General features: G+C 36.1%; 109 protein-coding genes, 3 tRNA genes and 3 pseudogenes (2 of these 115 running past the window's edge). 48 read left to right on the forward strand and 67 right to left on the reverse strand.

All coding sequences use genetic code 11. The annotated features are described in order from the left end of the window. The 22 genes and pseudogenes from OLM61_RS07935 to OLM61_RS08040 all read left to right on the forward strand — a co-directional run. On the forward strand, positions 1–777 hold the final stretch of the coding sequence (locus tag OLM61_RS07935; protein WP_264525844.1) for a tetratricopeptide repeat protein. Its footprint begins 1836 nt before the window's first position; only the last 777 of its 2613 coding nucleotides appear in the window; its start codon lies beyond the left edge, outside the window; its stop codon occupies positions 775–777. Positions 778–779: 2 nt separating this feature from the next. Next, the gene (locus tag OLM61_RS07940) at positions 780–1208 is read left to right on the forward strand and encodes a bactofilin family protein (protein ID WP_173968127.1); all 429 of its coding nucleotides are present in this window, start codon (positions 780–782) and stop codon (positions 1206–1208) included. After that, a complete protein-coding gene (locus tag OLM61_RS07945; protein WP_264525845.1) occupies positions 1156–1383 on the forward strand; it encodes an AtpZ/AtpI family protein in 228 nt (75 codons plus the stop codon). Before OLM61_RS07940 ends, OLM61_RS07945 begins: the two co-directional genes overlap by 53 nt. Before the next feature lie 56 nt (positions 1384–1439). Then, positions 1440–1832: a hypothetical protein gene (locus OLM61_RS07950; protein WP_264525846.1), complete on the forward strand. Its 393-nt coding sequence runs from the start codon at positions 1440–1442 to the stop codon at positions 1830–1832. A gap of 118 nt (positions 1833–1950) precedes the next feature. Next, positions 1951–3129 carry a F0F1 ATP synthase subunit A gene (gene atpB / locus OLM61_RS07955; protein ID WP_264525847.1) on the forward strand — a complete coding sequence of 393 codons (1179 nt, stop codon included), beginning with the start codon at positions 1951–1953 and terminating at the stop codon, positions 3127–3129. Between the two features lie 33 nt (positions 3130–3162). Then, positions 3163–3363: an ATP synthase F0 subunit C gene (atpE, locus tag OLM61_RS07960; RefSeq protein ID WP_026727281.1), complete on the forward strand. Its 201-nt coding sequence runs from the start codon at positions 3163–3165 to the stop codon at positions 3361–3363. Between the two features lie 89 nt (positions 3364–3452). Beyond that, on the forward strand, positions 3453–3953 hold the full coding sequence (locus tag OLM61_RS07965; protein ID WP_264525848.1) for a F0F1 ATP synthase subunit B: 501 nt from the start codon (positions 3453–3455) through the stop codon (positions 3951–3953). A 4-nt stretch (positions 3954–3957) separates the two neighbouring features. Beyond that, on the forward strand, positions 3958–4491 hold the full coding sequence (gene atpH, locus OLM61_RS07970) for an ATP synthase F1 subunit delta (protein WP_173968124.1): 534 nt from the start codon (positions 3958–3960) through the stop codon (positions 4489–4491). 38 nt (positions 4492–4529) lie between these two features. Continuing rightward, positions 4530–6107, forward strand: coding sequence for a F0F1 ATP synthase subunit alpha (gene atpA / locus OLM61_RS07975; protein WP_213296122.1), 1578 nt, complete (start codon positions 4530–4532; stop codon positions 6105–6107). Between the two features lie 89 nt (positions 6108–6196). Next, complete coding sequence (atpG, locus tag OLM61_RS07980) at positions 6197–7057, forward strand: ATP synthase F1 subunit gamma (RefSeq protein WP_264525849.1); 861 nt, start codon at positions 6197–6199, stop codon at positions 7055–7057. A gap of 479 nt (positions 7058–7536) precedes the next feature. Beyond that, on the forward strand, positions 7537–7983 hold the full coding sequence (locus OLM61_RS07985; protein ID WP_264525850.1) for a GNAT family N-acetyltransferase: 447 nt from the start codon (positions 7537–7539) through the stop codon (positions 7981–7983). Positions 7984–8077: 94 nt separating this feature from the next. After that, positions 8078–9538, forward strand: coding sequence for a lipopolysaccharide biosynthesis protein (locus tag OLM61_RS07990; RefSeq protein WP_264525851.1), 1461 nt, complete (start codon positions 8078–8080; stop codon positions 9536–9538). A 28-nt stretch (positions 9539–9566) separates the two neighbouring features. Continuing rightward, positions 9567–10001, forward strand: a complete 435-nt coding sequence (gene dut / locus OLM61_RS07995) for a dUTP diphosphatase (RefSeq protein ID WP_264525852.1) — start codon at positions 9567–9569, stop codon at positions 9999–10001. 121 nt (positions 10002–10122) lie between these two features. Further along, on the forward strand, positions 10123–11139 hold the full coding sequence (locus tag OLM61_RS08000; RefSeq protein ID WP_264525853.1) for a sugar phosphate nucleotidyltransferase: 1017 nt from the start codon (positions 10123–10125) through the stop codon (positions 11137–11139). A gap of 49 nt (positions 11140–11188) precedes the next feature. Then, a complete protein-coding gene (locus OLM61_RS08005; RefSeq protein ID WP_264525854.1) occupies positions 11189–12541 on the forward strand; it encodes a tetratricopeptide repeat protein in 1353 nt (450 codons plus the stop codon). 13 nt (positions 12542–12554) lie between these two features. Next, complete coding sequence (locus OLM61_RS08010) at positions 12555–13340, forward strand: DUF4292 domain-containing protein (RefSeq protein ID WP_264525855.1); 786 nt, start codon at positions 12555–12557, stop codon at positions 13338–13340. A 23-nt stretch (positions 13341–13363) separates the two neighbouring features. Next, positions 13364–14617: a murein hydrolase activator EnvC family protein gene (locus OLM61_RS08015; RefSeq protein ID WP_264525856.1), complete on the forward strand. Its 1254-nt coding sequence runs from the start codon at positions 13364–13366 to the stop codon at positions 14615–14617. 257 nt (positions 14618–14874) lie between these two features. After that, complete coding sequence (gene rbfA, locus OLM61_RS08020; RefSeq protein ID WP_264525857.1) at positions 14875–15267, forward strand: 30S ribosome-binding factor RbfA; 393 nt, start codon at positions 14875–14877, stop codon at positions 15265–15267. Position 15268: 1 nt separating this feature from the next. After that, complete coding sequence (locus tag OLM61_RS08025) at positions 15269–16468, forward strand: ABC transporter permease (protein WP_264525858.1); 1200 nt, start codon at positions 15269–15271, stop codon at positions 16466–16468. 169 nt (positions 16469–16637) lie between these two features. Continuing rightward, positions 16638–18064: pseudogene (locus tag OLM61_RS08030) on the forward strand (MATE family efflux transporter). Positions 18065–18122: 58 nt separating this feature from the next. Further along, positions 18123–18725 (forward strand): N-acetylmuramoyl-L-alanine amidase family protein, encoded by a 603-nt coding sequence (locus tag OLM61_RS08035; protein WP_264525859.1) that lies wholly within the window; start codon positions 18123–18125, stop codon positions 18723–18725. 106 nt (positions 18726–18831) lie between these two features. Continuing rightward, a complete protein-coding gene (locus OLM61_RS08040; RefSeq protein WP_264525860.1) occupies positions 18832–19056 on the forward strand; it encodes a hypothetical protein in 225 nt (74 codons plus the stop codon). Between the two features lie 64 nt (positions 19057–19120). Here the strand turns inward: OLM61_RS08040 and dusB are convergent, their stop codons facing one another. The 34 genes from dusB to OLM61_RS08210 all read right to left on the reverse strand — a co-directional run bounded on the left by dusB (position 19121) and on the right by OLM61_RS08210 (position 52348). Beyond that, positions 19121–20113 carry a tRNA dihydrouridine synthase DusB gene (dusB, locus tag OLM61_RS08045; RefSeq protein ID WP_264525861.1) on the reverse strand — a complete coding sequence of 331 codons (993 nt, stop codon included), beginning with the start codon at positions 20111–20113 and terminating at the stop codon, positions 19121–19123. 143 nt (positions 20114–20256) lie between these two features. After that, a complete protein-coding gene (locus tag OLM61_RS08050; RefSeq protein ID WP_264525862.1) occupies positions 20257–21552 on the reverse strand; it encodes a phenylacetate--CoA ligase family protein in 1296 nt (431 codons plus the stop codon). Continuing rightward, complete coding sequence (locus OLM61_RS08055) at positions 21549–23216, reverse strand: C45 family autoproteolytic acyltransferase/hydolase (protein ID WP_264525863.1); 1668 nt, start codon at positions 23214–23216, stop codon at positions 21549–21551. The genes OLM61_RS08050 and OLM61_RS08055 overlap by 4 nt, the downstream gene beginning before the upstream one ends. A gap of 6 nt (positions 23217–23222) precedes the next feature. Further along, positions 23223–24740, reverse strand: a complete 1518-nt coding sequence (locus OLM61_RS08060) for a phytoene desaturase family protein (RefSeq protein ID WP_264525864.1) — start codon at positions 24738–24740, stop codon at positions 23223–23225. Beyond that, the gene (locus OLM61_RS08065; protein WP_264525865.1) at positions 24737–28423 is read right to left on the reverse strand and encodes a 1-acyl-sn-glycerol-3-phosphate acyltransferase; all 3687 of its coding nucleotides are present in this window, start codon (positions 28421–28423) and stop codon (positions 24737–24739) included. Before OLM61_RS08065 ends, OLM61_RS08060 begins: the two co-directional genes overlap by 4 nt. Before the next feature lie 79 nt (positions 28424–28502). Beyond that, the gene (locus tag OLM61_RS08070; RefSeq protein ID WP_264525866.1) at positions 28503–29690 is read right to left on the reverse strand and encodes a DUF2062 domain-containing protein; all 1188 of its coding nucleotides are present in this window, start codon (positions 29688–29690) and stop codon (positions 28503–28505) included. 19 nt (positions 29691–29709) lie between these two features. Continuing rightward, the gene (locus tag OLM61_RS08075; RefSeq protein WP_264525867.1) at positions 29710–30195 is read right to left on the reverse strand and encodes a hypothetical protein; all 486 of its coding nucleotides are present in this window, start codon (positions 30193–30195) and stop codon (positions 29710–29712) included. A gap of 2 nt (positions 30196–30197) precedes the next feature. Beyond that, on the reverse strand, positions 30198–30569 hold the full coding sequence (locus OLM61_RS08080; RefSeq protein ID WP_264525868.1) for a 3-hydroxyacyl-ACP dehydratase: 372 nt from the start codon (positions 30567–30569) through the stop codon (positions 30198–30200). Between the two features lie 6 nt (positions 30570–30575). After that, a complete protein-coding gene (locus tag OLM61_RS08085) occupies positions 30576–31190 on the reverse strand; it encodes a PorT family protein (RefSeq protein ID WP_264525869.1) in 615 nt (204 codons plus the stop codon). A gap of 8 nt (positions 31191–31198) precedes the next feature. Further along, positions 31199–31828 (reverse strand): porin family protein, encoded by a 630-nt coding sequence (locus OLM61_RS08090; protein WP_264525870.1) that lies wholly within the window; start codon positions 31826–31828, stop codon positions 31199–31201. Positions 31829–31865: 37 nt separating this feature from the next. After that, positions 31866–32501, reverse strand: coding sequence for a hypothetical protein (locus tag OLM61_RS08095; protein ID WP_264525871.1), 636 nt, complete (start codon positions 32499–32501; stop codon positions 31866–31868). After that, positions 32467–33093 carry an outer membrane lipoprotein carrier protein LolA gene (locus OLM61_RS08100; protein WP_264525872.1) on the reverse strand — a complete coding sequence of 209 codons (627 nt, stop codon included), beginning with the start codon at positions 33091–33093 and terminating at the stop codon, positions 32467–32469. The genes OLM61_RS08095 and OLM61_RS08100 overlap by 35 nt, the downstream gene beginning before the upstream one ends. 118 nt (positions 33094–33211) lie before the next feature. Further along, positions 33212–33988: a polysaccharide deacetylase family protein gene (locus OLM61_RS08105; protein WP_264525873.1), complete on the reverse strand. Its 777-nt coding sequence runs from the start codon at positions 33986–33988 to the stop codon at positions 33212–33214. Next, on the reverse strand, positions 33985–35052 hold the full coding sequence (locus OLM61_RS08110; protein ID WP_264525874.1) for a beta-ketoacyl synthase N-terminal-like domain-containing protein: 1068 nt from the start codon (positions 35050–35052) through the stop codon (positions 33985–33987). The genes OLM61_RS08105 and OLM61_RS08110 overlap by 4 nt, the downstream gene beginning before the upstream one ends. Next, positions 35043–36242 (reverse strand): beta-ketoacyl-[acyl-carrier-protein] synthase family protein, encoded by a 1200-nt coding sequence (locus OLM61_RS08115; RefSeq protein ID WP_264525875.1) that lies wholly within the window; start codon positions 36240–36242, stop codon positions 35043–35045. The genes OLM61_RS08110 and OLM61_RS08115 overlap by 10 nt, the downstream gene beginning before the upstream one ends. Before the next feature lie 148 nt (positions 36243–36390). Next, positions 36391–36648, reverse strand: coding sequence for a phosphopantetheine-binding protein (locus OLM61_RS08120; protein WP_017496902.1), 258 nt, complete (start codon positions 36646–36648; stop codon positions 36391–36393). A 2-nt stretch (positions 36649–36650) separates the two neighbouring features. Next, positions 36651–37268 carry a 3-oxoacyl-ACP synthase gene (locus OLM61_RS08125; RefSeq protein ID WP_264525876.1) on the reverse strand — a complete coding sequence of 206 codons (618 nt, stop codon included), beginning with the start codon at positions 37266–37268 and terminating at the stop codon, positions 36651–36653. Between the two features lie 4 nt (positions 37269–37272). Further along, on the reverse strand, positions 37273–37812 hold the full coding sequence (locus tag OLM61_RS08130) for a hypothetical protein (protein WP_264525877.1): 540 nt from the start codon (positions 37810–37812) through the stop codon (positions 37273–37275). Further along, positions 37809–38948 carry a beta-ketoacyl-[acyl-carrier-protein] synthase family protein gene (locus OLM61_RS08135; protein ID WP_264525878.1) on the reverse strand — a complete coding sequence of 380 codons (1140 nt, stop codon included), beginning with the start codon at positions 38946–38948 and terminating at the stop codon, positions 37809–37811. Before OLM61_RS08135 ends, OLM61_RS08130 begins: the two co-directional genes overlap by 4 nt. A 57-nt stretch (positions 38949–39005) precedes the next feature. Then, positions 39006–39455 (reverse strand): acyl-CoA thioesterase, encoded by a 450-nt coding sequence (locus OLM61_RS08140; RefSeq protein ID WP_264525879.1) that lies wholly within the window; start codon positions 39453–39455, stop codon positions 39006–39008. Then, entirely contained in the window at positions 39430–40719 is a 1290-nt protein-coding gene (locus OLM61_RS08145; RefSeq protein WP_264525880.1) for an ABC transporter permease, read from the reverse strand. The genes OLM61_RS08140 and OLM61_RS08145 overlap by 26 nt, the downstream gene beginning before the upstream one ends. Beyond that, entirely contained in the window at positions 40709–41461 is a 753-nt protein-coding gene (locus OLM61_RS08150) for an ABC transporter ATP-binding protein (protein ID WP_264525881.1), read from the reverse strand. Before OLM61_RS08150 ends, OLM61_RS08145 begins: the two co-directional genes overlap by 11 nt. A 7-nt stretch (positions 41462–41468) precedes the next feature. Continuing rightward, positions 41469–42467 (reverse strand): BtrH N-terminal domain-containing protein, encoded by a 999-nt coding sequence (locus OLM61_RS08155; RefSeq protein ID WP_264525882.1) that lies wholly within the window; start codon positions 42465–42467, stop codon positions 41469–41471. Beyond that, a complete protein-coding gene (locus OLM61_RS08160; RefSeq protein ID WP_264525883.1) occupies positions 42467–42871 on the reverse strand; it encodes a hypothetical protein in 405 nt (134 codons plus the stop codon). The genes OLM61_RS08155 and OLM61_RS08160 overlap by 1 nt, the downstream gene beginning before the upstream one ends. Before the next feature lie 23 nt (positions 42872–42894). Next, the gene (locus tag OLM61_RS08165) at positions 42895–43359 is read right to left on the reverse strand and encodes an ABC transporter permease (protein ID WP_264525884.1); all 465 of its coding nucleotides are present in this window, start codon (positions 43357–43359) and stop codon (positions 42895–42897) included. Positions 43360–43369: 10 nt separating this feature from the next. Then, positions 43370–43801 (reverse strand): hypothetical protein, encoded by a 432-nt coding sequence (locus OLM61_RS08170; protein ID WP_264525885.1) that lies wholly within the window; start codon positions 43799–43801, stop codon positions 43370–43372. After that, positions 43801–44934 carry a beta-ketoacyl-ACP synthase III gene (locus tag OLM61_RS08175; RefSeq protein ID WP_264525886.1) on the reverse strand — a complete coding sequence of 378 codons (1134 nt, stop codon included), beginning with the start codon at positions 44932–44934 and terminating at the stop codon, positions 43801–43803. Before OLM61_RS08175 ends, OLM61_RS08170 begins: the two co-directional genes overlap by 1 nt. Before the next feature lie 16 nt (positions 44935–44950). Continuing rightward, complete coding sequence (locus OLM61_RS08180; RefSeq protein WP_264525887.1) at positions 44951–45853, reverse strand: dialkylrecorsinol condensing enzyme DarA; 903 nt, start codon at positions 45851–45853, stop codon at positions 44951–44953. A 328-nt stretch (positions 45854–46181) separates the two neighbouring features. Continuing rightward, on the reverse strand, positions 46182–47060 hold the full coding sequence (locus OLM61_RS08185) for a lipid A biosynthesis acyltransferase (RefSeq protein ID WP_264525888.1): 879 nt from the start codon (positions 47058–47060) through the stop codon (positions 46182–46184). Beyond that, a complete protein-coding gene (locus tag OLM61_RS08190) occupies positions 47060–47314 on the reverse strand; it encodes an acyl carrier protein (protein WP_264525889.1) in 255 nt (84 codons plus the stop codon). Before OLM61_RS08190 ends, OLM61_RS08185 begins: the two co-directional genes overlap by 1 nt. Further along, a complete protein-coding gene (locus tag OLM61_RS08195) occupies positions 47307–48542 on the reverse strand; it encodes a beta-ketoacyl-[acyl-carrier-protein] synthase family protein (protein ID WP_264525890.1) in 1236 nt (411 codons plus the stop codon). The genes OLM61_RS08190 and OLM61_RS08195 overlap by 8 nt, the downstream gene beginning before the upstream one ends. A 184-nt stretch (positions 48543–48726) precedes the next feature. Then, positions 48727–49458 (reverse strand): 3-oxoacyl-ACP reductase FabG, encoded by a 732-nt coding sequence (gene fabG, locus OLM61_RS08200; protein WP_264525891.1) that lies wholly within the window; start codon positions 49456–49458, stop codon positions 48727–48729. Between the two features lie 94 nt (positions 49459–49552). Further along, entirely contained in the window at positions 49553–50788 is a 1236-nt protein-coding gene (locus OLM61_RS08205) for a WG repeat-containing protein (RefSeq protein ID WP_264525892.1), read from the reverse strand. Positions 50789–50827: 39 nt separating this feature from the next. Continuing rightward, positions 50828–52348: an HAL/PAL/TAL family ammonia-lyase gene (locus OLM61_RS08210; RefSeq protein ID WP_264525893.1), complete on the reverse strand. Its 1521-nt coding sequence runs from the start codon at positions 52346–52348 to the stop codon at positions 50828–50830. Positions 52349–52449: 101 nt separating this feature from the next. On the opposite strand from OLM61_RS08210, the gene OLM61_RS08215 reads away from it, so the two are divergent. After that, the gene (locus OLM61_RS08215; protein WP_264525894.1) at positions 52450–53700 is read left to right on the forward strand and encodes an NAD(P)/FAD-dependent oxidoreductase; all 1251 of its coding nucleotides are present in this window, start codon (positions 52450–52452) and stop codon (positions 53698–53700) included. A gap of 354 nt (positions 53701–54054) precedes the next feature. On the opposite strand, the gene OLM61_RS08220 is transcribed toward OLM61_RS08215, so the two are convergent. From OLM61_RS08220 to OLM61_RS08245, 6 genes are all read right to left on the reverse strand, one after another. Further along, positions 54055–54660: a hypothetical protein gene (locus OLM61_RS08220; protein ID WP_264525895.1), complete on the reverse strand. Its 606-nt coding sequence runs from the start codon at positions 54658–54660 to the stop codon at positions 54055–54057. A 149-nt stretch (positions 54661–54809) separates the two neighbouring features. After that, positions 54810–57662, reverse strand: a complete 2853-nt coding sequence (locus OLM61_RS08225) for a T9SS type A sorting domain-containing protein (protein ID WP_264525896.1) — start codon at positions 57660–57662, stop codon at positions 54810–54812. Between the two features lie 414 nt (positions 57663–58076). Continuing rightward, positions 58077–59762, reverse strand: coding sequence for a sodium/sugar symporter (locus OLM61_RS08230; protein WP_264525897.1), 1686 nt, complete (start codon positions 59760–59762; stop codon positions 58077–58079). A gap of 239 nt (positions 59763–60001) precedes the next feature. Next, positions 60002–61057, reverse strand: coding sequence for a UDP-glucose--hexose-1-phosphate uridylyltransferase (locus tag OLM61_RS08235; RefSeq protein ID WP_264525898.1), 1056 nt, complete (start codon positions 61055–61057; stop codon positions 60002–60004). 17 nt (positions 61058–61074) lie between these two features. Continuing rightward, a complete protein-coding gene (gene galK / locus OLM61_RS08240) occupies positions 61075–62235 on the reverse strand; it encodes a galactokinase (protein ID WP_264525899.1) in 1161 nt (386 codons plus the stop codon). A 52-nt stretch (positions 62236–62287) separates the two neighbouring features. Further along, positions 62288–63343 carry an aldose epimerase family protein gene (locus tag OLM61_RS08245; protein ID WP_264525900.1) on the reverse strand — a complete coding sequence of 352 codons (1056 nt, stop codon included), beginning with the start codon at positions 63341–63343 and terminating at the stop codon, positions 62288–62290. A 101-nt stretch (positions 63344–63444) separates the two neighbouring features. Between OLM61_RS08245 and OLM61_RS08250 the strand changes: the two genes are divergently transcribed. Continuing rightward, positions 63445–64443, forward strand: coding sequence for a GntR family transcriptional regulator (locus tag OLM61_RS08250; protein ID WP_264525901.1), 999 nt, complete (start codon positions 63445–63447; stop codon positions 64441–64443). Between the two features lie 51 nt (positions 64444–64494). Here OLM61_RS08250 and OLM61_RS08255 read toward each other — a convergent pair whose 3' ends face one another. After that, positions 64495–65184, reverse strand: a complete 690-nt coding sequence (locus OLM61_RS08255) for an NUDIX hydrolase (protein ID WP_264525902.1) — start codon at positions 65182–65184, stop codon at positions 64495–64497. Between the two features lie 660 nt (positions 65185–65844). Here OLM61_RS08255 and OLM61_RS08260 point away from each other — a divergent pair. The 5 genes from OLM61_RS08260 to OLM61_RS08280 all read left to right on the forward strand — a co-directional run bounded on the left by OLM61_RS08260 (position 65845) and on the right by OLM61_RS08280 (position 71846). Beyond that, positions 65845–66432 (forward strand): RNA polymerase sigma-70 factor, encoded by a 588-nt coding sequence (locus OLM61_RS08260; protein ID WP_264525903.1) that lies wholly within the window; start codon positions 65845–65847, stop codon positions 66430–66432. 13 nt (positions 66433–66445) lie between these two features. Beyond that, positions 66446–67105: a hypothetical protein gene (locus OLM61_RS08265; RefSeq protein ID WP_264525904.1), complete on the forward strand. Its 660-nt coding sequence runs from the start codon at positions 66446–66448 to the stop codon at positions 67103–67105. A gap of 121 nt (positions 67106–67226) precedes the next feature. Beyond that, positions 67227–69590 (forward strand): TonB-dependent receptor, encoded by a 2364-nt coding sequence (locus tag OLM61_RS08270; RefSeq protein WP_264525905.1) that lies wholly within the window; start codon positions 67227–67229, stop codon positions 69588–69590. Positions 69591–69615: 25 nt separating this feature from the next. Beyond that, entirely contained in the window at positions 69616–70842 is a 1227-nt protein-coding gene (locus OLM61_RS08275; protein WP_264525906.1) for a DUF4374 domain-containing protein, read from the forward strand. A 533-nt stretch (positions 70843–71375) separates the two neighbouring features. Continuing rightward, a complete protein-coding gene (locus OLM61_RS08280; protein ID WP_264525907.1) occupies positions 71376–71846 on the forward strand; it encodes an OsmC family protein in 471 nt (156 codons plus the stop codon). A gap of 921 nt (positions 71847–72767) precedes the next feature. Here OLM61_RS08280 and OLM61_RS08285 read toward each other — a convergent pair. From OLM61_RS08285 to OLM61_RS08325, 9 genes are all read right to left on the reverse strand, one after another. Beyond that, positions 72768–74255: a hypothetical protein gene (locus OLM61_RS08285; protein WP_264525908.1), complete on the reverse strand. Its 1488-nt coding sequence runs from the start codon at positions 74253–74255 to the stop codon at positions 72768–72770. A 54-nt stretch (positions 74256–74309) separates the two neighbouring features. Next, positions 74310–74987, reverse strand: a complete 678-nt coding sequence (locus tag OLM61_RS08290) for a hypothetical protein (RefSeq protein ID WP_264525909.1) — start codon at positions 74985–74987, stop codon at positions 74310–74312. 203 nt (positions 74988–75190) lie between these two features. Next, on the reverse strand, positions 75191–76387 hold the full coding sequence (locus OLM61_RS08295) for an aminopeptidase C (protein ID WP_264525910.1): 1197 nt from the start codon (positions 76385–76387) through the stop codon (positions 75191–75193). Between the two features lie 365 nt (positions 76388–76752). Further along, on the reverse strand, positions 76753–77334 hold the full coding sequence (locus OLM61_RS08300; protein WP_264525911.1) for a DUF4136 domain-containing protein: 582 nt from the start codon (positions 77332–77334) through the stop codon (positions 76753–76755). Between the two features lie 381 nt (positions 77335–77715). Then, positions 77716–79149: a pyruvate kinase gene (gene pyk / locus OLM61_RS08305; RefSeq protein WP_264525912.1), complete on the reverse strand. Its 1434-nt coding sequence runs from the start codon at positions 79147–79149 to the stop codon at positions 77716–77718. 5 nt (positions 79150–79154) lie between these two features. Continuing rightward, positions 79155–79643 carry an IPExxxVDY family protein gene (locus OLM61_RS08310; protein WP_017496944.1) on the reverse strand — a complete coding sequence of 163 codons (489 nt, stop codon included), beginning with the start codon at positions 79641–79643 and terminating at the stop codon, positions 79155–79157. A gap of 125 nt (positions 79644–79768) precedes the next feature. Further along, complete coding sequence (gene rnc / locus OLM61_RS08315; RefSeq protein ID WP_264525913.1) at positions 79769–80509, reverse strand: ribonuclease III; 741 nt, start codon at positions 80507–80509, stop codon at positions 79769–79771. Between the two features lie 9 nt (positions 80510–80518). Beyond that, positions 80519–81772 carry a beta-ketoacyl-ACP synthase II gene (fabF, locus tag OLM61_RS08320; protein ID WP_264525914.1) on the reverse strand — a complete coding sequence of 418 codons (1254 nt, stop codon included), beginning with the start codon at positions 81770–81772 and terminating at the stop codon, positions 80519–80521. A gap of 243 nt (positions 81773–82015) precedes the next feature. Beyond that, positions 82016–82252 (reverse strand): acyl carrier protein, encoded by a 237-nt coding sequence (locus tag OLM61_RS08325; protein ID WP_007137004.1) that lies wholly within the window; start codon positions 82250–82252, stop codon positions 82016–82018. Positions 82253–82427: 175 nt separating this feature from the next. On the opposite strand from OLM61_RS08325, the gene purN reads away from it, so the two are divergent. Together purN and rnhA are read left to right on the forward strand one after the other, a co-directional pair. Then, positions 82428–82991 (forward strand): phosphoribosylglycinamide formyltransferase, encoded by a 564-nt coding sequence (purN, locus tag OLM61_RS08330; protein WP_264525915.1) that lies wholly within the window; start codon positions 82428–82430, stop codon positions 82989–82991. 103 nt (positions 82992–83094) lie between these two features. Continuing rightward, positions 83095–83571 carry a ribonuclease HI gene (rnhA, locus tag OLM61_RS08335; protein ID WP_055097607.1) on the forward strand — a complete coding sequence of 159 codons (477 nt, stop codon included), beginning with the start codon at positions 83095–83097 and terminating at the stop codon, positions 83569–83571. Between the two features lie 68 nt (positions 83572–83639). On the opposite strand, the gene OLM61_RS08340 is transcribed toward rnhA, so the two are convergent. Next, on the reverse strand, positions 83640–83987 hold the full coding sequence (locus tag OLM61_RS08340) for a DUF6249 domain-containing protein (RefSeq protein WP_264525916.1): 348 nt from the start codon (positions 83985–83987) through the stop codon (positions 83640–83642). 282 nt (positions 83988–84269) lie between these two features. Here OLM61_RS08340 and OLM61_RS08345 point away from each other — a divergent pair, with 282 nt between their 5' ends. The 4 genes from OLM61_RS08345 (at position 84270) to OLM61_RS08360 (ending at position 88381) form a co-directional block, all read left to right on the forward strand. Continuing rightward, positions 84270–84857 carry an RNA polymerase sigma factor gene (locus tag OLM61_RS08345; RefSeq protein WP_264525917.1) on the forward strand — a complete coding sequence of 196 codons (588 nt, stop codon included), beginning with the start codon at positions 84270–84272 and terminating at the stop codon, positions 84855–84857. After that, on the forward strand, positions 84841–85236 hold the full coding sequence (locus OLM61_RS08350; protein WP_264525918.1) for a hypothetical protein: 396 nt from the start codon (positions 84841–84843) through the stop codon (positions 85234–85236). The genes OLM61_RS08345 and OLM61_RS08350 overlap by 17 nt, the downstream gene beginning before the upstream one ends. A 240-nt stretch (positions 85237–85476) precedes the next feature. Continuing rightward, positions 85477–86400 carry a PfkB family carbohydrate kinase gene (locus tag OLM61_RS08355; RefSeq protein WP_173965402.1) on the forward strand — a complete coding sequence of 308 codons (924 nt, stop codon included), beginning with the start codon at positions 85477–85479 and terminating at the stop codon, positions 86398–86400. A gap of 82 nt (positions 86401–86482) precedes the next feature. Further along, positions 86483–88381 (forward strand): amidophosphoribosyltransferase, encoded by a 1899-nt coding sequence (locus OLM61_RS08360; RefSeq protein WP_264525919.1) that lies wholly within the window; start codon positions 86483–86485, stop codon positions 88379–88381. A 555-nt stretch (positions 88382–88936) separates the two neighbouring features. Here OLM61_RS08360 and OLM61_RS08365 read toward each other — a convergent pair. The 4 genes from OLM61_RS08365 to OLM61_RS08380 form a co-directional block, all read right to left on the reverse strand. Then, the gene (locus OLM61_RS08365) at positions 88937–89545 is read right to left on the reverse strand and encodes a superoxide dismutase (RefSeq protein WP_264525920.1); all 609 of its coding nucleotides are present in this window, start codon (positions 89543–89545) and stop codon (positions 88937–88939) included. Between the two features lie 138 nt (positions 89546–89683). Beyond that, positions 89684–90310: an aminoacyl-tRNA hydrolase gene (pth, locus tag OLM61_RS08370; RefSeq protein ID WP_264525921.1), complete on the reverse strand. Its 627-nt coding sequence runs from the start codon at positions 90308–90310 to the stop codon at positions 89684–89686. Positions 90311–90696: 386 nt separating this feature from the next. Further along, on the reverse strand, positions 90697–91308 hold the full coding sequence (locus OLM61_RS08375) for a 50S ribosomal protein L25/general stress protein Ctc (RefSeq protein ID WP_264525922.1): 612 nt from the start codon (positions 91306–91308) through the stop codon (positions 90697–90699). Positions 91309–91416: 108 nt separating this feature from the next. Further along, positions 91417–92358, reverse strand: coding sequence for a ribose-phosphate pyrophosphokinase (locus OLM61_RS08380; RefSeq protein WP_264525923.1), 942 nt, complete (start codon positions 92356–92358; stop codon positions 91417–91419). 228 nt (positions 92359–92586) lie between these two features. On the opposite strand from OLM61_RS08380, the gene OLM61_RS08385 reads away from it, so the two are divergent. Both OLM61_RS08385 and OLM61_RS08390 read left to right on the forward strand, forming a co-directional pair. Further along, positions 92587–92666: transfer RNA gene (locus tag OLM61_RS08385), tRNA-Leu, on the forward strand. A 106-nt stretch (positions 92667–92772) separates the two neighbouring features. Further along, positions 92773–93303: an SRPBCC family protein gene (locus OLM61_RS08390; RefSeq protein ID WP_264525924.1), complete on the forward strand. Its 531-nt coding sequence runs from the start codon at positions 92773–92775 to the stop codon at positions 93301–93303. Positions 93304–93451: 148 nt separating this feature from the next. Here the strand turns inward: OLM61_RS08390 and OLM61_RS08395 are convergent. From OLM61_RS08395 to rseP, 3 genes are all read right to left on the reverse strand, one after another. Then, a tRNA-Asn gene (locus OLM61_RS08395) sits at positions 93452–93525 on the reverse strand. Between the two features lie 36 nt (positions 93526–93561). Further along, positions 93562–93635: transfer RNA gene (locus OLM61_RS08400), tRNA-Asn, on the reverse strand. Positions 93636–93721: 86 nt separating this feature from the next. After that, the gene (gene rseP, locus OLM61_RS08405; protein ID WP_264525925.1) at positions 93722–95062 is read right to left on the reverse strand and encodes an RIP metalloprotease RseP; all 1341 of its coding nucleotides are present in this window, start codon (positions 95060–95062) and stop codon (positions 93722–93724) included. Positions 95063–95444: 382 nt separating this feature from the next. Here rseP and OLM61_RS08410 point away from each other — a divergent pair, with 382 nt between their 5' ends. The 10 genes and pseudogenes from OLM61_RS08410 (at position 95445) to hflX (ending at position 107129) form a co-directional block, all read left to right on the forward strand. After that, complete coding sequence (locus tag OLM61_RS08410; protein WP_264525926.1) at positions 95445–95690, forward strand: hypothetical protein; 246 nt, start codon at positions 95445–95447, stop codon at positions 95688–95690. Positions 95691–95807: 117 nt separating this feature from the next. Continuing rightward, positions 95808–95945 carry a hypothetical protein gene (locus OLM61_RS08415; protein ID WP_264525927.1) on the forward strand — a complete coding sequence of 46 codons (138 nt, stop codon included), beginning with the start codon at positions 95808–95810 and terminating at the stop codon, positions 95943–95945. A gap of 272 nt (positions 95946–96217) precedes the next feature. Further along, complete coding sequence (locus OLM61_RS08420) at positions 96218–96388, forward strand: hypothetical protein (RefSeq protein ID WP_264525928.1); 171 nt, start codon at positions 96218–96220, stop codon at positions 96386–96388. A gap of 218 nt (positions 96389–96606) precedes the next feature. Continuing rightward, a complete protein-coding gene (locus OLM61_RS08425) occupies positions 96607–97677 on the forward strand; it encodes an NADH:flavin oxidoreductase/NADH oxidase (RefSeq protein ID WP_264525929.1) in 1071 nt (356 codons plus the stop codon). Between the two features lie 60 nt (positions 97678–97737). Further along, a complete protein-coding gene (locus OLM61_RS08430; RefSeq protein WP_264525930.1) occupies positions 97738–98778 on the forward strand; it encodes a Gfo/Idh/MocA family oxidoreductase in 1041 nt (346 codons plus the stop codon). A gap of 254 nt (positions 98779–99032) precedes the next feature. After that, positions 99033–100249, forward strand: a pseudogene (locus OLM61_RS08435) (MFS transporter). A 253-nt stretch (positions 100250–100502) separates the two neighbouring features. Beyond that, entirely contained in the window at positions 100503–103340 is a 2838-nt protein-coding gene (locus tag OLM61_RS08440; protein WP_264525931.1) for a carboxypeptidase-like regulatory domain-containing protein, read from the forward strand. Between the two features lie 19 nt (positions 103341–103359). Continuing rightward, complete coding sequence (locus OLM61_RS08445) at positions 103360–104709, forward strand: DUF5689 domain-containing protein (RefSeq protein WP_264525932.1); 1350 nt, start codon at positions 103360–103362, stop codon at positions 104707–104709. A 139-nt stretch (positions 104710–104848) separates the two neighbouring features. Then, the gene (locus tag OLM61_RS08450) at positions 104849–105718 is read left to right on the forward strand and encodes a hypothetical protein (protein WP_264525933.1); all 870 of its coding nucleotides are present in this window, start codon (positions 104849–104851) and stop codon (positions 105716–105718) included. Between the two features lie 181 nt (positions 105719–105899). Continuing rightward, positions 105900–107129, forward strand: coding sequence for a GTPase HflX (hflX, locus tag OLM61_RS08455; protein WP_264525934.1), 1230 nt, complete (start codon positions 105900–105902; stop codon positions 107127–107129). Between the two features lie 43 nt (positions 107130–107172). On the opposite strand, the gene OLM61_RS08460 is transcribed toward hflX, so the two are convergent. The 6 genes and pseudogenes from OLM61_RS08460 to OLM61_RS08485 all read right to left on the reverse strand — a co-directional run bounded on the left by OLM61_RS08460 (position 107173) and on the right by OLM61_RS08485 (position 111295). Next, positions 107173–108123, reverse strand: coding sequence for a DUF3078 domain-containing protein (locus tag OLM61_RS08460; RefSeq protein ID WP_264525935.1), 951 nt, complete (start codon positions 108121–108123; stop codon positions 107173–107175). Between the two features lie 80 nt (positions 108124–108203). Then, positions 108204–108713: a DUF2480 family protein gene (locus OLM61_RS08465; RefSeq protein WP_264525936.1), complete on the reverse strand. Its 510-nt coding sequence runs from the start codon at positions 108711–108713 to the stop codon at positions 108204–108206. A 73-nt stretch (positions 108714–108786) separates the two neighbouring features. Continuing rightward, positions 108787–109110, reverse strand: coding sequence for an SUF system Fe-S cluster assembly protein (locus OLM61_RS08470; RefSeq protein ID WP_017494560.1), 324 nt, complete (start codon positions 109108–109110; stop codon positions 108787–108789). A 107-nt stretch (positions 109111–109217) separates the two neighbouring features. After that, positions 109218–109643: a SufE family protein gene (locus OLM61_RS08475; RefSeq protein WP_264525937.1), complete on the reverse strand. Its 426-nt coding sequence runs from the start codon at positions 109641–109643 to the stop codon at positions 109218–109220. A gap of 2 nt (positions 109644–109645) precedes the next feature. Next, complete coding sequence (locus tag OLM61_RS08480; protein ID WP_264525938.1) at positions 109646–110071, reverse strand: hypothetical protein; 426 nt, start codon at positions 110069–110071, stop codon at positions 109646–109648. 13 nt (positions 110072–110084) lie between these two features. Beyond that, positions 110085–111295, reverse strand: a pseudogene (locus tag OLM61_RS08485) (aminotransferase class V-fold PLP-dependent enzyme). 220 nt (positions 111296–111515) lie between these two features. Between OLM61_RS08485 and OLM61_RS08490 the strand changes: the two are divergent. Beyond that, positions 111516–112865 carry a serine hydrolase domain-containing protein gene (locus OLM61_RS08490; RefSeq protein WP_264525939.1) on the forward strand — a complete coding sequence of 450 codons (1350 nt, stop codon included), beginning with the start codon at positions 111516–111518 and terminating at the stop codon, positions 112863–112865. A gap of 105 nt (positions 112866–112970) precedes the next feature. On the opposite strand, the gene sufD is transcribed toward OLM61_RS08490, so the two are convergent. The 3 genes from sufD to sufC form a co-directional block, all read right to left on the reverse strand. After that, a complete protein-coding gene (gene sufD / locus OLM61_RS08495; RefSeq protein WP_264525940.1) occupies positions 112971–114287 on the reverse strand; it encodes a Fe-S cluster assembly protein SufD in 1317 nt (438 codons plus the stop codon). Positions 114288–114392: 105 nt separating this feature from the next. Continuing rightward, entirely contained in the window at positions 114393–114782 is a 390-nt protein-coding gene (locus tag OLM61_RS08500) for a four helix bundle protein (protein ID WP_264525941.1), read from the reverse strand. Positions 114783–114868: 86 nt separating this feature from the next. After that, positions 114869–115343: the 3' portion of a Fe-S cluster assembly ATPase SufC gene (sufC, locus tag OLM61_RS08505; RefSeq protein WP_017494567.1), read on the reverse strand. It continues 272 nt past the right edge of the window; only the last 475 of its 747 coding nucleotides appear in the window; its start codon lies off the right edge, out of view; the stop codon is at positions 114869–114871.

Raw genomic sequence — 115343 nt, forward strand, 5'->3', positions numbered from 1 at the left:
GAAGAAAAATTGGTTTTGCCGGCGATGTATAATTTGTATAAAATATATCAAATTACCAATCCTGCACGAGCAGAGAGTATAAAATCGGATATCATAACCAACTACCCAAGTTCGCGATACGCACAAATCTTAAACAATACGAATGCAGGAGATTTAGCCTCACCTGATAAAGAATACCAAAAATGGTACAAATTGTATGAGGAAGAACAGTTTGATACCGTCTTAGATAACATTGACAACCTGATTAATCAATATTCGGGGGATGAAATTGTTTCTAAATATGAATTGTTAAAAGCCAATACTTTAGGTAAAGTAAATGGTTTGGCTGCTTATAAAAAAGGTTTAGAATCCGTTGCCGATAACTATCCGAACAGTGATGAAGGTAAAAATGCGCGTGAGATTTTAGAAAAGCAAATACCGGGCTTAGAAAAAATGGATTTTACTTCGGTGGATAGTAAAAACTGGAAGATTTTATATGTAATTCCTAATAATGATTCTGTAACCCGTAAAAAGATTGAAGAAGCAATTAGAGTATTTTTGTTAGTTGAAAACTATGAGAGGTTAACAACTTCTTTTGATAAATACAACAGAACCGAAAGTTTTGTGGTTATTCATGGTTTAAAATCAGAGGCTTACGCCAAAGATATTTCAGGAGTTTTTAGAGATGATAAAAAGTATAAAATATCAAATCCGGCAATTATTATCTCGAGTGATAATTACAAATTGGTTCAAATTAAAAAAAATCTCGAAACCTACTTAGCCCCAAAAACCCCATAATCATGTTTGACAAAGTAAAAAAAAACGGAACAGAACTTTTAGGAAAAACAAACCGAATAGTTGAAGGAACCTCTATTGTTGGAGATATCGTTTCTAAAGACGATTTTAGACTAGATGGTGAATTGATAGGAAATTTTACTTCGCAAGGCAAATTGGTTATAGGAGCCTCCGGTATTGTAAAAGGCGAAATTGTTTGCAATAATGCCGATATTGAAGGCGTATTTCAGGGAAAAATTAAAGTTTTAGAAGTCCTTAATATAAAAGCAACGGCACAGATTCATGGAGAAGTTGCCATCGGAAAACTGTCTATAGAACCAGGCGCGAATTTTACCGCTACCTGTACCATGTTAACTCATACTAAAGAAGTAACCCTAAAAGATGGAAAAGGAACCGAACAAAAACAAAAGGAACAAGTGGCTTCCACTTATTAACATTCCCGTTCAAATGGGAATTATAATTTTTTTATTTTCCTATTTTGGTACATGGCTGGATGAAAATCATCCGAGCCCAAAACTATCTTACAACACCATTTTTGTAATGATTGGGGTCGGATTAGCACTATATAATGTTATTCGCCAGGTTAATGAAATCAATAAAACAAAGTAATTGATCTATTTAGCAGCTTTAAATAAATAGTGCATCTTTGCAGAAAATTATTTCAAATGTTAGTAAAAAGCTACAAACCCATTTTATATTTATTCTTCTTTGCATTGGCCGCTTATGTAGTGCACAAAGCATTATTTTTAGTTTTAGACATTAATGCCCAAAATTTTTATTACCGTATAGAATTTTTGTATTTGATTTTTTTCGGGCTATCTGCGCTTTTATACCTTATATTATTAATAGTAAAGAAAAAGAACTTTGAAGTTATTGGTATGGCTTTCCTGTTCGGAACCTTTACACAGATGTTAGTAGGATATCTAATTTTAAGGCCTATTTTGGAAAACAAAAGCGGTGAGGTGATGGTTGAAAAAATCAATTTTTTTATAACATTTATTTTGTTTTTGTTATTTGAGACGCTTTTAACTGTCCGATTATTAAATGAAAAGCGTTAAAATAGGGATTCTGTAAAACAACGTTCAAAAATAATTTTTCATATCCTTTTGAATATTAATAAAAAATGTACCTTTGCACCAAATTTTAGAAACGTAAAAAATAAGATTTTTAACAGATATGGTGATTTCAAACAAACCGCTCAAATTTATTCTTGCAGCTTTAGTAGCTTGTTCTCCAGTAATGGGTTTTGCAAATTCAGAGAATGACTCAACGCATGTACATACTGAGGCCGCTCATGAAGAAAAAGTAATTTCACACAACGCACCTTCGGAAGGTGAGCACGCAGCTCTAGATCCAAAAGCAAAAGTGGACGCTTTTATTGATCATCACTTACAAGATTCTCATGATTTTGTTTTCTTTTCAGATGAAAAAGAAAATAAACAATATGGTTTTCCATTACCAGTAATTCTTTTTGACGGAGGTTTGAAAATTTTCTCTTCTTCAAAATTACACCACGGTGAAGCTGTTGCTGAAGTTGACGGAAACTTTTACAAATTGGTTCACGGTAAAATTTACAAAACAGATGCTGCCGGAACGATTAATTTAGATCATCACGGACATCCGGAAAACGAAAAGCCATTAGATTTTTCTATTACTAAAAATGTAGTGTCAATGCTTTTTGTTTCGGTACTATTATTTTTAATGTTTACCGGATTAGCAAAATCATACAAAAAAGGACCAATCCCAACTGGATTTGGTAGAGTATTAGAACCGCTTATTATTTTCATCAGAGATGAGATCGCAGTTCCAAATATTGGAGAGAAAAAATATAGAAAATTTATGGGTTACCTGTTAACTGTATTTTTCTTTGTGTGGTTGTTAAACTTATTAGGTATGACTCCACTTGGAATTAACGTTACAGGAAATATTGCAATCACAGTTTGTTTAGCTGCGTTTACTTTTATCATTACTCAGTTTAGTGCAAACAAAGATTATTGGGGACACATTTTCTGGATGCCAGGAGTTCCTGTTCCGATGAAAATTATTTTAGCTCCAATTGAAGTCTTAGGAACATTGACAAAACCATTCGCATTATTAATTCGTTTGTATGCAAATATTACGGCAGGTCACGTAGTAATTATGAGTTTGATCGCTATGATTTTCGTAGGTAAAAATTTAGCAGCAGATTTACCAATCTCTCTAGGGTTAACCTTATTTATTTCGGTAATCGAAATTTTAGTTGCATTTTTACAGGCATTCATTTTCACAATGTTATCTTCATTGTTTATTGGTATGGCAGTTGCTGACCACGATCATGACCACGGTCACGGTCACGAAGACAATGTTATTATTTAATTTAGAAGTTTAATTTTATATATATAAATACTTATGGGAACAATTCCAACTTTAGTAGGTGCAGGTTTAGTAGTAATCGGTGCTGGTTTAGGTCTAGGTAAAATCGGTGGATCTGCTATGGACGCTATTGCTCGTCAGCCAGAAGCTGCTGGTAAAATTCAAACTGCGATGATTATTATCGCGGCTTTATTAGAAGGTTTAGCATTTGCTGCTTTGATCTTAGGAAAAAACTAATAAAGAAAAAACTAACAACATCTTTAACGGTTGGTTAAAGGTGTTGTTACTTTTAAAAAAAGAAATTAAATATTTAATATAGTTATAAAATGGATAAGTTAATTAACGATTTTTCATTCGGTTTATTCTTTTGGCAAGCGCTAATCTTGTTGGTTTTGATTTTACTTTTAGTAAAGTTTGCCTGGAAACCAATTATGGAATCTATTACAGCAAGAGAAGAAGGTATTAAAAATGCATTACTTTCTGCAGAAAATGCAAAGAGAGAAATGGAAAACTTACAAGCTGACAATCAAAGAATTTTGAATGAAGCTCGTTCAGAGCGTGACGCGATGCTAAAAGAAGCTCGTGAAATGAAAGAGAAAATGATTGCTGATTCTAAAAACGAAGCACAGGAAGCTGGTCAAAAAATGATCGAGCAAGCTAAAGCTGCTATCGAAAGTGAAAAGAATGCTGCTATGGCTGAATTGAAATTACAAGTTTCAACTTTATCATTAAGCATCGCTGAAAAATTATTGAAAGATGAATTATCTAACAAAGAATCTCAAACTAAATTAGTAGAGAAAATGTTAGGTGACGTAAAGCTAAACTAAGATTATGGCAAGTACAAGAGCAGCAATTCGTTATGCAAAAGCAATTCTGGACTTAGCAAACTCTAAAGGTGTTGCCGAAGCTGTCAATAACGATATGAAGTCAATTGCAACAGCAATTGAGAGTAATTTAGAATTGAGTACCTTTATTCAAAACCCAACTACAAAAGTTGAAGTGAAAGAAAGTGCTCTTCTGGAAGTTTTCGCAGATGTAAATGGTGTAACTAAAGGGTTATTTCATTTATTGTTTGAAAACAAAAGATTTGAAATTCTGGAAGCTATTGCTTTAGAATACAAAAAAATATTTGACGAAGGTAACGGTGTTGAAGTAGCAAAAGTTACAACAGCAATTCCAATGGACGCGGCTTTAGAAGCTAAAGTTTTGGCAAAAGTTGCTACTTTATCAGATAAAAAAATAACAATTGAAAATACAGTAGATCCATCCATCATTGGAGGATTTATTTTAAGAATAGGTGATCAACAATACAATGCTTCTGTTGCAAACAGATTGCAGGTATTAAAAAGAGAGTTAAGTAATTAGTTTTATTACACATAAAAGTGTCTAAATTATAAATTAAGATGGCGGAAATCAAACCTGCTGAAATTTCAGCAATATTAAGAAAGCAAGTAGAAGGTTTTGAATCTGGTGCTACGCTAGAGGAAGTAGGAACAGTACTTCAAGTTGGAGACGGTATTGCTCGTATTTACGGGCTATCGAATGTACAATATGGTGAGTTAGTTGAATTTGACAACGGACTTGAAGCTATTGTATTGAACCTTGAAGAAGACAATGTTGGTGTGGTACTTTTAGGACCATCAACTGGAATCAAAGAAGGTTCAACAGCAAAAAGAACGCAACGTATTGCTTCTCTTAAAGTAGGTGAGCAAATGGTAGGACGTGTAGTAAACACTCTTGGTTTTCCAATTGATGGAAAAGGACCAATTGGTGGAGACTTATATGAAATGCCTTTAGAAAGAAAAGCACCTGGTGTTATCTTCCGTCAGCCGGTAACTGAGCCATTACAAACAGGAGTAAAAGCAGTTGATGCTATGATCCCGGTTGGTCGTGGACAACGTGAGCTTGTAATTGGTGACCGTCAAACAGGTAAATCAACTGTTTGTATCGATACAATCTTAAATCAAAAAGAATTTTACGATGCAGGAAAACCTGTATTTTGTATATATGTTGCAATTGGGCAAAAAGCTTCAACTGTAGCAGGAATTGCTAAAATGTTAGAAGAAAAAGGTGCAATGGCTTATACAGTTATTGTTGCAGCTAATGCTTCTGATCCAGCTCCAATGCAAGTTTATGCTCCTTTCGCAGGTGCAGCAATCGGAGAATATTTTAGAGATTCAGGTCGTCCGGCTTTAATTGTTTATGACGATTTATCTAAACAAGCTGTTGCTTACCGTGAGGTTTCTCTTTTATTAAGAAGACCACCGGGACGTGAGGCTTACCCTGGAGACGTTTTCTACTTACACTCTCGTTTATTAGAGCGTGCTTGTAAAGTAATTGCTGATGATGGAATTGCTAAAAACATGAACGATTTACCAGATTCTATCAAGTCTATCGTAAAAGGTGGTGGTTCATTAACTGCATTGCCAATTATCGAAACTCAGGCTGGTGACGTTTCTGCATACATCCCAACAAACGTAATTTCGATTACAGATGGTCAGATTTTCCTTGATGGAGATTTGTTCAACTCTGGAGTTCGTCCTGCGATCAACGTAGGTATCTCTGTATCTCGTGTTGGAGGTAATGCTCAGATTAAATCAATGAAAAAAGTTTCCGGAACTTTAAAATTAGACCAGGCTCAATTCCGTGAATTGGAAGCTTTCGCTAAATTTGGTTCTGACTTAGATTCAGTTACTTTAAACGTAATTGAAAAAGGAAGAAGAAACGTTGAAATCTTGAAACAAGGTTTGAATGATCCTTATCCTGTTGAAAATCAAGTAGCTATTATCTATGCAGGTTCTAAAAACTTACTAAGAAACGTACCTGTAAATAAAGTAAAAGAATTTGAAGCTGATTTCTTAGCTTACTTAAACAGCAAACATAAAGATACGCTTAACGCGTTAAAAGCTGGTAAGTTAGATGACAACATTACTGATGTTATCGAAAAAGCAGCAAAAGAAATTTCAGCAAAATATAACTAATTAGATAATTAGTAAATTAGATAATTAGAGAATGTTTCTGCATTTTTTAATTATCTAATTTTCAAATTGTCGCATTTTCTAATTAATAGATGGCAAATTTAAAGGAAATCCGTAATAGAATTACTTCCGTTTCATCGACGATGCAAATTACATCGGCTATGAAAATGGTTTCTGCTGCAAAGCTTAAGAAAGCACAAGATGCAATCACTGCAATGCGCCCTTATGCCGAGAAATTAACGGAGTTGTTGCAAAATCTTTCCGCTACACTTGATGGTGAAGTTGGAGGTGATTACACTACACAACGTGAAGTAAAAAAAGTATTGCTTGTAGCTATAACTTCAAACAGAGGTTTATGTGGTGCATTTAATACTAACGTAATTAAAGAGGTTAAGAGTCGTACCGATTTTTATGCCGGAAAACAAGTGGACGTTTTTGCTATTGGTAAAAAAGGAAATGATGTTTTAAGCAAAACACATAAGGTACACGGTCATCATAATGCAATTTTTGATCATTTAACTTTTGAAAATGTTGCCGGAATTGCTGATAATTTAACGGAGAAATTCTTGTCTGGAGAATACGACAGAATCGAATTGATCTACAATCAGTTTAAAAATGCTGCGACACAAATCGTTCAAACAGAACAATTTTTACCGTTAGCGCCAATTAAATCTGATACAGCAGTTTCTACAGGAGATTATATTTTCGAACCTTCAAAAGAAGAAATCGTGTTGACTTTGATTCCAAAATCATTAAAAACACAATTATATAAAGGAATCCGCGATTCATTTGCTTCAGAACACGGAGCACGTATGACAGCAATGCACAAAGCAACTGACAACGCTACTGAATTAAGAAACCAATTGAAATTGACTTACAACAAAGCACGTCAGGCTTCTATTACAAACGAAATCTTAGAGATCGTTGGTGGAGCGGAAGCTTTGAACGGATAAGAACATTTCAGTATAAGAAAAAGCAAAAGAGCCGACATAGCAATGTCGGCTCTTTTTATATATAGGGGGTCGTTCTTTTTACATCGTTATTATAAAATGGTGATTCTCAATTTAGTCAAAAAAGGAGAATCAATACCATTTTATAAAATCACCTATAGCTTTGTCTTTTATGGGAACAAACTAGCTTTATTAGTCCCGGTGCTCTGTTTTTTTTAAGGGTTACATTTCAGCAGAATCAATCCCTGTGCTTTGTCTTTTATAGGAACAAACTAGCTATATTAGTCCTAATGCTTTTCTTTTTTTGAAGGGTTGTATTCTAGCTTTTCATTCCCTTTGATACAAAGTTAAGATAGGAGTGGCTTTGAAAATTTATAGAATTTTCAAACTTTTTTATACATTTTACAGGTGCAGTTGCATCCCAAATTTGTGAGGAGCAATGAAAAAAATTGAGTATTTTTGAAATCTATTTTTTTTAAACAATGAAACTACAAATACAAGAACTCACTACAGTCGAAGAAATGCTGGGACAAATTGAAACCATGCGATTTCTTTATCCAAAGCTTACCGTTGAAAAGTACACCGCCTATCTTTTAGACATGATTCCTCATAACTACATCCAGATCGGAGTTTTTGAAGATGGAGTTTGTTTGGGAATTACCGGTTGCTGGTCGGGTACAAAACTATGGACAGGAAAATATCTCGAAATAGACAATTTTGTTGTAAATCCTGAGGTTAGATCAAAAGGTATAGGCAAATTACTAACGGATTATATCGAACAAAAAGCTTTAGATTTAGATTGCAGCAGTATCGTTTTGGATGCTTTTACCGGAAATTTTGCTGCACATCGTTTCTATTACAATCAAGGATACGGACCAAAAGGTTTCCACTTTGTTAAAATTTTGGACGAAAAAAAATTAACCCAATAAAATAACCGGCAAGTTTTTTTATTGAACCTACAAAATCAATAATAAACCAAAGAATTGGTTATTTTTGTTTTATAAATTTTATTACAGACATATTTTGGGATTATATAAAAATCTATTCAAACAAACTGCTATTTACGGACTAGCGACGGTTTTGCCGAGAATGCTAAGTTTTCTATTAGTGCGATTATATACTGGTATTTTACCAACTGCAGAATACGGTGAGGTATCCATTGTTTTGTCTTGGATGGTTTTCTTTAATGTGGTGCTTTCCTATGGAATGGAAACAGCATTTTTTAGATTTTATAGTGCCGAAGAAGATAAGAAAAATGTAATAGCAACGTCAACCATTTCGATATTTTGGTCGTCCATCATCTTCTTGTTTGCCGCCTTAATTTTTAGAAATACTCTGGCAACTCTGGCCGAAGTGGATGTGCAGTACATCACCTATACCGTGTGGATCCTGGTGTTAGATGCTTTGGTTTTAATTCCTTTTTCTAAATTAAGAGCCAATCAGCGGCCTATGGTTTATGCGGCCATTAAAATTGGTAATGTAATAATCAACTTATTGCTGAACATTTTTTTCCTGATGTATCTTCCTAAACTGGCAGCATCAAACCCGAATTCTGTTTGGGATAATTTGTATGTTGAGAATTTCCAGATTGCCTACATATTCATTGCAAATCTGATGGCAAGTTTAGCCACTTTTATTGTGCTTTCACCAAACTATCTTTCGCTTGGACGAAAATTTGATCCGGTACTTTGGAAAAAAATGATGAAATACGGATTGCCTATTTTAGTTGCAGGACTTGCATTTGCGGTTAACGAACATTTCGATAAAATTTTATTGGGCTATTTGTTACCGGAGAATCTTGCAAAATCGGAGGTTGGTGCTTATTCCGCCTGTTACAAACTTGGATTGTTTATGGTTTTGTTTGCAACAGCTTTTAGATTAGGTATAGAACCTTTCTTTTTCAGTCATGCAAAAAACGAAAACGCACCTCAGACCTATGCCGTAATTACTAAATATTTCGTCATTCTGGGTTCGTTGATTTTATTGGGAGTTATTGTATTTGCCGATGTTTTAAAATATTTATTACTCGATAATAAATCCTATTGGGAAGCAATGAAAGTAGTGCCGTTAATCATTCTGGCGAATTTCTTTTTGGGAATTTACAACAACCTGTCGGTTTGGTATAAACTAACAGACAAAACACAAATAGGGGCTTATATCTCAATCGTAGGAGCAATTGTAACACTGGTTTTAAATTATGTTTTAATTCCAAAATACAGTTATTACGGTTCTGCAATTGCGACCATTTCTGCTTACGGAAGTATGATGCTGATTTCTTATATTTTAGGAAACAGATACTATCCGATACCTTATGATATGAACAAAATTGGAGCTTATCTGGGAATTTCAATTGTATTTTCGGCTATTTCTTTTTATGGATTTAGAGAAAATTATTTTGTTGGAATCCCATTATTTTTAGGCTTTGTCTATTTTGTGTATCATAACGAAAAACAAACGATCAAAGGAATCATGAATAAAAAGTAACAGCACTTTTTAATCTTTTATAATAAAAATGAAAATACAAATTATCAATAAATCACAGCACGCTTTACCCAACTACGAAACGATCGCTTCGGCGGGAATGGATTTGCGTGCCAATTTAACGGAAGTTATTACGTTAAAACCTTTAGAAAGAACCATTGTAAAAACCGGACTTTTTATAGAGTTGCCTATTGGCTATGAAGCACAGGTGCGACCAAGAAGCGGATTGGCTGCGAAAAAAGGAGTAACCGTTTTAAACTCTCCGGGAACCGTTGATGCAGATTATAGAGGCGAAATAGGCGTAATTTTAGTAAATTTATCCAATGAAGAATTTGTAATTGAAAATGGAGAGCGAATAGCACAACTTATAATCGCAAAGCATGAAAGAGCGGAGTGGATTGAAGTTAAAGAGCTTTCTGAAACCTCAAGAGGAGAAGGTGGATTTGGCAGTACGGGAGTGAAATAGTTTTCAGTCGCAGTCACAGTAATCAGTTTTAATACATTACGATTAAGAATTTTAAATTACAGTATAAATAACCAAACGAAGAGGATTTTTTAAATCTTCCCATTAAAATAAATAAAAAGAAATGAAGATAATCGTTCCAATGGCAGGTCGTGGATCAAGACTTAGACCACATACTTTAACCGTTCCAAAACCATTAATTCCTGTTGCAGGTAAATCGATCGTGCATCGATTGGTGGAGGACATTGCTAAAATCTTAAAAGAACCAATCGAAGAAGTTGCTTTTATTTTAGGAGACCCGGCTTTTTTTGGAGACGATCTTGTAGCAAGTTTAGAAGAATTAGCAGGAAGTTTAGGAGCTAAGGCTTCCATCTACCGTCAGGATTTACCTTTAGGAACAGGTCATGCAATTATGTGTGCCAAAGAATCATTATCAGGTCCGGCAGTAATTGCTTACGCAGATACTTTAATCAGAGCCGACTTTGAATTAGATCCTTCTGCCGATGCTGTTATTTGGGTGAAACAAGTAGATCAGCCGGAAGCATTTGGTGTTGTAAAATTAAATGCCAATAATGAAATTATAGAATTAGTAGAAAAACCAAAAGAATTCGTTAGTGATTTAGCGGTTATTGGAATCTATTATTTTAAAGAAGTAGGTGATTTGAAAAAAGAACTTCAGGGAGTTTTGGATAACAACATCCAAAATGGTGGAGAATATCAGATCAACGACGGAATTAAAGCAATGATGGCTAACGGTAAAGTTTTTAAAACCGGTAGTGTTGATGAATGGATGGATTGCGGAAATAAAGATGTTACCGTTGAAACCAATTCAAGAATGTTAGGATTCTTACATAATGACGGTGAACATTTAGTAGATTATGATGTGAAACTAGAGAATTCTACCATCATCCCACCGTGTTACATTGGTGAAAACGTAGTGTTGAAAAATGCAACAGTTGGTCCAAATGTATCCATTGGTAAAGGCTGCCACGTTGTAGACAGTTCAATCAGCAACAGTTTGATTCAAACCTATTCTCAAATAAAAAATGCGCATCTTGACAATGCAATGATTGGTAATCATGTTGTTTATGATGGTAAATTTACCAGCGTAAGTATTGGTGATTATTCGGTTTTAGAATAGCGTAGGAGTTGGAATAGATTCGTTTTTGTTTAAAAAATAAATTTTAAAAATGATACAAAAAGGAGTTATCGCAATTTTATTTTTCGTTTTGCTTGGCAACCCAATTTCGATTATGGCTCAAACAGAACCGGAAGATATTGCTATGGCAACCGATGAGTATCAGGATGCTTTTTATGAATCATTAAAACAAAAAGGAATTGAAAATTATGATAAAGCCATCGCCTCATTGCAGAAATGCATCAAGTTAAAACCTAATGATGCAGTGGCTTACTTTGAACTCGGGAAAAATTATCTGTCTTTAAAAGATTATCGAAGTGCACAGGATTCATTTGAAAAAGCAACTCAGCTCGATCCAAAAAATAAATGGTATTGGCTGGGAATCTATGACGTAAGTTATGAAACCAAAAATTATCCTTTAGCAATTGAAACGATTCAGAGAATAATTGCTTTTGATGAAGAGTACAAAGACGATCTGATTTCGCTGTATATGATTACCAACCAATTTGATAAAGCATTGGTGGCCATCAATGAAATGAATGATAAGTTTGGGAAATCGGAAGATCGTGATCGATACAAATTGCAGATTTTATCTCAGGGAAAATACCAAAACGCAGAAATTGATAACCTAATTAATCAGATCAAACAGCATCCAAAAGAGGAATCAAACTATGTAAATCTGATTTTTTTATATTCAAAAGCAGAAGAAACAGATAAGGCGCTTAATGTTGCGAAACAACTGGCTAAGGAAATTCCAACTTCAGAATGGGCGCAGGTAAGTTTGTTTAAAGTGTACCTGGACGCCAATCAGGCCGATAAGGCAATTAAGGCGATGAATGTAATTTTGGCAAGTTCAAAAATTGATTCAAAAATAAAACACCGTACGTTAAATGAGTTTTTGATTTATGCGAACAAGAACCCACAGTATGCAGCGGATTTAGAGAAAGCGATTTCTTATTTTGATAATGATTCGAGTGTTGATGTGGCGAAAGAAATTGGAAAATTTTATCACAGCAAAGGTCAGTTTGAAAATGCGATTAAATATTATGTAAAGGATTTAAAAGCCAATTCAGAAACAGACCGTGAAACTAATTTGCTTTTACTTGAAGCATATGCGCAGTCCAAACAGTTTGAACCGATGACCAAACGGGCAATGAATATGATTGAGATTTATCCAAGTCAGCCGCAATTTTACTATTATGCCGGTTTAGGAAATAATCAGTTGAAGCAATTTAAAAATGCAAAAACCGTTTTAGAAATGGGGCTTGATTATGTGGTAGAGGACAAAACACTCGAAGCAAATTTTAATATTCAGTTAGGAGAGGCTTACAATGGTTTGGGAGATGCCAAGAAAAAAGAGGAATACTTTTTGAAGGCAAATGAATTATTAAAGAAAAAAAAGTAAAGAACAGGTGCAGATGAAAAAATATATAGCGATAGCAGTACTGTCGGTTTTCATGATTTCTTGTAAATCAAAGGCAGTCGCTGTGCAGAACAATAATAGCGAAGTAAAAGAAGTTACTCCAAAAGAAGAAAAAAAGGTAGTAGAGAATCATTATAACAATAAGTTAAATTTTTCGACGCTGTACATAAAAGCCGGAGCGCGATATGTTGACGATAAACAAAGTCAAAATGTTACGGCCGAGATTAAAATTGAAAAAGACAAACAAATTTTAGTAAGTGTTCGTTTTCTGGGGATTACCATGGCAAAAGCTTTGATTACCCCAACAGCAGTAAGCTATTACGAGAAAATAAACAGTACCTATTACGAAGGCGATTTTACAAGTTTAAGCAAATGGCTGGGAACCGAATTGGATTACAGTAAAGTTCAGAATTTATTGGTTGGTGAAGCCTTAGATGATTTGAGAAAAGGGAAATATGCACAGACCATCGTAGACAACCTTTTTCGTTTAGAAGATGAAAAAGATTCTAATTTGAAAAAGACATTCTATCTGGATGGCGAAAAATACCTGTTGCAAAAAGAAGAAATCTCACAGCCGGCAGAAAACAGAATGTTGCAGATTTCTTATGCCGACAGTAAAGTTTTCAATCAGGGAACACTTCCAACAAGTGTTGAAATCAGTGCGATTCAACCAAAAGGAAAAACAAATATTAGTTTGAATTACAATAACATTTCATTTAATGAAGAACTTTCTTTCCCTTACAGTGTGCCAAGCGGTTATAAGAAAGTTATAATTAAGTAAATTTGCAAAAAGAAAATATAAACATGCCAAAATTTCTCCTAAGCCTAATTTTTATATGTGCCACTACTTTTATGTGGGCGCAAGATTCGCAACAAGAAAAACTGGAACAGCGTAAAGCTCAAATTCAACAGGAAATTAGAGACAATGAAAAAATGTTGCAGTCGGTAAAGAAAAAAGAAAAATCGGCAGTAAATGTTTATTTAATTCAGGCCAATAAAATAAAGCTGAAAGAGAAGCTGATTAATACTACGGCAAAGCAGGAAAAACTTTTGAGCAATGATATGTATATTAATCAGGTTAAGGTTAATAAACTGAAAAAAGAACTGGAAGTACTAAAAGCGGACTATTCTAAAATGATACTTAAATCATACAAGAGCCGTTCGGAGCAAAGTAGAGCCATGTTTATTTTATCTTCAGAGAGTTTTTTACAAGCCTACAAAAGAGCACAATATTTAAAACAATATACCAATTTCAGAAAAAACCAGGGATTGGAAATTCAATCCAAAACGGCACAGCTGGAAGATTATAATGCGAGACTGAACGGTCAGCGTATTGTAAAGAAAAAGATTATTGCTGAAAATGAAAAAGAAAAACAAAGTTTAGAAACTGAAAAGAAAGAGCAGCAAAAATTAGTTAATTCGATTAAAAAGGACAAAAATAAAATTATTGCCGATACCAGAAGTAAACAACAGGAAGCCAAAAGAATTGACAGACAAATTGATCGTTTGATTCGTGAGGCAATTGCTGAGGCCAACAGAAAAGCGGCCCTGGAAAGAGCAAAAGAAAACCCGGGATCGACAGTCTCTAAAACTCCGGTTTCATCGTCTAAAATTGCATTGACTCCGGAAGGAAAAATTTTGGCGGCCGATTTTAAAGCAAACAGAGGAAAATTGCCTTGGCCGGTAGAAAAAGGATTTATTTCACTAGGATATGGTGATCAGCCACATCCGCTTTATCCGTCACTAACGGTACACAATTCAGGAGTTGAGATTACTACCGAACAAGGAGCCAGTGCACGTGCTGTATTTGAAGGAGTAGTATCGAGTGTAATTGTTTTATCGCCAATCAACAGAGCCGTTATGATTCAGCATGGAGATTATTTTACGGTTTATCAAAATCTTAGTCAGGTTTTTGTTGAGAAAGGTGACAAAGTAAATGTAAAACAAAGCATTGGAAAAGTGAGAACCAGTGGTGACACCGGAAAAACAATCATTAAATTCTTAATTCTTCAAAACACATCCAATAATAATCCGGAAGGATGGCTGCAAAACAGATAAAGCTATTGGGTTCAGAATTTAAAAAAATCCCTTTCACGAATATGATTCAGTGAAAGGGATTTTTTCTTGTTTTAAAAGCCTAAGCTGAAAGAAAAGCACTTGTTCAATTTTGTATGGGAGTTTTCAGTCCGCATAATTTCCAACTTTTCTTTAAAATAAGGGTTTTTTTTGAAAGAAAGTGAACCTGAATACAAAAATCATCCTATTGTTCATTTGAAATTGTATCGATTGAAATTTAAAAATAGTATTTTTGCAGTATGGAAACAAACAGACAGAAAAAAATAGGCGGTGTCATCCAAAAAGATTTGGTTGATATTTTGCAAGGTGAAGTGCGAAAAAACGGAATCACTAATTTAGTAATTTCAGTATCCAAAGTTAGTGTTACTTCAGATTTATCTGTGGCGACAGTTTATTTAAGCATTTTTCCTCAGGACAAAGCAAAAGAAACTTTAGAAGGTATAAAGTCAAATACAACTTTAATCAAACATGATTTATCACAACGTGTGCGTTTGCAATTACGTCGTGTACCGAATCTGGTATTTTTTATTGATGACTCTTTAGATTATATCGAAAAGATTGATAATGCGTTATCCAACAGAGAAAACCCAATTGAAAACCGTGATCTTTTAGAAAAAAGAAGAAAATCATAAATTGAATTTCCCCCTTTACATAGCCAAACGTTATATTTTTAGCAGAAGTAAAAACAATGCTATTAATATCATCAATCGTATTGCCAGCATGGGAATTATTGTTGGAACAATGGCTTTGTTTGTGGTTTTGTCCGTTTTTAGCGGACTAAAAGTTTTCAGCCTTTCGTTTACAAACGAAATAGATCCTGATTTAAAAATGAGCAGTACCTATGGGAAATCATTTTTGATCACACCGGATCAGGAAACTCAGCTTAAAAACATTGAGGGTATTGCTTCTTACAGCAAGATAATCGAAGAGCGGGTTTTATTTTTGTTTAAAGACAAACAGCTGGTAACCTATCTAAAAGGTGTTGACAAAAACTATGTTGTTGTTAACGATATCAGGAAAAAACTTTTTAACGGAGAATGGCTGAAACCAGATACGTATCAGGTGGTTATTGGTTATGGAATTGCCCGCGATTTTTCGTTAGGAATCCTTGATTTCGAAAACCCTTTGCAAGTATTTGCCCCTAAACCCGGAAAAGGAGCTATTGAAAACCCGGAAGAAGCGTTTAATAAAACAGACGTTTTACCAGTCGCAATTTATTCCATCAGTGAGGATTTAGATTCAAAATATGTTTTTGCTGATTTGAGTCTGGCGCAGGAATTACTGATGTACAAATCAAATCAGGTTTCGGGAATAGAATTCAATCTGAAAGAAAATGCCGATGAAGGTGCGATCAGATCGCAGCTCCAAAAAGTATTCAAAAATAAAATCACGATAAAAAGCAGAGCGCAGCTTAACGAGTCTTTGTACAAGATGCTCAATACCGAAAACATAGTGGTTTACCTGATCTTTACACTGGTGATCATTGTAGCTCTTTTTAATTTAGTTGGGGCTTTAATCATGATGATTTTAGAGAAGAAAGCAAACTTAAAAACACTTTTTAATCTGGGAACAGAAATCAACAGCTTGCGAAAAATATTCCTGCTTCAGGGAACGTTATTGAGTGTTTTTGGAGGTCTAATTGGTCTTGTTCTGGGAATTATTCTGGTCCTGCTTCAACAGGAATACAACCTGATTATGCTGACACCCACTTTGGCATATCCGGTAGTTTTTACTTTAGAAAATGTACTCATTGTTATGGGAACCATTGTATCACTTGGTTTTGTTGCCTCTTTAATAGCCAGCAGCCGGGTAAGTAAAAAGCTTTTAGATTAATATTTCTACAAGGAAAATATTACCTATATTTATCGTCTTAAAAATCTACAGCATATGATTGTTTCTGCTTAGTCCTATTTTATTTTTGGAATAATTAGGATACTTACGTTTATTTTTTGAGTTCAGATTCTTACATCTGGACAAATTTTATCATTTATCTTAATATATCATGACAGAAACTACCATACAGAAAAGTTTATTTTCTAAAATTTACACTACTTTAAAACAAGCACTCAGAGGAGACGAATCTTTTGATTACACCGCAGGAAACATAAAAAAAGCAGTCATTCTATTAGCCATTCCGATGGTTTTGGAAATGATGATGGAATCTGTTTTTGCGCTGGTCGATTTGTATTTTGTCGGGCATTTGGAGCATAGTAGTTTTGCGATTCAAACCGTAGGATTAACCGAGTCGGTTCTAACTATTATATATTCTCTGGACATCGGATTGAGCATGGCAGCAACGGCTGTTGTAGCAAGACGAATTGGGGAAAAAGATCCTGTTGCCGCTGCAAAAGCAGGTATGCAGGCGTTATTTATTGCATTTGTGCTGAGTATTTTTCTGAGTATTTTCGGAATTATCTATGCAAAAGATATTCTTCTTTTAATGGGAGCATCTGCAGATGCAGCCGAACATGGCTTTAGATACACTCAAATTATGATTGGTTCCAGTTTAAGTATTACCTTTTTATTCCTGATCAATGGAATTTTCCGTGGTGCGGGAAATGCGGCCATTGCAATGAAAAGTCTTTGGATTGCCAATATTTGTAATATTATTTTATGTCCGATACTAATTAATGGTTTTGCTACAATTCCTGCGTTTGGTTTAGTTGGTGCCGCGATTGCTACTACTACAGGAAGAAGCCTTGGAGTGCTGTATCAGATTTATCATTTGTTTTATGGAAATGGAGTTTTAAAAATTAAAGTTTCTTATTTAATTCCGGACCTCACGCAGATAAAAGCCTTAGTTAAAATTGCAGCCCCGGAGTATTACAATTTGTTATAGCTTCCTGCAGCTGGATTTTTCTGGCGCAGTTGGTGGCTACCACGGGAGGCGATCACGGATCGGCAGGTTATCAGACAGCTCTTAGGATAATGATGTTCTTTATTCTTCCAGCCTGGGGATTAAGTAATGCCGCCGCAACTTTGGTGGGGCAAAATCTGGGGGCCAAACGAGTTGATCGTGCGGAAAAATCAGTATTTACCACAGCAAAATACAACGTAATTTTTATGGCAACCATCATGATCGTTACACTGTGTTTTGGAGAGTATATTATCTCGTTTTTTACGAATGATGATTTGGTTAAAACCGTTGCGGTTGAAGCACTGCAAATCATGAGTATCGGATTTGTCTTCTACGGAATAGGGATGGTTTTGACCAATACATTTAATGGGGCAGGAGATACCTGGACACCAACAGGAATTAATTTCTTTGGGTTTTGGTTGTTTCAGATTCCATTAGCTTATGCATTAGCCAAACATTTTAATATGGGACCAAAAGGTGTTTTTATAGCCATTCCGGTTGCCGAAACTGCTATAACGCTTGCCGCAATATTCTTTTATAAAAGAGGAAAATGGAAACGTGTTCAGGTTTAGGTTGTACAATATTTCTTAAAAACAAACGTTGAAATACCGGTAACCAATAACTAACATTATGAGAAATCAAATTAAGTTTTCAACCTTTTTAGGAATTTTAGGATTAGGGATTATTTTTGCTTTTAAACCTTTTGACAAAAAGATTATTGTAATTGATGCCGGTCATGGAGGAAATGATTTTGGGGCAACCTTAAATGATGTTCAGGAGAAGAGCATCGTAGAGAAAATTGCGAGAAAAATTAAAGCTCAGAATAATAATGAGAACCTGGAGATTGTTTTATTACGTGAAGGAGATCATGACATGGAATTAAAAGAAAGAGTTTCAATGATTAATAACATAAATCCAAGTTTAGTGATTTCGCTACACCTTGCTTCTTCACCAAATTTTAGTAAGAACGGGATAGAAGCCTACATTTCTTCAAATGCAAAATTTCACAATCAATCTAAAGCATATGCGGAAACTTTACTTGAAAAAGTAGCCGCTAATTACTTTTCAGAAGGAATAGTTAAAGAAGCTCCTTTTTATATTTTGAAAAATTCAAATTGTCCAGCAATGACTCTAGAAGTTGGATATTTGTCAAACATAAATGACAGAAATTATATTACCAGCGAAAAAGGACAAGCCGAAATTGCAGATAAAATATTAGAAGCAGTAAAGTAAGACAGCTTTTATTAAATACAAAAAGGGCCTTCAATTTTGAAGGCCCTTTTTTAGTTTTGTAAGAAGTTTGCATATAATTTAAATCAATAATGTTTAAATTTGCTTTATGAAAGATGCTATTCAAAATAAGATTAATAAAATTCAGGAAATTTCTTTAGCTTCTGCTTCTAAAAAGAACATAGCAGATATTGACGAAGTTAGAGAAACAAATAACAATGACAACCTGACTAAATCAATTCGAAATGCAAAAGAAGCTGAATTATTCTTTTCCGAATTAAAATCTGCTATTGATTTAGCCAAAAGAAATTTTGCAAAAAATGCTTTAGAATAATTTTCGGTTATAAAAAGATATATTATAAAGAAAGGCCTTCAATTTTGAAGGCCTTTCTTATTTTTTAAACAAACTCATATCCGGCATAAACCTGTTCGATCTCTTTCATAATGGCGAAAAGATTTTCAGGTTCGTCTGTGGTAACCAGTTTTTGTTTGTATTCTTTAAACGAATGGATGCCTTTGAAATAATTGGTGTAATGACGGCGCATTTCTACAATTCCTAAACGTTCACCTTTCCATTCCATTGACCACATTAAATGGTTTCTGGCGGCTTCAACGCGATCAATAACGGTTGGAGCAGGTAAGTGCTCACCGGTATTAAAATAATGCTTTATTTCGTTAAAAATCCACGGATAACCAATCGCGGCACGACCAATCATGATTCCGTCGATACCGTATTCATTTTTATATTTTAAGGCTTTTTCCGGACTGTCGATATCGCCATTTCCAAAAATAGGCATGGTGATTCTCGGGTTGTTTTTTACACGTGCAATGTGCGACCAATCGGCGTGGCCTTTGTACATTTGTGCACGGGTTCTGGCGTGAATTGTTAAAGCCTGAACACCAATGTCCTGAAGTCTTTCGGCAACTTCATCAATGTTGATGGAGCTTTCATCCCAGCCCAAACGGGTTTTTACCGTAACAGGCAAATCAGTACTTCTGATAACCGCTTTTGTTAAACGTACCATCAAATCTACATCTTTCAAAACTCCAGCTCCGGCACCTTTACAAACTACTTTTTTTACCGGACATCCAAAGTTAATATCAACCAAATCCGGTTTAACAGTAGAAACAATTTTAGACGAAAGTGCCATTGCCTCCTCATCACCTCCAAAAATCTGAATTCCAACCGGACGTTCGTAATCAAAAATATCCAGCTTCATTCGACTTTTGATAGCATCACGAATCAATCCTTCCGACGAAATAAATTCAGAATACATTAAGTCAGCGCCATGCGTTTTGCACAATCTGCGAAACGGCGGATCGCTCACATCTTCCATCGGTGCGAGTAATAAAGGAAATTCGGGTAATTCTATGTTGCCAATCTTGACCATCTTCAATATTTTTTGCAAAATTACAACATTTAGTTCAATTTAAAAGATTCTAAGTCTCTAAGATGCTAAGGTTCTGAGTTTTCATTCTTATTTAATATTAAAAGAAAAACTTAGAACCTTAGAATCTCAGTATCTTAGCAACTTTAAACAGTAACTCTATAATCAAAAAAACGAATAGGTTTTCGGCTCATCGGATTAAAAACCAAAGGATTCAAAGCTTCTTTTGCGGCGAATTCAATCTTTGGTGTTACTCTTAGTTTGGCTCTGAAATGGTCTTTGATTTCCTGTAAAAATTCAGGACTTTGATTTTTTACGGCTATTTTTATCAGGATTTCATCGGTTCCCAAATCGTTGGTAGAGATCTCGATAATATGATTTTCGATATTATCAAAACCGCTCAAAACATCATTCATCGCTGGCGGATAAAGTGTTGTGCCTTTGTATTTGATCATTTGTTTTTTACGGCCAACAACAGGACCAACACGTAAAGTATTTCTTCCGCAGGCACAAGGGCCGTTGTGTAGTTGTACAATATCTCCGGTTTTGAAACGCAGTAAAGGCATGGCTTCAATACCTAAAGTGGTAAAAGTCAATTCGCCAATTTCGCCTTCTTTTACAGGAATGTTATTTTCATCTAAAACTTCAATAATGATCAGTTCGGGATGGTGATGACCACCAACGCCGTGTTCACATTCGGTAAAAGCAGTACTCATTTCGGTGGAAGCATAAGTCGAAAACAACTTAATACTCCATTTTTCAGTGATTTTATTAGACAAAGTATTCATGGAAAAATCTTGATTTCGCAAAGATTCTCCAATACAAATTGCTCCTTTTATGCTGGAGTTGTTGTAGTCAATTCCGTGTGCTTCGGCATATTCGATCAACTTTAATAAAAAAGAAGGAACGGTAATGAGGTAAGACGGTTTGTATTTTAAAATAGAATCCCATTGCAGTTCCGGAATTCCGGCACCTACCCGAATGACACCGACTTTTAATTTTCGCAATCCCAGAAAATAGGCCAGACCAGCCATAAATTTTCGGTCAATTGTTGTCATTAGCTGTACCACATCGCCTTCAGCAATTCCGGCACAGGCAAACGAAATGGCTTCGTTATAAGCCAAACGGTCGAGATCAGAATCGGTTAAACCAAAAGTAACAGGATCACCTAAAGTCCCGGAAGTAGAGGCATAATCAATAATTTGATGTTGTGGTACACACAAAAAATCATCGTTGTATTCTTGTAAATCTTCTTTTGTCGTTACGGGCAAATGCTGTAAGTCTTCAAGTGTCTTAATCTTCGAAAGATCAATGTTCTGTCCGGCAAAAAGGCGTTTGTAAAAAGGAGAATTTTGACCGATATAGTGTAAGAGTTCCGCTAATTTCTGCTCTTGAAAAAGTTTAATTTCTTCTAAAGAATTTTTTTCTATTAATGGAATCATTGTAATTTTCTTTTGATTTTTTTTAAATATTTTTCAAGGACTGCTTTGTCAGGAACAGTGGTAACCTCTTTTGTTAAAGCTTTTTCAAAATTAGACTGGGAAAGCTGGTACTGTTTTTTTTGATAAAAGTACAACCCTGCTTTGTAATACACAACCCAATAATCAGGGTTTAACGATTGGTAATTATGAATAAACTCAGGACTTATGGTTTCTTTGTTTTTCAGATACAAATCGATCTTGTGGTCTTCAGTTCTAAACTTCCGGTAATTTTTATAAGAAACGGTTTCTAAAAAAGGATCTTTTGGAATGTCTAAATTTACTTGCTGAAACGAAACAATTGAATCTGTTTTTCGCTCTTTAAAAACAGTATCCAGATTATAGCAGACAAATTCGCCCAATTGATATGGATTTGCCGATACCCAAACCTGTTTTGTTGCAGGTTTAAAGATAACACCGTGATGGGCCATCAACTGGTTCAATGCTTTTTCATTTCCGTACCCCAGACTAATGTTGTTCAAACCCTCTTTATTGCGCAGTATATCGGATGCAATTTTGGGATTGATTTTCGGATTTTCGAAAAAAAGTTCCTTCATTTTCTCGAGACGATATTCGGAATGGCTATTGGCAATTTGGGATTGGTTGCGTTTGTCGTTTTTTAATTCCTCTCCCTGAAAATGATTGGAACAGAACAATTGATCGCTGTTTGGAACATCGTAAACATCCATTTTTTTAGGTGTGACTTCAATTAGAACCGCTTTATTGTCTTCGGCACTTCCCACCATTATGGATTCTGATACAAAAACGGCTCTTTTTTGGGCAATAGCAATGGCTTCGCTGATGTTTTGAGCATGCTGTAATATTTCGCGGGTAAGAATCGAAATGGGTGTTTTGGCAATCAGCGGAATTTTAGATTTTCCGGCATTAATGGTAACGGTTAGTCCCTTTTCATTCATTCCGGAAACAGCACCAATCATGCCGGGCCAGGTAATCATCATAAATTTGTGGCCTTCTTTAGGATTGATAAATGCTACGATTTTGTTTTCTGCGAAAGCATCATTCACATAAAAATCAAAGTTGCGTCCGAGAATTAAATTCCCGTCTTCCGACTTCTCTCCCCAGGCAGCAAAAGAGGAACAGCCTACCAAAGCCAGATCCTGCAAGGCATGACCAATATCGTGTGCGGCATGCAGGTATAAACTGCGTTGGTACTGCGGCGCTATATTATCAAAATCACGTGAGGTATATTGTGAAACGCCAAAAATCTCGGTTTGATATTCGTTGGGAACATTTGAATAGAGTTTTCGATTGTACCATTTGAGGAAATGGCGAAGGAGTTTTTGCTGAAATTTTGAAGGAACAATATCCTGTATTTTAGAGAAGAAAATATGCTCCTGCTTTTTTAAAAGAGAATCAGACAAAGCACCGGTATTGAGCCCTATTTCCAGAGGATCACCTTCGGCATACAATTCCCAGAGGCCCTGCTTGTTTTTTAAAAGTGAATTTTTTCCGGAAACAAAAACACTGTCATCTATTTTGATTACGGTAGGTTTTGTTGCGTTATATTGGGTTAGATCAGGCTGGTGACGCATGGATTTTGATGTTCCGCAAGATGCTAACATCGTTAAAAAACCGATAATGAAAAAGAGTATAATTCGGTTTTTCATAGCTTTTTATTCAGAGGCCTGATTGATTTTGGTTACTAAATACTCTTTTCCAACAATTTCAGAGCAGGTTACCACAGCGCCAATGGTGACTCCCAAAACACCGTGCATGTTAATACTTTGGCCTGTAAGATATAAATTATTCAGTTTGGTTTTTGACGGAATTAGCGTTTTCATCGGATTACTGGAATCTTTAACATATCCGTACATATTACCGCTGTCACCTCCAATATAATCCCGATAGGAGAGTGGTGTCGAGGTATGAACGGATTGAATGCAGTTTTTGATACCCGGAAATTTCAGTTCGATCTCTTCTAAAAATCTCGCTGCTTTTCTGGATTTAAATTCTTCATAACTTTCTCCGCGGTCATTTTCCTCAACGGTAGTATTAAAAGTATCGCTCCACGGAAGTACATCATCGTATTTCATATAGGTAATAAAAGTCATCCCTTCGGCCCATTCTTCCTGCTTTTTCGAGGCATTCATAGAAGCCATAAAAGCTTTTGGCCAGGAAGTATCGTCATAGTCATGAGAGCTCCAGACTTCGCTGCTTTTCTTAAAATGATAGTGGTTGTGATTGATGTATTTGAAAGTTTCCGGTTTAAAAACGAGATACAGACTAAAAGCCGAAATAACACCTTCAAGACTTTGAACCCGACTGTAAAATGATTTTCGGAAGTGTTCTTCACCCGTCATTTTCAAGGTCGTTTTGGGTTCAATGTTGGAAATAAAATAAGAGCCGGAAACACGGGTTCCGTCTTTCATGTCTACCGAAGTTACTTTTTTGTCTTCGACATTAAAACGGGTAACTTCTTTGTATTTGTAGAATTCGCCACCGTATTTTTTGAGCTGTTTTAAAAGTTGTTTTGTAATCTGACTTCCACCATTGATGCATCGCCACGAACTTTGTATGTAGGAGTTTACAGAAAGGGCATGAACATAAAATGGTGATTTATCGGCAATTCCGGCATACAAAAAATTAGAACCGGCCAGAACCGCTTTTAGCTTTTCATTTTGGGTGCATTCTTCAATCGTTTGTTTGGCGTTTAAACCTAAAATTTCATTATCGTATTTACCTTCCCATTCTAAATTGTAGAGCGGAAAAGATTCGCAAATTGCTTTTATTCTTTTGCAGTATTCCTCGATATTGGCTTTTTCATCGGGGAAAAATTGCACGAGTTGATCCGTAAAATTGGCGTAACCCTGTGCATGAGGATATTCATTTGGATCGTCTTCAAAAGAAATGATATCAAAACCGTTATCGTCTAATTTTTTAAGATTTAGATGGTCCATAATCCCCAAATACTTAAAATATTTGTAGAGATTTTGCCCTTCTGCTAGGCCTCCGATATAGTGAATTCCGGTATCAAAAATGGTTTTATCGCGCACAAAAGTCTGGAGATTTCCCCCATACTGATTGTTTTTTTCGAGTACACAAACGCTATAACCTTCTTTGGCGAGAATAATCGAAGAGACCAATCCGCCAAGTCCGCTACCCACAATTACAACATCGTAATGCTCTTTCATGCTAATTTTTTCTTTACTATCGTGATGCCTTTTTCTTCTGAGAGAATTTCAAAGCCGGAGGTCATTAATTTTGTTTTATAATGAAGGCAATATATTAAAATTATGGTAGAAAATTTTGAAATGATTTTTTCAGGATCCTCGTTATAACTTTCGTCAGAAATCAAAAGAATATCGTATTGATTTTCAAGTACAGCTTCTAATTGATCCGGATAAATTATTTTTCTTTTCTTTAAAAAATAGTTGGTTTTTGAAACCGCCCGTTTTTCTTCATCCTCGTTAAAGGAAGTTATTTTTCGCTGGGGCTCCTGCAAGCTTAGCAACACATCCAATTGCCCATAATCATTGGATAAATGTAATATTTTGGCATTCGCCGAGAACTGTTTGTTTAAACGGTAATAGGTTTCCAGATTGTTTTTTAAATCGTTTTTGACACTGTTGATAATTTCAATTTCCTTGTAATCGTAACTGTGCAGAAGCATTTTTTTGAAATAGTCAGGACCTTCTAACTGCTGACGAATTTTGCGGTACTCTTCTTTAAAAAAAGCACTCATTTGTTTGGTTCTCTCGGCATAATTTTTTCCGAAAGAAAGATCATCAGGAGCAATTCTTTCTAAAATTGAAACCGTAAGCTGGCTGTTATGAATGACAAAATCACCTTTTGGAATGGCTTCTGAAGCGCCGTGAATGACCACAGGAATAATATCCAGATTAAATTCTTCTGCCAGATAAAATGCACCTTTGTGAAAACGCTTGACCAGATTGCTTTCAGAACGTGTTCCTTCAGGAAAAATCATCAGCGAATAACCTTCGTTTACTTTTTGACGCAAATGTTCCACTCCGCCTTCGATTCCTTCCGAAACCGGATAGAAACCTGCTTTTCGAACGGTACCGCCAAAAATAGGAGAGTTGTACACCCAGTCGCTTACCAAAAAGATAATTTTTGGACTCAGCATTCCCATGGCCAGAATATCAATAAAAGAAGAATGGTTGGCAATAATAATGGCCGGTTTTTCAAAGGTTTCACCAAATTTATTAATGACCTTTTTACGAAGAAACGGATTGGAATACAAGACCGATTTCATGAATTTGGAGATCACATAACGGAAGGCTTTCATTTTTGTTTTCTCCTTTATCGGAAGAATCGGCATGATGGTGATGCAAAAAAGTGACATCACGATTCCGCCCAGACCGTAGTAGAAAAAGGAAATTACACCGTGAACAAAAGTACGCAGGACAAATGGAGGATTCCCTTTTTTGGAACGGTTTGAAATGAATAGTTTAAAAAGAATCGGGTAGAAAATAAACGTAATAATAAGTGCTGCAAAAACCCCGATTAAAGACACAGACGAGATCGATCTCAGGGCAGGATGCTGTGCAAAAATCATAGCACCGATTCCTAAAATAGTGGTGATGACTGCAAGAATAATAGAAGTTCGGTAAATAGCGATTTCATTTTTCCCTGTCGTATATTCTTTTTGGAGGGCACTGGTCATAAAAATACTGAAATCGACACCGTGACCAAAAATCAGTGTACAAACGATCATGCTGAAGATGTTCATCTGAATGCCAAAAATGCCCATAATTCCGGCCGTAACAATTCCGGTTAAAGCAATCGGAATGCAGCTTACAATGACCAATTCGAGTCTTCGGAAAAAGAAAAACAGAATCAGAATTACAGCTACAAACGAATAATTGACCAGCGAGTTAAAATCGGTTTTTAAAGTACTGAAAAACGTTTCGTTCATTTGCTGGCGATCAATCGCAATCAGATTTTTTTTAGCGGTGGCCAATTTTACAAAAGCATCTCTTTGCTCCGGACTTACTTTTACCAGAGTAGAAATCGTGAAGAAACCGTCTTTTTCGGTTACAAATTCTTTTAGTTGTAAAGGTTGTATTTTCAGGTATTCCTGTGCCGAAATGGGTTTGAAGTCAAAGTTTAAATGATCAAAAAAGGCAGTATAGGTGGTGGGTTTAAAGCCAAGTTTTAAACCTTCGGCAATTAGTCCGGTTTGTAAAAGCTGTTTTTTGTTGGCGTCCCAAAACGAATTCCACTGATCGATTTTTTGCTGTTGTTCCTGTCGGGAAAGCATGATGCCTCCAACAGAACTAAAATTTAATATTTTGCCGTTTTGTTTTTCTTTTGATAAATCGGTAAACAGGGCAGAGTTGTTTTGCAAAACCTCTTCCATGCTATTTCCGTAGGAGGCCACATAAATGGTTTTTGAGGTAAGATTTGTGCTTTCTTCCAGCTCTTTTTCAGCGGCTTTTATTTCTTTCGGAATAAAATTCAATTGCGACAAATCGTTATTGAATCCTACATTTTTATACGTAAAACAACAAACAATGGTAATTAAAACACAAAAACCGATTAGGATTTTGTTGTTGTGAAAGGAAAAATGAGCGAGTTTATCGATCACATTTTTCTTGTGTTCTGTATTGTTTTCTTTTGGCTTGTAGAGATGCGGAACGATTAAAAGAGAGAAAAATGCGGAGGCCATTACAATAACCGCGGCAAAAATTCCCAAATCATTTAAGGCATCAGATTTTACAAAAAGCAGACATAAAAAAGCAACGGCCGTGGTTGAACTGCTCATAATTACCGGCATGGTAATGTCTTTGTACAGTGTTTTTACATCGCTGTTGTGTTTGTAATGGGTAAGGATATGAATCGAATAATCGATGGTGATTCCTAACAAAATAGAACCAATTCCAAGTGAAATGGCCGAAATATGTTCTTTCACAAAATACAAAAAGGCTACGGCAAACAAGGCTCCAAAAAGGGTGGGAAGAAAAATAATTAAAGGGATAAGTACTTTTCGATAGAATAAAATCAAAATCAACATCAGCGTAAACATGGCGATCGAAGTGGTCAGAATGATATCACTTTTGATTTGATTGGCATTTGCCACGGCAATCAGCGCCGAGCCAAAATAACTGATCGAAGTTTTGGTTTTGAATTTCTGATTTAGCTGGTCCTGAATGGATTTTAGTTTTTCGGCAAAAATGGTATTCTGTTCCGTTTCACTCGAAGGAAGATTGGAGGTGATAAAAAGAAGGAGTTTCTTTTTGTCTTTGGTCATGACAAAACCATTGTCAAGTGTAAAATCGTCGCCAATATTTAATTGCTGTAACTTTTTTAAAGCGATAAATGAAATTCCCAGCGGATCCTGTAGAATAAAATCTTTTGTGATAAATCCGGACGGAGAGATAATCGACTTATAATTGCCCTGAACTGTCGCTGCAATACTGTCTTTCTGCAGTTTACTTTGCAGGGCTTTGTAATCTTTATTTTCCAGAAAAAGAGGCAGATTGTTGTAGACAAAATCGATGGTTTCCTGAATGTTTTCTTCATCAAGTTTTCCTTGAATTCCAGTTACATAGGGTTTGCAGGATTGTGCAACACTGTCTGAAAAGGCAGTTGCCATTTCCTTTAAATCTTCTTCGGTTCCGTTTTTATCGAGTTTGAAGATAACGGTAATTTTATCAGCAAAATTAAGCTGTTTGAGCACTTTTGCCGTGGCATCTGCTTTATCGTTGGTGGGAATCAGTTTGGTGATGTCCTCTTCAAATTTAATTTGAGAGGCAAAAAATCCAAAAGCAAAGAGCATCAAAATAGCCAAAGCAACCGATAACGTTTTTCGTCGGTTTACAAACAAATGAATGGCGTAGAAATAGTGATGCATAAGTATTTAATATTGTTTTTGGGCTATAGTTTTTTCGCCACGAATTAGCAAAAATATTTTTTTTAATGCGTGGCCAGACTTATATAATCTTTGTTTTATTTTTAGCACTAAAAGCGGTTAAAAGCAAATAACTGATTAAACCTGCTGAGAGCGCTAAAACGGATGCTAAAATAAGACTTCCCACGATATATTGTGTAGCATTTTTTTGAATATCATCGAGTGTAAGCGAGCCATCTAAAGTTAGTGCAACATCATTCGAAACAAAATAACTTCCCATTTTTAAAGAACCGTAAATAACAAACGGGATGAACGGCGGAAAACTCACATTGGAAGCCAGATAAGCAATCACTTTATTGAGCTTAAGTAAGGTAGCAAAAGTTAAAAGCAATACGGTTTGAAATCCCCAAAAAGGAGAAATTCCGATAAAAATGCCCAAAGCAATTGCCGCCGATTTCTTAAAATTAGAATCGCTGCTCTCTAAAATATCTTCAAGGAAGAATCGTTTAAAACCTTTTTTTTTTGCTCTTCTAAAAAAATCTCTCGGTTTAATATACAGCAAGGCATTAAGAACCAAAACGGTATTTAAGATACTGATTCGCGTAAAGTCTTTAAAGGGACGAAAGTGTGAAACACGTTCAGCGGGATCGTACAAAATCTGAATCGGAATGTTTTTAACGACAATACCTTTCCAGGCAGAGCGAACGATTACTTCAATTTCAAACTCAAATTTATTGGTATAAAAGCGTTTCGGAATGAGTCGTAAAGGATAGAGTCTGTAACCAGATTGGGTATCGTCAAGTTTAATTCCGGTTTCAAATTTAAACCAGAAATTAGAAAATTTATTTCCGAAACTACTTTTTTTAGGCACATTTTCCTGTGTCATATTGCGGCTTCCAATCAATAAGGAGTTGGGTTCGTTTTGAATCGCAGCAATAAAATTCGGAATATCTGAAGCAAAATGCTGTCCGTCTGAATCAATGGTAATGGCATACTCAAAATTCAACTCGATTGCTTTTCTGAAACCATTTCTTAAGGCTCTTCCTTTTCCCAGATTTTCAGGATGATGAATTTGAGTGTATTGCGAATAGTGTTTCAGGATTTCAAAAGTTTCATCCGTCGAACCATCATTAACAATAATGATATTTGAAGTGAAATCTAAGACAGAATCCAGCACTCTTCTCAGCGTTTTATGATTATTGTACGTTGGAACAATAACACAAAAGTGAGTCGAACTTAACAATTCCTGCTGTGGTAAAGTAGGTTTCATGGGGATTTTTTTCCTTAGTTTACTTTACAAATTGTCTCTCTTTTTCAGAGAAACTCTTTGATTGTAAAATAAAGTCTTTTAGGTATTCTTTTAAAGTGGCATTTTGCTCAGCGTAGTGGTCCGTGAGGTATTTTTTGTCTTCTTTAATGTTTTTTTTATAACCGGTAATTCCGGGAACGTTCTCCTGAATGCTCAAACGAATCATTCGCATTTCAATATTATTCGGATCGTTTTTTATAGTGGCTTCCAATAATTTGGCACCTTCTTTAAAACGGGCCATTTTATTTTTTAACCGATCTTCATATTTTGAATCCAATAAAATAGAGGCCGCTTTGTAGGCCACCAAAATGGTATCATCGTTGTTAGAAACAGCGGCGAGTTTTTGTGAAAATTCTTTAGCATTCGATTCTGATTTTGTGACGTCAGAGTACATTTTTCTAACGCTGGCCAAATCCGGAGTACCTGCAAAATTAATCCATAAAAGTAAAGACAGTAATAGTTTCATAGTTATATCTTTTTGTACACATTGCTCAGTTTCAGGGCAACGGTGTCGTTAAAATAAGTGGTGTTTTTCACCTTAACCAAATCTTCTTCTGTTGTAACGATATCCAGTTCTAAACGCAATTCAGGATTTATTTCGGGATTGATTAATGCCATAAATTTTACATTTGAAAGCGTCTGGATCATCAAAGTACTTTTGGTAATTGACTCTGTAAGCTCTTTAATAATCTGGATCATGCAAACTCCCGGCATAATTGGATTCCCCGGAAAATGACCTTTGAAAACGTCATGTTTTTCATTGACCAAAATCGCAATTGTATATTTAGAATCTCCTGTTTTTTCTTCGGAAAGAACTGTGTAAAAATCTTTTAAAACCATATTTTTTTATTTGCCAAAAGGATAAGAAACTCCTAATTGAAAACTAACATTTGTATTATAATCTCTAAACCAGTAATCATTATTGTTACCATTGCTGCCGTAATAATCACTATCCAGAACATCCACAACTCCTTTTTTGAAACGAGCTTCAAAAGTTAATCCGGAAGGCAATCTATAACCAATACCCATTATAAACGCCAGGTCAATATCTGATTTTTCATAAAGTAAATTGTCCTGTAATCTAAAGTCTAAAGTTGGACCAACTTGAAACTGAAAGCCATTTTTTAAAGTAAACTTATTAACCATAGCAATAGAAAGATAGTCGATTTCTAAAGTTTTAGTTTGAACAACATCATTGCCATTATTATAACTGATAAAAGTTTTAACATTACTCGCTCCTTGTTGGCTATAAGTAATTTCCGGCTGTAACGTGTAAATTTTAGTTAATTTGATTTCACCAAAACCTCCGATATAAAAATCAGTTCTATAGTCTGAACGGGTATTGGAGAATGTAGAAAAAGAAGCCCCGGCTCTTAAACCCGGTTTAAATGTTACTTGTGCCTGTACACTTGTTAGGGCAAACAAGGCCAATACGATAATTACTAAATTTCTTTTGTTCATGATTTAATTTATTTTACTTTGAAAGTGTAACTAATACCTATTTGGAAAACCTGATTTAAAGTAATGTCATCATAATAGCGTCTGTTTTCATTGTCATAATCATATCTGTCATATCCATAAATATCAACTAATCCTTGTTTTAAGCGGGCTTCAAAAGTTAATCCGTTTGGCAGGGTATATCCAACTCCGCCAACAATAGCAAAATCTACATCAACAGGGTTCTCTCCAAATTTGTCAAAATTATCATTGGTTTTAAAATCTATAGATGGACCTGCTAATACGTGGAAACCTTTTCCTTTAAAATTAAATTTAGCCACTGCTCCAAGTGTCAGATAATTTATTTCGGCTTTCTGACTTCTGCGACGGGAAGTATTGTTGTCAAAATCTAAATAAGACAGACGAATATCAGCACCCTGTCTCGAATAATTCAACTCCGGTTGCAACGTAAAATATTTATTGAATTTTATAGCCATTAATGCACCAAGATAAAAATCAGATTTTGAACTGCTATTTTCCGGCATATTACTTAAATCCGATATATTTAAACCTCCTCGAAATCCCGGACTAACCTTTACCTGGGCATTTGACGTTATAATTCCAACAAATAAAACGAAGGCAATTACGGTTATTTTTCTCATTTTGGTCTTGATTTAAGTTTAGGTTTAGTTTAAATTTTTATTCTGATTTAAAGTAATTTAATTCAATTTTCAACTTAATATTTTGATGATTAATCAAAATCTTCTCGGCAAAAATATCGTTTTCTGAACTAAATGTCAGTGTAAATTTTTCTTTTGTTTTAGAAGACTGAACGACCTTTTCTAATTTGTGATCTTTTTTGGAGATAAAAAGATAGTTGTCCCGCTTCCCATCCGGTGATTTATAAATGTCAGCAGATTCGTTTTCAAACTGTTGCTGAATCAGATAATCCTTTTTTAGTAACAAACGGAAATCTTCTTTTAGTGTATGAATCAGGATTTTTCGGTCTAATTCAGATACAATCGAATTGACTTTAAAGTCCGTTTCAGAAATCTCAAAATCTAGTAGTTTGTTGCCAAATTCGGTAGTAAAAACAATACGATGTGTAGTGTCATTGATCTTTTTGGCGATGAAGATTCCCGACATTTCATGACCGTAAACCGTAATGTTGGTTTTATACACATAATCGGTTTTTGAATCGGCGAAATAAGGAACCTGATAAGACGTTCGGTCTAGTTTTTTAGGGGTGTAGTTTTTTGTGACTGCGCTACAAGAAACCAAAACAATCGCCAGAAAGCAATTAATTATTAAAAACGGAATCGTCGATTTTTGCATTGATCACTTTATTTTTAAGTACAATTCGGGTATAATCTTCAGAGGATTCTAATAGTTTAACCTGAACTACAGTTGCTTCTTCTTTGTCAAAAGTCAGTTCAATTTGTTTGATGTATTTTTTTAAGGTGGCGTCTTTCGGAACAAATTTAGCTATATTTTGTCCTTTTGATTTGAAATAAGAAATCGTAAATTCTTTGTCGTCAAACATATTGCCGCTTACGCTTCCAACAATTAATTTGTTGATTCTTCCAAAGATCTTACTGTTGCCAATATCAACGGCACTTTTCTTGCCTTCGTCGTTAATGAGGATTTTCCCATTCTTAAAAACAATACTGTAATTATATGGTTTTTTGTATTGCCATTGCAGTAAGGAAGGCTCTTTAAAAATCATCTTTCCCGAAGTTTCGATGTCTTTTGATAAAAAATCAAGATGTTTGTACTGAACAAAATCAGTACTCAGGGTTTTTATTTTTTTTGAAACTACATTTACATCCTGTTTGAAAGCAGTAATTTCCGCATCAGACATTTTCTGTTCCTGGGCAAACAAATTGCCTGAAATCAATAGAAGTAGTAGTGCTATTTTAGTTTTCATATTTATTACGAATTGCGCTTTATTATTTTGCCACAGATTAAAGGATTTTCACAGATTAAATTATTAGAATCCGTTTTTTATCCGCGTCTTCGCGTAAGCGAATCTGCTTCATCCGCGTTCAGTTTTCATAAGCTTTAAGATTCAAAAGTTCTTCGGTTGAAATCACGGTATACTTGTTTTGCTGCAAAAATTGCAAAAACTGTTCCAATACTAAAACAGAGTGTGATCCGGTGTCGTGTAAAAGTACAATTCCACCAGGAGAAATACGTTTTATAATTCGGTTGAAAATTAAAGTCTGATTTTTGGTTCCGCCATCCAGCGAGCGGATATTCCATCCTATTACTTTGTGACCGGTGGTTTTTAAAGCCCTTCTGATCGAAGGTGTTGTAACTCCGTAGGGCGGACGAAAGAAGTTTATTTTTTTGGAGGTGTATTTTTCCAGAAGCGTATCTGTTTTTTTGATTTCTTCTCTTATTGTTTTGGCAGTGTAAAAATCAAAAAAATTAGAATGACTGTACGAATGATTACCAACCAAATGCCCTTCGTCAATAATTTGCTTTACAATCTCAGGATGTTTTTCAATGTTTTTTCCAATGCAAAAGAAAGTCGCTTTTACCTTGTATTTTTTCAATAATTCCAGAACTTCTAAAGTAAAAATGCCTGGTCCGTCATCGAACGTAATGGCAATTTTTTTTTCGGTTTCCAACGGATTATTGCAGTATGCTTTTACATGATAATTAGAAGAAATTATGGAAGAGCCTACCGCGTTTATGCCTAACCAAATTAAAACAATTGCGATAAACCATACCCAGTTAATTGCGATATACAGCTTTAGAAAAAGCAATAGCAGCAATAAAAAGAGAAAGAATAACGAAATGTTTTTATGCGTTATCATCTTGAAAGTAACGTAAAACTATGATTTTTTCCGTTGAGCTGATTGTACAATAAAATGGTTTGGTAAGCCGGTTTTTCAACCGAATTTGCTTTTATGATTTCAGGGATTTCCTGTGTTTTTAAAATTTTAGACGCCATCCATAAAGCAAAAGCCGATGCGGTATCGTACTCACCACTCAGATGTTTGTAATACAATTGAGGGGTTTGAGCGAAGGCCTTTTCAGTTAAATTTTTATAATAACTTTCAAAATCTACATTGCCGTCAAATCCTAAAATCAGAGCATCAACATCCGAAACGTTTAATTGATTGGATTTCAAAAAGGAGATAATTTCAGCTTCAATTTCGTTGTCTTCCAGGGTGTTTATGATCGCGATGTCGAGTACTTCAGCATAGGTAGTCTCTTTTCGCTCATTTTCTAAAACAAAAAAGCTGGCACCTTCTCCATAAACAGCACCGCTTGTAGTTGAATCTAAAAGGTTGTAAGGTTGCTGGTTGTCTTGTTTGATACGTCCTGACAATTTAAAAAGAGCAGTAGTATAATCGCCATTTTCATCAACTCCACCCACGAGAACCGATTGTGCTTCTTCTTCTTCAATTTGCATTTTAGCATCTAAAAGTGCCGATTCAAAAGAAACAGCTCCGTTTACATAGGTAAAATTGTAACCGTTGCATTTTTGTAACAGTGCAATTTGAGCTCCAACCGTATTATGGGTCGATTGAATAAAGGACGTTGGGGTCAAGAATTCCTCCTTATTATCAAGGATATTTTTTAGGAATTTTTCGGAGTCTTCGATGCATCCTAATCCTGTTCCGGTAATAATGGCATCCACATTCTCGATTTGTGCGTCTTTCATGGCAATTGCCGAAGCCACAATTCCGTTTTTGACTCCTTTTGCCATTCTTCTGATAGCTGCGGGAGAAATATAATCTTTGTAAACCGGCGGAACAATTTCAAGGACGTTTTGGTCGTGATTGTGTACGGCTTCTTCTAAAAAAACAGTATCAAATGTTTTTTGAGTCGAAATACAACCTATTCCATTTATATATGTTTTTTTTAATTGCATTTTGAAAATATAAGAGTCGAACAGTTACCCCCAAATCCGAAAGAGTTGGACAAAACATGTTCGATATTTTTATTTTTTAAAGAAGTTTGCGGTTTTAAATCAAACTCTTCCATTGGTGTTTCGAAATTCAGGTTTGGATAAACCACGCTATGCTGAATGGCCAAAACGCTATAAACGGCTTCAATGGCTGCCGCAGCGGCCAAAGTATGCCCCGTAAAAGGTTTTGTCGAACTAAAATCGGGAACTTTTTCGTCTCCGTAAATTCGAAGTAGTGCTCTTCCTTCAGAGAGGTCATTGTTGGGAGTTGCTGTTCCGTGAACGTTGATATAGTCAATATCACCAGGTTTTAAACCCGAAATATCAAAGGCTTTTTTCATGGCCAGGTAAGCACCATCACCATTTTCTGAAGAAGCTGTTTGATGGAAAGCATCATTGGCATTACCATAACCTGAAACACGAGCCAGTACTTTTTTGTTTTGCTTTTTTACAACTTCATCAGATTCTAAAACCAGGAAAGCAGCTGCTTCACCCAGATTTAGTCCCTTGCGATCGTTGTCGAAAGGCTTGTTGTAATCGTCAGATAAAATCATGAGGGTTTTGAATCCGTTGATCGTGAATTTTGCCAAACCATCGGTTCCGCCAACAATTACGCGATCCAGTTTCCCGGATTTTATCAGTCTTGCACCCAACATAATGGCGTTTGCTGCCGATGAGCAGGCGGTACTTATGGTGGTAACAATTCCTTTTAAACCTAATTCTTCTGCTATTTTTTCGGCTACATCACCACCATCGTGACAAGTAATGTATTTTACAAGTTCCGGATGTTTGAAATAATCGTAATAATGCTTTTCAGTCATATCCATTCCGCCCACGCTTGTTGCCGAAATAAGTCCGGTTCGGAATTCATTTATAGAAGTAATTCCGGCATTTTTAACGGCCTGTTTTGCGGCGAAAGTGCCAATCATGGCCGTTCTCGAAAAGTTATTATCAGGAGTAAGTTCTAATTCTTTGACCAATTCGTCATTGGTTTTTTTAATTTCCCCTACTTTAATGATATCAGCGTGAACCGTTTCAATGTTTTCGATACGCGTTACCGCAACTTTATTTTCGATTAACGAAATGTAGTTTTCTTCGATTGAATTTCCAATCGAGGAGATAATTCCCATTCCGGTTATTGCAACACCTTTCATTTTTAGACTTGCTTAGATTATTGGATATTAGACTTCTCAGACATCAGACTTGCTTAGATTATTAGATATTAGACTTCTTAGATTTTGAAGTTTCTGACTTTTAGACAATTTTATAACTAGTCTAAAAATCTAAGCAAGTCTAAGCAGTCTATTTCGTTCTGTTAGCGCTAATGTACGCAGCCATAGTTTCGATGGATTGAAAGATGGTTTTCCCTTCTTTTGGATCAACCAGTTTAATTCCGTAATCCTTATCTAAAATCACGATCAATTCAAGCGCATCAATGGAGTCTAAACCTAAACCATCTCCAAACAAAGGGTCGTTATCTGCAATATCTTCGATCGCGATATCTTCAAGGTTTAAAGTAGTAATGATTTTGTTTTTTAATTCTTCTTTTAATGCTTCCATGATTATTTATTATATAATGTATTGATATTTTCGTTGTTATATTTTGTGCTTTCTTCTTTGCTAATGGTGCAAAGAAAAGCCTTGTAATCGTCGTTGAAAAATTCTACCCAGCCACAAAGAACCGTATCTGCTTTATTTGTATTCAGAAGAATAGTAGAATAATTAGACATAAATTCAGTGTTAAAGGCATCAAATATAAAGAAAGAATTTTCACTTTTCAGCTGATGGCGAATACTTATTTCACCCAGACAAATATTTGGCAGTGTATAGACAAAAACCGCCGGGCTCGGAAAGTAGTTTTCTTTGTCGGAAATAGATTCCTGATATTTAACATCGGTATCTAAACTCGATGATTTATTGGCCAGGACCAAGGCAATATTGTTTTCCTGTTCCGTTGAAGTTATCGGACTCAGAAGCAGTTCAGCTCCTAAAAAAGCCAGTTTGCTCAAAGCATCCATCTTGAAAAACTTCGGGTATTGCATGTCAAAATTGCGATAGGCCTGTTTGGAGAAATCAGCAAAATTCGTCGGTTCAATTTTGAAAACAGAAGTTCCGTTCAAAACAATTTCGTTGTTTTGGATGGTGATATAGGATTGTATGTAGGTTTTGTTTGGATTCATTATTTTATTGCTGACACAGATTCTTAATATCCCTCTTTAAACTTATTTGTGAAAAAAGAATAGGAATGTTCAATTTCTGATTTTCTTTAATCATTGTCAAATAGATGTCATTTTTGTCTAAAATAAATATTCTACTTGTTTGAAACATCGAATTAATAGCCAGAGGATTAAGATTATTATAAATTATTATATTTCCGGAATTTCTATGTTTTTCAAAACCTTTTTTTTCGCAATACTGATTAATAAGCAATTTGTTTTCTTCCGTATTGTATTTGCTGATAATTTTAGTTAGTTGTTTTTCAGTTGCTTTTCGATAAATTGTAAATGCGCAAAATAAACTAAAAATAAAAAGCAGATAAAACTCAATTCCAGTTTTTGAATAATCCCTATGAGGATTAAAATAAACCAAGAAAGGCATTAGAAAGCCCCAACTAAAAAATAAATAAAGAATTATTGTATCAAATTTGTTAAGCCAGCTTTCAGAATAAACTAACTTACTTTGCTCGATACTTTTTTTCCTATTTAAGTTTTTTAAACTTCTCATTTTATCTTTTCAAAAACAACTGCCGTATTACAACCTCCAAATCCGGAAGCTGTTTTTAGGAAAAAATCAATAGTTGCTTCTTCGTTTTTCTCAATAACATTGATCACTTCGCTAACCCCAATTTCATCAAAACCTTTCGATTCAAAAAGCGTGTTTTGATTTACGGATTCAATAGCGATTACGGTTTCTAATAATCCGGAAGCGCCTAAAGTATGACCGTAAAATCCTTTCAGACTATTGACTGGGACATTTTGCAGACCTAAACGGTTTAGGGCAATGGCCTCCATTTCGTCATTAAACGGAGTTGCGGTTCCGTGTGCTGAAATATAATCGATTTTATGGGGCTCAATTTGAGCTTCTTTCAAAGCATTTTGGATACTTCTGAACAAACCTTCGCCTGTTCTCGATGGACCCGAAATATGATTGGCATCGTTTATCGAACTGTCTCCAATAACTTTTATTTTAGCATTTGTGTCTTCTGCCGAAACCAGAACCGCAGCCGTTGCCTCGCCTAAACTTACACCGGTTCTGTTTTTAGAATACGGTTTACAAGGCAAATCGCTCATGGCCTGAAAAGCATTAAAACCGGACAAAACAAATTCTGAAACTTCGTCGCCGGCCACTACAAAAATATTGTCGGAGAGTTCAGACTGGATCATTCTTTTGGCAACAGAAATCGCTAAAATTCCTGAAACACAAGCATTCGAAACGACAATAGGTTGTGTTTGAAATCCGAAAAAAGCAGCAACATTTTTTGCCAGGACATCTAAATGTGCATTAGCAAAACTTTTTTCCGAATTGTCTTTTAAAGCCGTTACATTTCCTTTTGTAGTCGAAAGTATAAAAGCCGTTTTTGAATCTAATGGAACCGCTGCATTTTTGATAATCGGCTCTAAAGCCAGAATCATCATTTTCTCCAGACGGGAGTATTTTGTTTCCCTGCTGATTTTTGCAAAGGCAAGGTTTATTTTTTCATCATGAATTACCGAACCATAAAACGGAACCGGCATCAAAGAAATGTCATTATTTAGTTGAATGCCCGAATCACCGCGAAGAATTGCTTCAACGTTTGATTTGACATCAAAACCTAATGGGGTGATGCAGTTGGTTTGTGTAATGTATATCTCTTTTAACATTTTATGATTTTATTCCGGCGTATTTTTTAATTCGTGTCAATTCGTGCAATTCGTGTTTTATTTCAACAACCCAACTTTCTTTTTCCATTCTTCATAAAAAGGAGGATTGGTCAGCATTAGATTACCTTCCTGATCTAAAAATACCTGAACGGTTTCTCCGGTACAGGCTACTTCACCTTTATCATCCAGTATTCTAAAACGGTAGATCATTTTGGCGGCAGGAGTATCAATTACGGTTGTTTCTATCGTTACCACATCGCCATAACGCAAAGACAATTTGTGTTCGCATTTTGATTTTACGATCGGGGTGGTGTAGCCTGTTTTGGCAATATCCAAATAGGTGAGTCCGTGTTCACGGCCAAACGCTTCACGACCATCTTCAAAATAGGTGATGTAATTTCCGTGCCACACAATTCCAAGCGGATCCGTTTCGTTAAAACGAATTCTGATTTCATGCGAAACGGTTAGTTCGGTTGCTTCGTTAAACTGTTCTTTTCTTTTTGTCATAAAATAAGGCAATGGATGTTGTGATAATGAAGAACAAAAATAACAAACTTATTTTTGGGATGATTTCAAGGAAAGAAACGTTGCGCAATAAAACATCATAGAACGCTTCTAATCCCCAATTCATGGGAGATGATTTGGCAATGATTTGCATGATGTTTGGCATTGCAAAAACGGGAACCCAGATTCCGCCAATGGCTGCCAGAATAATAACGCTTGTCGCACCAAACGGAGCCGATTGTTCTTGTGTGCTTGCGATCGTTCCCAGCAGAATTCCAAAGCCAATGGCTGCAAAACCTGAAAATAAAGCGACCACACTCATTAAGAACAAATGACCTTCGACATTTAAAGGAGGCAAACCAATATGTGGAAATAAAAAGATTGCCACGGCCACCATCATGTAAAACTGAATCATACAAATGGCCGAATAGGTAATGGTTTTACCAATAATAACGACGAGGTTAGAAACCGGATTGGTGAGTAATCGAACAAATGTTCCCTGAGATTTTTCTTTTACGATATTGATAGACAACGGTATCACAATAAAAAATATGGCAAAAAGTGTCCAGGCCGGAACGTTGTGCTGCACAGAATTGGGACGTACTTCTTTGTTGTTTATTTTTGGAATGATTTCTTTGAACGTGATAAAACTCTTTTGCTCAAATTCGGCATTTCCTTCCCCCAGTTGATTTTGAAAAGTCGTATAAATGGATTTTGTTTCGATTTGAGAAATCATCTTATCGATCGAGCTCATCACGGCATTTTTGAAGCTCATTTGAACTGCCGGATCAAAATACAATTTGACTTCTTTTTCTTTAATGATCTTAGGCTTTGCGGTTTGCACCGTAGTATCCGTTTCTGTTAGGCCCATTTTGCTCACAATGTTTTCGACATTCTGATCAATTTTGGTTTGCAGATCCACACTTAATTTTTCCGGAATTACAATCGCCAGTTGAAATTTACCTTTGTAAACCGCTTCTTTAGCCATTTCTTCGGTAATAGGTTTGTGGTCGATTTGGGTGACAACACTAAAAAGCTGACTTTTTTCCAGATTATCAAAAACGGTTTTAGACACAGTACCTTTGTCGTTATCCACCAGTAAAATTTGAATTTTGGTATCGCTTACGGTTTTAAAAGTGCTGTCTTGAATTAAGGTTACGGTAATAACCAAAACCAAAGGCATGATAAATAAAATGATTAATCCGCCTAAATCTCGTTTGAGCAGGAGGAATTCTTTTACGACTGACATCCAAATTTTATATACCATCTCTAAAGTCTTTACCGGTTAATGAAATAAAAACTTCCTCAAGATTTCGGGCTTCTTCGGTAGAAGCAATTAAACTTGAAGGGGTACCCTGAGCGTATATTTTGCCGCGGTCTAAAATGGCAATGTTGGTACAGAAATCTTCCGCTTCTGCCAAATGATGGGAGGTATAAATAATGGTTGTTCCGTTTTGATTTAAGAGTTTCAGATAGTCAATAATGGCATTTTTAGACTGTACATCAACACCAACGGTTGGTTCATCTAAAAACAAAACTTTGGGATTGTGTAAAATTCCCGCGATCAAATTGACTCTGCGTTTCATACCGCCTGAAAAAGTTTCGATACGTTTGTCGGCAAATTTTAATAAGCCCAAAAGATCTAAAGTTTCAACGACTTTGTCTTTTAGATAACTGCCTTTTAAGCCGTACATACTTCCAAAATAATGTAAATTCTCCCGGGCCGTTAGGGTAGGGTATAAAGCATATTCCTGTGGAACAACGCCAATGATTTTTTTGATTTTGGAAGAATGATGGGTATAATTCAGCCCATCGATCGTGAAATGCCCTGAGGTTGGTTTTATCAGTCCGCAAAGCATAGAGATTAAAGTGGTTTTTCCGGCACCATTCGGACCTAATAACCCAAAAATCTGACCTTCACTGATCTCCAGCGAAACATCGTTCAAAGAATACAGATCTGCATTTTTGTACTTTTTCGAAAGGGATTCTATTTTTATAATGGATTGCAAAATATTCTTAGCTGATCGCTTTTTTTAGTTTTTTGAAAAAGATTTCTTCGCGATTGGCAATGTCCAAAAGTTCATCGGCAATCGTATTGTAAGCATCTTCTTTGGCACTTCTGTTTTTGTAAATTCGGGAAGCTTCAACCGCAAAGTCTCTCCATGAATCTCCAATTTGTGTCATTTCTTTAGAAAGGACTTTTAATTCTTCATTATTTAAGATAACCGAAGCTTCCTGTAAAAATGCGGCATAGATAAATCGGAAACCTCCGCCACCTGTACCAATTTCTTCCTGCATGCGCACCATTTGTGCCAAATAGTGATTGGCTTTTTTAGTACCGTGTTTTACGGGCCATTTTCTAATTTGCTTCGAAACAAATTTAATTCCGCGTACCCCAATAATAGGCATGGGTGCCAACATATCGCGGCAGGTATTTTTGATTCCTTTGATAATGGCGCTTTTCAAATCAACGTCCTTCGGAATTTGAATCGGATAGTACATTTGACCTCTTGGAGCAAAAGCACCTTTGGCAAAACGCACCTTGTCCAGTTCGTCATGTGTCAGGGTAGTAACCGTTTCCATAACAGGATCGCTAACAAGATAATCGGTTTCGGTTTTTCCGTAAACGACTAAATTGTGTGCGTTAAAATGGAAGCGGTATTCATCAGGAAAATAACTCAAATGATACACGCCAACTTGTAATCCGGTTGGGATATTGTTTTTTAAATTTTCGTCCAAAGCCTTGTTGGCATTTGTTGTTGAAGAAAATTTTTGTCTTTTTATTTTTAAGTTTAAACGGCTCGCCAGTTTATTAAAGATCTGTCCAGGCAAAGTTCTGTAACTAATTGCAGGAGCATGATTTACTTTTATAAACGGTAGGTATACGAAGAAAAGTCCGGAACCGATACCAAAAACCATCGGTTCGCTGATGTTCAGTCCGTTGTTTTTTAACAAATTCGAAGCTACTCCATTTTCGCAATGAGCAGATTGATGATGTGTAAAATTAGTTTGCATTACGCGGTTTTAATATTTTTTAATTCAGCGATTGAAATTTCAAAAGCATCGGCATATTTCTGTAAAACAGAGTTGTTTAATTTGGCAAAAACGGCTGGTTTAAAATGTCTTTTTACGCGCCATTTCCACATTCCAACATAACTGGATAAAATAGTAAGATCCATTTTGTTGAGTTCCATATAATAACAAATCGGACTTACTTCTCCAGTTTCTACCTGTAGTTTCGCTTCGGCAATTCGTTCGTTTATTTCATCGATCGAATTGGATAATGCGATGGTTTTAGGCTCCCAACCGGTACTTAAGGTTGTGGTATAGTCGCCATTTTCATCGGTGGCATAAAGCAGTTCTTTCAGATTGTTTTTGGTGAGATTGCCTTTGTCTTGTGGTACATTTTCTTTTTCCATGGCCTTTTTCTTTTCGATTGTAACTATTCCGGAACCGAAATTGTTTTTTGAATGAACAGATTAATTTCGCATTCCAAAAGTATTTTGTCAGCAAGCAGACTTTCGCAGCTCATGGTACATAGCGTATAATCGTCGCCTGCAAATTTTGAAACCAGATTGGCTTTGGTAATAATAGTATCACCTACTTTTGGCAGTGTATGTATTTTCAGGTTTTTTATCGCACTGATAAACCCCAGTACATTTACATTTTCGTTTTCTGTTCCGTCTTCGTCAAAAAAATATTTTTTGCCTACAATAGACGAACAGGTTTGTGCGGTGTTTTCGATTAAGCCGGCTTCAATAAAAGTGTTGTTTTCAACAAAAATATTATCTTCCCGGATCAAAAATGTGGTTTCTACAAAACTGGAATCTATATCCAAAATTAAATCCACCATAAGCAGCGGTGCCCGGTGGGGTAAATAGTTTTGTATGTCAACTCCGGTTTTCATACCTAATATATTATTTGGCTAAAACGGTCTTCATTTGCCCGTTCGCAATTTCTTCATTATTCAGATAAGTTACAATGTCTACCAGTGTAATTCCGGCAAACTCCTGTAAAATAGTGATGCTGGATTGAATCGTATCATTGACTTTTGGCAATTTTTTGATTTCAATTTCTTTGATCGAACCAATGTAACCCGTTGGGGCTGTTTCGTTTTTCAGGAAAAACTGGTAACCGGTGTGCAAAGCCACAGACTGTGCCATATGTTCGATTAAACCTGCTTCTAAAAAGGTGTCGTTGTCAGAAAAAATGTTGTCGCTTTGAATTTTTAAACCCGCAACCAGTGAAGTTTCGGTAAACGAATACATTTTATCGACCATTACAAAAGGGAACTTTTGCGGCAATAAATTCTCGACAGCGTCTTTCTCTAAAAGTAAAGTTGTTTCCATTAGCAAACCGTTAAATAAGCATAAGCAAAGGAGAATCTTCCGCTCTCAGGAACAGACAATAGAATACGATCTCCCTTTTTTAAATTTCCTGAATTCATTAATTCTTCCAAAGCTAAGTAAATAGAGGCCGAACCAACATTCCCTACTCTTGAAAGATTCATGAACCATTTTTCATCGGCCATCCCGATTCCTTTTTCGGTCAGTCCTTTTTTTAATCCTTCCACAAAAAAGTTAGAAGAAACGTGAGGAATAAAATAATCAATCTGATCTGAAGTGATGCTGTTTTTATCCATAGCATCTTTCATACTCTCAGCTCCTTTAGAAAGAATAAATTCATCCAATAATTTTACATCCTGTTTGATGGCAAAAACAGATTCGTTTAACCATTGCTCCGGAGCATAATCACTCCAGGCTTTGATCTCGCCGTTCTCTAATTTATCGCCACCGGCATACATACAGGTTTCTAATTCGTAAGCATAGGAAAAGGCTTCCATCCATTCAATTTTTAAAGAGATAGCTCCTTTTGGTTGGTTCTCTAATAAAAATGCTCCCGCTCCATCAGACAACATCCAGCGTAAAAAATCTTTTTTGAACGCAATGATAGGCTGTTCTTCCAGGTTTTTCAGATTGGCAGCTTCGTGGTTGTACATCTGGGCATTTAGCCAGGTCGAAACTTTTTCAGATCCGGTGCAAATCGCATTTTTTGAATTTCCTGATTTTACAGACAGGAAACCAAATTTTAAGGAATTCATACCCGCACAGCAAACTCCTGTTGATGAATTTAGTTCTACAGATTTGTTTTTCAATAAACCGTGTACCATCGCAGCATGTGAAGGCAGGAAGATATCAGGAGTTGAGGTCCCGCAGGAAAGCACTTCAAGGTCCTGCGCTGTAAAGTTTTCATCAAACAACTGCACGATTGCATTTCGCGTTAACTCGGCGTTGTTATGAGTACTTTTTCCTGATTTGTCTATAGCGTAATAACGACTTGTAATTTTATTATTGCGCAAAATAATGCGTCTTGCTTTAGAAGCAGCATCATTAATGAGACCCAGATAACTTTCCATCTCATCATTAGAAATGGCTTCATTTGGCAAATACTTTGCGGCTTTGGTAATATATACTTCAAACATAATCTAATTTCGTCTTCTAAACTCCTTGATAATATTGAGTTTCTCTTTTTATGGTATTTAACTTAAAGGGGTAGGTAATAAGGTGCAATATATACACTATTGGTGAGATTAACCATATTGCCAGGAATAAATAAACATTAAATACTTTAAGAAGTGTTTTTCTGTTTTTTTGATTTTTATAAATCAAATTTGACCACTTATTAAAGATTTTGTTTGCTGTTTTATCAACCGTTACCAGATAGGGGCTGATTTTAACGGCGTCAACGGCAACCAGTTTGGGTTGTAAATGCTGTAATTGATTTTGATTGAATTCAGAAAGGATCACTTCTCCAAATTTATCTGACTCCTGTATGTCTTTGTCGGATACTCCCGGTAGCGGAAAAATACCAAGATATTTTTTCTTAACGCCCGAAAACATCCATTCTACAATCGTGATGACACTGATTAAATTTCCAACGCGATCTACTAAAGCAACGTTTCCAACTAACGAAGCATTGGCTTCTTTTAATAAAACTTTGATTTTTTCCTGTGCCATAATCCACATGTTACGGGAACCGCTAATGGTGATGACAGGGGTGTTGTTTAGTATTTTTTTGGCATCAGCACTTTTTAGAAAAGAGTTTATCGGAATGGAAGGAGACAAATACCAAACTTGATAATGAAACAATACCAAATCGTATTTTGTGTTTAGAATTTCTTCCGGAACGGGCTTTAATTCAGTCGGAATTTGTAGAAATGATTCGGGGAAAGCGTCGAAAAAGGCAGCTTTATTCCATGGAAACGGAAAGGGTTGCTGCAGTTGTATTTCGTGAAAAGTTACATTTATTTCGTCTGAGTTTAGGAACGGTTTTGCAATGTTTTGTGCAATTGTTCCGAGTTGTCCAGACTGTGTATAATAAATTACGAGAACATTTTTCATGGAGGTTTACTTGCTTTTGGTTGCGAACAAAAATAAGTAAATTTATTTAAACGAATTTTCTTGTTTAAACGAATCGTTTTTGGCGATGAATTTTTGTTGTTTTTTTAATCTCGCAGAGATGCAGAGATGCAAAAAAATAGTTTAAAGCACAGTTTGTCATTTCGACCGAAGGGAGAAATCACATTAGAAACTCCGCAAACTAAGTCGACAATCTTTGTCGCTAAACGTGTGTGATTTCTCCCTTCGGTCGAAATGACAAAAATGACAAAAATGGACAAAAAGGAGAAAAAACTTTGCGCCTCCGCGAGATGCTGAGAACCTTTAAGTCTTATTTCAAATCATTCCAAAAATCAAAATAATTGAACCATTGCAAAGGATATTTTTGCAGAATAGTCTCGACACTTTGAACATATTCTTTCAGTAAGCCTTTTTCGTCACGATGTTTCACGGTAGCTTCTCTGGCGTACAAATGATAATGTAAGTTGGGTTCTTTCATGACATACACAAAAACTACAGGAACTTTTAATCGTGAAGCAATTAAAAACGGACCTGCCGGAAAATGAGCTTCCTGACCCAGTATTTTTTCCGAAAGAGATTTTGTGCCTTCAAAGTAGCGGTCGCCGGTAAAACAAACCAATTCATTATTAGCCAGTGCAGCATTGATCTCAAAGATATGAGACAAATCTTCTTTGATAATGATGAATTTTACGGTAGGTTTTTGGGTAACGCTTTCCAGATACTTTTTTATAGAAGAATGTTCCAGATCAGTAGTCACCAGATTGATTTGGAAATTAAGATCAATATCGCCAAGAAAATGCTCGGCAATTTCAAAATTTCCAACATGGGCACTAATCAAAACACCTCCTTTTTTCTCGGCCAAAAGTTTTTTGAGCACCTCAATTCCGTCAAATTCATAAGTGAACTTGTTGCGCATTCCTGCCGAAATGGAGATTTTATCAATGATGGTTTGTCCAAAAGTATAATAACTTTTGAAAACCATTTTTTTAGACGTGAACCAGGAATACTGCAGCCTTTCTTTAAAGTAATAGAAAATGGCTTTGTTGCTTTTTTTTAAAAACAAAAAGTAATACGAAGCAACAAAATAAAGCAGGACATAAGCAGCCTTAATACCCGCTTTTTGTATTAAAAAAACGAATATTCTATAGCCTAAAACTGTACCCTTTGATTTGCCATCCCATTGACTCATTAAACAGCTTTAGCTTTTAGTTTGGTCTCGATCAGGTCATAGAAATTCTGAAAAGTAGCAATTCCAACAAAATCAACTTCTACCAGTTTTACACCAAAGTTAGCTTCGATTGAGACTACTAAGTCTACATAATCTAAACTATCTAATCCAAGTGTATCTTTTAAATTAGCATCTGGTTCAATATCATCATTGTCTACTTCAAATTCATCAACCAAAAAACCATTAATTTTTGCTATAATCTCTTCTTTATTCATCGTTCAATTTAAACTTTTTAACCACCAACGCAGAGTTGGTTCCTCCGAACCCGAAGGAATTGGACAAAAATATGTCAAATTTTTTGTTTAAAGTAGTTTTGACCAAATTTAATTTAGCAGCATCTTCGTCAGGATTCTCTAAATTGATGTTTGGGGCAATGAAATCGTGCTGCATCATTAAGATGGAGTAGATTACTTCGCTTGCTCCGGCCATCCAGCATTCGTGACCTGTCATTGATTTGGTCGAACTTACGTACGGATTTTTCTCTCCAAAAACTTCAAAGATCGCTTTGGCTTCGTTTCCGTCTCCAACCGGAGTTGAGGTAGCATGAGCATTTATATAGTCAACATCAGTTGCTTTTAGCTGTGCATCATCAAGCGCTCGTTTCATGGCTATAGACGGCCCTTCTACATTAGGTGTTGAGATGTGTCCGCCATTTGAGGAGAATCCGTAACCGCCGATTTCTGCAATAATAGTAGCGCCCCTGGCAATTGCCGATTCGTAGCTTTCCAAAATTAACGTTGCACCGCCACCACTTGGGATTAATCCGTCGCGATCCTTGTCAAAAGGGCGGGAAGCTTTTTCGGGTTCGTTTTCTCTGGCCGAAAAAACACCCAAACCATCAAAACTGCTCATGGCATATTTATTGATTTCCTGTGCGCCTCCGCAGATGATAAGGTCCTGGAATCCGCTTTTTATTAAAAAATAAGCGAGACCTATAGAGTGTGAACCGCTGGCGCAGGCCGCACTTATGGTAAGATTGATACCACGAAGTTTAAAAATCGTTGATAAATTCATGGTTACCGTTGAATTCATCGATTTAAAAATAGCTCCGGAACCTATCAGGGCAGTGTCTTTTTTGTCTCGTACAATATCAGTAGCTTCAATAACCGCTTTTGAAACGCTGTCATTTCCGTACATAATACCCACTTCGCGATTGTCGAAAAAAGCATCATCAATGTTCGCGTTTTTCAATGCTTCAACAGTAGCCATATAAGCGTATTCGGTTTCTTCACCAATGCTCATACGCTGTCTGCGGGTCAATAAATTTTTTAAATCAGCTTTCGGAACCATTCCCGTTAAGGCAGATTGAAAACCAAATTCTTTTCTTTCAGAATCAAAGTGAATACCTGATTTTCCGTTGTATAAAGATTCCTTTACTTCCTCTAAAGAAGTTCCGATACAAGAATAAATTCCCATCCCAGTAATTACAACTCTCTTATTCATCGTCTTTAAAAGTAATTTTTATCCGTTACTTGTAATTTTTAACACATAGGAACATAGCTTTTGTAAACTCAAAATAGGCGTTTCACTTATTTGAAATACACATAGCGATCTATGTGAAAGAAATATTTCTTTTTTGTACTCTTTGCACATAAAAATCTATGTTTTTATGTGTTTCAAATATTTTCTAAGAATAAATTCCTCCGTTTATATTTATAATTTCTCCTGTAATGTAACTTGATTTTTTTGAAATCAAAAAGCTTACCAAATCTGCAACTTCCTCGGCTTCACCAAAACGGCTTGCCGGAATTAGTTTTAATAATTCTTTTTCGTCCAATTGGCTTGTCATATCGGTTCTTATAAAACCAGGGGCAACAGCATTTACAGTAATGTTTCGTTTAGCAACTTCCTGAGCCAATGCTTTTGTGGCCGCAACAATTGCACCTTTTGCCGCTGAATAATTGGTTTGTCCGGCTGTTCCTTTTACACCCGAAACGGAAACCATATTAACAATTCGGCCATATTTATTGCGCAGCATTTTTTGAATAAAAAACTGCGTTACATTAAAAAATCCGTTCAAACTCGTATTTACTACACCGTTCCAGTCTTCGGGAGTCATCCACATAAAAAGACCGTCTTTTGTAATTCCGGCGTTGTTTACGATCGCTTCTACAATAGCTTCGGGATTAGCTTCCTGCCATTGTGTTAATGTTTTTTGTACCTCTTCAAAATTGGAAACATCAAAACCTAAGATTTCGCCTGTTGCGCCTAATTTTTGTATTTCCTGAAGTGTTGCTTCAGCGGCAGTTTTATTCGAGTGGTAGTTAATCAGGATATGATAATTTGCATCAACGGCTAATTTTTTACAAATAGCACTTCCAATTCCTCGTGAACCGCCAGTTACTAATACACATTTCATATTCAGAATTTATTTTTTTTAATCGCCTGGTATGGAATTACTTTTCTTATCAGTAATTGCATCTGCAGCGTTTGTTTTTATGAGTTAATAGGTTTTATTTTTTCTTTTTGGCTACCGGTTTTTTGGTAGTTTTTGTCTCTGACTTTTCAGTCGTTTTGGTTTCTGCTTTTGGTTTTTCCGCAGCAACTTCGGCAGTGCTGTTTCTTTCTCTTGATTGCGAAAATAGTTCGGCATTTTCAAACCATTGGTTTCCTAATACGGTTCCGTCTGATTTAAGAAATCCCCATTTTCCTTCGTTTTTTACACGTGCAACACCGTCAATGAAACCTTTGTCTTGTTTTACAAATAAGGCAATCACAAATCCGTTTGTTGTGATGCCGTATTGTGTTGGAATGACCAATTTTCCGCTTTGATTGATGAATCCCCAGTTTTTTTCTTTTACCGGAGCCAATCCGTCCGGACTAAAAACTTCGGCGTCGCTGTAAGTAGGTTCAATTACAAATTCTGCTTTCGGATTGATAAAACCCCATTTTGAACCCACACAAACGGGAGCTAAGTTTTTTGAGAAAGCTTTTACTTTGTCATATATCGGAGTAATCACCCAATTTCCTTTTAAGTCAATAAAACCAACTTTACCATTTTTCTTGGCATAGGTCAGATCCTGAGTGTCAAAATCCCAGATTTTTTCAGCTCCATCAACCGGAATAAAAGTTCCGGAACTAACAATCCCAAAGGTCTTATCTTTTCTTGCCCAGCTTGTGTTTTTGAAATAATTGCCTATTTCCTCGTAAGCAGGCTCAATCACTTCTTTACCGGCAGTATTAATAATTCCCCATTTTTTATTGTTTTCAACTCTTGCAAAACCGTTTTCAAAAGATTTAATCTGATCGTATTTTGGTTCCAGAACTACGGCCATTTTCGAATTGATTAATCCTACCTTGCCGCTTTGTCTGATAAATGCTACGCCATCTTCAAAGTCAAAAAGTTTTTCTGAAAAAGGCGCTTTCTGGATTTCACCTTTTGTATTGATATAAACCCAATCCTTGTCTTTTTGAACAATTGCAATTCCGCTGTTGAAATCTTTAACATTTTTAAAATCGGCAGGAATTACCCATGCACCTTTAACATCTATAAAACCCCATTTTCCATTGTTTTCTACAGCCGCCAGTCCTTCAGAAAAGCTTCTTGCTGATTTGTACTGAGGCTCAATTTTAAAGTTTCCGTCTCTGGAGATGTACCCAATTTTAGAATCTTTTTTAACTAAGGCCAATTCCTGACTATTAACAAATTGAATAGTGAATGCAAATAAAAAAATAAGTGTCTTTTTCATGATTTTAAAGGTTCAATATTAATAATGTAAAATTAAGTATTAACTGTGAATCAGATAATCTTTTACTTTTTGTACAAAAGGATACATAACCTGATCTTCTTTAAATTCAGGAATGATGTTTCGAACATCGTCATACCATTTTTTGGTAACAGATGAAATTTTGTCTTTTTGTGCTAAATAATCAATTGCCTGAACAATGGTAATCATTTCGATACTTAAAACTTCAAAAGCATTTTCGATAACTTTTGAGGTAATAACTGCTGCATTGGTTCCCATACTTACAATGTCCTGATTGTCGTTGTTGTTCGGGATACTGTGAACATACATTGGGTTAGACAACATTTGACTTTCGGCAGTTGTTGAGGTAGCGGTAAACTGTACTCCCTGCATTCCGAAATTAAATCCTAAAGTTCCTAAGTTAACAAACGGAGGAAGGATTTCGTTGATCTTTGAATTCAATAGGTAATTCAACTGACGTTCGGCCAGCATGGTTAGCTTGGTAATAACAATTTTCAGTTTATCCATTTCCAGCGAAATATAATCGCCGTGGAAGTTTCCTCCGTGATAAACGTGTTTGTTTTTTACATCTATAATAGGATTGTCGTTTGCCGAGTTAAATTCGTCTTCAAGAATAGAAGCAACATTTTGGATCGTTTCTAAAACCGGACCTAAAATTTGAGGTACGCAACGTAATGAATAGTATTCCTGAACTTTTTCTTTAAAGATTTCTTCTGTATTTTCTCCTGAATATAAGTGGTCTTCTCTTTTACGGATTAAGGTACTGTCTGAAAGATTTTGTCTCATTCTTGAGGCTACTTCCTGTTGTCCTTTATGACGTTTGGTTTGGTTTAATTCTTCTGAGAAGTGATCGTCGTAAGCCTGAACCAATTCGTTAATTGCACAGGAACATTTTAAAGACCAGTCTAATAATTTATTGGCATGATGCACATTTACAACCCCAATTCCGGTCATTACCGAAGTTCCGTTTATTAACGCCAGACCTTCTCTGATTTCTACCTGAATCGGTTTTAAACCTTCAATTTCAAAAACTTCAGCAGTTGGTCTTCGGTCTCCTTTGTAAAAAACTTCGCCTTCACCTATTAAAACTAAAGCCAAATGTGATAATTGTACCAAATCTCCGCTGGCACCTACACCACCATGTTCAAAAATAAGAGGGGTAATGTCTTTGTTGATTAGTTCTGCCATTAGGTGAATTACAGAAGGATGAACACCCGAATTACCCAATGATAAAGTATTTAAACGAGCCAGGATCGCTGCTTTTGCACAAACAGGGCTTAAAGGTTTTCCTGTTCCCGAAGAATGGCTTCTAATTAAATTGTATTGTAATTGTATTTGATCAGATTCTTTAATCCGATATTGGGCCATTGGTCCGAAACCAGTGTTTACGCCATATATTACTTTGTTTCCTGAAAATTCTTTTAGGAAATTGAAGCTTTCATTCACTCTGTTTAAAACAGCATCGCTTATCGAAACTTTGTTGTTTGCAAAAATAATAGATTCGAATTCTGCTAAACTTAAATATTCATTAATTGTATTCATTAAATCGTTTTTGGTTGTGCTAATTTAATTTTATTTATCAAAATAAATGTAGTTATTTTGATGATGGCAAATGTAGGTTAATAATTGATAATAATTTTAATATGATAAAGGAGTTTGTAGATGTTTTAGTCATTGGCGCAGGACCATCAGGATGTGTCTCGGCATCGTATCTTCATAAAAACAATATTAAGATAAAAGTAGTTGAAAAAACGAGGTTTCCAAGACTTGTCGTAGGAGAAAGTCTTATCCCGCGAGTAATGGATCATTTTGCTGAGGCTGAGCTTTTTGAAAGTCTTGACGCAATGAATTTTGAGAAAAAACTTGGTGCTCGTTTTATCAGAGGAGAAGAAATTTGTGTTTTTGATTTCAGCAAGAAATTTGGAGAAGGCTGGGACTGGACCTGGCAGGTGCCACGTGCAGATTTTGACCATACGATGGCGCAGGAAGTACTAAGAAAAGGGATTGATCTGGAATTTGAAACAGAGGTTCTGGAAGTTTCTTTTGAGGGCAAAAACTCTAAAACAATTGTAAAAGATAAGGATGGAAATCTAAAAGAAATCCATGCTAAATTTATCATTGATTCCAGTGGATACGGGCGTGTTTTACCAAGACTTTTAGATTTGGATACCCCTTCAAAATTAGATCCGCATTCTTCGATATTTACGCATGTAAAAGATATTAACAGAGAAGAAGGAGAAGAAGGAACCCAAATTTCCTTTGATATTCTGGAAACCGAAGTCTGGTTATGGGTAATTCCTTTCTCTAATGGGAATACCAGTTTAGGAGTGGTAGGACCAACCGATTTTATTAATTCGCTTTCAGAAAATAAAGACAATGCCGAGGCTTTAAAAAATGCCATTCAGAAATCCGATTATTATATCAAAAGATTTAAAGGAACGGAGTTTTTGTTTGAACCGGTAAAACTCGAAAATTATTCGCGAGCGGTAAAAAGAATGTATGGCGATGGTTTTGCTTTGACGGGTAACAGTTCGGAATTTTTAGATCCTGTTTTCTCTTCGGGAGTTGCCTTTGCAACTGAATCCGGAATGTTGGCAGCAAAATTGTACCTTAAAGAATCACAAGGAATCGCTGTGGATTGGGAAGTTGAATTTACACAATATATGAAACGAGGCATTTCGGTTTTTACCACTTATGTACAGGAATGGTACACAGGAAATCTTCAGACTTTATTTTTTCATCAGCCGGAAAACCCGGATGTGAAGGAAAAGATATGTTCGGTATTGGCGGGATATGTTTGGAACGAGGAAAATCCGTTTGTGAAAAAACACGATCATGTGATTAAGAATATGGCGTATTTATTGAATATGCAAAAAGAACAAAGCCCTGAATAATCAGGGCTTTTTTTTAGGTAATTGGCATTGTTTACTCCGTCGGATTAAAATATTTAATAAATCCAGTTGGGAAGAAAGCTCCAGCGGAGCGTCCTATTTCGCCCCTACAGGGCTGTTATCAATAAATGAACCTATTTTCTATAAATATTTTATCCCTCTGGGATAAAAAAAGAGAATGTTTTTTTTCTGTTTTATTTAGATAATTAGCATTGTTTGCTCCGTTGGAGCAAAATATTTATAGCATATATGGTGAGTCAGGAAGAAAGCTCCGGCGGAGCGGTATATTTCATCTCTATAGTTTGTCTCTTTGAGGTATAGGAAAGGGGCATGTTTTAGACTGCCCCTTTTATCTTTTTATTTATAAGCTTTTTTTACGATCAATTTAGACATTGATTTTGCTGTTTTAGCAAAGCTTTCACCAATTCTGGTTTCGTTGCTAAAATTGCTTCCCCATTGATCCCCTGGGGCTTCTTCGCTTGTAATTTCCAAAAGTACCTTTGATTTATTTGCGGTTTCAACAAATTTTAAATTGGTAGTTACTTTTGCAGGTTGTTTCATAATTCCGGCATCCCAACCCGGATAAATCCACACCGCTGTTACGATTAAAGTATAAGGTGTTTTTAAATTTTCCTGAAAGTTCAAATCCTTTTTTTCTTTAGTTAAAACAATATTTGCAATTTCCAGAAATTTAGGAGTCCAGATTTGGTCTTTTGCATTGATCCATTTTTTCTCCCAGATGTTTCCATTGCCTTTTGCCTTTTGATCTAACTCGGCTTTATGCTCCTGGACATACTGTGCTTCCGATTTTTTTTCTTTCATCATCGTAAAGTTGCTGTAATCAAATTCGGTATTGATTTCTTTCTGATCTTTTAAGAAATCAAAATTTCCCTGAACAACATTCATGTCCTGAGCAAAAGCAGCACTGGAAATAAGGAATACGGTAAGAATTAGTTTTTTCATTTTTTTGGTTTGATTAAGGTTAGTTTCTTTTGCTAAAATTAACAAAAACAATTAATTAAAATTTATTCTGCAAATAAAAAAGAGGATGTCATTTAACATCCTCTTTTTTCTTAATATTCAAAAATAATTTCTACGCTTAAGATCCTATTTTAATTTTTTAATATTTTGTTAGAGATCTTTTTACCATTTTCAAGTTTTACGGCTACTATATACCATCCGCTTTGAAGTTCGGAGAGATTGATTTTATTTTTATTTTTTACGGTAAGAACATTTTTACCATTCACATCAAAAACATATACAACGTCTACTTTTTCTTCTGTGTTGATGTTCAGTTCTTCTTTAACAGGGTTAGGATAGACAATTAGTGAAGAATCAAATTTTAGATCATCATTTATAGTAGCAGCGGTAGTACTTGACTTGCTAGTATTGGAAGTTTGATTGATATAATAATCCTGCAATTTTTGAATCCAAAAATGATCATCGGTGAGAGTAGTTCCCGGGTTTCCAATTCCATCTGTACTGGCTCCTACACCTGCTCCCATTAATACAAGCTTGGTTCCGCTACTTTTTACCTCTGCAAAGTGATTTCCAAAAGTCACTTTTTTTGTGGTGGGATTAACCTGAAGTTTAGGGTCGGCATGTTTATTCTGGCTGAAATAGTTATAACGTGTCGCGTCATTTGAGAAATTTACGGTATCTCCAAAGAAAAAAGTAGTAGCAGAGTCTTCGTAGTGCTGGCTGGTATTATTTAAAATTTGAAAAGGAGCTGCTGTTCGTTCATTTAGAGTCTCTGAACCATTGATATGTCCTACCGGGATTTGCCAGAGGACAACATGTTTACCAGAGGTTTCATAAAGTTTTTGAACAAAATTCAGGTAATTCATCCAGTGGTCATTATTCCAAAACCAGGTATAAGAGAAGGGATCAGCGGGATTACCTGTACTTCCGGCGCCCATAGCATCAAGACCATATTTGTCAATAGAAATAAAGTCGGCATTATTAGACATAATCCCCATACTATTGGTGTATTGAAAAATATCTGCAGCGGTTTGTTTAATTTTGTTAAGCTGGGTAGTAAAGGTGCCAGTATCCGTTTCTCTGATAATTCCTTTTGGGCCGGCTACACCAGCTTTTGCCCAAAGATTGAGCTGCCAACCAAATTCCATATTCAGGTTTTCGTCTGTTCTTTTTTTGTTGAGCTCAAAATTGATTCTTTCTACCAGCGTTTTCAAAGTACCTACATTTTGGGCAATACTTGTTGCATTTACGGCTGTTGTAGTAGTTATCGGTTCGTTATACTGCTGCATATAGCCCAGAAAATCAGGCTCTAATACCACTCCAAAAAACTCATCTCCCAGTTCAGCTTTAACCTGATTCAGAAAAAGGTTGAGGTTATTGAAATAAGCCGTCATATAGGAAGGATCTTTTACGTGTGCCAGATCCAGGTCGTAAGATTCGCTTCCGTCTGGAATGTTATAAAAAATAAAGAAAGGAATAAGGCCCATTTTTAAAGAATTCTTTGCAAATTTTATAGCTCTGTCAGGCTGCCACGTATTCCATCCGGCTATTGGTCCTCCATTGATATAGATGTATCTTACATCCATTCTGTTGTTCTTGAGCAGATTGGTGTTGTCGATATTGTCATTGAAAAAATTGACATCATCGTTAGTGTCTTCGGATACAGATCCAACAGAAACATAATCAGGATATCGTAATGGGCTTCCATTGGCATTGTCTATTCTTAAACCAAGATGGTATACCGCACCATCTGAAGTGGTTATTTGAAGTCCGGATCTGCCCGCTTTTTTAGGGGTAATTTTTAAAGTATTTCCGGTAATAGTATAATCAAATACCGTAACGTTCCTTCTTTTTAATGAAGTGATCGTCTTATCGAACACGAATGTTTTTTGTATTCCGTTAATCGCTTTTATTTGATTTGGAAGCGAAGCAAAGGAAATATTTTGTGTGGCAGGATTTACAATAGTAAGTTGTAAACCGGATGTTGCTGTGGTCCCATTGTTGTCTGTGACTGCTATTTGTAGTGAATTGTTTCCATAATTCTGTGGTGTCCAATTGAAGGTATAAGAATTTTGGGGATTGGTAGTCACATTAGTATTCGTTCCGGCGGTAAGATCTTTAAACAGTATGCTGCTAATGGAACTTCCGGACGAAGGCTGAATAGTAAAAGTAATGCTTATAGGCGAAAAATTAAGTTGAGAATAGGAAGTAGCGTTTGGCGGACCGGTAATAGTGATCACAGCAGGAGCAGTAACCGCAATTTTAACAGTTGTGTTTACTACGGTGCTTATTCCGATCGAATTTACAGTGGTATATCGAATGTTGTAATCCCCATAAGCGGCCGGGGTCCAGTTGTACGATATGGTGTTGCCGGATAAACTCATATTGTAAGTCGTATAAGAAGACTCTGTTGTCTTTTTTATTTCGACCTTATTTTGTGTGGCCGAAAAACCGTAGAGATTGAGTGATGCGGTAAGATTGATAGCCGATAAGGTGCTTTTTATAATAATTTGTCCATCTGCGTAGGCAGGAGAAATGGCTATGGGCTTGATACACACACCAAGAAAGGTGTAGGCCGAAGACTGATCAGGAATTTCTGTTCCGGCGACCCAATACTTGGCTTTATAGACACCATTGCTGTATCTTATAATGTTGTTTGCATTGTAGTTGGGGGTTGCGCTGTTCCATTCAGAAACAGTACTGCATGCGGTATAAGCCAGAGATGGATTATTAAGAATTAACTGTTCGTCACAGTTTCCTACTGCCGACCAAACACTGCTAGATCCGGGAGTAGTGCCGGCTCCTTGCGACCAGGAATTGTTTTTGTAGACAATATTATTGTAACGGACATAAGAGTTACTGGAATATTGTGTGGCGGAATACCAATTTGGAATTCCACAGGAGCTGCCCAACTGTGCTTTTGTTATAGTAGGAATACAGCAGATAAAAATAGATAGTAATAAAAGTTTTAAATTTTTCAGCATAATAAAAAAGGTTGTTTTGTTATACATTCTGTTAATTCTAAGTACTTAGAGATGTATTGCCTATTTCTAAAAATAATTTGCTGCAGCTGAAAAAAGCAATATCAAAATCAAATATAGTAAGAAATTACTTTATGCAAGCACAGCATATTGTAAGTGAAATATTTGAATTTGAGTATTTTTGTTTTTTATTTCGAAGAAAAAAGTAAAAAATTTAGGGAAGACTATTTTGTGAGAAATAGTGTGAAATAAGGCCGTAACCTGTAAAAATTAAAAACCCGACAAGCTCTAAAACTTGTCGGGTTTAAATGAATTTAATGCGTAAAAGCTTGATTAATAGCTTCTAAAAAAGAAGTTTTATGCTAAATAAATCACATAATAAAAAAAAATGTGATTTTTTGTTTTCAAAAAGGTATACTACCAGAATTTAATGTACAAACCTGCAATTATCAATAGGGTAATGACGATTAAAACGGTCGTTTGCGGTTTTACTTTAAACATTTCCGAATCGATTTCAAATGCTTTAGGGTTTACTTTTGGTCCCGCAAAACTTATTACGATCATTGCCAGAGCGGTAAAGATAAAGGATAGCCCCATACAGATGTGGAACGGGATTTCAAAGGCTCCTTTTCCGTTTGGATAAGCGGTATACAACAAGGTCTCATTTCCAAATAATGCAGGAGCATATTCGTTGAATAGTACCGACAGTACAAACCCTAAAATTACACCCACTACGGCAGCAGCTCCGGTAGTTCGTTTCCAGAACATACCTAAAACGAACATGGCAAAAACTCCGGGACTAATAAATCCGGTGTATTTTTGGATGTAGGTAAATCCGCCAACGCCACCAATTCCTAAAATATCATTCCATGTAAACAACACGGCTAAAAGCATTGCAGCAAAAACGGCAATTCGGCCAATGTTTACCTGCTGTTTTTCGCCAGCTTCTTTCTGAATGTATTTTTTATGAATATCCAGCGTATAGATAGTCGAAATACTGTTTACTTTTCCGGCTAACGAAGCTACGATTGCAGCGGTTAATGCTGCTACCGAAAGTCCTTTTAATCCTGTAGGCAAGAAAGTCAGTACAGCAGAATAAGCGCCGTCTTTTCCTCCCACTAATTGTGGTAAGTGTCCGTTTTGGTATAAAACATAAGCGGCAATACCGGGTAACATTACAATTAAAGGCATTAACAATTTCAGCATACCTGCAAATAAAATACCAGTACGCGCGGTTTGTAAATCGGCACCCAGAGCTCTTTGTGTAATATATTGGTTGCATCCCCAGTAATTTAAGTTGATGATCCAGATACCGGCAAGGTAAGACATGAGGCCTGGGAATGTCAGGTATTTGTTAATATCAAGCTGAGAGGATGTTGCAGTTGGTTTTGGGATAATCATTTTAAAATGTTCCGGAGCTTCTCTCATTAATACTTTAAAACCTTCGATTGCATTTTCACCAACATGAAAATAATGCCCCACGGTTGTTAAAGCGATATAAGAAGTGACCAAACCTCCAATAATTAAAACGGCAACCTGAATAACGTCGGTATAAGCAACAACTTTCATACCTCCAAGAGAGATAAACAAAGCAAACAGAGCCAATCCAATCATGATAACATGCAGATATTCGCCTCCGGCCATACCATTAATAGCAACGGCTCCTAAATACAAAATCGAAGTTAAGTTTACAAAAACATATAAAAACAACCAGAAGACTGCCATGATTAGAGCAGTCGATTCATTGTAACGTGTTTTTAAGAATTGTGGCATCGTGTAAATCTTGTTTTTAAGGTACACGGGAATAAACCAAACAGCTACTACGATCAAACTAATAGCGGCTATCCATTCGTAAGCGGCAACGGCAATTCCTAAAAAGAAACCTTCACCACTCATTCCGATGAATTGTTCTGCCGAGATATTGGAGGCAATTAAAGATGCTCCAATAGCCCACCAGGTTAGGTTTCCTTCGGCCAAAAAGTAAGCTTTAGCATCTTGTTCGTCTTGTTTACGTTTTCGGTAAACCGTATAACCGTAGGCCGAGACCACGATAAAGTAAATAATAAAAACCGCATAATCTGCGAAGGCAAGGGTCTGGTTCATTGATGATAATAATTTTATAATTAGTAAAGGTGATTGTTTGATTAATAGTAGGGTAAAAAAACAGTATTTCGATAGGTGGTTTAAATAATGTTTTTTGTTTTGATATGGGTTTAAAATTAATTAACTGTCTTTTTTTGATTGGTATTGTAATAATGAGGTCCAGAGCCAAAAAGTATAATAAACAATTGCGAACACATTGTTGTTATGCGGTTTTTAAAAGAGTATTTACTTTATGCGTCTTATTTTGTTTTTGATTTGTAATGAATGTCTGATTGCTGTCTTAAAATTTCGGCACTTTTTTCAGGGGTAATATCTCTTTGGGATTCGCCCAGCATTTCATAACCCACCATAAATTTCTTTACTGTTGCTGATCGCAATAAAGGCGGATAAAAATGCATGTGAAAATGCCATTCCGGATGCTCTAAACCATCTGTAGGCGATTGGTGAATTCCTGAAGAATAAGGAAAAGAAGTACTGAATAAATTATCGTACTTAATGGTCAGTTGTTTTAAAATCAGGGCAAAAGAATTGGTTTCTTCCGGAGTAAAATCAGTGATTTTATTCAGGGCTCTTCTGCTGACAATCATCGTTTCGTAAGGCCATGTTGCCCAAAACGGAACCAGAGCAATAAAGTCATCGTTTTCGATTACCACACGATCTCCTGTTCTTAATTCAGCCTGAATATAGTCCTGAAGCAGCGTTCGATGGTTTTTGTCAAAGTATGATTTTAAACTGCTTTGCGTTCTTTCCACTTGGGTTGGAAGGGATGATTGTGCCCAGATTTGCCCATGAGGATGTGGATTGCTGCAGCCCATAATACTTCCTTTGTTCTCAAAAATCTGAACGTGATTGATGTATTTGATGCTTCCCAGATCGGTGTATTCTTTTTGCCAGGTTTTGATAATGTTTTCAATTCCGTCGATTTCCATCTCCGGTAAAGTAAGGTCGTGTCTTGGAGAGAAACAAACTACTCTGGAAATTCCCTGCTCGGGTTTTGCCTTAAAAAAAGTGTGTTTGATATCCTCTTCAAATATAATTTCGTCCTGCTTCATAGCAGCAAAATCATTCTCAAAGACAAAGCTGTCTTTGTAAACAGGATTGTGATCTCCGTTAGCACGAACATTACCCGGACATAAATAACAGGTGGAGTCATGTTTTGGAAGAGTTTCAGTTGCAAGAGTCTCGTTTTGCCCTTGCCACGGACGTTTTGCACGGTGTGGTGATACTAAAATCCATTCGTTTAGTAATGGATTGAAACGTCTGTGTGGATCTTCGTTAATGTCAAAATTTTTCATTTGTAGTTTTTGTGATATTAAAGTAGTCTTGTTCCGTTAGAGATTGTTACATCATAGAATTTTAATTCAATCCCAAATGTATTTAAATAAAGATTTGAAAACTTATTTTTCACCTCATTTTCATGCCCTTTTTTAATAAAATTGATGGTGCACCCCCCAAAACCACCCCCCATTAGGCGAGATCCAACAATAAATTCATCTGCTTTGGCATTCTCTACGAGCATATCCAGTTCGGGACAGCTTACTTCATATTCTTGTGATAACCCATAATGTGCTTCAAAAAGCAATTGTCCTAAAAGTTCAATATTTCCCTGATCTAAAGCTTCACAGGCTTTGATCACACGGTTGATTTCTTTTACAACAAAATGTACCCTTTTAAAAACAGTAGGACTCATTTGATCCTGAAGGCTTAAAAGTTGTTCTTTGGTACAATCTCTAAAACTTTTTATTTGTGGAAAATGATGTTTTATAATAGCCAAACCTTCTTCACACTCCAGTCTTCGGGTATTGTATTCCGAGCTGAAAAGAGAATGTTTTACATTGCTGTCAAACAAAACCAGCGCATAATCTTTAAAATCGGCATTGTGATATTCAAAATCCAAAGTATTGCAATCTAGTTTTATAACCTTGTTTGTAAGGCCATGAACACTTGAAAACTGATCCATAATACCACAATTGATACCCACCCAATGTTCGGCTTTTTGTCCTAGCAAAGCGATATCGGCCTTTTTGATTTCCAGATCGAAGAGTGCCGTGATCCCGAAAATCATTCCGCATTCTAAAGCGGCCGAAGAAGATAAACCGGAACCAACCGGAATGTTGCTGCTAAAGACACAGTTGAAACCTTCAAATACAAAACCGTTATCTTGTAATTGTTTGATCACACCACGAAGATAATTCGTCCAGACGTCATCACTCAAACGGATTTCTGCTGTTAAATCAATTTCAAAAGCTTCGTTTAAATCGATTGCAATTATTTTGGAGCTTTTGGTATTGTTTTTCTCAAAGGCAAAACAAATTATTTTGTCGATGGCCGCAGGTAAAACATAGCCGTCATTGTAATCAATATGTTCTCCGATGATATTGATCCTTCCGGGAGAGAGCACCACTTTTTGAGGAGCCGATCCGAACGACTTCTCAAAAAAGGCGGTGGTGTTTTGTATTAAAATATCATTCATTGTGTTGTGGTTGAAGAAATAGCTTTTAGTTAGGGTAGTTTTTTGTAAAGTATTAGTTTATGTTTTCAAATCGGTAAACGGTTTTGTGACGGTAAATCTCGCCTTTCTTCAAAACCGAATTCGGAAAATGTACGTGATTAGGCGCATCCGGAAAGTTTTGTGTTTCAAAACAAATTCCGCTAAAGGGATGATAAGCGGCATTTTCTTTTCCTTTTAAAGTTTCAAAACAATTGCCGCCTACATAAATATGAACGCTGGGCTGATCGGTAAAAACCTTCATCTGCAGCTTATTTGTAGTGCTGAATAAAATGGCAGCAACCTCATTTTCTGATTCAATTACAAAAGAATTGTCAATGGATTGCGGACATTTCTTAGCCGTTCTGAAATCAAAATTATGATGCAGAAGAGCCGTGAAATTTCCGGTTGGAATATGCTCAGTGTTGGTTTCCAGTATTTTATCAGAAGCAATAAACAGCGTTTGTTTGGACAGGTCTGTAGCATGTCCGTCAAGATTAAAATAACTGTGATGCGTAAGATTTACGACCGTATCTTTTGTTGAGGTAGCGGTATAGTCTAATTTTAATTCGTTTTCTTCTGTTAAAGTATACGTCAGATCAACCTGTAAATCTCCGGGGTAATACTCTTCTAAATCTGCACTCCACAGACTTAAAGTTACCGAAGGATTATCGCCGGAAGTAATATGCGTAATGTTCCATACTTTTTGTCCAAAGCCAACGTTTCCGCCATGTAAGGCATTGCCGTTATTATTGGTATTCAGTTGAAAGGTTGTATCGTTTAAAGTAAAAGCGCCTTTATCGATTCGTCCGGCATAACGCCCAACGGTAGTCCCGAAATAAGGAGCACTTGGTAAATGATAAGAAGCCAGATAAGATTCTAAAGTATCGAAACCCAAAACAACATCAACATACCCGCCCGTTGCAACCGGAATTTGTAAAGAGGTCAAGGTTGCACCGTAATTGATAATTTGCGCTTTCATTCCGTTTTTATTCTTTAATTCCAAAGAAAGAATTTCTTCGTTATCGGATAATAAACCAAACGATTTTATAGCAGATCCATCCAGAATATGAGATATGTGTTTTATTTCCATATTTTTTTTACCAAAAATGAAATCCAAAAATAGAAACAATATCTGTTTTTACATACCAGTACCTACCAGTTTTTTGTATATTGCGCCAAAATCCATTTTGTATGAATATAATTTCCATTCAAAGTAATCTTGGTTTGCCCAAATACAAACAGATAATCCTGTCGATTGAAAAAGCAATTGAAGAAGAAAAACTGGTAAAAGGCGATCGGCTTCCATCGGTAAATAAAGTTTGTCTGGCTTTTTCATTGTCGCGGGATACGGTATTATTGGGTTACGATGAGCTCAAAAAAAGAGGAATTATTTATGCTATTCCAGGCAAGGGATATTATGTTAAAAGCGTTGAAATCAATATCAAGCAGAAGATTTTTTTATTGTTTGACGAGTTAAACAGTTTTAAGGAGGACATCTACAATTCGTTTCTAAAAAACATTGGGAAAAATGTTCAGGTCGATATTTTCTTTCATCACTTTAATGTGCAGGTATTTCAAAAACTGATTACAGACAGTAACGGAAATTACACCAAATACATTATCATGCCGACCAATTTAGCCGATGTGACCGATGCGATAAAAAACCTACCAGTAGGGGAAGTTATCATACTGGATCAAACCAATCCGGATTTGAAATCGTATCCGGCGATCTATCAAAACCACGAAAAAGATATTTTTGAAGGTTTAATTAAAGGAAAAGCGAGAATGAATAAGTATAAAAAACTCATTCTGATTTTTCCCGGATTTAGAGAACCATTGGGAATGAAAACCGGATTTATTGCTTTTTGTACCCAGTACGATCTGAACTATGATATCATCACCGAATTTACAAACGGCGAAATTGGAGTAGGGGATTTGTATATCATTCCAAACGATCGTGATCTGGTTCGCGTAATTGAAAATGCAAGATCGCAAAGTCTTAAACTTGGCACCGATTTCGGGATTATTTCTTATAACGAAACCCCTTTAAAAAAGATTGTGGCCAATGGCATTACCACCATTTCAACCGATTTTGAAATGATGGGGGAAATTTTGGCCAATATGGTACTCCAGGGACAGAAAGAACAAATAGAAAACAAATCGTCTTTGCTGATTCGGAACTCGCTGTAATTTTTTAGCTTTTGTGCGATTGTTCCGGCTGTGCCTGTATAGTCTGGGTTTTTATAAGTTTAAGACAAAATTGTTGCGTAATTTTTCCTCGTATTTTTCCTTATTAAAAGTATAGAGGTAAGATCCTTTTCGGGAAGACTGCATGTCTTTTTCGTCCAGTTTGTTCAGAATCTCCATTGAATTAATTTTGCTGATAAAGTTTCTCTTGTCTAATTCTTTACTCAAAATAGCTTCGTACAATTCTAATAATTGACGCATGGTGAATTTTTCAGGAAGCAATTCAAAGCCAATCGGTTTGATCGAAGTTTTATAACGCAATATTCGGATCGCCTGCTCCACCATTTCGTTATGATCAAAAATTAAACTTGGGGCATCGGCAACACTAAACCACTGGGCGTGGTAATTTTTAATGAGTTCGGCATTGTGGTTTTCAATATTAATCAAAGCATAATACGAAACCGAAATGGTTCTTTCGGCCGGATCGCGATCAATGTCACTGTAAGCATAGAGCTGCTCCATATAAACATCGTGTAAACCTGTATAGGTATTTAAAACTCTTATCGCGGCATTGTCCAGTACTTCATCTTGTTTTAATAAACCTCCCATCAATGACCATTTTCCTTTTTCCGGCTCAAAACCTCTTTTGATTAAAAGAATTTTCAAACCTTCACGATCAAATCCAAAAATAATACAATCTACTGCTAATAAAACTTTATCTGCAGCACTATAACTGTTAAGCATATTCAAATTTTTAGTGGTAAATATATAAGTCTCTTTATTCTGTTATCCCATTTAGTAAATGCCGTTTCTGCATTTAAAAATGTAACTGTTTGAAAAAGTTACATGCTACAAAAGTAATGGTTTTTTGATGCTAAAATCATTATCAAAGCGATCATTTTTTAACTTTTTTCACGAGTTTTTTTGAATAAAACGCCTATTTATACTGCAAAGTGTCATTTTTACGCAATCTAACTGGAGGAAAATTCGTACTTTGTTAAAGAATCTTTTAAACGTCATTTTGGGGGCAAATTGGCTTTTTAAATACAATTTTCACTTCGACTCGAAAATGAAATCTTTTAGCCAATACCAAGTTTGGAATGCGGGAATGAATCGGCGAAAAGAATGAAAAATCCTTAAAAAAAGAAAAATCATTCTAACAGCCGTTCTTGAAAGTTGAAGGATTTTGAAGCGAAAGAACGTTACCGAATTTTCTTGCACATCGCTATTACAAGTAGGCTTCAGCCCAGTAAAATTGTCTATAAATTACTTTTTTTTGAAATTTTCAAACGGCAAAGAATCAGAATATTGCCCATACCAAATTTAAAATCTCAGTAGAAATTTTTAATACCACTAATCTTATTTAGTCTAAATAAGATAGTTTTGCATCATATTTTTATTTCTATGGAAAAGCAATATTTAAATATTAATGCCCAAAACTTCCCCGAAATCTATGATTTGTATTGGAATGAGCTGTTTTGTTTTTGCAGACATCATACAGGTGATGAGGAGGCAGCAAAAGAAATTGTTCAGCAAATTTTCATCAGTATTTGGGAAAGGCGCGAAAAACTACAAATAGAAACCTCAGTCAGAGCGTATTTATATGGCTCTTTAAAACTCAAAATTTTGGAGTATCACCGAAAGCGGGCCACCAAAAAGAAACACGAAAGTACTCATTTTGCTGAAATGAGCAAAGTTTCTAACGACACAGAAGAGCATATTTTGCATAAGGATTTGCTTCGGGAACTACAGCTTGCCATCAATACACTTCCGGAACGTTGTCGACAAGTATACTTAATGAGCAGGGAAGACGGGATGGACAATCGTTCTATTGCCGCCTCGCTTGTTATTACAGAGAAAGCTGTTGAAGGAAATATTACAAGAGCACTTCGGCACATTCGTGACCGTTTAAAAGTTTTTCGCAGTTTACTTCTTTTTTTTACTCCACTGTGTAGGGTTAGCGAAGACTTGTGCAACTACATAATTACATAACAAAACCAAGACAGTGTTTATTACATCAGATTTATTAGAAAAATATGCGCGAAACGAATGCGATGCCGCCGAAAGGGTATTGGTTGAGCAATGGTTAAAGGTTATAGATTTTGAACGTGAGGTCATAACTTCTCCGCAACAACAGGGATTAAAAGAGGAAATGTGGAGCAATATTGCGGCCAGGACCATTCTTGCAAAACCAAAATCTCAGTATAGATTTCTTTATACAGCACTAAGCACTGCGGCCTGTGTGCTATTTGGCATTATCAGTTTGCATTATTATAACTCGTCAACATTTGCTTCACACATTTTGGTGAACAACCTGAACGGGCAGGAGATCAAGAAAATAAACATTGGTAACTTATCTTTTTTGGTCGAGCCGGGCAGTCAGTGCAACATTTCAATGGATTTTTTGGGTCAGGCAAACGATGTTAAGTTTTGCGGTGCCGTTTCGGTTATTAGTGATTCGGCGACCGTACGGGAGTTTAACATTGGTACAGGAACTTCGGGCTGCACCAATATGTATCAGGACAAAGTAAAATTACAGAAAGGACAAACGTATCTCGCAATGACAGATGCTGAATATAACGTAATCACGGCAACCAGAGATGAAATAGCAGAAGGCCTGCCGAGAGTATTTAGCTCAAGGCTGTCGGAACGTTTTAATTTGTAAGAGACAATAAATAAGAAGAATAGATAATAAAAATCGATATAACTGAAATTAAAAAGTTATGGATTTAGGGAATAAATGATCAGTGATGCAATTTAAAAGAATTTTTTTAACGGTCATTTTTATGATCGTAGGTACTACGGTTTATGCTCAAAATGATGATAAGACCAATTTTACGGGGTCTATAATTGACGATAACAATCAACCTGTTGCCGGTGCCGAAATTCAATTGCAAAACACTGCTGCTGTAGTCAAAAGTAACAGCTTAGGTAGATTCGTTTTTCAAAATATTACATCAGGAAAATACCAGTTAGTCGTATCGATGACGGGTTATCAAATCCGGGAAATGGCTGTTGTTGTCGAACAGAATCAGAAAGAAGAAATTGTTATAGCGTTAAAATCGAATTCGGTTGAGTTAAATTCTGTTGATTTGTTTGGCAAAACGATTGAAACCAAAATTAAAGAACAGCCGTTTGCCGTTTCTGTCATCAATACAAAAAAACTGGCCGAAAGAGATGTTGACTTAAACCGACTGATGGACGGAACAGCTGGTGTTCGTGTACTGGAATCAGGCGGAATGGGATCTGAAACCAATTATTCGATTAATGGATTATCCGGTAAGGCCGTAAAGTTTTTTATAGACGGTATTCCAATGGAAAATTTTGGGTCATCGTTTAGTATTAATAATTTTTCGATTAATACACTCGAAAGAATTGAAGTTTATAAAGGAGTTACCCCGGTTTCATTTGGTGGTGATGCACTTGGAGGCTCTATAAATCTGGTGACACGCAGCCGCCTTAAAAATTATATCGATGTGTCGCAAACCATCGGTTCCTTTAACACCTATCGTTCGGCAATATCCGGAAAATGGAGAAATGAATCGGGTTTTACTTTGCAGACCAATTCTTTTTTTAACTATTCAGACAATAATTATCCCGTTTGGGGGCCAACCGTAGAAATTGCAGGAGAAGACGGAAGACCTATTCCGGGTTATCCAAAATTTAAGAGATTTAACGACGATTATAAGTCCTACACCATTCGAGCAGATATTGGGTTTACCAATGTCAAATGGGCCGATGCTCTGTTATTCGGTATTACGGTATCAGATCAGGACAGAGGAATACAGACCGGAAGAACAATGGCCTATGTGTACGGTGACGTGCGCTACAATGAAAAGTTTGTCATGCCGTCTGTACGTTACTCTAAAAAAGGGTTTTTATTTTCAAATTTAAATGTAGACCTGTACGCTTCTATAAATAAATTAAGAGGTACAACAACAGATACCAGCTCCTATAAATACAATTGGACAGGAAAACCTATCGGAACAGTAAATGGAGAATTGGGAGGAATCAGATCAGGAAAGTCAATTTATTCGTTTGAGGATCATACGCAATTGGCCAGAGTTAATTTTGTATATCAGATCAAAGAAAATCAGCAGGTAAATTTAAATTATGTGTTTACCGGTACCAGAAGAAAGGGCAGTGACGCTATTGCCGAAGCCGAATGGACAGTTCCGCTTAGAGAACCTCAGGATCTGGATAAACATATTGCGGGTTTATCGTATGAGATTACCTCATTTGAAGATCGCTGGAAGAATATTTTCTTCACAAAATATTTTGCTTACAATGCCAACGCCGCAGTATTTGATTACAACGGAGAAAGTTTGAAAGAAACCTTTTATCAGCATACAAAAGACAATGCTTGGGCCTTTGGATACTCTTCAAAAGTATTGCTTCCAAAAGAATATACGATAAAGTTTTCGGTCGAAAATGCAGCCCGATTGCCCGAAGCGACAGAGCTTCTGGGCAACGGTAATACAATTGTAAATGCGCCCAATTTAAAGCCTGAAAGAAGTTTCAACGTTAATACATCCATTCAGAAGACCATACATACTGCGGTTCAGAATGTAAATTTTGGTCTTAATGTATTTTTTAGAGACACAAAAAATCTGATTTGGTTAGCAGAGGGAGATTTGATGGGAACCGCCCGCTATGAAAATTTAGGAAAAATACGAACCGTTGGAGTGGAGGCTGAGGTTAACTATGCCCGAAAGCAATGGCTTGAAACATCAGTTAATTTTACGTATCAGGACATCCGAAACATGCAGCGTTTTGAGGAAAACGGTGCACCCAATCATGTTTATAGAGACAGATTGCGAAATACACCTTATTTAATGGCAAATGCAGAGGCAAGGTTGTTCTTAGATCAGCTGTTTCAATTTACACCGAAGATTTCCTTTTTTGCAAGTACACATTATGTACATCAGTACTATCTGGGCTGGCCAAGCCTTGGAGCAGCACCCGAAAAAATGTACATCCCAACTCAGTTTGTCCAGGATGCCGGTTTGGGCTATACTTTTGGAAAGAACGGACGTTACAGTGCCAATTTTGCCTGCCGCAATATTTTAGACAAGCAGATTTACGATAATTTTCTGCTGCAAAAACCAGGTAGGTTTTTCAGTCTCAAACTAAGATATTTTTTACAATAACCAATTAAATTTAAATTCAATGAAAATGAAATCGTTCTTAAAAAAGACAACATTTATGGCTTCTGCCGTTGTCTTGTTTGCTGCAGCTGCAACATCTTGCAGTTCAAAATCAGATGAAGTGGAAGTAGAAAGCGCACAACATTTTACAATAGCAAGCTGGGCTCAGGACTTGCAGTATATCGCATCGGTTCCTTCTTTAACAGAAGGTTCGCTAACTTTTAAAGGAAAAGGTATTGAGGCCAACGGTTCCCGTTATATCTGGCACAAACAATATGTTTATTTGATGAACCTTCCGCAGAAAAAATTCATTCAGTACGAAATGAGTAAAGACGGAAGTTTAAAAGAAAAAGGGGCTATTCTTACAGACGGAGTGGTTCCAAATTATTTTCAATCTCTGAATATCGTAGACGATAATACCATGTTGGTTTTAGGCGGACTGGATTTGAATAACGGTATAGTAGGCTGGGCAAGAATTAAACTAAGTGATTTTACAATAGAAGCAAAAGGAACAATGGCTGTACCTTATGACGCAGCCAATAAAGGAGTTCAGTTTTCTGTTGGAAAAGCATTTGTAGACAATGGAAAGCTTATTTTGGGAGGTTATTTTTATGATAACGAATCAAAATCCTATACCGTTGATGGAGTAAGAGCTTTAGTTTATGATTATCCGGCAATGAACAATTTAAAAGTAATTAAAACTACGGCAACTGCTGGTGGAGTAGGTTACGATTACTTAAACTCATTAGACAAAGACGAAGAAGGCAATCATTATTTTGTAGCAAGTGCCGGTAAATTTTGGACTGGTGTAGGTGGAAAATCAGGAGTTGTGCGTATTAAAAAAGGTACAGCAGATTTTGATAAAGATTATTTTATTGATGTAACAACACCATTGGGCAAACAAGCCTGTTTGATGGGAATAAATTATGTGGGTAACGGAATTGCAATTGGTACCGTTCAGTACGAAGAGTTAATGACTTCGGTAAGAGATCGTTTAAAAAACGTGGGACAATTGGTTAGAATTGATTTGAAAAACAAAACAGTTTCGTTGATTAATACACCTTTAAGTCCGGTTTCAATGGTTCGTTCGCCATTGGTGTACAAAGGAAAGTATTACACAGCAATTTCTCCTATTGATGCTGTAGCTTCAATTTACGAAGTTGATCCTGCTACAGGAACCTTCAAAAAAGGAACTGCATTAGACGGTGGAGGTTCTGTTAGTGTTCAGCTGATAGCACCACATCCAACAAAATAATCACATACTCAAACCCCCATTTGAGTAAAAGTGGCCGGAAGGAATTCCGGCCACTTTTTGTTTTAAAGAAGTTTGAATTGCTCCACCATTTCAATGATCACGAATAGAAGAAGTAATGTAACTCGCGTGTGTCATTTCGACCAAAGGGAGACCCGAGCGATAGCGAATCGGCGTAGCAAATCACAAGTAAAATTCGACAAAGATTGGGACTCCAGGAGCGGAGTTTCTTGTGTCATTTCGACCGAAGGGAGACCCGAGCGATAGCGAATCGGCGTAGCAAATCACATGCGAAATTCGACAAAGATTGGGATTCCAGGAGTGGGGTTCCTAGTGTCATTTCGACCGCAGGGAGAAATCACAAGCAAAATTCGACAAAGATTGGGACTGCTGGAACGGAGTTTCTGGTGTGATTTCTCCCTTCGGTCGAAATGACAATGTGGTATGATGAGTTTGTATAAAACTACATCTGTAGAGGAGACTAATTTGCAAACCATATAAAATGGTAACTTCGCAAGAACAAAAACACAATCGAAATGAAACATCTATTCAGAGCAGTAATAAAATGGGCTTTAAAGCAAAATCAGAAAGATTCAACAAAGAGATTTTACAGTAAAAGCCATCAGGTTATGATTGAGGGGAAAGCAGTTTTAGAGGTTTCGGCAGCCAAAGCTTTTAAGGGAGATCCTGAATTGTACAATCCTGAAGATTTGCTGCTGAGCAGTTTGGTTTCCTGCCATATGATGTCGTATTTGTATGTATGTTCTCAAAATGGTATAGAAGTTCTGGAGTATTCAGATGAGGCAGAAGCTACACTTGAAGTTTCCGCTGACGGAAGCGGGCGCTTTGTTGCCGTTCATTTATACCCCAAAGTAAAAATTGCGAATGCAGATCAAATCGAACTGGCGAATACACTTCATACCAAAGCCAACCAACTGTGTTTTATTGCCAATTCCTGTAGTTTTCCTGTAGTACACCACGGGAGTTGCGAGCTCCTTACCGCATAAGTTATAAAGAACCTTTTACTTCAAAAGGCTGCCAAACATTGGGATTCAACTTCTGCGATTTTAGCATAGATTCAAATCCTGAAAAACGAAAGCTTTAATTTTAATTCGCTGTTTTGGGGTTGTTTTTAGAAATCAAATTTTCAATTTCAAAAATTTTCATCATTTTCAGAGGTTATCTCTCCTTGTAGCAATTCCTTTTTGGACTTTTTTTTGTTTAAGTATTTGATAATGTGAACGAAACATAGTTTTGTTGTTCTGAAAAGGCATTATTTTTTACTAAATTTTGCACAGAAAATCCATTTGTTACATAGGTTATACCATGTCTTACAAACCGAAAAATGTTAAGTATTATGCGGCGTATATTTGTACTATAAGAATTGAACAAGAGTTGTTTAGAAATGGTTTACGAATTAGAAGTTTAAGTAGTTTATTTTTTTTTATAGTAGTTAATTGGGGAAACGCTGCAAATTTTGCAGCGTTTTTCTTTATCATAATTTCAAGGGTTCAGGATTTGAACACAGGCTTTTTCGATTTCCTGGTCGCTGAAGGATTCCAATGCTTTTGCGAGCATTTTGCTGGTTTTTATACAGCTGATCATTTTGGTTCGCAGATCGAGATCGTCTCCAATTTCGGTTTTGAGAATGTCCTCAAAAATTTCGGCTAAATAATCAGGTTGATCTCTAAACTAAAGCACCGATAAAAATTGAGCTACGGCCAGCATTCCTTGATTTTGATTTTGCGGATTGTGATTTTCTTCTTGCATGGCGTTAATTTTTCAATGATATAATTTTAATTCCATCGAATTCGATGGAATTAAAAGGAATAAAACAAAAAAGCGCTGCAAATCCTGCAACGCTTTTCTATTTCAAAAAAAGAATAAATTCCTTCTTAACCATTTCAAAAAGAATTCTCGATGTTAAGCTACACCGGAATTTTCCCTTGCGAGATGAATTTCAAACCTGAAATTCCGGGTAAAAACAAATACAAACTGCCATCTGTACGTACAAAACGCGTTAGGTTCGGGGTTTCTACATAAGTTCCCTTTTTATTATAAGCAAAAATAGAATTGTCCGGACTAGTATCTGCGGCCTGTGGTCCAAAAATTGGATCAACACCACTGTAATTAGGCGATGCATCCGGATTTCTAAAACCTCCCCGCTCCAACCAGGCTTTGGTAACAAAACGAAACTGAAAATCAAGAACAGCTCCAATAAACAATCCAACCAATCCTCGTTGTATGCCGGGTTTTTCGGCAGGATCATACACGGGACCGTAAGGCGATGCCCGCCTTAGAATTCGATGGGTTTCGGCATTATCATCATTGTCGGTTACGTTTATGTCATCACGTGGGTTTGCTCTCCGTATGTGTGCTGCATAAGGACATTTTAAAGCCAGTTCATCACTGCTTTGATCGCCTTGCTGATTTGGACTTGCCTTTAAGTAATTAAAGTTGGTAAAGTTGAAGTTTTTGGTACTGGGTTCTCCCAGACTTTTATCTTCTTTATTGGGAGATACAACAAGAGGTGTACCGTCGCGCCAGCGTCCGCAAATCTTTGCAGCCATTAATTCGGGTGAAGTTTCACTGTTGGAATGAATGAAAGCATTAAACTTGGCTTCGTCCTGATACAACAATCTAAAAGCCGCAAAAGTGCCATTTACTAATAGGGTATGGGCATTATAATCCTTTGCTTTCTTACTTATTACAAAGCGATCCAAAGGTACCTTTGGCCTGTCATCGATGCTGCTTATACCCATTAATTTTAGCATTTTGGGCTTGTTCCACAAAATATCATCAATACGTGGCTGAGACAGACTATCGCGATATCCAAAATGTACATAATCTGAATTTCCGTCGACGGTTATGGGATCTGAATCCTGATAATATACCGGAACTACAGCTGGTCCTGATGGCGTTTTGGCTATCATACCTAACAAATCCGAATAGTATTTTTCTCTGTTTTCAGGGGTTAAGGTAAAAAGCGTCAATTGAATATGAAGCTCACTGCCATCAGTACTTGGCGCTTCTTTTGCAATCCACCCTCCGTTTTTCCACCAGTTTGCAGGAGCACTCTCTCCGGTGTCACCCATTAGTCGGGCATCAGTTATTGCTCCTTTTTTAAAGGCTAGAAATACTTCGGCACTCGAATCATCCTTGACCGTTTTACTATTATCTTTACCTATCAGTTTTTCTAAACCGAAGTATGTAAAACCAATATTAAGACAATAGTCCGGTTTTTGCAGGTTTTCCCAGGGTTCTGCACTGGTGATCGACAAACCACCGGGAGCAGTTCCCGAAGCAAGATCTGCACAAAATTGTTTTGCTCCGTCGGGATCTTCTATGCGGAAAATAATATATCTGATGTGAGGAAAATTATAGCCTCGTAATATTAGTCCCTGTATATCATTCATTTCAACTGATTTGGAATTACTCATAGTTTATCTTCATTAAGATTAGATTTAAAACTATTCGCAATCCGGTTTTTGAGCTTTTGGAAAATTATAACTTACCTGACCCGGAACCGGTGGCCATATTTTATCGGCATTTGGATAGTTATCGATAACTTTTGCTACGGTAAGTCCCGGAAAGTTGGTACCAAAAACATATTTTCCATCTTTATCGCCTGCGGAAAAAACTGGATCTCCAAAATTGTAACGCATCAACAAGCAGTAAAATGCAGCTGCATTTTTAACCACTCCGCCTCTGTCTTTGGCTCTAATGAATTTTGCCGATGTTGGTCCATCCGGATCCACACCCGGAATTCCTTCTTCGTCTATAAGATGTAACAAGAGGTTTAAACCATTCACAACCTGCTCTATCTTGAAGAACGCTCTGATATAATCATCAAATTGCCCGTCATAGATAGACATTACTACCAATACATCTTTTCCCGGATAAGACTGAAATCCCGGAACGGGTATCCCCGGAGTTGGAGCGCCGTCTGCTTGTGCATAAATCGTAAAATAATGAACTCCTGTTGTTTTACGAAGATCTCCAACCGGAGGTTCTGTAGTGGCAGCTTCTCTAATGCTTTGAGCAGCAAGTAATGCTTCGGGTAAAGCGCCTTTTTTTAAAGGAATAAATAAAAATAACAGATGTTGCTGATCTGAAATAGGTACTGTGATTACCGGGGATGTTGACATGATTTAGTTGTTTATTGGATCGCCCTACTCTGTTAAGGCTTTTCGGGAAACGCCTCTTAATTGCTTAAGCAGGACGAATTTAGACATACTAAACACAACCAATACCAGTACTTATACCTGATTTACCAACGGTTAATTTTAAAAAAAATAGCGCTGCAAGTAATTGCAGCGCTATTTCTATATTTTCAAAAATCCGGAATAAATTATACCCCTAATTTTTTAGCAATCTCAGCAGGGATTCCGCCTTTGTTTACTAATAAAGCAGTTGTTTTGTATTTTACGAAATTCTTAGTTACAAACAAGAAACCTTTGTAGTCGTTTGTTTCTCCCCATGAATTTTTTACGATGTAATATTCTTTTCCGGTTTGATCTTTGGCTAAACCAATGATGTGCATACCGTGATCGTCTGTAGTAGTGTAGTTGTCAAATGCAGTCTGACGCATTTCAGGAGTAATTTCCGGCTCAGCTTTTGGTCCGTTAAACATGTCTGCTTTTTCTTCCGCAGTCATATCGTCGAATTTTTTACTAGCCACGTAAGCCACACCATTTTTCCAGCTAAAGCTTTTCTCACTTACGTCAGTTGCCCACGCTACAGTATATCCTTTTTTCAATGCGTTGTCGATAACATCGGTCATGTCGTTTACTTTTACGTTGTAAACCTGATCCAATGACCAGTTGTCCGGCACCATCATAGTCGTTTTTTGGTAGTATGGAGAGGTAGTAAAAGAAGACATTTCTACATACTCATCCGGATTAATTCCTACTACTTCTTTAGCAAAAGTTTGAGGTGTATAGTTTTTTCCTTTGTAGTTAAAGTTTTCCGGTACTTTTCCTAAATAAGAATCAATTACCGCTGCGTAAGCTTTTTTCCAGTTTGGTGTCAACTCTCCGTTAGGGTTTTTAACTACCGCTGCCAAAACACTTTCGATTAAAGCGCCCATTTCGCCAAATTTGTTTTTATCTGTTCCGTAGTTTAATCCTGTATATACTTCTCTCGGAACAGTTCCGTATTTTTTGTACATATTAATTACATCATGCAAAGCTCCACCGTCACCAAGACTAATGGCTCCATGCATACGAACATAGTTTTCTCCTTTGTCAACATACACGTTTCTTGCCGAAAAAATTTGAGACAATTCAACCGGTTGTTTTCCTAAACGAATCATTTCTGATTCTAAGAATGAGTTGGTTGAATAACTCCAGCAAGTTCCTGATGAACCCTGAGCTTTTACAGAAGTTGTTCCTAAATTGATCACTTCGGTAAATTTAAAGTTTTCTTTACTTTTGTCGCTGGCGTTTAATTTAAGTGAGTTTACTAAAACGTCCTGCGCAAAACAGCCTGCTGTTCCAGCCAAAAATACCGATGCTGCAAACACTGATTTGAATGAAAATGTATTCATAATTTATATTTAATGTTTTGATAAATTAGTTGTGGTAATTTAAATTTTGTTACAAAACAATTAAATTTTAACTAATAAAACTAACCTGCAACCGTTAATTTTTATAAAATGTTTTTCTTAATCGATATAAACTTACAAAATACGCAAAACAAAAAAGCAGGTAAATCTGATCGGTTTTAAACTTGTTGCGTTTGATAGTGATAGAGAATCAACACAGCCAGTTATTTACAAAAACAATAGAGCAGGCCCGGTCTTTAGGGAATTTTGCGACATCGACATCCATGCGGAGTTCGAATTTTCGTACCCGTAAATATCCAAAATCTGTTCTGTAGTGTATTTTAGTGATTGCTTTTGGGAGTATAAGTTTATTTTTTTGTTAATCCGGGAGGAAATCCAGCCATAATTTTTTGGATCGCTGAGGTAATAAACTCTTCCGGATTGCTGGGTTTGCTGTCTATTTTAGCATTACCTATCCCTTGCCATATTAGTTTTTGTGTTTTTGAAGATACAATATCAATGATCAGAGAACCATCTACATAATCGTAGGTGTTGACCGTTGTATTGGCGCTTCCCATCATCGCGCCTCCACCCCAATATCGATAGGGACGATACATACCGCCATAACCATAAAAATCAGTGTTTGCTGATACAGAAGTTTTGGTTTTTAAAATCGATACCGCATTTACTTTGAGATCCGGGTTTGTTGCAGTTTCTGTAAAACCCTTACTAATCATTTCGCTACGGATGGCTTTTGTTACACGATCAACATTTAGTTGACTAACCTGTCCTTCCTGTGCTTTTAAGTCGTAAACAGCAAAAGTTTTGTACTCGTTGAAATTAGTACTCGGGTCGTAATCGGTGGTAACTCTTACAGTTGGAGAGCAGCTGTAAATTAAACCCAATAGAAGCATTGGGATTATACGAAGATTCTTTCTTTTAATATTCATCTTGTGGTATTTAAATTAATGATTAAATTAGTTTAACTTGATATTATTAAAATTTTGATGAAATCCGGAGTATAAATAAACAGAAGTGTTTGGGTAAGTAATTATTAGTAATATATACCGCTTTATAGTTAAAGATAAATTATTTTATTTAAACGACATAATACTCGAGGTAAAATTCTTACTTGTTGGTCCTCGCCGATTTATCACTATTAAAAAAATGCGGGTTTTATGTGGGGATTATTTTCCCCGAAACACAACGTAACTGGTTTGTTCGTCTATGATTTTGACCAGAGGGCGGTGAAAGAATTTTAAAATTAAAGAATAAAAAAGCCATTCGATTAGGAATGGCTTTCGTTGTAAATGTAAACTTTAAGAAGTAAACTATTCTATTTCAGAAACTCTCATGGTGTTAACCATTCCTTTTTCTTTAATCGGCATTGCAGCAAGGTTGATTAAATAATCTCCTTTTACAACATATCCTTTTTCTCTTGCGATTTCGTTAACATCAGTTACAGTATCATCTGTACTTTCGTCTTTATCGTAGAAGTAGGATCTTACTCCCCATAATAAATTCAATTGTGTTAAGATTCTTCTGTTTGAAGTAAATACTAAAATGTGTGCAGATGGTCTCCAGGCTGAAATTTGGAAAGCGGTATAACCACTGTTTGTTAAAGTACAGATTGCTTTTGCTTTGATTTCATTAGCCAATAAAGCGGCCTGATGACAAACTGTTTTGGTAACAAAACGTTTAGTTTTTATTTGTGGTGTGTTTTGCGGAACCTGAATAAGCGGAGAATCCTCAACTGCCTCACAAATTTGTGTCATTTTTTGGATAACCTGTACCGGATAATTTCCTGTAGCTGTTTCTCCGGATAACATTACAGCATCGGCACCGTCCATTACTGAGTTAGCAACGTCGTTTACTTCAGCTCTTGTAGGAGTTAAACTTGTAATCATTGTTTCCATCATTTGTGTCGCAACGATAACCGGAATTCTGGCAGTTTTTGCTCTGCGGATCAAATCTTTTTGTACCAATGGTACTTCGTGAGCTGGAAGTTCAACACCCAAATCTCCACGAGCTACCATTAAAGCATCGCAATACGCTACAATTTTATCGATGTTCTCAAGAGCTTCCGGCATTTCAATTTTAGCTACGATCGGAATTTTATGCTCTGAATGTTTGGCGATTAACTCTTGAAGATCTTGTAAATCGCGAGGTGTTTTTACAAACGAAAGTGCAATCCAGTCTACTTTTTGTTCAATAGCAAAAATCGCATCAGCAATATCTTTCTCTGTTAAAGCCGGTAAAGAAATTTTGGTGTTTGGAAGATTAACTCCTTTTTTAGACTTTAATTCTCCACCCTGAATAACTTTAGCGGTAACTTCTGTTTTTTTATCAGTAGTAAGGATTTCGAAAATCAATTTACCATCATCCAATAAAATACGCTCTCCCGGGTTAACGTCATTTGGGAAATTTTGATATTTCATGAACACTTTCTGTGCATTTCCAATAATATCCTCAGCAGTTGTAAACGTAATAACGTCACCGTCATTTACTACTGTTCCTTCTTCCATTACCCCAACTCTAAGTTTTGGCCCCTGTAAATCTCCTAAGATTGCAGTAGTATAACCAAACTCTTCATTAAGACCTCTAATAATATTTATTTTATCTTTTACTCCGTCGTAATCAGCATGCGAAAAATTGATTCTAAACACATTAACCCCTGCCTCGATCATATCCTTGATAATCTCCCTCGTACTACATGCAGGCCCAAGTGTAGCAACAATTTTGGTTTTTTTGTTTGTTTTTAGCATTTTTTTTAAAAAATTAGATTGTTTTTTGATTTTATTTTGTCGGTATCGACGGCATATATAGCCGCAATACTTTCTATTTTGTTTAATTGTTGTTGAATTTCTGAAAAGTCAAGAGCTTCTTCGCTATTGTCTATTTTCAGGAAAAAATCTACTTTTTTGAATTCAGGAAGTAAATGAATTGTTGTTGAAACCTCACTTGTCTCATTGGAAAACAAATCTTGAGAATCATTTTTACTCACTGAAATGATCTCATTTTTATTCTGAATCAGATTCCATGAAACTGCTTTTTCGGAATCATAATAATAAAATCTCGAAAAATTTGCCTCGCCTTCTTTAGTCTGAGCATGGATCTCGTTTTTGCTCTTACTTAAGTTTATCGGAAGGTTTTTATTGATAAAATAGGCCAATCTGTAATCTTCCAATGAAGTGTGGATTGCCATTAAATAATAATCAATTTCGTCAAATTCGTCTAAATCCAATCTATGAATAGCCATGTCATGAAAAATAAAGGTGTAAATATACTATTTCTAACGGAGCATCGATAGTTAAGAAGTGTATGTTTTTGTTAAATTATAAACGAAAACGTTATAGCTTTAAGATAGTTACAAGTGTTTTGTAGCTATTTCTTGTCTATTTTTTCCTGAAATGCAAAATATGCCCTTTGTGAAGCTTTTTCTTCTGCTTTCTTTTTTGAAGTTGCGCGTGCTCTTGCGACTACTTTATCGTCGATACTTAATTTGACACCAAACAAGCGTTGGCCATCAATGCCGTTATCTTCAAAAATGTCATAGTGAAAAATTCTTTTTTCTTTCTGACACCATTCGATAACCAAACTTTTATAGCTAATTACTTTTCCCTCAAGTCGTGCAATATCGACATAAGGTGTAATCACTCTTTTTTGAATAAATCGTTCGCAAAACGAATAACCTTTATCGAGGTAAATGGCTCCAATAAGGGATTCGAAAATATTACCATGAATATTTTCGCCGAAATGTTGGATCGGAACTTTGCTTTCTACAAAGCGAACCAGATTCAGATCTTTACCCAATTCATTCAAATGTTCGCGACTTACGATTTTCGAACGCATTTTGGTCAGATAACCTTCGTCGCCGTTGGGTGCTTTGTTAAACAAATGTGCAGCAATTACAGCACTTAACATAGCGTCTCCTAAAAATTCCAATCGCTCGTAATTGATCGGATGTCCTGACTCGTCCAGTTTATTTGAAGAGCGATGTGTAAAAGCTTTCTTATAAAAATCGATAGAGGCAGGCTGAAAACCAAGTATTTTCTGAATAGTGTCAAAAAAAATCCCGTCTTCTAGAGAACGGGATTTTGAAAATATTTTTTTGATAATATTCATATGCAGAAATTAGTCCACTAATTTTTTAAACAATACGCAAGCATTGTGTCCACCAAAACCAAAAGTGTTACTCATCGCAACATTTACTTCTCTCTTTTGAGGTTTGTTTAAGGTAAGATTCAATGAAGGATCAATGTTCTCATCAACTACAGTGTGATTAATCGTTGGAGGCACAATTCCGTGCTGCATTGCTAAAATAGAAGCAATTGCTTCAATAGCTCCGGCTGCACCTAATAAGTGACCTGTCATTGATTTTGTAGAGTTGATATTGATTGTTTTTGCATGATCTCCAAAAACAGCACTGATTGCTTTTAATTCAGCCACATCTCCTAATGGAGTAGAAGTTCCGTGTGTGTTGATATGATCAACATCTTCAGGAGTCATTCCGGCATCTCTAAGCGTGTTTTTCATTACCGCAATAACGCCAATTCCTTCCGGATGTGGTGCTGTTAAGTGGTAAGCATCAGACGACATTCCGCCACCGCCAATTTCACAGTAAATTTTTGCGCCTCTGGCTTTAGCATGTTCGTAATCTTCAAGTACTAATGCTCCGGCTCCTTCACCTAAAACAAAACCGTCTCTGGTTCCGTCAAAAGGTCTTGAAGCTGTTTCAGGGCTTTCGTTTCTTGTTGATAAGGCGTGCATAGAGTTAAAACCTCCCATACCGGCAATGGTAATGGCAGCTTCTGAACCACCGGATACAATAACATCACACATTCCTAAACGAATGTAGTTGAAAGCATCAATTAATGCATTTGCAGAAGATGCACATGCAGAAACAGTAGTATAATTTGGTCCCATATATCCGTTACGCATCGAAATGTGTGCAGGTGCTATATCGGCAATCATTTTAGGGATAAAAAACGGATTGAATTTTGGTGTTCCGTCTCCTTTTGCATAATAAATTACTTCTTCCTGGAAAGTTTCCAGACCTCCGATTCCTGCTCCCCAGATAACACCTACTCTTTGTTTGTCGATATTATCATTAGTAAGTCCGGCATCTTTAATAGCTTCATCACTGGCAGCAACCGCATATTGAGCAAATTTATCTAATCTACGAGATTCTTTACGATCCATAAAATCTTCAATATTGAAGTTTTTTACTTCACAGGCAAATTTCGTTTTATGCTTTTCTGTATCATAATATGTGATAGGAGCGGCTCCGCTAACTCCATTCACAAGTGCATTCCAATATTCCTGGATATTATTCCCGATAGGAGTAAGTGCACCTAATCCTGTTACAACAACTCGCCTTAATGCCATAAATATGTATTTTGTACTTTAAACAAATAAAACCCACGCTTTCTTAACTGTATTGTTTACTTAAGAGCCATGGGCATTACAATATAAATATATCTTTTTGATTGAAAATCAATCGAAATTTAAATTTGAAAAAAAATAATAACACCCGACTCTTAAAAAAATCAAATTTCAAAAATCAAATTCCAAATTTTGGAATTTTGAATTTCAAAAATTGGGGCTTTTTAGAAATCGGGTGCAGTATTATTATTTTTTAGCTTCTTCGATATAAGAAATAGCTTGACCAACAGTAGCAATGTTTTCTGCTTGATCGTCTGGAATTTGAATATCAAATTCTTTTTCGAATTCCATAATAAGCTCAACAGTGTCTAATGAGTCAGCTCCTAAATCATTAGTGAAGCTTGCTTCTGTTACAACTTCGTTTTCGTCAACACCTAATTTGTCTACGATAATCGCTTTTACTCTTGATGCAATGTCTGACATAATCTTTAATTTTAGAATTTAATTTGTTGGCAAAAATAAAAAACTTTATTTTAAAACAACGATTTAGTTTATAAATGTAACACTAATTTATAAAATTAATTTCAAGAAAGACTTTTTAAAGCTATTTATTTTCGATTTTTATTCCGTTTTTTGCAGTCTAAAAATAAATTGGATTATGAAAAAAATTGTTGTTTTTGCCTCAGGATCAGGAACTAATGCTGAAAACATTATAAAATATTTTGCAAGGACCAAATTTGCGAACGTCGTTTCGGTTTTTACAAATAACGCTTCGGCAAAAGTTATTGAAAGAGCAAAAAATCATCAAATTCCAGTCGAAATCTTCTCGAAAAATGAACTTTTAGAAAGAAATGTTTTACAAAAAATACAGGAAATAGGTCCGGATCTGATAGTTCTTGCAGGTTTCTTATTGAAATTTCCAGAACATATAATAGAACAATATCCCGATAAAATAATAAACATACATCCTGCGCTTTTGCCTCATTATGGAGGTAAAGGAATGTATGGTATGCACATACACAAAACTGTAGTGGACAATAAAGAAAAAGAAACCGGAATCTCTATTCATTTTGTAAATGAGAATTATGATGAAGGTGGTATCATCTTTCAGAAAAGTGTAGCCTTAACCGAACAGGACACCCCGGAAACAGTGGCCGAAAAGATTCATGAACTGGAACAAAAGTATTTTCCGGAAATCATTTCGAGATTGTTAGAAGCTTAGACTTCTTAGAATTTTAGATTTCTTTTTTAAGTACTAAAATCAAAGAAATCGAACAATCCAATAGTCTAACAATCTAATAATCTAAGAAGTCTAAAAAGAAAGAATGAATCACGAAGTACATATATATACGGATGGCGCTGCAAAAGGAAATCCCGGAAACGGTGGGTATGGAGTAGTGATGGAATTGGTAGGAACTCCACATAAAAAAGAATTTTATGAGGGTTTTCGTCTTACAACCAATAATAGAATGGAGCTTTTGGCTGTAATTGTCGGGCTCGAAAAGCTGAAAAAGCCAAATATGAAAGTTTTGGTCGTATCAGATTCAAAATATGTTATCGACTCTGTTGTGAAAAAATGGGTTTTTGGCTGGGAGAAAAAAAACTATACCGGTAAGAAAAATCCGGATTTATGGAAACGCTTCCTGATTATCTACCGCAAACATCAGGTCGATTTTAAGTGGATTAAAGGGCATAACAATCACCCTCAGAACGAACGCTGCGATGAACTGGCTGTTATGGCATCGATGCAAAAGAATCTTTCTGTAGATGTTTATTACGAAACCATCGGCTCAAAGTCATAAAAAAATAACGCGTCGGAAACAATGGTTTCGACGCGTTATTACTTTTGTTAAAGTACTGCTTACTATTTTTACTCTTTGTCTAAGTCTTTTGCTTTGCTGAATCCGGCAAGTAAACCAACTCCTGCCATAATAAAAATAATAGACGGGTATACTGCTGAATCTGACAGTGAAGTATAAGTTGTAATCAGTAAGGCAACAAAAATTCCAACCCCGCTTCCTATTAATAGAAAGGCCAGATTCAAAACCAAAACCTTCCAGGTGGGAACACCTTTTCCAGTTCCTTTTAAAAAGATACTGGCGTCAACGCCTTTTTCGATAAGTGCTAAACGCTCTCTGTTTCTGGTTGAATAAATAAGATAAATGATTCCGAAGATCATTAGAAACAGGCTGATTGGTACTAAAATTTCTGGTCCCATATTTTTTATTGTTTAATTGATTGATACTCCATAGGACGAGACCTTTTAATTTTAGGTTACAACTTTAGATGAAAAAATTCAAAAAATAAATTCCAAATTCCAAAACTTGTTGATTATGAGTTAATTTTGGATATCGAAACTTTAACAAAGGGCTAATATATTCAATAATCAGATTTTAGAACCTGAAACTTGAAACTTGAAACTTGAAACTTGGAATTTAAAAATTGAAATTTATTTTAAAATTCTTGTAACCTGCAACAACAAACTATCGTCCTATATAATATGAGTACAATACCGGATCAACATTATATCGATAAAATTCTGCAGGGCGACACCAATGCGTTTGCCGTGCTGGTAGATCGTTATAAAAATATGATCTTTACTCTGGCGCTTCAAATGGTTAAAAACAGGGAAGAGGCGGAAGAAGTTTCGCAGGATACTTTTATCAAAATTTATAGTTCGCTGAGTAAATTTAAGGGAGATTCAAAATTTTCAACCTGGGCTTACAAAGTAGCTTATAATACCTGTTTGGACCGTTTGAAGAAAAATAAAAAAGAAGATCTTAATATTTCGATAGATGAGTTTTCGGCACATTTGATTAAGACTATGGACAATGCTTTGAGTGCTTTGGAGGATAAAGAACGAAAGCAGACGATTCAGAACTGTTTAAACCTGTTGCCGAGAGAAGAAAATGTTCTGTTGACTTTATTTTATTTTGAAGATCAGAATTTAGAAGAAATTGGAAAAGTTATGGGGATTACAGCCAACAATGTCAAGGTGAAATTATTTAGAAGCCGACAAAAACTAGCCGTAATTTTGAAAAAACAATTAGAACCAGAAATAGTACAGTGTTATGAAAGAGAGCGATAAAAACTTAGAAAATCTTATTGATAAAATGATGAGCGAAATCCCTTTGGATATGCCGTCAATTGATTTTACTTCAAAAGTAATGGCTCAGGTTTTGGTGGCTGAACAGAGCAAGGTTAAAATTTACAAACCCTTGATTTCTAAATTTACCTGGTTTGTGATTGGATTTGGTTTGGCGGCTTTGGCTGTTTATGCCTCGTTTTTTAACGGAAGCAATGCTACTTTAGCAACAGGAAGCACTTATGCAGATAAAATTTCGGCACTGTTTTCAGGCATTCATTTTTCTGAAAATGTTTTGTATGCGATTTTAGTGGTTCCTTTTATGATGCTCATTCAGCTTGGGGTTTTGAAGAATTATTTTGATAAAAAATATCAATTATAGATCCTGTCTTTGGGGAGTTATTCTGCAAAAGCTTTTAAAGTATTTTATAAAAATAAATCTTGCGATTTAAATCCGGAAAACCTATTTTAATCTTTTAAAAGGTTTAAATATAAAGTTCTCATTTACAATGGTTTTATCCCTAAAAACGGCCTTGTTTTTTTATGAAAATTTTGAGAACCTAAACCGTTGCAATATTGTAACTTATGAAGTATCTTTGCACCCTAATTCGAAATTCATAAAATGAATAAATTATTGATTGTTGGAACGGTTGCTTTCGACGCGATTGAAACTCCTTTCGGAAAAACAGATAAAATATTAGGTGGTGCTGCGACTTACATTGGTTTATCAGCATCTTTTTTCAACCTGCAATCGGCTATTGTTTCTGTAGTTGGAGACGATTTCCCTCAAGAGCATTTGGATTTATTGACTTCAAAAAATATTGATATCTCAGGTATCGAAATTGTAAAAGGCGGAAAAACCTTTTTCTGGAGCGGTTTGTATCACAACGATCTAAATTCAAGAGACACTTTAGTAACAGAACTTAATGTTTTGGCTGATTTTCAACCAAAAGTTCCGCAAAACTATAAAGATGCTGATGTGGTAATGTTAGGAAACTTACATCCGTTAGTACAAAGCAGTGTTTTGGATCAGTTAGAGAAAAAACCAAAATTAGTAGTTTTAGATACAATGAACTTCTGGATGGATTGTGCTTTACCTGAATTACTGGACGTTATCAAACGTGTAGATGTAATCACGATCAACGACGAAGAAGCAAGACAGCTTTCAGGAGAATATTCATTAGTAAAAGCTGCGGCTAAAATCCAGGAATTGGGACCAAAATATGTGGTGATCAAAAAAGGAGAGCACGGTGCACTTTTATTCCACAACAGAGAAGTATTCTTTGCTCCGGCATTGCCATTGGAAGATGTTTTTGATCCAACAGGAGCAGGAGACACTTTTGCCGGTGGTTTCTCAGGATTCATTGCGCAAAGCGAAAACATTTCGTTTGGCAATATGAAAAATGCGATCATCTACGGTTCAAATTTAGCTTCATTTTGTGTAGAGAAATTCGGAACAGAAAGGATGGAAACCTTAAGCAAAGCTGAAGTGGCGATTCGATTACAACAGTTTAAGTCGTTAACTCAGTTTGACATAGAAATATAATGCCCGAAAGCCTCGAATAATAGCGGGGCTTTTTTATTACGTTAATACACACAACTTACAACAACACAAAATACAAAACACAATGAGCGACGCTTTAAAACACGAATGTGGTATAGCTTTGGTTAGACTTCTTAAACCGCTTGAATATTACAAAGAAAAATACGGAACAGCTTTTTACGGAATACAGAAAATGTATCTGATGATGGAAAAGCAGCACAACCGTGGACAAGACGGAGCTGGTTTTGCAAGCATCAAATTAGATGTAGCTCCCGGTGAACGTTATATCAGCAGAGTTCGTTCCAATCATTCACAACCCATTCAGGATGTTTTTAAGCAAATCAATGAGCGTATTAATGAAGAGATGAGTTCTCATCCGGAATATGCAGATGATGTTGCCAAACAAAAAGCAAACATACCTTATATAGGAGAGTTATTTCTGGGACACGTTCGTTACGGAACTTTTGGAAAAAACAGTATCGAAAGCGTACACCCGTTCTTGCGTCAAAGCAACTGGATGCACCGCAATCTGATTTTGGCGGGTAACTTTAATATGACCAATGTTAAGGAGCTTTTTGAAAACTTAGTAGAACTTGGTCAGCATCCAAAAGAAATGGCTGACACGGTTACCGTTATGGAAAAAATTGGTCATTTCTTAGACAAAGAAGTGATGCAGCTTTATCAGGATTGCAAACTTGAAGGGTATTCTAAAAGAGAGGCTTCTCCTGTAATTGCAGACCGATTGGATATTGCAAAAATTTTGGCCCGTTCGGCTAAAAATTTAGACGGAGGATACGCAATGGCCGGATTATTAGGTCATGGTGATGCTTTTGTTTTTAGAGACCCTGCCGGAATTCGCCCAGCCTATTATTATCAGGATGATGAAGTGGTGGTTGTGGCTTCTGAAAGACCGGTTATTCAAACTGTATTTAATGTGCCTTTTGAAAGCGTGCAGGAAATCGAACCGGGAAATGCTTTGATCATTAAAAAGAGCGGAAAAGTTTCTATGAACCAAATCCTGGAACCAACGGTTAAAAAAGCATGTTCTTTTGAAAGAATTTATTTTTCAAGAGGAAGTGATGCCGAAATTTATCAGGAACGTAAAAATTTAGGGAAATTAATTTTACCTGCTGTTCTTGAATCGATTGACAGTGATACAGACAATACCGTTTTCTCTTATATTCCAAATACAGCCGAAACCTCCTTTTATGGTTTGGTTGAAGCAGCTCAGGACTTTTTAAATCAAAGAAAAAACAACTATATTTTAGCCAACAGAAATACGCTTACGGCTGAAACCTTACAGGAATTGTTGTCTGTAAAGATTCGTACAGAGAAAGTAGCGATTAAAGATGCTAAACTTAGAACCTTTATTACCGAAGACAGTAGCCGTGATGATTTGGTGGCACACGTTTACGATGTTACTTATGGAGTAATCAAGCCAACGGATAATCTGGTTATTATAGATGATAGTATCGTTCGTGGTACTACTTTAAAGATGAGTATTATAAAGATGATGGATCGTTTAAAACCTAAGCGTATCGTAATCGTTTCATCTGCACCACAAATTCGTTATCCTGACTGTTACGGAATCGATATGGCGAAGCTGGAAGGTCTTGTGGCTTTTAGAGCGGCTTTGGCTTTATTGAAAGAAAGAAATTTATATCATATTGTCGACGAGGTTTATACCAAGTGTAAAGCTCAGGAAAATTATATAGACAGCGATGTTGTAAACTACGTTACTGCAATTTACGATCAGTTTACTCCTGAGGAAATTTCAGATAAGATTGCTGAAATGTTGAGCTCACCTGAAATTAATGCAGAAGTAAAAATCATTTTTCAAAAAGTAGAAGACTTGCATGTTGCCTGTCCGAAAAATCTTGGAGACTGGTATTTTACCGGAGATTATCCAACACCAGGCGGAAACCGTGTTGTGAACAGGGCTTTCATGAATTTCTACGAAGGAAAAGACGCCAGAGCGTATTAATAAAATACTAACAAAAGGTTAATTTGTGCATTTCATCGGTTTTTTTTACCGTTCATCTTATTTGTTTGGTGAAAATGAAAAGCTACAATACTTTTGAAATACCATAACATTAGTAGGTTAAGTTTATGGTAGATTTGGGGCAAAAAGGGTGGAAGTAATTCCACCTTTTTTATTGGAATAAAGTCAACTATTTCTAAAGTAAGATTTTACGTCACTTCATCGGATATATTTGCTTTTCGTCTAGAAAGTTTTTTTCATTAAAATAGCTGCCATACATTTACAGAACCATAACATTAGTAGGTTAAGTTTATGGTAGATTTGGGGCAAAAAAGGTGGAAGTGATTCCGCCTTTTTTATTGGAATAAAGTCTGGATTTAAAGAGAAGTAAGATTGTATAATAAAGAAGATAGAATAAAGAGGTTGTTGAAAAGTCACAAAAATATAAAGCCAAAAAAAAGACGAATAACTGTTAAGCTATCCGTCTTTTTTTATAATCTTTACTCTGTAGTTTATAGTCTTTGTTCTATCTTCTTTATTCTACAGACTGTAGTCTTCTTACTTGTCTAAAGCGTATCTTCTTGCAACTTCAGTCCAGTTAATTACACTAAAGAAAGCTTCAATATAATCAGGTCTTCTGTTTTGGTAGTGTAAGTAGTAAGCGTGCTCCCAAACATCCATTCCTAAAATAGGAGTTCCGCCACAGCCTACTTCCGGCATTAATGGATTGTCTTGATTTGGAGTTCCGCAAACGTCTAATTTTCCGCCTTTTTGTACACATAACCAAGCCCATCCAGAACCGAATTGTGTAGCACCAGCTTTAGCAAATTTTGCTTTAAATTCTTCAAAAGTTCCAAAAGAAGCTTCAATAGCAGCTAACAAATCACCTGTTGGTAATCCGCCACCGTTTGGAGCCATTACAGTCCAGAATAAATTGTGGTTGTAAAAACCTCCACCATTGTTACGAACTGCTGCGTTTGATTTATCTAGATTGATTAAGATGTTTTCGATTGTTTTTCCTTCCAAATCTGTACCGGCGATAGCTGCATTTAGATTTGTTGTGTAAGCATTATGATGTTTTGAATGGTGAATTTCCATTGTGCGGGCATCAATATGTGGTTCTAATGCATCATATGCATAAGGTAATTGAGGTAATTCAAAAGCCATGATATTATGATTTTATGATTTATAATTATTTATTCCAAATTTAGACATTTAACTTTGGAATAGAAAATACTATTTCGTTATTATTCCATTTAATTAATTGATGGTTTGTTTTTTGGAAGGATAACGAATTGGAAATCTTTACTTTCCGTTGAAAGTGGTCATGGTGTTTTCAAGACCGGCTGTTCCAAAAGATTTAATAATCTCCGAAGCGACTTCCAGACGTTCTGGTAATTTTGCTTTTTCTTCTTCGTCCCAGTCTCCCAAAACGTAATCTACCTGTTGCCCTTTTTTAAACTGATCGCTGATGCCAAATCTAAAGCGGGTGTATTGTTGTGTGTTTAAAACTAAATTGATGTTTTTAAGTCCGTTGTGTCCTCCGTCGCTGCCTTTTGGTTTGATTCGGATCGTTCCGAAAGAAAGGTTTAAATCGTCGGTGATTACCAGAATGTTTTCCAATGGAATATTTTCTTTATCCATCCAGTACTTTACGGCCTTACCGCTTAAGTTCATATAGGTGTTTGGTTTGAGCAGAAAAAAGCTTCTTCCTTTGAATTTGTATTCGGCCAAAGCGCCCAATTTTACAGTCTCGAATGAAAGACCTTCTTTTTTGGCTAAAAAATCAAGTACTTTAAAGCCTATGTTGTGTCGTGTGTTCACGTATTCGGCGCCAATATTGCCCAATCCGACGATTAAATATTTTTTCATATGATCAGTGTTCTCTTCTTTTGGTGTTGATGAAAACAGTTTTGTTATCCATTTTATCATGACGCAAAAATAAACTTAATTGGGGAATGTGCCAATGGGTTAATTGGATAATTTGTAAATGTGTCAATTAGATAATTAGATAATTGGATTTATTGAGGAGGCTTATGAAAACATGATTTTCTGCTGTCAGGCTGAGCGAGGTCGAAGCCTGGCGGCAGGAAATTTTAGAGCCTTAGTATCTCAGTACCTCTAAAACAAAAAACAAGCTTCGACTTCGCTCAGCTTGACAAATAATAAGCGTGTCAGGCTGAGCGAAGTCGAAGCCGCCCTGTAGTAAAAAAAACTTAGCCCCTCAGTACCTTAGCATCTCAGTACCTCAGAACCTATAAAGCAAAAAAAAAGCACCAATCTTTCGATTGATGCTTTGTATTTTGAATTGAAAAAAATTATTTTTTCTTTCCTTTTGCAGGAGCTTTTGCAGCTTTTGCAGCTTCTTGAGCAGCTTTCATAGCAGCACGAGAAATTCTTACCTGAGCAACAACAGTGTTGTCTGGGTGCATAACTTTGTATTCAGGAGCACCAACTTTAGTAACGTATAATTTGTTACCCATTTCAAGTGGAGTGATGTCTGCTTCAACAAAATCAGGAAGATTTTTAGGTAAAGCTTTAACTTTTAATTTACGTTGGTTCAAACGTAAAACACCTCCCGCAAGAACACCTTTAGATGTACCAACGATTTTCACAGGAACTTCCATAGTGATTTCTTTGTCATCAAACAATTGGAAGAAGTCAATGTGTAAAATTCTGTCAGTAACAGGGTGAACCTGGATATCTTGCAAAATTGCATTGAATGATTTTCCTTTTCCAAGTTCAATCACAACTGTGTGTGCATTTGGAGTGTAAACCAAGTTTTTGAACGCTGCAGCGTCTGCTGAGAAGTGTACTGCCTGATTTCCTCCGTATAACACGCAAGGAACCGCTCCAGCATTACGTAAGGCTTTAGTTGACACTTTGCCCACGCTTTCTCTTTCTGATCCTTTAATTGTAATCGATTTCATTGTAAAAAAATATAGTTATTAAATAAATATTCTAAATCTGCTGTAAGCTTTAGGCTTTTTTGTAATCGTGAAATAGCTTATGGCTTAAAGCCTAAAGCGTATAGCTTCTTACATTATGAATTTTCCACTAATGGAATTGTTGTGGTGCACCATGTGCATAACTTCTGCAAAAAGAGGTGCACAACTCACCACTCTGATTTTCTTTGATTCTTTCTTTAATGGGATAGAATCGGTAACAATTAACTCACTTAATTTAGAGTTTTCAATTTTTTCGTAGGCATCACCCGATAAAATAGCGTGTGTACAAATAGCTCTAACGCTTAATGCTCCTTTTTCGATCATTAAATCTGCGGCTTTTGCTAATGTTCCGCCTGTATCGATCATGTCGTCTACTAATATTACGTTACGGCCTTTTACTTCACCAATTAGTTCCATAGTGTCGATAACGTTGGCTGCTTTTCTTTGTTTGTAACAGATTACTACATCTGATTCCAGGAACTTAGAGTAAGCATATGCTCTTTTTGAACCTCCCATATCTGGAGATGCAATAGTCAGATTGTCTAATTTTAAACTTTCTACGTATGGTAAAAAGATGGTAGAAGCAAATAAATGATCTACTGGTTTTTCGAAAAACCCTTGAATTTGATCTGCGTGCAAATCCATTGTCATTACTCTTGTTGCTCCGGCAGCATCTAATAAATTAGCTACTAATTTTGCTCCAATCGGAACTCTTGGTTTATCCTTTCTGTCTTGTCTTGCCCAACCAAAATAAGGCATGACAGCTGTAATGTGTCTTGCTGATGCACGTTTTGCTGCATCAATCATGAGTAACAATTCCATCAAATTATCGGCAGTTGGAAAAGTTGAACACACGATAAAAACACGTAATCCTCTAATTGATTCTTCGTAAGATGGCTGAAATTCTCCATCACTATACTTCGACATCGTTACTTTGCCTAACGGAATTCCGTATTGTTCCGCAATTTTTTCTGCAAGATAGACACTTTGTGAACAAGCAAAAATTTTAGCTTCTGGTTCTAGGTGCGACATTTAATTTGTTGTTTTGTAGTTAGTTGTGTGTGCTTCGTTTTAACGAGGTGCAAATTTAGAAAATTTATTGGACACTGAAAGGAAAAAATTAAGTATTTTTATTAGAATTTTTAATTTTATTTTTTACATTTGCACCGTGTTAAAGGAATAAGCACAGTTATGACATCATAATTCACTTATTCTATTGCGTTGAAATAATCAAATTTTGATTGTTTTTTCGTCTGCTAAGCCCGGATGGCGGAATTGGTAGACGCGCTGGTCTCAAACACCTGTGGGAAACCGTGCCGGTTCGACTCCGGCTCCGGGTACTTAAAGCCTCTTCTGAAAAGAAGGGGCTTTTTTTTGTGCCTTTTTTTAAAATTTTGCCCGCAGTTTCAACTTTGTGCTATAGAATGGTTTTTGTTTTGGAAAGAAATGGTGGAGTGGAGATGTGAGTGGAATCTGGTTGATAAAGCTTTGTATTGCAGTGTGGTAAAACTTGTTAACTTTGAGTATGGGAACAATAATCAGTTGAAAATGGAAAAAATAGAGCATGTCAATTATATTAAGGCACCAATTTCGGAGGTTTATAAGGTGTTAACGACGCGGGAGGGGCTTGGTGCTGTCTGGACGGAAGAATTAGTTGTTAGACCGGAATTGGGTTTTGTTAATGAGTTTAATTTCGGGGACGAGGATGTCACGAAAATGAAGGTGGTCGAATTGGCTGAAAATAAAAGAGTGTTGTGGGAATGTATAGATTCGGACCCGGAATGGATTGGAACGGGTATTTCGTTTGATTTAAAAGAAAAGGACGGGGTAACGGCGGTTGTTTTAAAGCATTTTGGCTGGCGTGAGCTAACGGAATTCTATCAATGGTGCAATTACAACTGGGCGATGTTTCTTTTGAGTCTTAAGGGGTATTGTGAAGACGGGGAGGGGACTCCGTATCAAAAACGAAAGTTTTAGCTTTAGTGTTGTTTAAAAGACGGTTGGTGTGTTAGATTGTTGGGTATTTTGAAGAAAGGATGAGTAAGATCCGCGCATAGTCTGTGTGCTGGAATAAAATAAAGGGTAAAAAAAATACCACTTACGTTTGTAAGTGGTATTTAATAAGCTCCCCCTCTTGGGCTCGAACCAAGGACCCTCTGATTAACAGTCAGATGCTCTAACCAACTGAGCTAAGGAGGAATCACCTTAAAGGTAAATATGTTTGCTAAAAAGTTGCTCCCCCTCTTGGGCTCGAACCAAGGACCCTCTGATTAACAGTCAGATGCTCTAACCAACTGAGCTAAGGAGGAAGTTGCTGTTCTTTTTAGCGAGTGCAAATATAAGAGGTTTTTTAGTTTCTCAAAAATATTTTGACACTTTTTATTGATTTTTTTTTCTATTTCATAATTGCCTTATAAATGTCGTTTCCATTAGCAAATAAAAGCAGTGCTATAAGTAAAACGAAACCAACCATTTGGGCGTTTTCAAGGAATTTATCACTTGGTTTTCTACCACTAATTATTTCGTATAATAAAAACATTACATGACCACCATCAAGAGCCGGAATTGGTAATAAATTCATTACTCCAAGCATAATTGACAACAAAGCGGTGATCGACCAAAAGGTTTCCCAGCTCCAGCTGCTTGGAAAAATGTTGAAAATCGCTGCAAAACCACCTACTTGTTTGTAAGCTTTCGTTTCAGGATTAAAAATCATCTTAAGTTGTTTTCCGTAACCTACCAACTGATCTTTACCTTTTGTAAGTCCAACCGGAATAGACTCAAAGAAAGAATAGTTTTTAGTGCTTACCTTATAGTATCCTAATTTTTCTAAAGATTCGATATTTAAACCTCCAACGCCAACACCCAGTTTTCCTGCTACCGAAACTTTAACCGTAATCGGTACTTTCTTTAAATCACGTAAAACAACGGCAGGAATTGTTTTGCCTTTGTTGCTTTCTAAAATAGATTTTACCTGATCATAGTATCTTGCATCCTGACCGTTTAGGCTAACAATTAAATCTTTTGCCTTTAAAGCAGTATTTCCGGATTCTTCTGTAACGTTTGCCACCGCAAAAGGGATTCTCATATTTACAAGAGGTGCCTTTTCCTGTTTTGACAATTGATCTACAAAATCAGTTGGCATTTTTATCGTTTGCTGTTGTCCGTTTCTTTCGATTAAGATTTCTTTCGCCATGATAATTTTCATGTTGATATCGTTGTCGAAGTTTTCGAGTTTTTGTCCGTCAACAGTCAGTAGTTTGTCTCCCGTTTTAAAACCCGCTTTTAACATTACCGGATTTTCAATTAAAACACCATCTTTCAGATCGGCATTAGCGACATAGGTATCACCATAAACAAATGCCATTCCGATATAAATAATAAAGGCCAGGATAAAGTTTACCGTAACACCACCCAACATGATGATTAAACGTTGCCATGCCGGTTTAGAACGAAATTCCCAAGGTTGTGGAGGAAGGGCCATTTGGTCCTTGTCCATACTTTCGTCAATCATTCCGGAGATTTTTACATAACCACCTAATGGCAGCCATCCAATCCCGTATTCAGTTTCTCCAATTTTCTTTTTTAAGAGAGAATATTTAATATCAAAAAATAAGTAAAATTTTTCGACTCTTGTTTTAAACAATTTTGCAGGAATAAAATGCCCTAATTCGTGAAGAATAATAAGTAAAGATAAACTCAATAGAAATTGAGAGAGTTTGATAACTATATCCATTTTGTATTTTTAGTTCGTATTTAACGCACAAAAGTAACGTTTCTATTTTAATTTGATAGCGCAATATAATACATAAGGCTTTAAATGTTTGTTAATACTTCACTCTTATTTTTTTTAATACTTCACTAAAGTCTTTTTCGTAAAAAGGGAAGAAATTGCATTTCTTTTTCTGCTGCTTCATAAAAAAAGGACACACATATGTAAAATAAGTCTTATTACGATAGTCTTATGGCTTATTGAGACAAGTCGTTGCAAAAAACTTTTCTAATTTTCCTACTTTATTGAGAATAGAACTTTTTTAAGAAGGATTCAATTCTGGACGATTTATGTTTCACCTATTTTATTAAGGCAGGCGATGAGTTTTATAAAGAAAATAGAGCGAATGAAAAGGATTCATCAGTTAATCTGTGAAGAAAAAACAGGTTCGCCGGCTGCTTTTGCAAAAAAAATGTTTCTAAGCAGAAGTCAGCTCTATAATGAACTGGAAATAATTAAAGGGTTTGATGCGCCCCTGAAGTATTGTAAAAAGAGAGAGAGCTTTTACTATGAAACTTCTTTTGAATTAGTAGTGCATTATTCTCTAAGTACCATTAAAAATGAAGAAAGGAAAGAAATTTTTGGAGGATAAGAGTTCCGTCCAATGTTATTAGACGGAACTCTGTTAAGTTTGTTGTAGTAAAATACTTATGAAAGAGATTAGCTTTGTTTGCTTTTTTCTTTTGCGATTAAACTAGAATAAACCAAAATGAGAAAGAAAATAGTAAAAGTCGAAAACTTGTTTTTAAGTACATTGATTATTTTTTATACCTGTTCGATATTCATGGTAGTGTTTTATTTTGTGAGGAAACTGATGGGGGATGCTTTACACTTTGTAGCACATTAAAAAAGTGGGGTTTAGTTTTCTATTTGGTATAGAGACACTCTAACAAAGAAGGTTCTTTTTGCATTTTCATTTCTCCTCGTATTTGCATGAACTACTACGCCTGTATTTTGGGCTTTAATTTTTAGAAAGTATACAGTACTTAAAGATTCCTGTCATAGGGATCAGCACTTTCGTTCAAGGTTATTGAACAGAATTCTGATGAGTTTGTCTCAGTAAAAAAAGTTTCCGGAAAAATGATTTTTCCAAAAATAGTAATGAATGGTTTTAAAATTATGGAATCAGAAGGTTTTGATTATGGGAAGCTAGCAGCTAAAGAGGTAAGTAATGAAGTTATTTTAATTTCTGCGCTAGTCGTTATTATGATATTAGTTGCCACAATAGTAATTGTTTTAAATTATAGGAATAATAGAAAAAGCAAAGAATTTGGTGGGGAAAATGATTAGAAAAATACTTTATAATGGCGAACCAGATCAGCGCAACAGTCTGCCTGGTCAAAAATAAAAAAACAGTATAAGCTTTGCAGCAAACAACATTTGCTTTAAATGTTTGTTAATTAATAAACATTTCGATTTCTACTTTTAAGCAGATGGTTTAACTTTACTTTTTGATACACTAACCTACCTAAATAGGAGTGTAAAATCATTAAAAAAAAGTTACACCTATGGCTTCATTATTGTTTTCACCGCTTACAATAAAAAAAATCACTTTAAAAAACAGAATCGTTATTTCACCTATGTGTCAATATTCGGCTATAGACGGATTTGCAAACGATTGGCATTTGGTTCACTTAGGCAGTCGTGCCAGTGGCGGAGTGGGTTTAATTATTCAGGAAGCCACCGCGGTTTCTCCTGAGGCGAGAATTTCTCCTTCCGATTTAGGTCTGTGGAAAGAGGAGCATATTGAGAAACTTCAAATCATCAATACCTTTATTGTGTCGCAAAATGCGATTCCCGGAATTCAATTGGCACACGCTGGACGTAAGGCAAGTGTTTCGATACCGTGGGAAGGCAATAAAAAACTGGACATCGCTCAGGGCGGATGGCATACTGTTTCGGCAAGTGCGATTCCGTATCATGATGATGAGCCTTTTCTTCCAGAAGCTTTAGATACCGATGGAATTCAAAAAGTAATTTCCGATTTTAAGTCCGCAACAAAAAGAGCGGTTAAAGCAGGTTATCAGGTAATGGAAATTCATGCCGCGCATGGATACTTACTGCACCAGTTTTTATCACCTTTAACAAATGTGAGAACAGATGAATATGGAGGGACTTTTGAAAACAGAATCCGTTTTACTTTAGAAATTGTAGCCGCAGTGCAATCAGAATGGCCGTCAGATTTACCTTTGTTTGTTCGAATTTCGGCCACCGATTGGGCAGAAGGAGGATGGAATCCGGAAGAATCAGTGAAACTTTCCGTAATTTTAAAAGAAAAAGGAGTAGATTTAATTGATACCTCTTCAGGCGGATTAGTTTCGCACCAGCAAATTCCTTTAAAACCAAATTATCAGGTTCCTTTTGCAGCCAAAATCAAAAAAGAAGCTGCTGTTTTAACAGGCGCTGTTGGTTTAATCACAGAAGCCGCACAAGCCGAAGAAATTTTAAGCAGCGGTCAGGCTGATGTGATTTTGTTTGCGAGAGAGTCCCTTAGAAATCCGAATTTGCCTCTGGATTTTGCCAAAGAATTAAAGGAAGATATTCAATGGCCGAAACAATACGAAAGAGCGAAACTTTAATATTTTTTTCGTCATGAATTTAATTTATGAATTCGCGGCAACCAAACAAAAACAAAACCAATGCAAAAGATTAGAACAGCATTATTATCATACGGAATGTCGGGTAAAGTATTTCACGCCCCATTTTTAAACATACACGACGGATTTGAACTATTAGGTTCCTGGGAAAGAAGTAAAAAACTCATTCAGGAAGATTATCCGGCGGTAAAAAGTTATCCCACAATTGAAGCGTTACTGGCAGATGATGTCGATTTGGTAATTGTAAACACACCGGTTGGAACGCATTATGAGTACGCAAAAAAGGTACTTTTGAGCGGAAAACATGCTGTAGTAGAAAAAGCTTTTACCACCACAGTCGCTGAAGCGCAGGAATTAGCCGCAATTGCAAAAGAAAAAGGATTGAAATTAGCCGTTTTTCAAAACAGAAGATGGGACAGTGATTTTAAAACCGTTCAAAAAATAATCAACGATGGAGTTTTAGGAGATTTGGTAGAAGCTGAATTTCATTTTGACAGATACAATCCATTGTTGAGCCCTAAAGCACATAAAGAAACGGTAAATGACGGAGCTGGAATTCTGAAGGATTTAGGGCCGCACTTAATTGATCAGGCCGTTTGTTTGTTTGGTTCTCCAAAATCGGTTTTCGGAGACATTCGTTTTACCAGAACGAATACCCTGGTTGACGACTGGATTGATTTGGTATTGATCTATGACAATTTCAGAGTTCGTTTAAAAGCGAGTTTTTTTGTGAGAGAAGCCAATCCTGCTTATGTCCTGCAGGGTAAAAAAGGATCTTTTTTAAAGCCTCGTGGTGATGTTCAGGAAGATGATTTAAAATTGGGAAAAAAACCTAATCTGGAATTCTGGGGAACAGAATCAGAAACCTTACAAGGACTTTTGCATACTGAAATCGACGGAAAACAAATCAGAGAGAAAATCCCAACACTTCAGGGGAACTACTTTTCCTTTTTTGATGGTGTTTATGATGCTATCGTAAAGGACAAAGAAGAACCGGTTAGCGCGCAGGACGGAGTAAAAGTAATGCAGATTATCGAAGCGGCAATCGCAAGTCACGCGCAACAAAAAGTAATTAACTTATAAAAAGTTACCCGCAGATTTAAGGATTAAACAGAGTATAACATTCTTTTAATCCTTGAAAACTGTGAAAAAAAAGCACCTATTTATTACACTGCATTAAGGTTTACAAAAAACCTTTGCCACTTTGCTTCTTTGAACCTTTGCTCCTCAAAAAAAATTATAAACATACAACGTTGTAAATCGAGGAACTGGTAGGTTTTATAGGTGGTAAAGTAGCTTTTTAGTACTTTTATACTTTAAATCCAAAACGAAACATTTTGATCAACTTCAATCCACTAGCATTATTCCAAACCAAAGGGAAGATTAAGAAAGTTTACAGAGAAGCTAAAATCTCTTATTTAAACCGAATACGTTTTGCTGTTGGGATGTTTTATTTTGGGATGGGATTGAGTTTTGCTACCTGGGCAAGCAGGATTCCGGATATCAAAACGGCCTTACATTTAACCGAAGGAGATCTGGGTTCTATTCTTTTTGCTTTGCCAATGGGGCAATTGCTTATTATGCCATTTTCCGGTAAGATGGTTACAAAATTCGGGAGCCATCGCATTTTGATTTTTTCTTTAATCATGTATGTGTTATGTCTGGCCAATTTAGGTTTGGCAACTACAGCCTTACAATTGTCATTGGGATTATTCCTGTTCGGATTGTTTGGGAATCTGGCCAATATTGCCGTTAATACACAAGGTGTTTATACCGAGGAACTTTTTAGAAAAACAATAATGTCTTCTTTTCACGGGATGTGGAGTTTTGCCGGATTTACCGGAGCTTTAGTAGGCTTAGGAATGCTGGCTTTAAAACTAAGCCCGCTCCATCATTTTATGATTGTGGCAGGAGTTGTATTGCTGATGATCGCTTTTAACTTTAAATTTTTAATCAAAGCCAAAGAAAAGATCAAAGTCAAAGGCGAGAAGAAAAAGTTATTTGTGAAACCAGACACTGCATTAATCTGGCTTGGCGTGATTGGATTTTGCAGCATGGCCAGTGAAGGTGTTATGTTTGACTGGAGTGGTGTATATTTTAAAGATGTGGTAAAAGCACCAGGACCGTTGGTAATTTTAGGATACACTTCTTTCATGATTATGATGGCAAGCGGACGATTTTTAGGAGACGGTCTTATCAATAAATTTGGACGTGAACGTGTGATGCAAATTAGCGGAGTTATGATTTCGGCCGGACTTTTTACAGCCGTTTTTCTTCCTTATCTTATACCTTGTACTATTGCTTTTATGGCTGTTGGTTTAGGAGTAGCCACTATCGTTCCTACCGTTTACAGTATGGCAGGGAAAAACCCGACAGTTCCGCCGGAGAAGCTTTAACTATTGTTTCGAGTGTAAGTTTTCTGGGTTTCTTAATGGGACCACCGGTTATCGGACATATTGCTGAAACTTTCGGACTTCAGTTTTCATTTGCTTTTATTGGAATTTTTGGCGTTTTGATCGCCTTTATGGTTTCTAAAATTAGAGTAACTTCTTAATTGAAACAGGCATAAAAGGGCTAAGGTTAAAAAACTGCCACAGCTATACTATTTTTAAATAATTTTATTTAACAGGAAAATACTTTCGTATTTTTTGTTTATATTTGAATTCCGGATTAAAACAATAGGTTTTAATTCGTACTTTTTTATTCCTTCCAAAACCCAATTTTATCTTTTGATGTAAGAGATTGAATGTTTTGTAGCCAAAACCAATTCAATCCAAAACTAAATTCTAAAAGTAAATTGGAGGTTCATGACAAAGAAAGGGATCATACTATTTGTGTTATTGCCTATTGGTTTTCTATTTGCACAGGAACAGACTACTTTTTTGGGAATTGTGATTGATGCAAAGACCCAAAATCCTTTGGGGAATATTGTCGTAAACATTCAGAATTCTTCCATAACACAACTAACCAATGCAAAGGGGAAATTTGAATTGCAAGCTGCTGTAAAGGGAGAGCAATTATTATGGATACACAGTCAGGGCTATAAGGATCTCCTTTTAAAAATACAGTCTAATCCGGGGCAAAAGGTAGATTTAGGAATCTTGCCCTTAGAAGATAATTTTTCGGATGAAACACCGGCAGCCTTAATCACACTATCAGATAGCGAACTTTCCGAGGATAATAGTTCTTCTGAAATGACTTCAGGTTTTTTGCAATCTTCAAAAGATGCTTTTATGCAGGCTTCCGCTTTCAATTGGGGACAGGCCCGATTTCGGGTTCGGGGTTTAGACAGTGAAAACGGAACGATGATGTTAAACGGTACGATCATGAATAAAATTTACGACGGAAGACCACAATGGAGTAATTGGGGAGGCTTGAATAATGTATTGCGAAATCAGGAGTTTTCGATTGGTGCAGCTGCTTCAAATTATACTTTCGGAGGGATTTTAGGAACACAACAAATCACGACACGTGCTTCAATGTACAGGAAAACCAGTCAGCTTTCCCTTTCAGGAAGTAATACTACATACAACTGGCGGGCCATTACGAGTTATGCTTCAGGAATGAGTGCTTCGGGTTGGGCTTATGTCCTTTCCGGCGGGAAACGCTGGTCGGGTGAAGGGTATTTTGAAGGGACAAACTTCGCAGCGGAGTCTTTTTTTGTGAGTATTGAAAAAAAACTAAGCGGCAAACACTCATTGAATTTTACCGGATTTTATACCCCAAATTCGAGGGGAAAAAACTCAGCCCATACCGCGGAGGTTATTCAATTAACAAATAAAAAATACAATTCTTATTGGGGATTTCAAAACGGAGAAAAACGAAATGCGAGGGTAAAAAGAGTCGAAGAACCACTCTTGATGCTAAATCATTATTACAAAATAAATGAAAAAGCCGATCTGAATTCGAGTGTCCTGTATCAATTGGGACAGGTCGGAAACAGTGCGATTGATTATCAAAATACAGCCAGTCCGGATCCGGTGTATTATCAAAAACTACCCAGCTATTACACCTCACTTTATGGAAAAGACAAAGGGGAGTTTTCAGGAGATTTTACCCCCGATGCTGTAAATGCCGCACAGGCAAAAACAAAATTTATCGAGAATCAGCAGATCAATTGGGAGGAGTTGTATCGCGCCAATCGGAAACCAACATTAAATTCTGATGGAACAATTGAAGGATATGAGCCTGCCCAAAGTCATTATGTTTTATATGAAGACCGAACAGATGATAAAACCTTGGCGGCCAGCTCCAATCTAAACCTACAAATAACAGAGCACAGTGCTTTTGATGGAGGGGTAACTTTTAGGCGTTTAAAATCACATCAGTTTCAATACCTTTTAGACTTGCTGGGCGGAGAATATTTTGAAGATATTGCTCCTTTTTATAGCGGAAGCCAGGCACAGTCAGATTTGCAGAACCCAAATCGTCAGGTACAAAAAGGGGACACTTACGGCTATAATTATAATTTTTTAGCAACAACAATTGATGCTTTCACACAATTTAAATTCAATTACAAAAAGATAGATTTTTATTTCGGTCAGTCCTATTCCGTTTCCAATTATCAGCGAGAGGGATTGTACCAAAACGGAATTTATCCGGCTTCTTCTCTTGGAAAAAGTAAAAATGTGGGTTTTGAAAATTTTGGTTTTAAAGGCGGTTTCACGTATAAAATTTCAGGGAAACAATGGTTGTTTTTGAACGGAATGCATCTTAGCAGAGCACCATCTTTAAGAAATACGTTTGCAAATTCCCGATTGAATAATTCAATTGTTGACGGAATCGAAAATGAAAATATCAGCAGCGCCGAAGGAAACTATGTCTTTCGTTCTCCAAATTTTAAAATTCGTTCAACCGTTTATTATACGCTAATCAAAAACACAACCCGAACTTCTTTTTTCTACGCAGAAGGAATTTTTGACAAAGCTGCGGCTTATAACAATACGGATGCTTTTGTGAGTCAGACGTTAACGCATTTAGACAAGAAGAATATTGGGATGGAATTCAGTATGGAATATCAGGTTTCATCAACATTTAAAACGACCTTCTGTGCAGCTTATGGTCATTATAGTTACAGCAGTAACCCCAATGTAACGATTACGAACGATGCCAATGTTGCGAAAGGCAACACTTCAGCTGTTTTTGATTTTGGAGAATCTTACCTTAAAAACTACAAACAACCGGGAATGCCCCAACAGGCTTTTTCGATGGGATTGGAATACAGAGATCCTAAATATTGGTGGCTGGGAGTAAATATTAATTATTTGTCTGAGAATTACATCGATGTTTCGCCTATTGCAAGAACGAATCGGTTTTATAAAAATCCTGTAAATGGTCTTGTATTTCCGGAGGCGACGGAAGAACGGGCAACCGTTTTACTGAAACAGGAAAAATTTGATCCAATTTCATTATTAAATATTACAGGGGGAAAGTCCTGGCGCCTATCACATAAGTACATTGGTCTTTTTTGGAGTATCAATAACATTCTGGATGTGAGCTATAAAACAGGTGGTTTTGAGCAGGCCCGAAATGCCAATTTCAGGGCTCTCAATCAGGATGTGTCGAGTGAAACACCGTCATTTGGACCCAAATATTATTATGGATATGGAAGAACTTATTTTGTAAACTTTACCATCAGTTTGTAAAAATTAAAACCAATTTAAAATGAAAAATAGATTTTTAATTTTCGGCTATGTCTTGTTCGTACTCTTTCTTTACAGTTGCAATAATGAAATCGAAATTCCGAAATTGGAATGTACGCAACCCGATTTAGTGGTAAACCAAAAGGTTCAGAAAGTGAAGGATCTTTCGGGGCCTGTGCCGAAACAATATGGGTATGACGATGTCATTGAGGCTTATGTCGTATCCAGCGATGAAGGAGGGAATTTTTTTAAGACTCTTTTTTTACAAACGATACCAACCGAAACCATACCGGCAATTGGATTGAATGTTCCGGTTGATGTTTCTGGTACGTACATCGATTTTCGTGTGGGGAGCAAAGTATATCTTAAATTGAAAAATCAGTTTACAGATTTGTATTTTGGCGGTTTGCGTATCGGAAGTTTGTATGTGAGCAATTCGGGAGATCCAACGATTGGCCGAATTTCGAAAACGGATTATAAAAACGTTCTGAGTGCTTCATGTACGATAATTGATGAGAGCAAACTGGTAAAAACGATGGCTATAGAAGAGGCATTAAGCGAGAAGTGGCTTAATACATTGATCGAGTTAAAAGACGTTCAGTTTACCGAGGAAGCGATTGGGCGTCATTACTTTGAAGAATCAAATAATATAGGTGGTGCAACAAATTGGAACCTTGGGGATAAAAGTGGCAATCAGATTATTTTCAGAACAAGTGCTTATGCTAATTTTGCGGCTAATTTGATACCTGAAGGCAGTGGCAAAGTGAGGGGAGTTTTGACAAAATTCGGATCAGATTATCAATTAATAGTTCGGTCAGAAAAGGATTTGGAGATGAAAGGGAAAAGAAATGTTCCGCTTTTTGCAGAAGATTTTCAGGGGGTAAAAAACAATGTGAATTTTAGTCTGCCGGGCTGGAGCAATATTGTCGAAAAAGCTTCAAAATTATGGGAGAGCACGGTGTATGCCGGAAATGGTTATGCAGAATTTAATACTACAGGCACAACCGGAGTTGTAAATATTGCCTGGTTGGTTACGCCAAAAATTAATCTGAGCGGCTATAAAAACGCAGTGCTGTCTTTTAGAAGTGCACAGCATGACTTAAAACTTGATTCACCATTAAACATTTTGGAAGTTTATATTTCAACTAATTTTGACGGTTCCAATGTAACCAAAGCAAAGTGGACAAAATTATCTGCAAAGGGGCCTTCTTTGTCAACACCCCCGCGAACGTTTATAAGTTCCGGAGCAATTGATCTGTCTGCCTATTCAGAAAACATTCATATTGCATTTAAATATATTGGTTCGGGTAAGGACAAAACATTAAATGGAGCTTTTATGGTTGACGACGTCAGGATTTTTGCCGAAAAGTAAAGAGCTCCTGACTATTGATACAGTTAAGAGATTGATTTTTAGGAGATATATCGAATAGTGTGTTGTTTTTCAGATTTAAACTGTTAAAAATTGATGGAATTTTGTATTTTGGTCACCCCAAATCAATACAAATACAACTATGAAAATCTACTTTATTGCCATCTTAATGATGGTTTTTCCATGTTTAGTACACAGTCAGAATCAGGAGAATGCACCTGTGAGGCTGAAACAAATCAATATTGTAAAAACAAACTACCAAAACTCTAAAGATGGTGAGATTGTAAACAAAACAATTGTTTTTAAAGACGGAAAAATACAAGCCATTACGACTTCAGATGTTATTCAGCATTTCTTTTACAACACCAAAGGGTTATTGGATATGACCGTAAAAGATAAGGTTGGAAGCGATTGGAAAGAAGTTGTGAATTATACGTATGATGCAGACAACAACATTACAAAGTTTGTAAAAAAATACCAGGAAGGTAACGATTACATTACCAAAGTCGTAACTTTTGGTTACGAAGGAGCGAGAGTAAAAGTAACTACGAAAAAGAGTACCAATCACCAGAATTTAGTGGATGATATTGAATATATTGTTGAAAACGGGACCATTGTGAGACGTACTTCACGTGACAGAAATAAAGCAATTATTGGCAAAATTGAATATGTTTATTTCAATGATAATGTCATAAAGCATAAAGGTCTGGTAGGAGATAAAATTTCGAAAAGTTTTACGTTTGATGATAAAAATTCGGTTGATCTTTTGATCGTTAAAAAATTGTTCGGAGACAATTATAAAGTAATTGTACCAATGATTTCGTATCATGAAGAAGAATTTAGTTTTGAATCAATCTCTCCTAATAATGAAATTGTTTTTAGCCCTTCTTCTACTGTTTTGGTTGGAGTGAGTAGAAAATACAAATACAACAAACTGAATTTCCCGATTTCTTGCTCTCAGGTGGAGGAAAACGGAATTGTAAAAACAGAGAAGACTTTTATTTACGAGTAAGGTAAAATTGAAATTCCAAATTTCAAATTCCAAATTCCAGATTCCAAATCCCAAACTTCAATAAACAATTGGAATTTGGGATTTTTATAGAATAGGGTAATTTCCCAAATAGCACTTAAAAAAGATATTCTATAAGTGTTAGTACCTTACAAATCATTAAATTTGCACCTTATTCAAAGCTATGTTAGAAAAAGAAGTTATAAATTTTGAGCGAACTGCCATTGTAGGTATTATAACTCAAAATCAGAGTGAAGAAAAACTTAACGAATATCTGGACGAATTAGAGTTTTTGACTTTTACCGCAGGAGGTGAAGTGATTAAGCGCTTTTCGCAAAAAATGGAACGTCCAAATCCTAAAACTTTTGTAGGGACAGGGAAAATAGATGAAATCAATCTTTTTGTAAAAGAAAACGACATATCGACTTTAATTTTTGATGATGAATTATCGCCATCACAACAAAAGAATATTTCCAGAATTATAGATTGTAAAATCTTAGACCGTACGAATTTAATTCTCGATATTTTTGCACAAAGAGCGGAGACCTCTTATGCAAGAACACAGGTTGAATTGGCACAATGTCAATATTTATTGCCAAGACTTTCGGGTTTATGGACACACCTTGAGCGTCAAAAGGGTGGTATTGGTATGCGTGGTCCTGGAGAAACTGAGATCGAAACGGACAGACGTATTGTACGTGACCGAATTTCGTTGCTAAAAGACAAAATCAAAACAATCGATAAACAAATGAGTATTCAGCGCAGTAATCGCGGTGCGATGGTGCGTGTGGCATTAGTAGGATATACCAATGTTGGAAAATCGACACTGATGAATGCGATTGGTAAAAGTGATGTTTTCGTTGAAAATAAATTGTTCGCAACTTTAGATACCACCGTTCGAAAAGTAGTGATTAAAAATCTGCCTTTCTTATTGTCCGATACAGTAGGTTTTATTAGAAAATTACCAACGCAATTGGTTGACTCTTTTAAAAGTACCCTGGATGAGGTTCGTGAAGCCGATTTGTTATTGCATGTTGTAGATATTTCACATCCTGATTTTGAAGATCATATTGCATCGGTAAATCAGACTTTATTAGAGATCAAGAGTAATGATAAACCAACGATTATGGTTTTCAATAAAATTGATGCCTACAAACATCTGACTATTGATGAAGATGATTTGATTACCGAAAGAACGAGAAGACATTATACGCTTGAGGAATGGAAACAAACCTGGATGGGTAATGTTGGAGAAGATAAAGCCTTGTTTATCTCGGCAACACAGAAAGAGAATTTTGAGGAATTTAGAGAGATTGTTTACGAAGCAGTTCGTCAGATTCACATCACGAGATTCCCGTACAATAAGTTTTTGTATCCGGATTACAAGGATGCAATCGAAAAAGAAGAAGAATAAAAAAACGGCTTTTGAATTACTCAAAAGCCGTTTTTGTTTTTTATTAGAATCCGAAATTAACTCCTAAGCCGAAAACTTCTCTGGTTTGAAAACCTTTAAAAGCATTGTCGTCATAAATTGCCTGGAAGGATAAATTGGCAGATAAAAATTTGTTTACTTTCATGATAATGTTCAGCGAGTAATTGATGTCTACATTTTGTGGATCTTCTAAATAATTAGAGTACAGGTTCAAAGTGTTTTCTGCAGTAACATTGGTCATAATGGCCAATTTGTAATAAACAGAGGCATAGAAACCTAGTTCGTAACGCATGCTTTTGTTGGCATCTACACCAAAATAAGCACCATCGATATAAGGTAAACCGGTTGTCTGATCAATTCCTGAGGTATAAGCGCTGTCTACAAAAGTAAATTTTGAAGTTAAGGGTGCAAAGTTTATTTTAAGATTTTCATCTTTTGACCAATAAATCCCGGGACCAGTAGTCAGATAACCCGGAGACATGAATTTGGTGTTTTCGGTTCTGATTTCTTTTCCGTTTGCGTCTTTACCATAAATGTAACCCGTGGTAAACTGGGTTCTGAAATTTAGGAAATAAGAATAGTACCATTCTCCAAAAGCTCTTTTACCTACAATCGAATTGAATTCAAGACGGTCATCTGTCTTTTTTCCAAAATCGGTATTTTTAGTTTGTAAGATACCGTAAGAAGCCAGGATTTTATTGTCCCAGGTAAGATCTTCTTTTTTGTAATTGAAATCATAGTTGATTCCTAAAGTTCCGGAAAAGCTGTCTTCACCTCCCGCAAGCCAGTTGTTAAAGCTGGATTGATTTAGCAAAAGAGAGACTGTTCCTTTGGCTTTCCATCCTTCATCCTCTATTGTATCATTTATTTTTTTTACCGCTTTTTCAGTATTTTGGATGAGTTCTTTTTCTGAATTTTGGGCTTGAACAAAAGTAAAGTTCGTTAAAATAAGAAGTAATAACGCTAGCTTTTTCATGATATCTGGTTTAAAAGTGTAAGAACAAATATACTAAATAATCGTTAAAAAGACTTATGGGATGTAGTTGGTAAGGGATGTTATTTCTTTGATTCTTTGTATAAAGGCACCGCCGAACAGGCCTCACCATACATAATACTTCTTGCAAATGGCTGTAGGTAAGTTGCTGCTAAAATGTAAGCACGGGTTGGAACCGGTTTTCGGGAGCATCCTTTTACAATTACAGGTTTGTTTTTGTAAGCAGTATAGTCAAGTTTGCTCAGTATTTCTTCGTACAAACTTGCTTCTAGATCCTCTATAGTTCCATTGATCACTTTTTTGGCGTAGGGAGCCAATTGTATGGCCACAAGAATAGAAGACCAGGCAGGAACAATAGCATCTGTGCTACAGTTTATGGCCACATATTGATCTTGATATTGCGACCAATCGTGATTTTTTAAGTGCTCTCTAAAGTCTTTTTCTTTTAACAAAAAACCTTCTAAAAGCCATTGTGATATATCGATCTGCACACGAACACCTTTTGGATAATAATCTTCAAGATCAAAAACCTCCAGGGCACTATTGGCAACTTTATTGATGATTTCTTCCATTTTTATTTAGTTTTCAGTCGCGGTCTCAGTCGTAGTATTTAACTGCGACTGAGACTGTAAACTGTATACCTTTTTAAAGCATTCCTAATTCTAATTTTGCTTCTTCGCTCATTAAATCTTTACTCCATGGCGGATCGAAAGTAATTTCAACATCAACATCTTTTATGTTTTCAATTGTTTTTACTTTCTCTTCAACCTCTCTTGGTAAACTTTCTGCAACAGGGCAGTTTGGAGAAGTTAGGGTCATTAAGATTTTTACTTCATAATCGGTGTTGACCATTACATCGTAAATTAATCCTAACTCATATATGTCTACAGGAATTTCCGGATCATAAATGCCTTTTAAAACTTTTACGATTGATTCTCCTAATTCGTTTGTGTCAATTTCTTGTTCCATTGTTTTTGTTTTTTGAACACTAAGTGTTTTTATTTTTTACCATTAAGAGATTAAGAGAAAGTAGGGCTGACGCTTTATAAAACTTAATGTCTTAAGGGTTAATTTTTTTAATTTTTGTTTTTCGAATCAAAGGCCAAAGCGTACATTTTGATGTTTTTGATCATCGATACTAAACCATTTGCACGTGTTGCGGATAAATGTTCTTTTAAGCCGATTTCGTCAATAAAATCAACATCTGCACTCAAAATATCTGCTGCTTTTTGATTGGAGAATGTACGAATCAAAATGGCAATAATTCCTTTGGTCAGAATGGCATCACTATCAGCAGTAAAGACAATTTGATCCTCTTTTTGTTCTCCTTGTAACCAAACTTTCGATTGGCATCCTTTGATTAAATTCTCGTCGGTTTTATATTCTTCTTTGATTAACGGAAGACTTTTTCCTAATTCGATGATGTACTCGTAACGTTGCATCCAGTCATCAAACATCGAAAATTCGTCTATTATTTCGTTTTGTATCTCTTTTATTGTCATAATTATTCTTTCGTAAAATCCAGCAGCAAATTTACCAATTTTTCTATCTCTTTTGGCGGATATCCATCATCGAAACCCAGAGTTTCATATGTTTTCTGATGCTGAGTGATTTTTAAATTTCCTAATGCAGCACCATCATGAAAACGTTTTTGCGTTGGTCCTTTTAGGTTTGGAATGTTTTTAATATTGATTTTTGAAAATTCAGCTACAATCTGTTTCCATTTTAAATCATCTATTTTGCTTTCAACGGGTTTCGCATTACGGCCATTGGTAACCGAAACTGTTTTATTCTGTACCACGATCACTTTGTAAGTGCCTCGGGAAACGGCAGAATATTCAATTTCAGTAGCTTTCATGTCGGCTTTTTTTTGACCGGAACAGCTTGTTCCTATAAAAAACGTTAAGAGCAATAAAGATAATATTCTCATAAAAAAGGTTTTTTTAGCTTAACATCGTTTTTGCCTTTTTAACGGCTTCAACCATTATGTCAATTTCTTCTATGGTGTTGTAGAAAGAAAAAGAGGCGCGAATAGTTCCCGGAATGCAGAAAAAACTCATAATGGGCTGCGCACAATGATGTCCGGTTCTAACGGCGATTCCCAGTTTGTCGATAATTGAACCAATATCGTACGGATGGATTCCATCTATATTAAACGAAATCACAGAGGCTTTATTTCCGGTTCCGTAAATTTTTAAACCTTCAATTTCTAATAAACGTTTTGTTGCATGCTCTAATAAATGCGCTTCGTGCTCATGAATAGCATCAAAACCAATGTGATTCAAATAATCAACGGCAGTTCCTAAAACGATCCCCCGGCAATATTTGGAGTTCCTGCTTCAAATTTATGAGGCAAATCAGCATAAGTCGTTTTCTCGAAAGTAACTTCTTTAATCATTTCGCCACCACCCTGATAAGGAGGTAGTTTGTTTAGCCATTCTTCTTTTCCGTAAAGAATTCCGGTTCCGGTTGGTCCACACATCTTATGCCCTGAAAAAGCATAAAAATCACAATCTAAATCCTGAACATCAGGTTTTAAATGCGGAACAGCCTGCGCACCATCAATCAAAACCGCCGCACCAACAGCGTGGGCTTTTTCGATCATATATTTGACAGGGTTGATAATTCCTAATGCGTTTGAAATATGATTTACTGTTACCACTTTGGTCTTTTCAGACAATAAGGCATCATAGGCTTCCATTATAAGTTCGCCTTCTTCATTCATCGGAATAACTTTTAGAGTTGCTCCCGTTTTTTCACATAACATCTGCCAAGGCACGATATTACTGTGATGTTCTAATGAAGAAACCACTACTTCGTCTCCAGGTTTTAAAATGGAAGCAAAACCATTGGTCACTAAGTTGATTCCGTGAGTAGTTCCCGAAGTAAAAAGTACTTCGTGCGAAAATTTCGCGTTGATATGATGTTGGATTTTTACTCTTGAAATTTCGTAAGCATCAGTTGCCAACTGGCTTAAAGTATGAACCCCACGATGAATATTGGCATTAATTTCCTGATAATATTTTGCAATCGCATCAATCACAATTTGTGGTTTTTGTGAAGTTGCGCCGTTGTCGAAATATACTAAAGGTTTTCCGTTTACTTTTTCTGAAAGTATCGGAAAATCAGCTCTTATTTTTTGGATGTCTAACATGTCTTATTTAGAAAAATTCTACTTACAAAAGTACTAAAACAAAATTGGTTTATCCATTAAAACTATAATTTCCTTTTATGGTGCTATCAATTGAGAATTTGTGTATTGTTTCTTCAAAATTTGCCCGCGTTCTTTAAATTTTATGAATTGTATTTCTAAAATAAGTTGTATAATCTTGATTGTAAATTATTTATATTGCATTAAAATTATTTTTAGCGCTATGAAAAAATTTCTAAAATTATTTGCACTTGTTTTAGTTCTTGCATTTTTGTATTTCGGGTTTACTACTTATCCCAAATTGGATTTGATTTCCGGTTTTTCGGCCAAAAGTATTGCGTCAGGTCATTTTATTGATCATCGCTCGAAGGAATTAATCGAAAAAACCGATAATGATATCAAGATGATTACTTTGGCGACCAACACCATTAATGATGCAGGAAAATTTGCTGCCTCTACGGTTTATGGTTTCAAAGAAAGAAAGGCGATTTACAGGGAAGGGCTGGGAGCAACCCTGATCAATGATGATTATGATATTGCAAAGCCTTATCTGCTTCCAAAAAGAACCAAATTAGAGAACAACCTCTCTTTTCCTTATGGGAATAAAGAGCCCAAGGATACCATGTTTTCGAATGTGGACTATACCAAGCTGAAAAAGGCAGTAGACGGTTCTTTTGATGCAGCCGGAGAAAAGGTGAAACGAACGCGTGCTGTGGTAATTCTGTATAAAGACAAATTGATTGCTGAAAAATACGATACAGGTTTTAATAAAAACAGTAAGATTTTGGGATGGTCGATGACTAAAAGTATTACGAGTTCGGCTTTTGGAGTTTTGGCCAGACAACGAAAAATAGATATCTATAAACCTGCTCCAATTGCAGAATGGCAAAATGACGATCGTAAAATTATTACGACTAACGATTTGCTTCATATGAATTCAGGTTTGGAATGGGAGGAGGATTATACTAAAATTTGTGATGCTACTGAAATGCTTTTTCAGGCAGAAGATATGGGGAAGGTACAACTGGATAAACCGGCTAAGTTTAAACCCAATACGCATTGGTATTATTCTTCCGGAACCACTAATTTATTATGCCGAATTTTAAGAAGTCAGTTTAAAACACAGCAGGAATATCTTGATTTTTGGTACAGCGCCGTAATCGATAAAATCGGAATGAACTCGATGATTGTGGAGCAGGATATGTCGGGGATTTTTGTGGGATCTTCATACGCTTGGGCAACAGCGAGAGATTGGTCAAAATTTGGATTGTTGTATTTGCATAAAGGAAACTGGAACGGAGAACAGGTTTTGGATGAGAGTTGGGTAAAGTATACAGCAACGCCAACAAATACCTCTAAAGGGGCTTACGGTGCGCAGTTCTGGTTAAATGTCGGAGGGAAGTTTCCTGATGCACCTCGTGATATGTTTTACTGCGACGGTTATCAGGGGCAAATGGTAGCGATTATTCCGTCTTTAGATCTGGTAATCGTTAGGATGGGAGTGGACAAAGCAGGACCCGGTTTTGATTTTAATGAATTTTTGAAAGAGGTTATTTCTTCAATAAAAAAGTAAATTTAACCGCAAAGACGCCAAGTAAAAAGCGCAAAGTTCGCAAAGTTTAAAACTAAACCCTGCGAACTTTGCGTAACTCTTTGCGAACCTTGCGGTCAAATCATTTTACAAATCAAATCCTAAATTCACACCTAATTTTGTAGCGATGATTTTAGTGATTCGTTGTTTTAATTCTGGTATTTTAATGCTTTCGATTACGGCATTTGAGAAGGCGTACATCAATAAAGCTTTAGCTTCTTTTTTCGGAATTCCACGCGATTGCATGTAGAACATTGCAGTTTCGTCTAATTGTCCAACAGTACAACCGTGAGAACATTTAACGTCGTCAGCAAAAATTTCTAATTGTGGTTTGGCATTGATGGTTGCTTTGTCGCTCAATAAAATATTGTTGCTTTTTTGGAAAGCATTTGTTTTTTGAGCTTCTTTTTCCACCAAAACTTTTCCATTGAAAACTCCTGTTGAGCGGTCAGAGAAAATTCCTTTATAATCCTGGAAACTCTCACAGTTTGGCTGTGCATGGTTTACCAAGGTATAATGGTCAACGTGTTGTTTGTCATTCAAAATAGAAATTCCGTTAAGCGTACTTGTCAGTCTTTCTCCAAAATGGTAAAAGTTTAAGTTGTTACGCGTTAGGTTTCCTCCAAATGAAAAAGTATGAACATAAGCATGACTTTCCTGTTGTTGAGAAACGTAAGTGTTGTCTACTAAGTTTGCTTCGCTATTATCATTTTGAATTTTATAATAATCCACAATAGCACGTTTTTGAGCAAAAATCTCGGTAACCGAATTTGTTAAAACCGGGTTTTCGTTCAGACTCTGGTGGCGCTCGATAATTTGAACATGTGAATTTTCGCCCACAATAATAAGGTTTCTCGGCTGAACCATTAACGCAGCTTCATTACCCGTCGAGAAATACATGATTTCGATAGGTTTGTCGGCTACTTTCTTTTTTGGGATATTGATAAAAGCTCCTTCACTTGCAAATGCGGTGTTCAGCGAAGTCAGACTTTCCTCTTTACTTGCAATCTGATTGAAGTAAGTATCAATAATCATTTTATATTTTGGTTTGGTCAATGCCGATGACATCAAACAAACATCGATTCCGTCATGTGTAGTTGAAGACAAATGGGAGCTGAATACACCATCGATAAACACTAATTTATAAGTGTCGATTTCATGTAAAAAGTATTTTTTTACCTGATTAAACTCGATTGCATTCTCTTCCTTAGGAAAAACCGTAAAGTCATTTTTTAAGATGGCATTTAGCGATGTGTATTTCCAAGCTTCTTCTTTTTTGGTTGGGAAACCTTTATTTTCAAAGTTTTTTAGTGCTTTGGTGCGAATGTCATGCAAATCTGAATGTACATCGACACGCTCTTCAAAAGCCATAAAAGACGATACTAATTTTTCTTTTAAATCCATTGTTCTTTTGTTTCCTTTGGGTTTCAGGTTTCAAGTTTCAGGTTGACTATTGGAACTTATTTCTTTGAAATCCGTTTTTTGTTTCAGGTTTAAAGTTTCTGTTTTTTATTGAAACTTATTTCCTTTGAAATCTTTTTTATTGAGATAAGTGATAAAGTTTTTTATTTTGCCACTTAAATTTTCGTAATCTTTTTTTAAAGCTTCAAATTTTTGTTTTGAAATATATTCAAAATCAAAAACCCGGTATAATTGAGATCTTGTTTCTCCAGCAGATCCTTTTGCAATGGATAAAAATTGTCGAAATTCTAAATTTCCATCTCTTTCAAAACCTTCAGCGATGTTATCCATTACTGAGCCGGAAGAACTTTTTATTTGATTTTTAAACCTGAGATCTGATTTTAAGTCTGTTTCAGTTGCAATAAGATGAATTTCTTTTGCTAATCGTCTGGCTTCTTTCCAAATTTCTAAATCCTCAAATCTATTAATCGTTGCCATATTTCTGCTTTTCGTTAAATAAGTTTAAACTTACAAAAAAGTAGTTTAACTTGAAACTAAAAAAACATGAAACCTGAAACGAAAATTTAGTTTTCTGCTTTAATCCAGTCGTATCCTTTTTCTTCCAATTCGTAAGCTAGTTCTTTTCCTCCTGATTTTACGATTCTTCCGTTGTAAAGAACGTGAACGAAATCCGGAACGATATAATCTAACAAACGTTGGTAGTGTGTGATTACGATAATGGCATTTTTCTCGCTTTTCAATTTGTTAACTCCGTTAGCTACAATTCTAAGCGCATCGATATCAAGACCAGAATCGGTTTCGTCAAGGATAGCTAATTTTGGCTCTAACATTGCCATTTGAAAAATCTCATTTCTTTTTTTCTCTCCTCCTGAAAAACCTTCGTTTAGCGAACGGGATAAAAATTTACGATCGATTTCTAATAATTCCGATTTCTCACGAATTACTTTTAGCATTTCATTAGCAGGCATTTCTTCCTGACCGTTTGCTTTACGAGTTTCGTTGATTGCAGTTTTCATGAAGTTGGTTACACTAACTCCG

The sequence above is a fragment of the Flavobacterium sp. N502536 genome (genome assembly GCF_025947345.1).
In the GTDB taxonomy this organism is placed as follows: Bacteria; Bacteroidota; Bacteroidia; order Flavobacteriales; family Flavobacteriaceae; genus Flavobacterium.

Bases quoted from the DNA above. Each gene is read 5' to 3' on its own strand.
- OLM61_RS08440 (WP_264525931.1), top strand. From the start codon at position 100,503: ATGACAAAGAAAGGGATCATACTATTTGTGTTATTGCCTATTGGTTTT.
- dut (WP_264525852.1), top strand. From the start codon at position 9,567: ATGAAAATACAAATTATCAATAAATCACAGCACGCTTTACCCAACTAC.
- OLM61_RS08075 (WP_264525867.1), bottom strand. From the start codon at position 30,195: ATGAAACTATTACTGTCTTTACTTTTATGGATTAATTTTGCAGGTACT.
- OLM61_RS08230 (WP_264525897.1), bottom strand. From the start codon at position 59,762: ATGAACCAGACCCTTGCCTTCGCAGATTATGCGGTTTTTATTATTTAC.
- OLM61_RS08350 (WP_264525918.1), top strand. From the start codon at position 84,841: ATGAAAGAGAGCGATAAAAACTTAGAAAATCTTATTGATAAAATGATG.
- OLM61_RS08300 (WP_264525911.1), bottom strand. From the start codon at position 77,334: ATGAATATTAAAAGAAAGAATCTTCGTATAATCCCAATGCTTCTATTG.
- OLM61_RS08125 (WP_264525876.1), bottom strand. From the start codon at position 37,268: ATGAATCCAAACAAAACCTACATACAATCCTATATCACCATCCAAAAC.
- OLM61_RS08245 (WP_264525900.1), bottom strand. From the start codon at position 63,343: ATGGAAATAAAACACATATCTCATATTCTGGATGGATCTGCTATAAAA.
- OLM61_RS08430 (WP_264525930.1), top strand. From the start codon at position 97,738: ATGCAAAAGATTAGAACAGCATTATTATCATACGGAATGTCGGGTAAA.
- OLM61_RS08035 (WP_264525859.1), top strand. From the start codon at position 18,123: ATGAGAAATCAAATTAAGTTTTCAACCTTTTTAGGAATTTTAGGATTA.
- OLM61_RS08185 (WP_264525888.1), bottom strand. From the start codon at position 47,060: ATGAGTCAATGGGATGGCAAATCAAAGGGTACAGTTTTAGGCTATAGA.
- OLM61_RS08110 (WP_264525874.1), bottom strand. From the start codon at position 35,052: ATGCAATTAAAAAAAACATATATAAATGGAATAGGTTGTATTTCGACT.
- OLM61_RS08135 (WP_264525878.1), bottom strand. From the start codon at position 38,948: ATGTTAAAAGAGATATACATTACACAAACCAACTGCATCACCCCATTA.
- OLM61_RS08365 (WP_264525920.1), bottom strand. From the start codon at position 89,545: ATGGCTTTTGAATTACCTCAATTACCTTATGCATATGATGCATTAGAA.
- OLM61_RS08095 (WP_264525871.1), bottom strand. From the start codon at position 32,501: ATGCAAAAATCGACGATTCCGTTTTTAATAATTAATTGCTTTCTGGCG.
- OLM61_RS08255 (WP_264525902.1), bottom strand. From the start codon at position 65,184: ATGCTTAACAGTTATAGTGCTGCAGATAAAGTTTTATTAGCAGTAGAT.
- fabF (WP_264525914.1), bottom strand. From the start codon at position 81,772: ATGGCATTAAGGCGAGTTGTTGTAACAGGATTAGGTGCACTTACTCCT.
- hflX (WP_264525934.1), top strand. From the start codon at position 105,900: ATGTTAGAAAAAGAAGTTATAAATTTTGAGCGAACTGCCATTGTAGGT.
- OLM61_RS08345 (WP_264525917.1), top strand. From the start codon at position 84,270: ATGAGTACAATACCGGATCAACATTATATCGATAAAATTCTGCAGGGC.
- OLM61_RS08260 (WP_264525903.1), top strand. From the start codon at position 65,845: ATGGAAAAGCAATATTTAAATATTAATGCCCAAAACTTCCCCGAAATC.
- OLM61_RS08410 (WP_264525926.1), top strand. From the start codon at position 95,445: ATGAAAAGGATTCATCAGTTAATCTGTGAAGAAAAAACAGGTTCGCCG.
- OLM61_RS08235 (WP_264525898.1), bottom strand. From the start codon at position 61,057: ATGAAAAATTTTGACATTAACGAAGATCCACACAGACGTTTCAATCCA.
- rbfA (WP_264525857.1), top strand. From the start codon at position 14,875: ATGGAAACAAACAGACAGAAAAAAATAGGCGGTGTCATCCAAAAAGAT.
- OLM61_RS08285 (WP_264525908.1), bottom strand. From the start codon at position 74,255: ATGAATGATATACAGGGACTAATATTACGAGGCTATAATTTTCCTCAC.
- OLM61_RS08205 (WP_264525892.1), bottom strand. From the start codon at position 50,788: ATGAAAAAGACACTTATTTTTTTATTTGCATTCACTATTCAATTTGTT.
- rseP (WP_264525925.1), bottom strand. From the start codon at position 95,062: ATGGATATAGTTATCAAACTCTCTCAATTTCTATTGAGTTTATCTTTA.
- pyk (WP_264525912.1), bottom strand. From the start codon at position 79,149: ATGCTAAAAACAAACAAAAAAACCAAAATTGTTGCTACACTTGGGCCT.
- OLM61_RS08500 (WP_264525941.1), bottom strand. From the start codon at position 114,782: ATGGCAACGATTAATAGATTTGAGGATTTAGAAATTTGGAAAGAAGCC.
- OLM61_RS07985 (WP_264525850.1), top strand. From the start codon at position 7,537: ATGAAACTACAAATACAAGAACTCACTACAGTCGAAGAAATGCTGGGA.
- pth (WP_264525921.1), bottom strand. From the start codon at position 90,310: ATGATAAAATGGATAACAAAACTGTTTTCATCAACACCAAAAGAAGAG.
- OLM61_RS07940 (WP_173968127.1), top strand. From the start codon at position 780: ATGTTTGACAAAGTAAAAAAAAACGGAACAGAACTTTTAGGAAAAACA.
- OLM61_RS08340 (WP_264525916.1), bottom strand. From the start codon at position 83,987: ATGGGACCAGAAATTTTAGTACCAATCAGCCTGTTTCTAATGATCTTC.
- atpB (WP_264525847.1), top strand. From the start codon at position 1,951: ATGGTGATTTCAAACAAACCGCTCAAATTTATTCTTGCAGCTTTAGTA.
- dusB (WP_264525861.1), bottom strand. From the start codon at position 20,113: ATGGTCAAGATTGGCAACATAGAATTACCCGAATTTCCTTTATTACTC.
- OLM61_RS08480 (WP_264525938.1), bottom strand. From the start codon at position 110,071: ATGAGAATATTATCTTTATTGCTCTTAACGTTTTTTATAGGAACAAGC.
- OLM61_RS08010 (WP_264525855.1), top strand. From the start codon at position 12,555: ATGAAAAAATATATAGCGATAGCAGTACTGTCGGTTTTCATGATTTCT.
- OLM61_RS08065 (WP_264525865.1), bottom strand. From the start codon at position 28,423: ATGCATCACTATTTCTACGCCATTCATTTGTTTGTAAACCGACGAAAA.
- OLM61_RS08105 (WP_264525873.1), bottom strand. From the start codon at position 33,988: ATGATAACGCATAAAAACATTTCGTTATTCTTTCTCTTTTTATTGCTG.
- OLM61_RS08425 (WP_264525929.1), top strand. From the start codon at position 96,607: ATGGCTTCATTATTGTTTTCACCGCTTACAATAAAAAAAATCACTTTA.
- OLM61_RS08175 (WP_264525886.1), bottom strand. From the start codon at position 44,934: ATGTTTGAAGTATATATTACCAAAGCCGCAAAGTATTTGCCAAATGAA.
- purN (WP_264525915.1), top strand. From the start codon at position 82,428: ATGAAAAAAATTGTTGTTTTTGCCTCAGGATCAGGAACTAATGCTGAA.
- OLM61_RS08210 (WP_264525893.1), bottom strand. From the start codon at position 52,348: ATGAATACAATTAATGAATATTTAAGTTTAGCAGAATTCGAATCTATT.
- OLM61_RS08275 (WP_264525906.1), top strand. From the start codon at position 69,616: ATGAAATCGTTCTTAAAAAAGACAACATTTATGGCTTCTGCCGTTGTC.
- OLM61_RS08145 (WP_264525880.1), bottom strand. From the start codon at position 40,719: ATGGTATATAAAATTTGGATGTCAGTCGTAAAAGAATTCCTCCTGCTC.
- OLM61_RS08080 (WP_264525868.1), bottom strand. From the start codon at position 30,569: ATGGTTTTAAAAGATTTTTACACAGTTCTTTCCGAAGAAAAAACAGGA.
- OLM61_RS08000 (WP_264525853.1), top strand. From the start codon at position 10,123: ATGAAGATAATCGTTCCAATGGCAGGTCGTGGATCAAGACTTAGACCA.
- OLM61_RS08160 (WP_264525883.1), bottom strand. From the start codon at position 42,871: ATGGAAAAAGAAAATGTACCACAAGACAAAGGCAATCTCACCAAAAAC.
- OLM61_RS08180 (WP_264525887.1), bottom strand. From the start codon at position 45,853: ATGAAAAATGTTCTCGTAATTTATTATACACAGTCTGGACAACTCGGA.
- OLM61_RS08050 (WP_264525862.1), bottom strand. From the start codon at position 21,552: ATGATTCCATTAATAGAAAAAAATTCTTTAGAAGAAATTAAACTTTTT.
- OLM61_RS08490 (WP_264525939.1), top strand. From the start codon at position 111,516: ATGAAAAAATTTCTAAAATTATTTGCACTTGTTTTAGTTCTTGCATTT.
- OLM61_RS08280 (WP_264525907.1), top strand. From the start codon at position 71,376: ATGAAACATCTATTCAGAGCAGTAATAAAATGGGCTTTAAAGCAAAAT.
- OLM61_RS08215 (WP_264525894.1), top strand. From the start codon at position 52,450: ATGATAAAGGAGTTTGTAGATGTTTTAGTCATTGGCGCAGGACCATCA.
- OLM61_RS08310 (WP_017496944.1), bottom strand. From the start codon at position 79,643: ATGGCTATTCATAGATTGGATTTAGACGAATTTGACGAAATTGATTAT.
- OLM61_RS08170 (WP_264525885.1), bottom strand. From the start codon at position 43,801: ATGGAAACAACTTTACTTTTAGAGAAAGACGCTGTCGAGAATTTATTG.
- OLM61_RS08355 (WP_173965402.1), top strand. From the start codon at position 85,477: ATGAATAAATTATTGATTGTTGGAACGGTTGCTTTCGACGCGATTGAA.
- OLM61_RS08390 (WP_264525924.1), top strand. From the start codon at position 92,773: ATGGTGGAGTGGAGATGTGAGTGGAATCTGGTTGATAAAGCTTTGTAT.
- galK (WP_264525899.1), bottom strand. From the start codon at position 62,235: ATGAATGATATTTTAATACAAAACACCACCGCCTTTTTTGAGAAGTCG.
- sufD (WP_264525940.1), bottom strand. From the start codon at position 114,287: ATGGATTTAAAAGAAAAATTAGTATCGTCTTTTATGGCTTTTGAAGAG.
- OLM61_RS08415 (WP_264525927.1), top strand. From the start codon at position 95,808: ATGAGAAAGAAAATAGTAAAAGTCGAAAACTTGTTTTTAAGTACATTG.
- OLM61_RS08190 (WP_264525889.1), bottom strand. From the start codon at position 47,314: ATGAATAAAGAAGAGATTATAGCAAAAATTAATGGTTTTTTGGTTGAT.
- OLM61_RS08155 (WP_264525882.1), bottom strand. From the start codon at position 42,467: ATGCAAACTAATTTTACACATCATCAATCTGCTCATTGCGAAAATGGA.
- OLM61_RS08445 (WP_264525932.1), top strand. From the start codon at position 103,360: ATGAAAAATAGATTTTTAATTTTCGGCTATGTCTTGTTCGTACTCTTT.
- OLM61_RS08290 (WP_264525909.1), bottom strand. From the start codon at position 74,987: ATGTCAACATCCCCGGTAATCACAGTACCTATTTCAGATCAGCAACAT.
- OLM61_RS08140 (WP_264525879.1), bottom strand. From the start codon at position 39,455: ATGACAAAAAGAAAAGAACAGTTTAACGAAGCAACCGAACTAACCGTT.
- OLM61_RS08465 (WP_264525936.1), bottom strand. From the start codon at position 108,713: ATGGAAGAAATCATCAATAAAGTTGCCAATAGTGCCCTGGAGGTTTTT.
- OLM61_RS08420 (WP_264525928.1), top strand. From the start codon at position 96,218: ATGGAATCAGAAGGTTTTGATTATGGGAAGCTAGCAGCTAAAGAGGTA.
- OLM61_RS08325 (WP_007137004.1), bottom strand. From the start codon at position 82,252: ATGTCAGACATTGCATCAAGAGTAAAAGCGATTATCGTAGACAAATTA.
- OLM61_RS08375 (WP_264525922.1), bottom strand. From the start codon at position 91,308: ATGAAATCGATTACAATTAAAGGATCAGAAAGAGAAAGCGTGGGCAAA.
- OLM61_RS08055 (WP_264525863.1), bottom strand. From the start codon at position 23,216: ATGAAAAACCGAATTATACTCTTTTTCATTATCGGTTTTTTAACGATG.
- OLM61_RS08220 (WP_264525895.1), bottom strand. From the start codon at position 54,660: ATGAAAAAACTAATTCTTACCGTATTCCTTATTTCCAGTGCTGCTTTT.
- OLM61_RS08090 (WP_264525870.1), bottom strand. From the start codon at position 31,828: ATGAGAAAAATAACCGTAATTGCCTTCGTTTTATTTGTTGGAATTATA.
- OLM61_RS08120 (WP_017496902.1), bottom strand. From the start codon at position 36,648: ATGGAAGCATTAAAAGAAGAATTAAAAAACAAAATCATTACTACTTTA.
- OLM61_RS08360 (WP_264525919.1), top strand. From the start codon at position 86,483: ATGAGCGACGCTTTAAAACACGAATGTGGTATAGCTTTGGTTAGACTT.
- rnhA (WP_055097607.1), top strand. From the start codon at position 83,095: ATGAATCACGAAGTACATATATATACGGATGGCGCTGCAAAAGGAAAT.
- OLM61_RS08060 (WP_264525864.1), bottom strand. From the start codon at position 24,740: ATGAAAGAGCATTACGATGTTGTAATTGTGGGTAGCGGACTTGGCGGA.
- OLM61_RS08165 (WP_264525884.1), bottom strand. From the start codon at position 43,359: ATGAAAACCGGAGTTGACATACAAAACTATTTACCCCACCGGGCACCG.
- atpG (WP_264525849.1), top strand. From the start codon at position 6,197: ATGGCAAATTTAAAGGAAATCCGTAATAGAATTACTTCCGTTTCATCG.
- OLM61_RS08460 (WP_264525935.1), bottom strand. From the start codon at position 108,123: ATGAAAAAGCTAGCGTTATTACTTCTTATTTTAACGAACTTTACTTTT.
- OLM61_RS07950 (WP_264525846.1), top strand. From the start codon at position 1,440: ATGTTAGTAAAAAGCTACAAACCCATTTTATATTTATTCTTCTTTGCA.
- OLM61_RS08475 (WP_264525937.1), bottom strand. From the start codon at position 109,643: ATGACAATAAAAGAGATACAAAACGAAATAATAGACGAATTTTCGATG.
- OLM61_RS08005 (WP_264525854.1), top strand. From the start codon at position 11,189: ATGATACAAAAAGGAGTTATCGCAATTTTATTTTTCGTTTTGCTTGGC.
- fabG (WP_264525891.1), bottom strand. From the start codon at position 49,458: ATGAAATGTGTATTAGTAACTGGCGGTTCACGAGGAATTGGAAGTGCT.
- OLM61_RS07945 (WP_264525845.1), top strand. From the start codon at position 1,156: ATGGAAAAGGAACCGAACAAAAACAAAAGGAACAAGTGGCTTCCACTT.
- OLM61_RS08470 (WP_017494560.1), bottom strand. From the start codon at position 109,110: ATGGAACAAGAAATTGACACAAACGAATTAGGAGAATCAATCGTAAAA.
- atpE (WP_026727281.1), top strand. From the start codon at position 3,163: ATGGGAACAATTCCAACTTTAGTAGGTGCAGGTTTAGTAGTAATCGGT.
- OLM61_RS07965 (WP_264525848.1), top strand. From the start codon at position 3,453: ATGGATAAGTTAATTAACGATTTTTCATTCGGTTTATTCTTTTGGCAA.
- OLM61_RS08295 (WP_264525910.1), bottom strand. From the start codon at position 76,387: ATGAATACATTTTCATTCAAATCAGTGTTTGCAGCATCGGTATTTTTG.
- OLM61_RS08195 (WP_264525890.1), bottom strand. From the start codon at position 48,542: ATGAATAAGAGAGTTGTAATTACTGGGATGGGAATTTATTCTTGTATC.
- OLM61_RS08115 (WP_264525875.1), bottom strand. From the start codon at position 36,242: ATGAAAGGTGTTGCAATAACCGGAATGGGAATTATCTCCTCGATTGGA.
- OLM61_RS08100 (WP_264525872.1), bottom strand. From the start codon at position 33,093: ATGAAAACTAAAATAGCACTACTACTTCTATTGATTTCAGGCAATTTG.
- OLM61_RS08130 (WP_264525877.1), bottom strand. From the start codon at position 37,812: ATGAGAAGTTTAAAAAACTTAAATAGGAAAAAAAGTATCGAGCAAAGT.
- OLM61_RS08225 (WP_264525896.1), bottom strand. From the start codon at position 57,662: ATGCTGAAAAATTTAAAACTTTTATTACTATCTATTTTTATCTGCTGT.
- atpA (WP_213296122.1), top strand. From the start codon at position 4,530: ATGGCGGAAATCAAACCTGCTGAAATTTCAGCAATATTAAGAAAGCAA.
- OLM61_RS08040 (WP_264525860.1), top strand. From the start codon at position 18,832: ATGAAAGATGCTATTCAAAATAAGATTAATAAAATTCAGGAAATTTCT.
- atpH (WP_173968124.1), top strand. From the start codon at position 3,958: ATGGCAAGTACAAGAGCAGCAATTCGTTATGCAAAAGCAATTCTGGAC.
- OLM61_RS08070 (WP_264525866.1), bottom strand. From the start codon at position 29,690: ATGAAACCTACTTTACCACAGCAGGAATTGTTAAGTTCGACTCACTTT.
- OLM61_RS08250 (WP_264525901.1), top strand. From the start codon at position 63,445: ATGAATATAATTTCCATTCAAAGTAATCTTGGTTTGCCCAAATACAAA.
- OLM61_RS08450 (WP_264525933.1), top strand. From the start codon at position 104,849: ATGAAAATCTACTTTATTGCCATCTTAATGATGGTTTTTCCATGTTTA.
- OLM61_RS08015 (WP_264525856.1), top strand. From the start codon at position 13,364: ATGCCAAAATTTCTCCTAAGCCTAATTTTTATATGTGCCACTACTTTT.
- OLM61_RS08270 (WP_264525905.1), top strand. From the start codon at position 67,227: ATGATCGTAGGTACTACGGTTTATGCTCAAAATGATGATAAGACCAAT.
- OLM61_RS08380 (WP_264525923.1), bottom strand. From the start codon at position 92,358: ATGTCGCACCTAGAACCAGAAGCTAAAATTTTTGCTTGTTCACAAAGT.
- OLM61_RS08085 (WP_264525869.1), bottom strand. From the start codon at position 31,190: ATGAACAAAAGAAATTTAGTAATTATCGTATTGGCCTTGTTTGCCCTA.
- rnc (WP_264525913.1), bottom strand. From the start codon at position 80,509: ATGAATATTATCAAAAAAATATTTTCAAAATCCCGTTCTCTAGAAGAC.